The sequence below is a fragment of the Sphingopyxis sp. C-1 genome (assembly GCF_001047015.1).
GTDB lineage: Bacteria > Pseudomonadota > Alphaproteobacteria > Sphingomonadales > Sphingomonadaceae > Sphingopyxis.
Map to the genome: position 1 here is coordinate 55976 of NZ_BBRO01000002.1, position 115343 is coordinate 171318.

General features: G+C 64.3%; 103 protein-coding genes and 1 tRNA gene (2 of these 104 running past the window's edge). 59 read left to right on the top strand and 45 right to left on the bottom strand.

Going from position 1 to position 115343, the window contains the following annotated elements; all coding sequences use genetic code 11:
* The 4 genes from SC1_RS14985 to SC1_RS15000 form a co-directional block, all read right to left on the bottom strand.
* Nucleotides 1-1448: the 5' portion of a M56 family metallopeptidase gene (locus tag SC1_RS14985; protein ID WP_062184400.1), read on the bottom strand. 238 nt of this gene lie to the left of the window's left edge; 1448 of the gene's 1686 nt are visible here — the first part of the coding sequence; its start codon is at nucleotides 1446-1448; its stop codon lies off the left edge, out of view.
* Nucleotides 1445-1813, bottom strand: a complete 369-nt coding sequence (locus SC1_RS14990; protein WP_062184403.1) for a BlaI/MecI/CopY family transcriptional regulator — start codon at nucleotides 1811-1813, stop codon at nucleotides 1445-1447. Before SC1_RS14990 ends, SC1_RS14985 begins: the two co-directional genes overlap by 4 nt.
* 454 nt (nucleotides 1814-2267) lie before the next feature.
* On the bottom strand, nucleotides 2268-3149 hold the full coding sequence (locus SC1_RS14995) for a hypothetical protein (RefSeq protein WP_062184406.1): 882 nt from the start codon (nucleotides 3147-3149) through the stop codon (nucleotides 2268-2270).
* Between the two features lie 94 nt (nucleotides 3150-3243).
* Nucleotides 3244-4512 carry a S8 family serine peptidase gene (locus SC1_RS15000; protein WP_062186779.1) on the bottom strand — a complete coding sequence of 423 codons (1269 nt, stop codon included), beginning with the start codon at nucleotides 4510-4512 and terminating at the stop codon, nucleotides 3244-3246.
* A gap of 111 nt (nucleotides 4513-4623) precedes the next feature.
* Here SC1_RS15000 and SC1_RS15005 point away from each other — a divergent pair, with 111 nt between their 5' ends.
* Together SC1_RS15005 and SC1_RS15010 are read left to right on the top strand one after the other, a co-directional pair.
* The gene (locus SC1_RS15005; protein WP_062184410.1) at nucleotides 4624-5112 is read left to right on the top strand and encodes an RNA polymerase sigma factor; all 489 of its coding nucleotides are present in this window, start codon (nucleotides 4624-4626) and stop codon (nucleotides 5110-5112) included.
* Entirely contained in the window at nucleotides 5109-5810 is a 702-nt protein-coding gene (locus SC1_RS15010) for an anti-sigma factor (protein WP_062184413.1), read from the top strand. The genes SC1_RS15005 and SC1_RS15010 overlap by 4 nt, the downstream gene beginning before the upstream one ends.
* Nucleotides 5811-5814: 4 nt before the next feature.
* On the opposite strand, the gene SC1_RS15015 is transcribed toward SC1_RS15010, so the two are convergent.
* Nucleotides 5815-6252, bottom strand: coding sequence for an Rrf2 family transcriptional regulator (locus tag SC1_RS15015; protein WP_062184416.1), 438 nt, complete (start codon nucleotides 6250-6252; stop codon nucleotides 5815-5817).
* Nucleotides 6253-6353: 101 nt separating this feature from the next.
* Between SC1_RS15015 and SC1_RS15020 the strand changes: the two genes are divergently transcribed.
* From SC1_RS15020 to SC1_RS15030, 3 genes are read left to right on the top strand one after another with little or no spacing between them, the layout of a single operon-like run.
* Nucleotides 6354-6749, top strand: coding sequence for a group III truncated hemoglobin (locus SC1_RS15020; protein WP_062184419.1), 396 nt, complete (start codon nucleotides 6354-6356; stop codon nucleotides 6747-6749).
* A 19-nt stretch (nucleotides 6750-6768) separates the two neighbouring features.
* Nucleotides 6769-7455 carry an alternative oxidase gene (locus SC1_RS15025; protein WP_062184422.1) on the top strand — a complete coding sequence of 229 codons (687 nt, stop codon included), beginning with the start codon at nucleotides 6769-6771 and terminating at the stop codon, nucleotides 7453-7455.
* A gap of 27 nt (nucleotides 7456-7482) precedes the next feature.
* Nucleotides 7483-7932 carry a globin domain-containing protein gene (locus tag SC1_RS15030; protein ID WP_062184425.1) on the top strand — a complete coding sequence of 150 codons (450 nt, stop codon included), beginning with the start codon at nucleotides 7483-7485 and terminating at the stop codon, nucleotides 7930-7932.
* A gap of 543 nt (nucleotides 7933-8475) precedes the next feature.
* On the opposite strand, the gene SC1_RS15035 is transcribed toward SC1_RS15030, so the two are convergent.
* The 7 genes from SC1_RS15035 to SC1_RS15065 form a co-directional block, all read right to left on the bottom strand.
* The gene (locus SC1_RS15035) at nucleotides 8476-9747 is read right to left on the bottom strand and encodes a cyclopropane-fatty-acyl-phospholipid synthase family protein (protein WP_062184428.1); all 1272 of its coding nucleotides are present in this window, start codon (nucleotides 9745-9747) and stop codon (nucleotides 8476-8478) included.
* Nucleotides 9748-9785: 38 nt separating this feature from the next.
* The gene (locus SC1_RS15040; RefSeq protein ID WP_062184431.1) at nucleotides 9786-10565 is read right to left on the bottom strand and encodes a molybdopterin-binding protein; all 780 of its coding nucleotides are present in this window, start codon (nucleotides 10563-10565) and stop codon (nucleotides 9786-9788) included.
* Nucleotides 10562-11410, bottom strand: a complete 849-nt coding sequence (locus SC1_RS15045) for a cytochrome b/b6 domain-containing protein (RefSeq protein ID WP_062184434.1) — start codon at nucleotides 11408-11410, stop codon at nucleotides 10562-10564. The genes SC1_RS15040 and SC1_RS15045 overlap by 4 nt, the downstream gene beginning before the upstream one ends.
* Nucleotides 11411-11440: 30 nt before the next feature.
* Nucleotides 11441-13147, bottom strand: a complete 1707-nt coding sequence (locus SC1_RS15050) for a class I adenylate-forming enzyme family protein (RefSeq protein ID WP_062184436.1) — start codon at nucleotides 13145-13147, stop codon at nucleotides 11441-11443.
* A gap of 400 nt (nucleotides 13148-13547) precedes the next feature.
* On the bottom strand, nucleotides 13548-14054 hold the full coding sequence (locus SC1_RS15055) for a HEPN domain-containing protein (RefSeq protein ID WP_062184439.1): 507 nt from the start codon (nucleotides 14052-14054) through the stop codon (nucleotides 13548-13550).
* The gene (locus SC1_RS15060) at nucleotides 14054-15139 is read right to left on the bottom strand and encodes a DUF262 domain-containing protein (RefSeq protein WP_062184441.1); all 1086 of its coding nucleotides are present in this window, start codon (nucleotides 15137-15139) and stop codon (nucleotides 14054-14056) included. The genes SC1_RS15055 and SC1_RS15060 overlap by 1 nt, the downstream gene beginning before the upstream one ends.
* Nucleotides 15140-15208: 69 nt before the next feature.
* On the bottom strand, nucleotides 15209-15430 hold the full coding sequence (locus SC1_RS15065) for a helix-turn-helix domain-containing protein (protein WP_062184444.1): 222 nt from the start codon (nucleotides 15428-15430) through the stop codon (nucleotides 15209-15211).
* A gap of 119 nt (nucleotides 15431-15549) precedes the next feature.
* On the opposite strand from SC1_RS15065, the gene SC1_RS15070 reads away from it, so the two are divergent.
* The 7 genes from SC1_RS15070 (at nucleotide 15550) to SC1_RS15100 (ending at nucleotide 22266) form a co-directional block, all read left to right on the top strand.
* On the top strand, nucleotides 15550-15768 hold the full coding sequence (locus SC1_RS15070; RefSeq protein ID WP_062184447.1) for a hypothetical protein: 219 nt from the start codon (nucleotides 15550-15552) through the stop codon (nucleotides 15766-15768).
* A gap of 520 nt (nucleotides 15769-16288) precedes the next feature.
* The gene (lgt, locus tag SC1_RS15075; protein WP_062184450.1) at nucleotides 16289-17173 is read left to right on the top strand and encodes a prolipoprotein diacylglyceryl transferase; all 885 of its coding nucleotides are present in this window, start codon (nucleotides 16289-16291) and stop codon (nucleotides 17171-17173) included.
* Nucleotides 17166-18230: a class I SAM-dependent methyltransferase gene (locus tag SC1_RS15080; protein WP_238586737.1), complete on the top strand. Its 1065-nt coding sequence runs from the start codon at nucleotides 17166-17168 to the stop codon at nucleotides 18228-18230. Before lgt ends, SC1_RS15080 begins: the two co-directional genes overlap by 8 nt.
* The gene (locus tag SC1_RS15085) at nucleotides 18227-18745 is read left to right on the top strand and encodes a GNAT family N-acetyltransferase (RefSeq protein ID WP_062184453.1); all 519 of its coding nucleotides are present in this window, start codon (nucleotides 18227-18229) and stop codon (nucleotides 18743-18745) included. Before SC1_RS15080 ends, SC1_RS15085 begins: the two co-directional genes overlap by 4 nt.
* A complete protein-coding gene (gene pgeF / locus SC1_RS15090; RefSeq protein ID WP_062184456.1) occupies nucleotides 18742-19503 on the top strand; it encodes a peptidoglycan editing factor PgeF in 762 nt (253 codons plus the stop codon). The genes SC1_RS15085 and pgeF overlap by 4 nt, the downstream gene beginning before the upstream one ends.
* 107 nt (nucleotides 19504-19610) lie before the next feature.
* Nucleotides 19611-20894, top strand: coding sequence for an MFS transporter (locus tag SC1_RS15095; protein WP_062184459.1), 1284 nt, complete (start codon nucleotides 19611-19613; stop codon nucleotides 20892-20894).
* Between the two features lie 79 nt (nucleotides 20895-20973).
* A complete protein-coding gene (locus tag SC1_RS15100; protein WP_062184462.1) occupies nucleotides 20974-22266 on the top strand; it encodes a cystathionine gamma-synthase family protein in 1293 nt (430 codons plus the stop codon).
* Between the two features lie 164 nt (nucleotides 22267-22430).
* On the opposite strand, the gene SC1_RS15105 is transcribed toward SC1_RS15100, so the two are convergent.
* A complete protein-coding gene (locus SC1_RS15105; protein WP_083435944.1) occupies nucleotides 22431-23150 on the bottom strand; it encodes an HAD family phosphatase in 720 nt (239 codons plus the stop codon).
* Between the two features lie 102 nt (nucleotides 23151-23252).
* On the opposite strand from SC1_RS15105, the gene SC1_RS15110 reads away from it, so the two are divergent.
* The 5 genes from SC1_RS15110 (at nucleotide 23253) to SC1_RS15130 (ending at nucleotide 27231) form a co-directional block, all read left to right on the top strand.
* Entirely contained in the window at nucleotides 23253-24359 is a 1107-nt protein-coding gene (locus SC1_RS15110) for an ABC transporter permease (RefSeq protein WP_062184464.1), read from the top strand.
* Nucleotides 24359-25213: an ABC transporter ATP-binding protein gene (locus SC1_RS15115; protein ID WP_238586738.1), complete on the top strand. Its 855-nt coding sequence runs from the start codon at nucleotides 24359-24361 to the stop codon at nucleotides 25211-25213. Before SC1_RS15110 ends, SC1_RS15115 begins: the two co-directional genes overlap by 1 nt.
* Nucleotides 25214-25222: 9 nt before the next feature.
* Complete coding sequence (locus SC1_RS15120; RefSeq protein ID WP_062184466.1) at nucleotides 25223-26164, top strand: MlaD family protein; 942 nt, start codon at nucleotides 25223-25225, stop codon at nucleotides 26162-26164.
* A gap of 11 nt (nucleotides 26165-26175) precedes the next feature.
* Entirely contained in the window at nucleotides 26176-26775 is a 600-nt protein-coding gene (locus tag SC1_RS15125) for an ABC-type transport auxiliary lipoprotein family protein (RefSeq protein ID WP_062186787.1), read from the top strand.
* Nucleotides 26776-26910: 135 nt separating this feature from the next.
* The gene (locus SC1_RS15130; RefSeq protein WP_062184469.1) at nucleotides 26911-27231 is read left to right on the top strand and encodes a multidrug efflux SMR transporter; all 321 of its coding nucleotides are present in this window, start codon (nucleotides 26911-26913) and stop codon (nucleotides 27229-27231) included.
* Nucleotides 27232-27655: 424 nt separating this feature from the next.
* On the opposite strand, the gene grxD is transcribed toward SC1_RS15130, so the two are convergent.
* The 3 genes from grxD to SC1_RS15145 are packed head-to-tail and all read right to left on the bottom strand — an operon-like array spanning nucleotide 27656 to nucleotide 28606.
* On the bottom strand, nucleotides 27656-27988 hold the full coding sequence (grxD, locus tag SC1_RS15135; protein WP_062184472.1) for a Grx4 family monothiol glutaredoxin: 333 nt from the start codon (nucleotides 27986-27988) through the stop codon (nucleotides 27656-27658).
* Between the two features lie 47 nt (nucleotides 27989-28035).
* The gene (locus SC1_RS15140) at nucleotides 28036-28269 is read right to left on the bottom strand and encodes a BolA/IbaG family iron-sulfur metabolism protein (protein ID WP_062184475.1); all 234 of its coding nucleotides are present in this window, start codon (nucleotides 28267-28269) and stop codon (nucleotides 28036-28038) included.
* Between the two features lie 10 nt (nucleotides 28270-28279).
* Entirely contained in the window at nucleotides 28280-28606 is a 327-nt protein-coding gene (locus tag SC1_RS15145) for a DUF1476 domain-containing protein (protein ID WP_062184478.1), read from the bottom strand.
* A 210-nt stretch (nucleotides 28607-28816) separates the two neighbouring features.
* Between SC1_RS15145 and SC1_RS15150 the strand changes: the two genes are divergently transcribed.
* The 8 genes from SC1_RS15150 to SC1_RS15185 all read left to right on the top strand — a co-directional run bounded on the left by SC1_RS15150 (nucleotide 28817) and on the right by SC1_RS15185 (nucleotide 47387).
* A complete protein-coding gene (locus SC1_RS15150) occupies nucleotides 28817-31903 on the top strand; it encodes a CHAT domain-containing protein (protein ID WP_062184481.1) in 3087 nt (1028 codons plus the stop codon).
* A 4-nt stretch (nucleotides 31904-31907) separates the two neighbouring features.
* Nucleotides 31908-33998 (top strand): adenylate/guanylate cyclase domain-containing protein, encoded by a 2091-nt coding sequence (locus tag SC1_RS15155; protein ID WP_062186788.1) that lies wholly within the window; start codon nucleotides 31908-31910, stop codon nucleotides 33996-33998.
* A complete protein-coding gene (locus SC1_RS15160; RefSeq protein WP_062184484.1) occupies nucleotides 33985-34740 on the top strand; it encodes a hypothetical protein in 756 nt (251 codons plus the stop codon). The genes SC1_RS15155 and SC1_RS15160 overlap by 14 nt, the downstream gene beginning before the upstream one ends.
* Before the next feature lie 183 nt (nucleotides 34741-34923).
* Nucleotides 34924-36747, top strand: a complete 1824-nt coding sequence (locus SC1_RS15165; protein ID WP_062184487.1) for a ShlB/FhaC/HecB family hemolysin secretion/activation protein — start codon at nucleotides 34924-34926, stop codon at nucleotides 36745-36747.
* Between the two features lie 28 nt (nucleotides 36748-36775).
* Nucleotides 36776-44536 carry a hypothetical protein gene (locus tag SC1_RS15170; RefSeq protein WP_062184490.1) on the top strand — a complete coding sequence of 2587 codons (7761 nt, stop codon included), beginning with the start codon at nucleotides 36776-36778 and terminating at the stop codon, nucleotides 44534-44536.
* Between the two features lie 61 nt (nucleotides 44537-44597).
* Entirely contained in the window at nucleotides 44598-46040 is a 1443-nt protein-coding gene (cysS, locus tag SC1_RS15175; RefSeq protein WP_062184493.1) for a cysteine--tRNA ligase, read from the top strand.
* A 38-nt stretch (nucleotides 46041-46078) separates the two neighbouring features.
* Nucleotides 46079-46435, top strand: coding sequence for a hypothetical protein (locus tag SC1_RS15180; protein WP_062184495.1), 357 nt, complete (start codon nucleotides 46079-46081; stop codon nucleotides 46433-46435).
* Between the two features lie 7 nt (nucleotides 46436-46442).
* Complete coding sequence (locus tag SC1_RS15185) at nucleotides 46443-47387, top strand: D-2-hydroxyacid dehydrogenase (protein WP_062184498.1); 945 nt, start codon at nucleotides 46443-46445, stop codon at nucleotides 47385-47387.
* Here the strand turns inward: SC1_RS15185 and SC1_RS15190 are convergent.
* The 7 genes from SC1_RS15190 to pyk form a co-directional block, all read right to left on the bottom strand.
* Complete coding sequence (locus tag SC1_RS15190; RefSeq protein ID WP_062184501.1) at nucleotides 47384-48232, bottom strand: phosphodiesterase; 849 nt, start codon at nucleotides 48230-48232, stop codon at nucleotides 47384-47386. The genes SC1_RS15185 and SC1_RS15190 overlap by 4 nt on opposite strands.
* Before the next feature lie 44 nt (nucleotides 48233-48276).
* Nucleotides 48277-50211 carry a cytochrome c3 family protein gene (locus SC1_RS15195; RefSeq protein ID WP_062184505.1) on the bottom strand — a complete coding sequence of 645 codons (1935 nt, stop codon included), beginning with the start codon at nucleotides 50209-50211 and terminating at the stop codon, nucleotides 48277-48279.
* A 10-nt stretch (nucleotides 50212-50221) separates the two neighbouring features.
* Nucleotides 50222-51103 (bottom strand): hypothetical protein, encoded by an 882-nt coding sequence (locus tag SC1_RS15200; RefSeq protein ID WP_062184507.1) that lies wholly within the window; start codon nucleotides 51101-51103, stop codon nucleotides 50222-50224.
* Nucleotides 51103-53538, bottom strand: coding sequence for an NAD(P)-binding domain-containing protein (locus tag SC1_RS15205; protein WP_062184510.1), 2436 nt, complete (start codon nucleotides 53536-53538; stop codon nucleotides 51103-51105). Before SC1_RS15205 ends, SC1_RS15200 begins: the two co-directional genes overlap by 1 nt.
* Nucleotides 53539-53788: 250 nt before the next feature.
* Complete coding sequence (locus SC1_RS15210; RefSeq protein WP_062184513.1) at nucleotides 53789-54178, bottom strand: DUF3060 domain-containing protein; 390 nt, start codon at nucleotides 54176-54178, stop codon at nucleotides 53789-53791.
* A 90-nt stretch (nucleotides 54179-54268) separates the two neighbouring features.
* Nucleotides 54269-55042 (bottom strand): arginyltransferase, encoded by a 774-nt coding sequence (locus SC1_RS15215; protein WP_062184516.1) that lies wholly within the window; start codon nucleotides 55040-55042, stop codon nucleotides 54269-54271.
* A gap of 327 nt (nucleotides 55043-55369) precedes the next feature.
* The gene (gene pyk, locus SC1_RS15220) at nucleotides 55370-56824 is read right to left on the bottom strand and encodes a pyruvate kinase (protein ID WP_062184519.1); all 1455 of its coding nucleotides are present in this window, start codon (nucleotides 56822-56824) and stop codon (nucleotides 55370-55372) included.
* A gap of 111 nt (nucleotides 56825-56935) precedes the next feature.
* Here pyk and SC1_RS15225 point away from each other — a divergent pair, with 111 nt between their 5' ends.
* The 14 genes from SC1_RS15225 to pal all read left to right on the top strand — a co-directional run bounded on the left by SC1_RS15225 (nucleotide 56936) and on the right by pal (nucleotide 66033).
* Entirely contained in the window at nucleotides 56936-57256 is a 321-nt protein-coding gene (locus SC1_RS15225) for a DUF1244 domain-containing protein (RefSeq protein WP_062184522.1), read from the top strand.
* Nucleotides 57257-57319: 63 nt separating this feature from the next.
* Complete coding sequence (locus SC1_RS15230) at nucleotides 57320-57562, top strand: DUF2312 domain-containing protein (RefSeq protein WP_037514655.1); 243 nt, start codon at nucleotides 57320-57322, stop codon at nucleotides 57560-57562.
* A gap of 21 nt (nucleotides 57563-57583) precedes the next feature.
* Nucleotides 57584-57901 carry a heavy metal-binding domain-containing protein gene (locus SC1_RS15235; protein WP_062184526.1) on the top strand — a complete coding sequence of 106 codons (318 nt, stop codon included), beginning with the start codon at nucleotides 57584-57586 and terminating at the stop codon, nucleotides 57899-57901.
* A gap of 69 nt (nucleotides 57902-57970) precedes the next feature.
* Nucleotides 57971-58717 (top strand): YebC/PmpR family DNA-binding transcriptional regulator, encoded by a 747-nt coding sequence (locus tag SC1_RS15240; protein WP_062184528.1) that lies wholly within the window; start codon nucleotides 57971-57973, stop codon nucleotides 58715-58717.
* A gap of 96 nt (nucleotides 58718-58813) precedes the next feature.
* A complete protein-coding gene (gene ruvC, locus SC1_RS15245) occupies nucleotides 58814-59287 on the top strand; it encodes a crossover junction endodeoxyribonuclease RuvC (protein WP_062184531.1) in 474 nt (157 codons plus the stop codon).
* 112 nt (nucleotides 59288-59399) lie between these two features.
* Nucleotides 59400-59999, top strand: a complete 600-nt coding sequence (ruvA, locus tag SC1_RS15250; RefSeq protein WP_062184534.1) for a Holliday junction branch migration protein RuvA — start codon at nucleotides 59400-59402, stop codon at nucleotides 59997-59999.
* Nucleotides 59996-60400, top strand: a complete 405-nt coding sequence (locus tag SC1_RS15255; RefSeq protein ID WP_062184537.1) for a GFA family protein — start codon at nucleotides 59996-59998, stop codon at nucleotides 60398-60400. Before ruvA ends, SC1_RS15255 begins: the two co-directional genes overlap by 4 nt.
* Complete coding sequence (gene ruvB, locus SC1_RS15260; protein ID WP_062184540.1) at nucleotides 60393-61421, top strand: Holliday junction branch migration DNA helicase RuvB; 1029 nt, start codon at nucleotides 60393-60395, stop codon at nucleotides 61419-61421. The genes SC1_RS15255 and ruvB overlap by 8 nt, the downstream gene beginning before the upstream one ends.
* A gap of 101 nt (nucleotides 61422-61522) precedes the next feature.
* A complete protein-coding gene (locus SC1_RS15265) occupies nucleotides 61523-62002 on the top strand; it encodes a YbgC/FadM family acyl-CoA thioesterase (protein WP_062184543.1) in 480 nt (159 codons plus the stop codon).
* Nucleotides 61996-62694 carry a protein TolQ gene (gene tolQ / locus SC1_RS15270; RefSeq protein WP_062184545.1) on the top strand — a complete coding sequence of 233 codons (699 nt, stop codon included), beginning with the start codon at nucleotides 61996-61998 and terminating at the stop codon, nucleotides 62692-62694. Before SC1_RS15265 ends, tolQ begins: the two co-directional genes overlap by 7 nt.
* Nucleotides 62694-63203 (top strand): protein TolR, encoded by a 510-nt coding sequence (gene tolR, locus SC1_RS15275; protein ID WP_062184548.1) that lies wholly within the window; start codon nucleotides 62694-62696, stop codon nucleotides 63201-63203. The genes tolQ and tolR overlap by 1 nt, the downstream gene beginning before the upstream one ends.
* 66 nt (nucleotides 63204-63269) lie before the next feature.
* Nucleotides 63270-64034 carry a hypothetical protein gene (locus tag SC1_RS15280; RefSeq protein WP_238586739.1) on the top strand — a complete coding sequence of 255 codons (765 nt, stop codon included), beginning with the start codon at nucleotides 63270-63272 and terminating at the stop codon, nucleotides 64032-64034.
* 5 nt (nucleotides 64035-64039) lie between these two features.
* Nucleotides 64040-65413: a Tol-Pal system beta propeller repeat protein TolB gene (gene tolB / locus SC1_RS15285; protein WP_062184553.1), complete on the top strand. Its 1374-nt coding sequence runs from the start codon at nucleotides 64040-64042 to the stop codon at nucleotides 65411-65413.
* Between the two features lie 101 nt (nucleotides 65414-65514).
* Nucleotides 65515-66033, top strand: a complete 519-nt coding sequence (gene pal / locus SC1_RS15290; protein ID WP_193749201.1) for a peptidoglycan-associated lipoprotein Pal — start codon at nucleotides 65515-65517, stop codon at nucleotides 66031-66033.
* Here the strand turns inward: pal and SC1_RS15295 are convergent.
* Genes SC1_RS15295 through SC1_RS15355 form a run of 13 tightly spaced genes read right to left on the bottom strand, consistent with a single transcriptional unit; the run spans nucleotide 66020 to nucleotide 77841 of the window.
* Nucleotides 66020-66787, bottom strand: coding sequence for an A24 family peptidase (locus SC1_RS15295; RefSeq protein WP_238586740.1), 768 nt, complete (start codon nucleotides 66785-66787; stop codon nucleotides 66020-66022). The two genes, pal and SC1_RS15295, sit on opposite strands and share 14 nt — an antisense overlap.
* Before the next feature lies 1 nt (nucleotide 66788).
* Nucleotides 66789-67505, bottom strand: a complete 717-nt coding sequence (locus SC1_RS15300; protein ID WP_062184556.1) for a type II secretion system protein N — start codon at nucleotides 67503-67505, stop codon at nucleotides 66789-66791.
* A complete protein-coding gene (gene gspM / locus SC1_RS15305; RefSeq protein ID WP_062184561.1) occupies nucleotides 67502-67984 on the bottom strand; it encodes a type II secretion system protein GspM in 483 nt (160 codons plus the stop codon). The genes SC1_RS15300 and gspM overlap by 4 nt, the downstream gene beginning before the upstream one ends.
* Nucleotides 67981-69126 carry a type II secretion system protein GspL gene (gene gspL / locus SC1_RS15310; RefSeq protein WP_062184564.1) on the bottom strand — a complete coding sequence of 382 codons (1146 nt, stop codon included), beginning with the start codon at nucleotides 69124-69126 and terminating at the stop codon, nucleotides 67981-67983. The genes gspM and gspL overlap by 4 nt, the downstream gene beginning before the upstream one ends.
* Before the next feature lies 1 nt (nucleotide 69127).
* Nucleotides 69128-70135, bottom strand: coding sequence for a type II secretion system minor pseudopilin GspK (gspK, locus tag SC1_RS15315; protein WP_062184567.1), 1008 nt, complete (start codon nucleotides 70133-70135; stop codon nucleotides 69128-69130).
* Nucleotides 70132-70743, bottom strand: coding sequence for a type II secretion system minor pseudopilin GspJ (gene gspJ, locus SC1_RS15320; protein WP_062184571.1), 612 nt, complete (start codon nucleotides 70741-70743; stop codon nucleotides 70132-70134). The genes gspK and gspJ overlap by 4 nt, the downstream gene beginning before the upstream one ends.
* Complete coding sequence (gene gspI, locus SC1_RS15325; RefSeq protein WP_368389960.1) at nucleotides 70740-71099, bottom strand: type II secretion system minor pseudopilin GspI; 360 nt, start codon at nucleotides 71097-71099, stop codon at nucleotides 70740-70742. Before gspI ends, gspJ begins: the two co-directional genes overlap by 4 nt.
* Entirely contained in the window at nucleotides 71089-71571 is a 483-nt protein-coding gene (locus SC1_RS15330; protein WP_062186792.1) for a GspH/FimT family pseudopilin, read from the bottom strand. Before SC1_RS15330 ends, gspI begins: the two co-directional genes overlap by 11 nt.
* The gene (gspG, locus tag SC1_RS15335; protein ID WP_083435946.1) at nucleotides 71546-72049 is read right to left on the bottom strand and encodes a type II secretion system major pseudopilin GspG; all 504 of its coding nucleotides are present in this window, start codon (nucleotides 72047-72049) and stop codon (nucleotides 71546-71548) included. The genes SC1_RS15330 and gspG overlap by 26 nt, the downstream gene beginning before the upstream one ends.
* Nucleotides 72050-72051: 2 nt before the next feature.
* A complete protein-coding gene (gene gspF, locus SC1_RS15340; protein ID WP_062186793.1) occupies nucleotides 72052-73266 on the bottom strand; it encodes a type II secretion system inner membrane protein GspF in 1215 nt (404 codons plus the stop codon).
* Nucleotides 73259-74752, bottom strand: coding sequence for a GspE/PulE family protein (locus tag SC1_RS15345; protein ID WP_062184578.1), 1494 nt, complete (start codon nucleotides 74750-74752; stop codon nucleotides 73259-73261). Before SC1_RS15345 ends, gspF begins: the two co-directional genes overlap by 8 nt.
* Nucleotides 74749-76965 (bottom strand): type II secretion system secretin GspD, encoded by a 2217-nt coding sequence (gene gspD / locus SC1_RS15350; protein ID WP_062184581.1) that lies wholly within the window; start codon nucleotides 76963-76965, stop codon nucleotides 74749-74751. Before gspD ends, SC1_RS15345 begins: the two co-directional genes overlap by 4 nt.
* Nucleotides 76966-76971: 6 nt before the next feature.
* Nucleotides 76972-77841, bottom strand: coding sequence for a type II secretion system protein N (locus SC1_RS15355; RefSeq protein WP_062186795.1), 870 nt, complete (start codon nucleotides 77839-77841; stop codon nucleotides 76972-76974).
* Nucleotides 77842-78430: 589 nt separating this feature from the next.
* Here SC1_RS15355 and SC1_RS15360 point away from each other — a divergent pair.
* A tRNA-Leu gene (locus tag SC1_RS15360) sits at nucleotides 78431-78517 on the top strand.
* Between the two features lie 467 nt (nucleotides 78518-78984).
* Nucleotides 78985-79119, top strand: a complete 135-nt coding sequence (locus SC1_RS21950; protein ID WP_152682462.1) for an entericidin A/B family lipoprotein — start codon at nucleotides 78985-78987, stop codon at nucleotides 79117-79119.
* A 435-nt stretch (nucleotides 79120-79554) separates the two neighbouring features.
* Here SC1_RS21950 and SC1_RS15365 read toward each other — a convergent pair whose 3' ends face one another.
* From SC1_RS15365 to SC1_RS15375, 3 genes are all read right to left on the bottom strand, one after another.
* The gene (locus SC1_RS15365; RefSeq protein WP_062184584.1) at nucleotides 79555-80358 is read right to left on the bottom strand and encodes a hypothetical protein; all 804 of its coding nucleotides are present in this window, start codon (nucleotides 80356-80358) and stop codon (nucleotides 79555-79557) included.
* The gene (locus SC1_RS15370) at nucleotides 80358-82979 is read right to left on the bottom strand and encodes a TonB-dependent receptor (RefSeq protein ID WP_062184587.1); all 2622 of its coding nucleotides are present in this window, start codon (nucleotides 82977-82979) and stop codon (nucleotides 80358-80360) included. The genes SC1_RS15365 and SC1_RS15370 overlap by 1 nt, the downstream gene beginning before the upstream one ends.
* Before the next feature lie 169 nt (nucleotides 82980-83148).
* Nucleotides 83149-83667, bottom strand: coding sequence for an Lrp/AsnC family transcriptional regulator (locus SC1_RS15375; RefSeq protein WP_062184590.1), 519 nt, complete (start codon nucleotides 83665-83667; stop codon nucleotides 83149-83151).
* 54 nt (nucleotides 83668-83721) lie between these two features.
* Here SC1_RS15375 and SC1_RS15380 point away from each other — a divergent pair, with 54 nt between their 5' ends.
* Nucleotides 83722-84951, top strand: coding sequence for an amino acid aminotransferase (locus SC1_RS15380; protein WP_062184594.1), 1230 nt, complete (start codon nucleotides 83722-83724; stop codon nucleotides 84949-84951).
* Nucleotides 84948-86249, top strand: coding sequence for a fumarylacetoacetase (fahA, locus tag SC1_RS15385; RefSeq protein WP_152682463.1), 1302 nt, complete (start codon nucleotides 84948-84950; stop codon nucleotides 86247-86249). The genes SC1_RS15380 and fahA overlap by 4 nt, the downstream gene beginning before the upstream one ends.
* A 14-nt stretch (nucleotides 86250-86263) precedes the next feature.
* Here the strand turns inward: fahA and SC1_RS15390 are convergent, their stop codons facing one another.
* The 3 genes from SC1_RS15390 to leuC are packed head-to-tail and all read right to left on the bottom strand — an operon-like array spanning nucleotide 86264 to nucleotide 89210.
* Nucleotides 86264-87160 (bottom strand): alpha/beta fold hydrolase, encoded by an 897-nt coding sequence (locus SC1_RS15390; RefSeq protein ID WP_062184600.1) that lies wholly within the window; start codon nucleotides 87158-87160, stop codon nucleotides 86264-86266.
* Nucleotides 87160-87774 (bottom strand): 3-isopropylmalate dehydratase small subunit, encoded by a 615-nt coding sequence (gene leuD / locus SC1_RS15395; protein ID WP_202966819.1) that lies wholly within the window; start codon nucleotides 87772-87774, stop codon nucleotides 87160-87162. The genes SC1_RS15390 and leuD overlap by 1 nt, the downstream gene beginning before the upstream one ends.
* The gene (leuC, locus tag SC1_RS15400) at nucleotides 87774-89210 is read right to left on the bottom strand and encodes a 3-isopropylmalate dehydratase large subunit (protein WP_062184603.1); all 1437 of its coding nucleotides are present in this window, start codon (nucleotides 89208-89210) and stop codon (nucleotides 87774-87776) included. The genes leuD and leuC overlap by 1 nt, the downstream gene beginning before the upstream one ends.
* Before the next feature lie 101 nt (nucleotides 89211-89311).
* Here leuC and SC1_RS15405 point away from each other — a divergent pair, with 101 nt between their 5' ends.
* The 6 genes from SC1_RS15405 to SC1_RS15430 all read left to right on the top strand — a co-directional run bounded on the left by SC1_RS15405 (nucleotide 89312) and on the right by SC1_RS15430 (nucleotide 100332).
* A complete protein-coding gene (locus SC1_RS15405) occupies nucleotides 89312-90229 on the top strand; it encodes a LysR family transcriptional regulator (protein WP_062184606.1) in 918 nt (305 codons plus the stop codon).
* A 182-nt stretch (nucleotides 90230-90411) separates the two neighbouring features.
* Complete coding sequence (locus SC1_RS15410) at nucleotides 90412-93414, top strand: TonB-dependent receptor domain-containing protein (RefSeq protein WP_062184609.1); 3003 nt, start codon at nucleotides 90412-90414, stop codon at nucleotides 93412-93414.
* Between the two features lie 75 nt (nucleotides 93415-93489).
* On the top strand, nucleotides 93490-95121 hold the full coding sequence (locus SC1_RS15415; protein WP_238586741.1) for an AbgT family transporter: 1632 nt from the start codon (nucleotides 93490-93492) through the stop codon (nucleotides 95119-95121).
* Nucleotides 95122-95235: 114 nt separating this feature from the next.
* Nucleotides 95236-96432 (top strand): M20 aminoacylase family protein, encoded by a 1197-nt coding sequence (locus SC1_RS15420; protein ID WP_062184612.1) that lies wholly within the window; start codon nucleotides 95236-95238, stop codon nucleotides 96430-96432.
* A gap of 22 nt (nucleotides 96433-96454) precedes the next feature.
* Complete coding sequence (locus SC1_RS15425; protein ID WP_062184615.1) at nucleotides 96455-98896, top strand: penicillin acylase family protein; 2442 nt, start codon at nucleotides 96455-96457, stop codon at nucleotides 98894-98896.
* A 17-nt stretch (nucleotides 98897-98913) separates the two neighbouring features.
* On the top strand, nucleotides 98914-100332 hold the full coding sequence (locus SC1_RS15430) for an FAD-binding oxidoreductase (protein ID WP_062184619.1): 1419 nt from the start codon (nucleotides 98914-98916) through the stop codon (nucleotides 100330-100332).
* A gap of 7 nt (nucleotides 100333-100339) precedes the next feature.
* Here the strand turns inward: SC1_RS15430 and SC1_RS15435 are convergent, their stop codons facing one another.
* A complete protein-coding gene (locus SC1_RS15435) occupies nucleotides 100340-102439 on the bottom strand; it encodes an alpha/beta fold hydrolase (RefSeq protein WP_062184622.1) in 2100 nt (699 codons plus the stop codon).
* A 204-nt stretch (nucleotides 102440-102643) separates the two neighbouring features.
* On the opposite strand from SC1_RS15435, the gene SC1_RS15440 reads away from it, so the two are divergent.
* The 10 genes from SC1_RS15440 to SC1_RS15485 all read left to right on the top strand — a co-directional run bounded on the left by SC1_RS15440 (nucleotide 102644) and on the right by SC1_RS15485 (nucleotide 112444).
* Nucleotides 102644-103543, top strand: coding sequence for a LysR family transcriptional regulator (locus SC1_RS15440; RefSeq protein WP_062186801.1), 900 nt, complete (start codon nucleotides 102644-102646; stop codon nucleotides 103541-103543).
* Between the two features lie 172 nt (nucleotides 103544-103715).
* Nucleotides 103716-104345 carry an HAD family hydrolase gene (locus tag SC1_RS15445; RefSeq protein WP_062184625.1) on the top strand — a complete coding sequence of 210 codons (630 nt, stop codon included), beginning with the start codon at nucleotides 103716-103718 and terminating at the stop codon, nucleotides 104343-104345.
* A complete protein-coding gene (locus tag SC1_RS15450; RefSeq protein WP_062184627.1) occupies nucleotides 104342-105490 on the top strand; it encodes an alanine racemase in 1149 nt (382 codons plus the stop codon). Before SC1_RS15445 ends, SC1_RS15450 begins: the two co-directional genes overlap by 4 nt.
* 19 nt (nucleotides 105491-105509) lie before the next feature.
* Nucleotides 105510-105899 (top strand): RidA family protein, encoded by a 390-nt coding sequence (locus tag SC1_RS15455; RefSeq protein ID WP_062184630.1) that lies wholly within the window; start codon nucleotides 105510-105512, stop codon nucleotides 105897-105899.
* A gap of 584 nt (nucleotides 105900-106483) precedes the next feature.
* Entirely contained in the window at nucleotides 106484-107035 is a 552-nt protein-coding gene (locus tag SC1_RS15460; protein WP_062186803.1) for a spore coat U domain-containing protein, read from the top strand.
* A 45-nt stretch (nucleotides 107036-107080) separates the two neighbouring features.
* Nucleotides 107081-107638, top strand: coding sequence for a spore coat U domain-containing protein (locus tag SC1_RS15465; protein ID WP_193749202.1), 558 nt, complete (start codon nucleotides 107081-107083; stop codon nucleotides 107636-107638).
* 14 nt (nucleotides 107639-107652) lie between these two features.
* Nucleotides 107653-108393: a molecular chaperone gene (locus SC1_RS15470; protein ID WP_062184635.1), complete on the top strand. Its 741-nt coding sequence runs from the start codon at nucleotides 107653-107655 to the stop codon at nucleotides 108391-108393.
* A gap of 58 nt (nucleotides 108394-108451) precedes the next feature.
* Nucleotides 108452-110758, top strand: coding sequence for a fimbria/pilus outer membrane usher protein (locus SC1_RS15475; RefSeq protein ID WP_062184638.1), 2307 nt, complete (start codon nucleotides 108452-108454; stop codon nucleotides 110756-110758).
* A complete protein-coding gene (locus tag SC1_RS15480; RefSeq protein ID WP_062184641.1) occupies nucleotides 110743-111726 on the top strand; it encodes a spore coat U domain-containing protein in 984 nt (327 codons plus the stop codon). The genes SC1_RS15475 and SC1_RS15480 overlap by 16 nt, the downstream gene beginning before the upstream one ends.
* Nucleotides 111727-111742: 16 nt before the next feature.
* Nucleotides 111743-112444 carry a hypothetical protein gene (locus SC1_RS15485; protein WP_152682464.1) on the top strand — a complete coding sequence of 234 codons (702 nt, stop codon included), beginning with the start codon at nucleotides 111743-111745 and terminating at the stop codon, nucleotides 112442-112444.
* Nucleotides 112445-112536: 92 nt separating this feature from the next.
* On the opposite strand, the gene SC1_RS15490 is transcribed toward SC1_RS15485, so the two are convergent.
* Together SC1_RS15490 and SC1_RS15495 are read right to left on the bottom strand one after the other, a co-directional pair.
* Nucleotides 112537-113709: a dipeptidase gene (locus tag SC1_RS15490; RefSeq protein ID WP_062184647.1), complete on the bottom strand. Its 1173-nt coding sequence runs from the start codon at nucleotides 113707-113709 to the stop codon at nucleotides 112537-112539.
* Nucleotides 113706-115343 carry the 3' portion of an amidohydrolase family protein gene (locus tag SC1_RS15495; RefSeq protein ID WP_062184650.1) on the bottom strand. It continues 402 nt past the right edge of the window, so the window shows 1638 of its 2040 coding nt (coding positions 403-2040); its start codon lies beyond the right edge, outside the window — the gene reads right to left on this strand; its stop codon occupies nucleotides 113706-113708. Before SC1_RS15495 ends, SC1_RS15490 begins: the two co-directional genes overlap by 4 nt.

Here is a 115343-nt window from a genome sequence, read left to right on the forward strand (position 1 = left end):
CCGCAGCGCGCAACCGCGGCGGCATGGCCCTGTGCCTGCGCCCACGCTACGGGCGGACGGGGTGCCTTGGGGGGCAGCGGCGGCATCGGCGCCAGCGCGGTACGGAGCCGTTCCTTGCGCTTCGCTTCCAGCTTGTCGGCAATGGCATCGGCCTGCTTGCCGCTGATCCCCTGTTCTTTCAGCGTCGCGAGCACATCGTCGCGCGACAGGCTGCCCAGGGTCCGCACCTCGATCTGGCGTGCCTTGGGCGTCTTGCCGTCGGCCGGGGCGAACATCACCGTCTTCGCTTTCTCGCCCTCCCCGTCACTGCGGATGACGATCCGGTGCACTTCGCGTCTTTTTCCGTCGTCGGATGTCGTGACGCTTTCGGTCACATCGTCGCCGGTCGAAGTATAGACCATCGCGTCAGGTGCCGGCGGCGCTTCGGGCGGAGGCGGCGCATCGACAGGCGGCGGCGGAGCCGGCGGTTCGGGCATTTCGGTGATCTCGGCGCTGATCCTCGCCGCGCGGGCGGGGACGAGCGTCGCGGTCGTGGCCAGCATCGCGAGCGTCGCGCCGCCGATCAGCAGCCGGCCGGTCAGGCTGCGCTGTTTCGAAATATCCTTCTGCGTCAACATCGTCAGCCTCTCCTGCAGATTATCGTGGACCGCCATCGGCGCGGCGAGCGACAGGCGCGGGCCGACCGCGGCCTTCACGATCGCAGTGGCGTAGCGCGCGGTCCGTTCGCCCCGTTCTTCGCAGTCGGTCATCGTCAGCACGCGCGCGTCGCATGCCGCCTCCTGATCGAAACGAAAGGCGCGGATCGCGCGCCAGGCGAAGGGATTGAACCATTGGGCGGCGAGCAGCACGAGCGCCGCGCTGTTCGCCCACAGATCGCCATGGCGATGGTGCGACAGTTCATGGTCGATGGCGAGCGCGCGCTCTTCGGCAACATAGCGTGCAAAAAAATCGTGCGGGACGGCGACATAGCGCCGCCACAGGCCGAAGGCGACGGGGCCGTCGACCGCATCGGACATCACCAGCCGGATCTTTCCGATCGGCTCGAGTTCGACCGCCTCGCCCAGCACCGCACGGCGAAAACGCGCGTGCGAGATCATCGCGGTGGCCAGCACGGCGACCATTCCCACTGCCCATAGCGCGAAGAAAAGCGGAATCAGGTCGGCGAGCGACCAGAGCGGTTCGGCAACCGGTGCGGGTGCCGCAACGGGCAGGCCGACTGGAACTTCAACGACCGTAGCGATCGCCTGCTCTGACATCTCGACCACCGGGTCGGCGAATGGCAAGGGCGGCAGCACGAGCCGCAGCGCGGGCACGGCCCACAGGGCATATGTCAGCCGCGGACCGAAATGCCGCGCAAACGGCTTTCGAATGACCAGGATCAAAAGGACGAGAATGCCCGTCGTGACGAGCGTATCGGTCCACGCCTGAAGCAACATCGCGGCGCTCATGATTTGAGCTTCTTCAAGAGCGCTTCGATCTCGGCGATATCGGTGTCGGTCAGCGCCTCGCGGTCGGCGAGATGCGCGATCAGCGGGCTGACGCGGCCGCCGAACAACCGGTCGACGAAGCGCTGCGATTCCTCGCCGACGGCATCGGCGCGTTCGATGGCAGGGCTATAGAGATAACGCCGTCCGTCGGCTTCCGCCGTGACCGCGCCCTTTTGGACAAGCCGCGCGAGCAAGGTTTTCACCGTTGCCTGCGTCCAGCCGTTGATCTTGCCGATGCGCGAAGTCAGGTCGGCGGCTGTCTGCGGGGCTTTCTCCCACAGCGCCGACAGCACCTGCATCTCCGAATCGCTTGCTCGTTCTGCCATGCGGACCCCTCCCATTGGCACTGTCGATATGATGCGACTACAAATGTAGTCAATGGGCTGAACGCTTCCTGAACGAAGATGAACGGCCACCCCTCCGCCAGGATGCGTTGCTTGATGTGTCGGAATATTTGACATCGGGCGATGCCGGTAAGGAATTGCTAACCAGCGTCTCGGGCCCAAATCCGCGAACCCCGTAAAATGGCACGGCAATTGTATGGTATAAGATGTTCCCGAGTGTTCCGCTCAATGGAGCGGTGGGGGACATCAGTCTGGTCCCTGATGTCCCCTGCCCCCACCCGGGAAAACCCCACTTGCCCCCAATGCAGACGGGGGGCGGAGCGGCCGAAAGGCCCCGCCCCCCGGAAGCTTTTTCAGCCCAACGAAAAAAGGACGGACCGCAACGGCGGCCCGTCCAGAAATTTGGCCGCCGCGAACGGCGGCCACCCCATTTCGTTTATTCGGCTTCTTGCTGCTCAGCCTCTTTCTTGAGCTGACCCTTGGTCATTCCGGTAACGAGGACGTCGCCCGACCCGGCAAAGCTGGCGGCAGGCAGCGTCGCGACGCGGTCACCGACCTCGACCGTCACAGCCTGCACGACACCGCTGCCCGTCTGGCGCAATTCCTGGACATATCCGATCACCTTACCGCGCGCGTCGGTCACGGCCATGCCGGGTTCGACGGCGAACATTCCGGCGCCATTGGCCGCGCCGCTTCCCGCGGCGGCGAGTTGGCCGAGGCTGCCCTGGAAGCCGCCCGCGACCGATCCGGCACCACCCGCGCTACCTGAGACGCTCGACAGTGCGGAGCCCATCCGGTCACGGGCGGTCCCGACCGCACCGCGCGCGGTGTCGGTTGCGGTCGAAGCTGCACCCGTTGCAGTGCCAACAGCGCCGCGCGCGGTGTTGCCGACGAAATCGGTGCCCACCGCCTGCGCATCGAGGCTGCCGCCGCCCGACGCATTGCCTGCGCCTTCGGCGTTGCCGACGACGCTGTTGCCGAGCAGATTGCCGGCGCCATTGGCAGAGCCCTTGCCATTTGCATCGGCATTGCCCTTGCCCTGCACGCGTCCCGAGCGGCGGTCGACATGGGCGTCGCCGCGACCCGAACCGGCGAGTTCACCCGCCGTACCGAGCGTGCCGCCGATGGGGCCGGTCGGGTTGCCGAGCGTCCCGCCCAGCGTGCCGCCCAGCGTGCCGCCCAGCGTGCCGCCCAGCGTGCCGCCGAGGTTGCCGCCCAAGCCGCCACCGCCGCCAAGCAACTGTGCCGCGGCCGGAGCCGAAAAAGCCATGGCCGACGCGGCGAGCGCGATGGCCGAGATGAAGATGCGATTTGCCATTGTCCTACTCCTGAGTTTGCGGCCCGGAGGGGTTGGGCCTGGAGAGAGAACGATGGCGCGTTCGATTTTCTTCCGAAAAAAGTTCGCAGAGGGGTCAGCGGCCTCCGCAAGTCCCGCAAATCAGGCCATGGCCATAGATTTTGTCGCGCCCGGGCTTGCCCAGATCGCGGGCCTCCATGACGAGCGCCGCGACCGCCGGGCCGATGCGATCGATCGCAGGGACGGGATAACGCAGCGCGAGCCGTCCGGCGACAAGGGGCGCTGCAAAGGATGTGCCGCGGAGCCGATCGCTGCTTCCCACGCCGGTCGCCGCCAGCACCGCATCGCCCGGCGCGGCAAAATCGACATGTAGCGCGCGGCCGGCCTCAGGCAGCGCACGCCCCTTCGCGTCGATCCCGGTGACGGCGAATACGCCTTTATAGGAAGCGGGATAGGCGGGCGGCGCGGCCGGTCCGTCATTGCCCACCGCCGCAACGATCAACATGCCGCGTTGCTGCGCACGGCTGACGGCGGCGGAAAGCAGCCTGTTGTCCGGGCCGACAAGGCTGATCGTCGTCACCGCAACTCCGTTCTGCGCCAGCCAGCCGAGCGCGCGCGCGATGGCGCTGGCGTTGCCGCCGGCCGGATCGCTGCCATAGACATCGGCCGCGAGCAGGCGCTGACCGGGCGCCGCGCCCTGCACCGCCCCGCTGCCGACGAGCAGCGACGCGACCGCGGTGCCATGGCGGCTCGCCGACGGCGCGCCCTTGGCAAAGCCGCGTTGCTCGACGCGCCCCGCGACCGATGGATGCGCCGCGACGCCGCCGTCGATCAAGCCAAGGCTCGCCTTGCCGCCGCCTTGGGCGGCCGCGAGCGCGGCCCCCGGCAGCGCGCCTGCCGGGCCGCTTGGGAAATAGAGATTGTCGGCATCGACCTCGACGCCCGGCAGCAGCTTTGCGAGCTGTTTGCGCGCACGGGCGAGGCTGCGGCCATCGGGCACCCGAAAACGGGCGATATCGAGATCGAGCCCCTCGATACGCTCGCGGTCGATTAGCGCAAAACCCGCCTCGCCCGCCCGCGCGATCATCGCCGCATCGACCCCGCTCGCGACCAGGACGCCGCGCACCGCAGGCTCGCCGCGCTCGTCGAGTTCGATGCTGTCGCGATTGCCGCGAACCAGCGCAGTGATCCGGTCGAGCCGCAACTGCGTCAGATTGTCACCCATCACGGCGACGCGGCCAATATCGACTTCGGGCAGCGACGGCAGGGGACCGGCGGCGCCGGGAAGCTGGACTTGCGGCAGCGCGACCTGCGCCGCGACGCGCGCGTCGGTTCCGCCAAGCAAAAGGCAGAGCATCGCCAATGATGTCGTCCAATATCGCATCGCAAGCCTCTCAAGGATCGGCACGCTGGCCGGTTCCCGAAAAAATTTAGCAGGTCGCGGAATAAACGATAGAAGCCACTCGTTTCTTCCTCACACAATCGAAAGGCGACAATGCGCTTCGAAGAGGAACTGGTCGAATTGCTGCCCCGTCTGCGCAGGTTTGCGCGCGGACTGGCGCGCGATGCCAGCGACGCCGACGATTTATGCCAGGCGGCGATCGAACGCGCACTGAAATCGCAGGGACAGTGGCAACAGGGAACAAGACTGGATAGCTGGATGTATCGCATCACCCGCAATCTCTGGATCGACGAGCGCAGGGCCTCCGGCCGGCGCGGCGTCCATGCGTCGATCGACGAAAGCGTCACCCAGATCGCGGGCGATGGCATCGCCGAAGTCGAAGCGGGAACGCTGCGCGGCGATGTCGACGGCGCAATGGCGCGCCTTCCCGACGAGCAGCGCGAAGTGGTGATGCTCGTCCTCGTCGAAGGCTATGCGTACCGCGAGGCCGCCGACATATTGGAGGTGCCGATCGGCACCGTCACCTCGCGCCTCGCCCGCGGGCGCGAAACATTGATGCATCTGCTGGGAGAGGCCGCATGAGTTTCGATCCCGCCACCGTCGCCGCCTTTGTCGACGGCGAACTCGACGACCTGACCGCGCGGCGGATCGAACGCGAGGCGGAGGGCGACCCCGCGCTCGCCGCCGAAATCGCACGCCACCGAGCGTTGAAGGCAAAGCTGGCGGCACATTATGCGCCTGTTGCCGAAGAGCCGGTGCCCGAGCGACTGCGCGCGCTGCTGACCCCCGACGTTGCGGTCGATACCAGCCTTGCCACGCGGCGGGAGGCGAAGCGGGCGCGCTTCGCCCCGATCCATTGGGGCGCGATCGCGGCTTCGCTTGTGCTCGGACTTGCGCTGGGACTGCGGCCATGGGCACCCGCGGCCAGCATCGCCGAAGCGAACGGCGCAGTCGTCGCCGCAGGCCCGCTCGCCGATGCGCTCGACACACAGCTTGCCTCTAACCAGCCGCCCGATGCCGCGGTGCGGATCGGGCTCAGCTTTGAAGACAAGGCCGGGCGCTATTGCCGCAGCTTTGAAAGCGCATCGCTGGACGGTATCGGCTGTCGCGACAACGGACGTTGGCGTCTCGAACGGACGATGCGGGGACAAGCGGGCACCGATTATCGCCAGGCGTCGTCGGGCGAACTTGCCGCCGCCACCGCCGCGATGATGGGGGGCGATCCGCTCGACGCCGCCGCCGAGCGGCAGGCGCGCGACAAGGGTTGGGCGCGCCGCTGATCCGTCAGCTACGCGCGGGTTCGTCGATCCCGAACAGCGCCGCGAAATTCGCACGCTTGGCAAGCAGGTCGGCGAGGCTGTAACCGTCGAGCACGGCCATAAACGCCGCGAGCGCCTCGGCGAGCGCCCCGGTCAGACCGCACGCCGGCGCGATGATGCAGCTTGCGCAATCGACGAGATCGAATCCCTCCTCGGTATGGCGCACGACCGCGCCGACATTGATCTCGGCCGCAGGCTTCGCAAGCCGGATCCCGCCGAAGCGTCCGCGCACGCTTTCGAGATAGCCTGCGTTCACTAGGTCGTTGACGACCTTCATCAGATGGTTTTGCGAAATTCCATAGGCACGCGAAATCTCCGAGATCGGGCTCAGCCGCGCGTCATCCTGCGCGCCCACATAGAGGAGCACGCGCATCGCATAGTCGGTGTAGCGCGTCAGGCGCATCTTGGTCCTTCGAAATTTCCGTCACGCCATAATATGCATTTTTGTTGCATGTTTCAAATTTCGATCATACATGCGCTTTAGATACATGATTGGAGCGAGTCGTGAAACAGGACGACCAGATCGATGAAGCCGCGCTCGAGCGTTTGATTCCGGCCTTTTACGACCGCGTGCGCGCCGACGCCGATATCGGGCCGCTGTTCAACGCGGCGGTGCATGACTGGGCGGAGCATCTCGAAAAGCTCGTCGCATTCTGGTCGTCGGTGATGCTGACGAGCGGGCGTTACAAGGGCAGCCCGATGGCCGCACATCTTGCGCACAAGGAGGCGATCACTCCCGCGATGTTCGACCGCTGGCTGCAGATCTGGGCCGACACCACGAACGAACTGCTGGCCCCGGCCGCCGCGTCCGCGTTGCAGGCCAAGGCCGCGCGTATCGCCGAAAGCCTGCAACTCGCACTTTTTTTCCGCCTGAGCGACCCTGGTCGCCGTGCCGCCTGATTATTGAAGGAGAAGAGCCATGTCCGAAGCGCCTTTTGTCGACCTGAACGTCCACCATCGTCCGATCGATTTCTCCGACCGCATCGCATTCGGCTTTACCAAGATGCTGCGCCTTGCCGCCGACACTTTCTTTGCCAAGCGGTACGGCCACCGCGCGATCGTGCTCGAAACGGTTGCGGCGGTCCCTGGTATGGTCGGTGCGACGCTGGTCCACCTCAAGAGCCTGCGCCGGATGGAAGACGACAAGGGCTGGATCCGCACGCTGATGGAAGAGGCGGAGAATGAGCGGATGCACCTGATGACCTTTATCGAGGTCGCGAAACCGACCTTGTTCGAACGCCTCGTCATTCTCGGCGTCCAGTGGGTCTTCTACCTCGCCTTCTTCGCGCTCTACCTGATCAGCGCCAAGACCGCGCACCGGGTCGTCGGCTATTTCGAGGAGGAGGCCGTCATCAGCTATACGCTCTACCTTCAGGAAATCGACGAGGGCCGCAGCCCCAATCTGCCGGCGCCGGCGATCGCCAGACATTATTGGAAGCTCGCCGATGACGCGACGCTGCGCGACGTCGTTCTCGTCGTCCGCGCCGACGAAGCACACCACCGCGACGTCAACCACGGCTTCGCCAGCGAACTCGCCGGGATCGAACCCGCGGCGCAGGTCGCCCCCTACCCCGAACATGCCGACGAACTGCGGATCGCGGCCTGAACACGCCTAGCCCAAGGACAGAATATAATGCGCACCGCTTCCGCTCACGCCATGGCCATCGTCAAGGCCACCGCCCCCGCGCTCGAAAAGCATGGTCTTGCGATCACCACCGCGATGTACGCCCGATTGTTCGAGAATAAGGATATCGAGGCGATGTTCGACCGCGCCGCGCAGACGAGCGGCGAGCAGCCGAAACGGCTTGCGGCGGCGATCCTCGCCTATGCAAAGAATATCGACAAGCTGCAGAATCTGGGGCCGGCGGTGTCGCGCATGGTCGCGCGCCATGTCGATACCGGCGTGAAGGCGGAGCATTACCCCCATGTCGCCAATGCCCTGCTCCCCGCCATCCGCGACGTACTGGGCGCAGAGATCGCGACCGACGAGGTGCTCGCGGCGTGGGGCGAAGCCTATTGGATGCTCGCCGACATACTGATCGCGGCGGAAGCGCAGGCATATGAGGATGCAGAGGCGGCGTGAAGGTGGCGGGTATGGAGCGGAAGCGGCCCTCTCTACCCTCGTCACCCCGGGCTTGACCCGGGGTCCCGCTATTTCGTGAAGCGTGCCGGTGCCTTCAAAAAGCGGGATCCCGGGTCAAGCCCGGGATGACGGGAATAGGGACGGGATGTCCGCTCACCACCCCAAAAAGAACATCGCCTTCAAATAGGTCTTTCCTACATTATCCGGCCGTGCCAGCCTTCACCCGGCTCTTTGAAATTATTGGACAAGGACGGTTGCTACCCGGACGGCGGCGGGGGCAGCGTGGACCGCGCGCAGCACGTCGCGAGGGTCCGATCGAGGAACGCGACAGGGCTGAACTTTACTGAACTTTGGACCGTCATCCCCGACCCGTCGAAGAGCGCCGCTATGACGAATGGCAGGAATCGACCGTTCATTGCGTCACCCCGGACTGATCCGGGGTCCCGCTATCTCGGGACGCGTGCGGTTGCATCAAAAAGCGGGATCCCGGATCAAGTCCGGGATGACGACAGGCTGGACGAACGAACGCCCGCTCCCCCGCCCCTAAACCGACGTCCGCTCGCTCTCCACATCCCGATGCTGAAGATATCGCCGCTCCGCCTCGGCCAGATAGTCGCGCGTCAGCGGCAGCGCGTGGCGGCTGCGTGCGAACTGGATCTGGTAATTGCCCATCCCGCCGCTCTCGAATGCCGCGGTCGCGCCGGCGAGGTAGAAGCACCACATGCGGAAAAAGCGCGTGCCCATCATCGCGACAATTTCTGCTTCATGTGCCAGCGTCCGCGCATACCATTGACGCAAAGTCAGTGCATAATGCAGCCGCAGCGTCTCGATATCGGTCGCGATCAAGCGGCTCTTCTCGCTCGCCGCCAGCGTCTCGCTGAGCGCCGGGATATAGCCGCCGGGAAAGATATATTTGCGCGTGAAAGCGTCGGTCGATCCCGGCTTGCCAAAGCGGCCGATCGTGTGGATCAGCATCACGCCGTCGGCGGTCATCAGATTGGCGGCGGCGCGAAAGAAAGTCTCGAAATTGGCGGCTCCGACATGTTCGAACATGCCGACGGACACGATGCGGTCGAAGCGCCCCGGCTCGCGCGCGGCAAGATCGCGATAGTCGATGAGTTCGAATTGTACGCGATCGGCGACCCCCGCCGCCTCGGCACGCTGCCGGGCAAGCGCGAGCTGCTCTTCGGATAGGGTGATGCCCAGCACCTCGACCTGCTCAAGCTTCGCGAGCGTGATCGCCATCCCGCCCCAGCCGCAGCCGATGTCGAGAATGCGCTGCCCCGGCGCCAGTGCGAGCTTTGCCGCGATATGCGCCTTCTTCGCGACCTGCGCCTCCTCCAGCGTCATGTCCGGGCGTGACCAGTAGGCGCAGCTATATTGCATGTCTTCGTCGAGGAAGAGCCGATAGAGGTCGTTGCCGATATCGTAGTGATGCTTGACGTTGGCGCGCGACTGGCGCTGGCGATTGATCGATCCGATCCGCGTCTTCACCCATTCGGCGCGCCGACCGAGCCAGGTCTTGTCGTGCAGCTTGGCGCCGCGGTCCCAGGGCGTGTTCGAACGGAACAGCGCGACGAGTTCCATGATGTCGCCTTCGACCAGTTCCATCTCGCCGTCCATGAACGCCTCGGCGGCGCCGATGCGCGGGTCGAGAATGATGCGGCGCATTCCCTTTCGGCTCGTGAAGCGGATCGTGACGTTCGGAAAGCCCGGCGCAGGTTCGCCATATTCCTCGCGCGCGCCATCGGGCGCGATGACGGAGAGCCGCCCCTGATGAATAATCCGGGAGAGAAACGGACGCAGAATGGACATTTTAAGAAACGAACCTCCACCTCGAAAAAAGGTTCCTGTCAGATTCCCGCATACCATTCATAATCGATGCGATCTTCCCAATAGCCGCCCTTGCCCGCGCCGATTCCGTCGAGGCTGGCGACCGCCTCGATCGCGTTCACATATTTGGCGTGCTTGTAGCCAAGCTGACGCTCGATCCTGAGGCGCAGCGGCGCGCCGTTCGCGATCGGCAATATCTTGTCATTGAGCGCCCACGCCATGATCGTCTGCGGGTGGAGCGCGTCGACCATGTCGCAGCTTTCATAATAGAGCGCGTCGCCAAGCCGGTCGGCGCAGCGGAAGACGATATAGCGCGCGCTGTCTTTCACGCCGGCAGCGGCAAGGATATCGCGCAGTCGCGGGCCGGTCCATTGTCCGATCGCGCTCCACCCCTCGACGCAGTCATGGCGCGTGATCTGCGTGCGCCCTGGCATCGCACGGATATCTGCCATCGACAGCGACAGCGGCTTTGCGACAAGTCCCGTCACTTTGACGCGCCAGTCGGCAAAGCCGCTCGCCGCATGCGCGGAATAGTCGGCCCCCGCAGGCAGGCGCGTGCCGTTGGGCCGGAAATAGGGTGACAGGTCGGCCCGGCCATATTCGCGCGCAAGCGCGTTCCTGTCGATCAATGCACGCTGGCTGGCGCGGTTCATTTCCTCGCCCATCGACAATATCTTGCGCACTGCAGGCGCGTCGTTGATCGCATCGCAGCCTGACAGCAAAGGCAAGGCGCCCGCAGCGGCGACCAATCCGCCGGCGCGCGCGATCAACTGGCGGCGCGGGAGGATGATCCCGCTCATGCGCCCGCGTTCCGCTCGGGCGGCAGGCGGAACCAGCCGGTGATCATCGAGCGCAGCTCGTTCATGGGACCCGCAAGCAGCACCATGGCGATATGGACGAGGAAGAAGAAGACGAGTGCCCAGGCGGTGATGAAATGGATCGAGCGCGCCGATTGACGGCCGCCGAACAGGTCGAGCAGCCACGGCCAGGCGGCGTTCATGCCGGGCGACATGGTAAGGCCGGTCGCGATCATCAGCGGCAGCGCGACGAAGATCACGCCGATGTAACTGAACTTTTGCAGGACACCGTATCGCGCCGCCGCCTGCCCACGCGGAAAGCGCAAACGCGCATGATCTTTCACGTCCTGCCAGATATGGCGCGGCGACCATTCGGCCGCGCGGACATGCAGGTCCTTGCGCAAATGCCCGCCGAGCAGCGTCCACAGCATGTAGAGCGTCAGGCCGATCGACAATATCCACGCGAACAGCAGATGCCAGCGCCGCCCGTCGGCAAGGCTATAGCTGGTCGGGATCGTCGCCCAGCCGGGAAAGGCCCAGGTCCGCGACTGCCCTTGCGCATCGGTCCAGCGGCCGAGCACGCCCGTCGTTTCGACCCGATAGTCGCCGATGCGCAGATAACCGCTGTCCGCCGTCGAACCGATCACCAGCCACGCGCGGTCGAAGTTCGCACCATATTCGCCCCAATAGAGGCGCGGGTGTGCATTGAAGATCATCAGCCCGCTCATCAACAGGACGAGCAAGGTGACGGCATTGACCCAATGCCAGATACGCACCGGCAGCCGGTGGCGATAGACGCGCACCGGCACCGATTTTTCGGGAGCGACGGGAGTTTCAGCCTCGGCCATGATCCCGGTTCGCTCCTTTGCCGCTTTCGGTTACGCAACAGCCTTCGCGGCATATTCCTCGCGATAGCGGTTGCGCAAGCTGACCTTGTCGATCTTTTCGCTGCCGAGCTTGGGCAACGCGTCGTTCGACATCCAAATCTGGCATGGCACCTTATAGGGAGCGAGCCGTGCGCTGAGGAAGGCGACCAGATCGTCGGCGGTCACATTGCTGCCGGGCTTTGTCCAAACGACCGCACCGACGCATTCGCCCAGCCGCTCGTCGGGCAGACCGAACACCGCGCATTCGTTGACCTCGGCATGCTCGTAAATCGCGGCCTCGACTTCCTGACAGCTTATATTCTCACCGCCGCGGATGATGATGTCCTTCTTGCGGTCGACGATGAACAGATAGCCGTCCTCGTCGAGATAACCGAGGTCGCCCGAGCGGAAATAGCCATTGTCGAAGAAGGCCGCCTTGGTCGCGGCTTCATTGTTCCAATAGCCCTCGAAATTGCACACCGAGCGGATGCAGACTTCGCCGACGCTGCCCTGCGCGAGCGGTTCGCCATTGTCGTCGAGGATCGCAAGGTCGACGAGCGGCTTCGACGCGGGGCCGGTCGACATCGGCTTCGCGACATAATTTTCGTTGATGATGCCGCAGCCGACCGCGTTGGTTTCGGTGAGGCCATAGCCGAGCAGGGGCTTGGCTTCGCCCATCTCCGTCGCAAGGCGGCGCACATGCTCTGGCGGGCGCGGCGCGCCGCCGCCAGCGTAGCTTTTGCACGTCGACAGATCGTAATTCTTGCGGTTCGGACTGGTGAGAATTTCATAGCTCATCAGCGGAACGCCGACGAAATAATTGCACTTCTCGTCCTGGATCAGCCGCATCGCCTCGTCGGCGTTCCACTTGGGCATCAGCACGAGTTTGCGTCCCAAGGCGAAGCTTTGCAGGAACACCGGGATTTCGGCGGTGACGTGAAACAGCGGCGTGCAGATCAGCGTCGCGGGCTGGATGTCCGACATCTGCCCATCTTCGGTTAGCAGATGGACGATGCTTGCGGTCTGGGTGACATAGTTGAAGATCGCCTGCACCACCGCCTCGTGGCGCGAATAGGCGCCCTTCGACTGGCCGGTCGAGCCCGAGGTAAAGAGGATCGTCGCGAGGTCCTGCCCCGTCAGCGTGGGCAGCACGGTCGCCGCGCTGCCGCCCGCGCCGGTGATCGGCGCGACCGCCAGATCGATCGGCTGCGTTAGGTCGAGGGTAATGACCTTCGCACCATGTTCGACCTCTTCGAGCCGTGCGGCGCGCTGGACGTCGGCAATGACGAGCTTCGCTTCGCTATCGAGGATGCCCGCAGCGAGTTCGCCCCCCTGCCACCAGCCGTTGAGCAGCGTAGCGCAGCCGCCCGCCATCAGGATACCGATGTAGGAAACACACCACGCATTGGCGTTGCGCATCGCAAGCCCGACGCGGTCGCCGCGCTGGACGCCATGGCCCTCGACCAGCCCCGCCGCGACCTGCCGCGCCGCCATATAGACCTGCTTGAACGACAGCCGCTCGTCGCCTTCGACAAGGAAAGTGCCATCGCCATGCTGCGCAGCAAAAAACGCAACATAGTCGGCAAGGTTGGTCGGTGCGGTGGTGATGAAGGGAAGCTGGTGGCCGAAGCGTTCGACGGACCCGACCTGGATCGGTCCGCCCGGACCGGTGATCAGATTATAGGCGGCTTCCAGGCGCAAATCGAGCGCTGATGGCATCTTTCATCTCTCCTCTTGGTCTCGCTCGCCATACCCCTTATGGGGAGGCCTCTCCTGGGGAAGGACAGCGCGACTATATGTTTCTTTTTGCGACCTAATATATAGTCCGCAAGCCCCAAAATAAGCAACACACAAGCAAAAAATCGCAGTTTTCCGCCATTTTCTTGACTTCGAAGGTGGGATACATTTGCGTGTTTCCGTGCGCCCCAATGCGACACTATGCAGGTCGAAAATGCATGGCGAGTTCAGTTTTTACACCCATTATCAATGATTTATCAATTTTGCGTTCAAAACCATCCCCGCGCCAGTTTCCATGGATGGGATAGAATGCGTTTCCCGGGGAAACACATAGGTGAGGGCTGCATTCGCTCAAAGACGAATGACGGCCAGAGGCTTCCGGCTACCTCACCATGGTGCGGAACAGGCAATGGATCACTTCCTTGCCAGCTATATACTGATCCTTTATCTCAACATAATTGGTCGTGTTCGGCAAAGTTCCTTCGTGAACAAACTGGTGACGCCAAGTAATTACATTATTATAAGCCGATTTTGGACTCTTCGAGTGAGCACGAACATAATCATTCTCTGCCCTTTCGAGATTCCTGCCAAAGCGGTCTAAATATCTGGAACCGAACATCTTGACATGTTCATCCTTCAATTCCTTCAATTTAATCCGGCCGTTCATTCGAGAGAATTTAGCACGGGTCACGCTTCCAAGGACCACGTGCTTCTTCTCAGCAAATTCATAGAAGATGTCTTTGATAGCCAACTCATACGCCGTGACAGCCGAAGTTGCGATGAAGCCGGTGTAACGAGCCTCCACAAAGGGGTCTTCAAGACCCGCCATTAAAGGATCGACGTGCGCCAGGTAGTCCTCGACGAGGGTAAAGCGATCACTGTAGGCCATTAATAAATCAGGTATTTTTCAGCCAACGCCAGTCTCAGCTCGACTTCTTTCGGGTCGCTGGTGTTGAAGAATATCGCCTTGCGATAATCTTCATCGGCTATCAGTTTTTCGAACCTGCCTTTGAGGTCTTTTGGTATCTTCGTCGAATGGCGGATGAGGATCGCCATCACCGAGTCCATCGCTGCGAGGTTTAATGGACCGCGAACATGAAAAGGCTTGGGGTCCAGCTGACTGACAATAAGCGCCGTTACCTGACCAAAGCGCTCCACGAATTGCTCGACTTTCCCCGAACTTTTGCCCTTTGTGTGGATCTTCATCTGCTGATTAAGAAACTCCTTCATCGGCTTCTCGTAATCATCCCCACGTTCAGTCATCGCGAATATCCGGAGAATCATTTCGACGTCGCGCTGGTGCTTGTCGAGCGGTTGACGCGACAGGATTGCACGCCAATCTTGATCCTCGTTGAGCTCATGCAGTTCATCGACCAGCGAGCCGTGGAATACGCAGTTTCGAATCTCCTGCGGACGGAGAGGAGTGCCGCCCGTGTTAAGGCGCTCGAAGATGTGGAACATGCTAGTACTCTGATTCACGGGCGAGAGCTGCTTGATGTTCACCGCACGAAGAACCGCATTTTTGATTTTGCGCTGCTCTTGCTCTGTCAGATCGGCAAACTTTTTGCCTGCATAGGGGCTTCCTTTCGACAGGCCCGTCAGCCTAAACACCGCGCGCCGTCCCTGCATATTCTCAGGACCAAAATAACCTTCAAAGTAATATATCACGCTCATTATGCGCTGTTGACCATCTATTACGAGGTTCTTGTTCTCTCCATCAATATAAAAGAATACCGGAGGCACTGGAAGCCCAAGCAGAAAGCTCTCGATTAGGAGACTGGACTGCTTGATGTTCCAAACGAAGTTACGCTGAAATGATGGGACGGTGATGTCCTTATCGCGCCACATATCATGAATGACGGCAAGGGTCAGGTCTGACGGATAGGTCGCGATATCGAACTCGATATGCGTGCCAAGTTCTTCGTCTTCTGCTTCCTCTTCGATTTCGATCTCGTCGTCCGAACCTTTAGCCATATCCACTCCCTCAATGGACCTACGATAGCGAGGAAGTAGCCATGCTACCAGGGGCAAACAGAGAGTGTGCTATTCGGCCTCGTCGATCGGCCGCAGCAAATCGATCGGCTCGCCTCCCAACGGTCGACTTAACTCGTGAAGTGTGAGCACGGTCGGATTCCGACGCCCACGCTCGAGGCCGCTAAGATACTGCTGGCTAACACCAGTTAGCTCGGACGCCTGTTCTTGGGTCAGTCCGCGAGCCAGTCGCAGCCTCTTGAAGTTCAACCCGACCTGGAGGCGCACGTCCATGAGACCTCCCTGCCGCAGCAAGGGCTTGAACTTTATCAACTATAGTATGTAATGATCGTCACACTGAGCGGACGCGACCGAGCGGGGCGCATTCGCAGATTTGGGAAAGGCCAACGAACGTGGAATGGGAACCTGATCCGTCGTCGAGCAAGGGCGAAGGCTTCACGACAACGCACCTCTTCCTGGTCATCATCGCCATTATTGGCCTCGCGATCCTCTACAACGTCACGCGCCTTCCCAAAGGCGATCCTTATGCCAAGTGCCAACGCATCATTGGCCACGACACCGCATGCCGCGCTGACGTCGCCTATAACCAGATGATGCGTGGGCGCCTCTAGCTCGGTCGAGGAAGCCCCGCTTGCCTAAGAGACTTACGAGCCCGCCTACCCCTCGCCTGCTCGGTAGCGACATGGCGGCTGCCTACCTTGGCATCAGTGAGAGGATGCTGGACCACGTTCGCACCAGAGAAGATTTTCCCGAGCCCGTGAGGCTTGGACGACGAATATTATGGGATCGGAAAGCGCTAGACGCTTTCGTGGACAGTCTCGCCCTACGCCCATTCGATCCTTGGGACGAAGTGTGTGCTGTTCCTTAGCTAAGCCGTAGGCACGCCACCAAGCCATGACTCAGTGGCGCGCCCACGAGATAGACGCGCTTGTTGGGCAGGTCCGAGAGGCTGTGCCTTGGGCCACACATGCAGGGCGACAAAATGGCAGCTAGCCGGGGGCCCGTTCGATCGTCTACATGCGAGAAAATCGCTGCCTGATTTGTATCCCGTAACCCTTTTTCTGGCTGGACGACATTAGACAGCATTAGACAAATGCGGGATACATTTTCAGAAAAAATGGTGTAAAATCAATGACTTCATCGTTTCTTTTTGCAACCTTAGCCGAAGCAACGCAATATGTGAACTTTCACGATCTGATGGGTGAGAATTCAGAGATCGCGTTCAGCGTCTTCGGCCTGCCGATCCGCTGGTATGCCCTGGCCTATCTCGCCGGAATCTTCGTCGGTTACTGGTATTTGCTGAAGCTGATCGCGCAGCCTGGCGCCCCGATGGCGCGGCGCCATGCCGACGACATGATCTTCTATGCGATGCTCGGGATCATCCTCGGCGGGCGGCTCGGCTATGTGCTCTTCTACAACCTCGGCAACTATATCGAGAAGCCGCTCGAGATCTTCAAACTGTGGGACGGCGGCATGTCGCTCCATGGCGGCGTGATCGGCGTGCTGATCGCGATCTGGTATGTGACGCGCAAGGAAAAGCTGAGCTTTCTGCGCTTTTGCGATTATGTCGCGTGCGTCGTGCCCTTCGGCCTTTTCTTCGGCCGCCTCGCCAATTTCGTGAATGGCGAACTGTGGGGCCGTGCGACGACCGTGCCATGGGCGATCATCTTTCCGGGCAGCGGTACGATGGACCCCCGCCACCCGAGCCAGCTTTATGAAGCCGGGCTCGAAGGGATCGTGATGATGGCGATCCTAGCCTTCTTCTTCTGGCGCACCGATGCGCGCTACAAGCCCGGTTTCCTCTTTGGCACGGCGGCGATCATCTATGGGCTCAGCCGCTTTGCGGTCGAGTTCGTGCGCGAACCCGACGTGCAGCTCGGCACGCTGTCGTGGGGCCTCACGATGGGCCAGACGCTTACCGTGCCGATGCTGCTTGTCGGCTTCTGGCTCGTCGCCACCGCGAAGGGCCGCCGCAAGCGGATCGAACCGGTGGCCGGGCTCGACAGCGTTGCGTGACGGCCCACCGACGCCCGACGAGTTGATAAGCGAAATCGCGGCGGCGCGGCCCACGACGGTCGCCGACTATATGGCGGCGGCAAACGGCCATTATTATGCGACGCGCGACCCGCTGGGCGCAGCAGGCGATTTCACCACGGCACCCGAAATCAGCCAGATGTTCGGTGAGATGGTTGGTATCTGGGTCGCAGACCTCTGGTCGCGCGCGGGCGGCCCGGCGTTTCATTACGTCGAGCTGGGCCCGGGCCGCGGCACGCTCGCCGCCGATGCGCTGCGGACGATGGCGCGCTTTGGCTGCACACCAGCCGGCATCGACCTGGTCGAGACAAGCCCGACGCTGCGGGCGGCGCAGCTCGCGCGCCTGCCCGCAGCGGAGCATCACGACGAGGTCGACGCGCTGCCCGACGACGTGCCGCTGATCATCGTCGCGAACGAGTTTTTCGACGCGCTGCCGATCCATCAATATATCCGCACGATCGACGGCTGGCGCGAGCGCATGGTCGAACGCCAGGGCGGCGTGCTGGTGCCCGTTGCGGGCGACACACCCGCCGACGACGCCGTACCGGCTTCGCTACGGAACGCGCCCCAGGACACGGTTGTCGAAACAACGCCCGTCTCGGCCGCGATCTTGCAGCGCTGCGCCTTTCGTCTTGCGCGGCAAGGCGGCGCGATGCTCGCGATCGACTATGGCTATGCCGGCCCCGCCGCAGGCGACACGTTGCAGGCAGTGAAGGCGCATCGCTTCGCCTCTCCCTTCGCCGATCCCGGTGAGGCCGACCTGACCGCACATGTCGATTTCACCGCGCTCGCCACGGCCGCACAAAATGCGGGCGTGTCCGTGAGCCCGCTGACGACGCAGGGCGACTGGCTGCGGCGGATCGGCATCGACGCGCGGCTGCAATCGCTCGCTGCGGCTGCGCCGAACCGCGCCGAGGAACTGAAGGGCCAGCGCGACCGCCTCGTCGAGCCGCGCCAGATGGGCGACTTGTTCAAGGTGATGGCCTTTTCCGCACCGGACTGGCCCGCCCCCGCAGGATTTATAGGAGACGCAGCATGACCGCCATCGAACTGGCAAAACCCGGAGATGCGGAGGCCATCGCGGCTTTCGCCAACGGGTCGTTCACTCATACTTTCGGGCATATCTATGATCCCGCCGACCTCTCCACCTTCCTTGCAGGCTGGAACCCGCCCGACCGCGTGCGCGCGCAAATCGCGAGCGATGATCATGACATCGCGCTGGTTCGCGGCGAATCCGGCGCGATCCTCGGCTATATCAAGATGGGGCCGGTCGATTTCGAACTGCCCGAGGAGCAACCGACGGGCGATGCGGTCGAACTGCACCAACTTTATGTCGCCGAAGCCGCGAAGGGCACGGGCGTCGCCGTCGCATTGATGGAATGGGGCATCGCCTGGGCGCGCGAGCGGGCATCGATCCTTTACCTCACGGTCTTCACCGAGAATGACCGCGCGCAGGCCTTTTACCGTCGCTACGGTTTCTACGACGTCGGGCGCAACGCGTTTCGCGTCGGCAATCATATCGACGAGGACCGTTTCTTCAGGCTCGATCTGTGAGCACGCCCTTCGTTACAGCCGCGCCGTTGGACGGTCTCGCGCATGGCTTCTTTGGCCGCCGCGGCGGGGTGTCGACGGGCGAACTCGCCTCGCTCAATTGCGGTCTCGGTTCTGGCGACGATCCCGCGCTGATCGCCGAGAACAGGCGGCGCGTGGCCGATGCGGTGCTTCCCGGCGCGAAGCTGACCGGCCTCTATCAGGTCCACGGCAATCGCTGCGTGATCGTCGACGGCCACACCGATCTTGACGCGCGGCCCGAGGCCGATGCGCTGGCGACGCGCACGCCGGGCATAGTGCTCGGCATATTGACCGCCGACTGCGTGCCCGTCCTCTTCGCCGACCGCGAGGCCGGGGTCGTCGGCGCGGCGCATGCGGGGTGGAAGGGCGCGATTGCGGGCGTCACCGATGCCACGCTGGAGGCGATGGAAAGCCTCGGCGCCAATCGCGCCGATATCGCCGTCGCAATCGGCCCGTGCATCGCCCGCGCTTCCTATGAGGTCGACGAGGGTTTCGTGCAGCGCTTCGTCGAGGACGATCCCGCGAACGAGCGCTTTTTCGCCGCCGGCAAGCCCGGCCATGCGATGTTCGACATCGCCGCCTATGTCGCCGCGCGGCTCGCGGCAGCGGGCGTGACCCGAATTGCCATCGGCGGACAGGACACCTATGCCGAGGCCGACGACTATTTCAGCTATCGCCGCGCGTGCCATAAGGGCGAGAACAGCTATGGCCGCCAATTGTCGGTGATCGGATTGCGCTAAAGATTTCATCCATCGTCACCCCGGACTTGATCCGGGGTCCCGCTTCCACGAAGAAAGCGGGATGCCGGGTCCAGCCCGGCATGACGAAATAAGGGGGACGGGACGGGATGAAGGCACTCGCGATACCGCGCAAACGGTTGGTTTCGATTGTCGGCGGTTCGATGGGCAATCTGGTCGAATGGTACGACTGGTTCGCTTATGCCGCCTTCGCCATCTATTTCGCTCCGGTCTTTTTCCCGCAGGCTGACCCCACCGCACAGCTTCTGAACTCCGCCGCCATCTTTGCCGTCGGCTTCGTCATGCGCCCGATCGGCGCGTGGGTGATGGGCCGCTTCGCCGACACGCGCGGGCGCAAGGCTGGGCTGTCGCTGTCGGTGGCACTGATGTTCAGCGGGTCGATGCTGATCGCGATCGCGCCGACCTATGCCGTTGCGGGCCTGCTCGGGCCGGCGACATTGCTCGTCGCGCGAATGCTGCAAGGCCTGTCGCTCGGCGGTGAATATGGCGCGAGCGCGACCTACTTGTCCGAAATGGCACCCAAGGAGAATCGCGGCTTCTGGGCGAGCTTCCAATATATGACGCTCTGCGGCGGCCAGCTTTGCGCGATATTCGTCGCGGTGGTGCTGCAATTCTTCCTGACCGAGGCCGAACTCACCGCATGGGGTTGGCGCATCCCGTTCGTTATCGGCGCGCTGCTCGCGCTCGGTGTTTATGTCCTCCGCCGCAATCTGGCCGAAACGCCGTCGTTCGAAAACCAGGCGGTCGACCGGCCCGTCTCGACCGCCAAGCTGCTGTGGAAAGAGCATCGCCGCGAAAGCATCCTCGTCGGCATGTTGTCGGCGGGCGGCGGGCTCGCGGCTTACACCTATACCAGTTACATGCAGAAATTCCTGTTCAACACCGTCGGTTTCGACAAGGCCACCGCGACCTATATCATCGCCGCCGCGCTGCTGTGGTTCACCGCGATGCAGCCGGTTTTCGGGGCGCTGGCAGATAAGTTCGGGCGCAAACCGATGCTGCTGCTGTTCGGGATCGGCGGCGCGATCGTCGCGGTGCCGACCTTCATGACGCTGGAGACCGTCACCTCGCCGATCGTCGCCACGCTGCTCATCATGATCCCGCTCACGCTGCAAAGCGGCTACAGCGCGAACAATGCGCTGGTGAAGGCCGAGCTGTTTCCCGCGCATATCCGAGGCCTCGGCGTCGCGCTGCCCTATGCGATCGGCAATGCGATGTTTGCGGGCACGCTCGAAATCGTCGCGCTGGCGCTCAAGGATGCCGGCATCGAACGCGTCTTTTATTTCTATGTTGCCGCGGTGATCGCGATGGCCGGGGTCGCGACGCTGTTGCTTCCCGAGACGAAAGAGCGCAGCCTGATCGTCGAGGATTAGGGTCGGCACGCCGCGCAATATAGTTTCAAACGAAACCGGCGTGCTATAGAGGGCTCCGACACCTCAAGGAGCATCCCCCATGGCCATGCGCGGCAAACCCAAGACAAACACCAAGAAAATCGGCGATCGCGATCTCAGCCCCGCCACGCTGATGATGGGACTCGGCTATGACCCCGTGCTGTCCGAAGGCTCGTTGAAGCCGCCGATCTTCCTGACCTCGACCTTCGCTTTCGAAAGCGCCGCCGCAGGCAAGCGCTTCTTCGAACATATCACCGGCAAGCGTGAAGGACCCGCCGACGGCCTCGTCTATTCGCGCTTCAACGGTCCGAACCAGGAAATCCTCGAGGATCGCCTCGCGGTCTGGGACGGCGCCGACGACAGCCTCGTCTTTTCGAGCGGCATGTCGGCAATCGCGACTCTGCTCCTCGCGCTCGTCGGCCAGAATGATGTGATCGTCCACTCGGGCCCGCTCTATGCGGCGACCGAGACGCTGATCGCGCGCATCCTGTCGCGATTCGGCGTCAGCTTCCTCGACTTTCCCGCCGGCGCGACGCGCGAGGAGATTGACGACATTCTCGCTCGCGCCCAGACGCTCGCCGATGAAAAGGGCGGCAAGGTCGCGCTCGTTTATCTCGAAAGCCCGGCGAATCCTACGAACGCGCTGGTCGATGTCGAGGCCGTCCGCGCCGCGCGCGACGCCGCCTTCCCCTGCGAGCAGAAGCCGCCGATCGCCATCGACAACACCTTCCTCGGCCCGCTCTGGCAAAAGCCGATCCGTCAGGGCGCCGAACTCGTCGTCTACAGCCTCACCAAATATGCCGGCGGCCATTCGGATCTCGTCGCGGGCGGCGTGTCGGGCGACCAGAAGTTGCTCAACATCATCCGTCCGATGCGCAACACGATCGGCACGATCTGCGACCCCAACACCGCATGGATGCTGCTGCGCAGCCTCGAAACGCTCGAACTGCGCATGAGCCGTGCGGGCGAGAATGCCCTGAAGGTCTGCACTTTCCTGCGGGATCACCCGAAGGTCGAGGGGCTCGGCTATCTCGGCTTCATCCAGGATGCGCGCCAGAAGGACATCTTTGACCGCCACTGCACCGGCGCCGGATCGACCTTCTCGCTGTTCATCAAGGGCGGTGAGGAAGAGAGTTTCCGTTTCCTCGACGCGCTGAAGATCGCCAAGCTCGCGGTCAGCCTCGGCGGCACAGAGACGCTGGCGAGCCACCCCGCCGCGATGACCCATTTGTCGGTTCCGCCGGAGCGCAAGAAGGCTCTCGGCATCACCGACAATCTGGTACGCGTGTCGATCGGCATCGAAGATCCCGACGATCTTATCGCCGATTTCGCGCAGGCATTGGACGCGGTTTAACGACCGCCATCGTCTTAAAGCCACAAAAGCCCCGCATCGGCGGGTCGAAATTGTGTCCTTTGCGGCTTTAAGGCGATCCTCAGGATGTTGGCAGAAACGGCCATCGCGGATCGGTGTCGGCGTCATTCCACGACGCTAATGCGCCGCGATTTTGCCGGACAGCGCTATTTGCGGGCGCGCCAGTCGACGACCTGCCAGCCCATTTGCGGGGCGAGCAGTTTCAGCTTGCGCGACGGCGTCGTCGCGACCGCCTCGTCAGCGAAGTGCAGCATCGGATGGTCGGAGACATGGTCCGAATAGGCGCGGACATGCGCCGCCTCGCGCGTGATCTCGTTCGCGGCAAGCCAGTCCGATATGCGCGCGAACTTCGCCTCGCCATAGCAATTGTCGCCCGCCAGACGCGCGTGAATATGGTCGGCGCCGTCGGGTTCGTCGAGCTGCGTCGCGAGCACATCGTCGATCCCGAGCCGCCGCGCGATGGCGTCGACATAGAGGTGAAAGGACGCCGTCGCGAGCAGCAAACGATACCCGGCCTCGCGGTCGGCGGCGATCTGCTGGAGCGCGGCGGAGTGCAGTCCGCGCGTGACGACCTTGTCGGCGTAGCTTTCGGCGAGCGGGGCGATTTCGGTGCGGCGAAAGCGTTTGCCGACGAGCAGTCGAAGGTTGATCGCCTTCAGTCGCGAGCGGTCGATCAGACGCAGCGAATAGGCCGCGCCGGCCAGCCCGACGAGCGGCAGAAGCAGGAGACGCCATTGCTGGCGACGCCGCGCGACATGCATGAGAAATCCACTGTAAGTCCCTGAACGCGTTATCGTCCGGTCCATGTCGTACATCGCGACGCGGTGGGCATAGTCGGGGGTCGGCGTGGCCAGCGGATCTTCCATCCCTCACCCATAGTATGGGCCCATATCGGGGCCAAGGCCTGACAAGCTGAACCATGGATTCACTTGCCGTGCCGGGGCAAATAAGCCAGTGTCCTCCGCACGATGGTGGCTAGGGCTGATTTCGAACATAGCGACGGTGCCGATGGCGCCGAAGTTCGCTTCACCGGCCGTCTGACGCTCGCGCGTTTGGGTGACGTTCCCGCACGGCTGGATGCACTCGGGCCGATCGCGACGCTCGACCTCTCGGCACTCGAAAGGATCGACACCGTCGGCGCGTGGATCGTCACGCGCACGGTCAACGAACATGGCTCGAAAGTCGTCGGGGCGAGCCCCGAGGCGCAGCGCCTGCTCGAAGCGCTCGCCACCGACAAGAGCGAGTATCGCGTCCACCGCGACCGCCGCCCGGCGTGGGCGCGGATGTTGGAGCAGGTTGGCACCGCCAGCGTCGCGATCTGGCACGAACTGCTCGGCATCGTCGGATTCTTCGGCGCGATGATTGTCGCGCTCGGTACCCAGATTCGAGCGCGCCGCCGCCTGCGCTGGAATGCCGTCGTCACGCGATTCCAGACCGTCGGCGTCGACGCGCTGCCGATCATCGGGCTGATGAGCTTCCTGATCGGCATCGTCATCGCGCAGCAGGGCGCGGTCCAGCTTGAGCAATTCGGGCTTGAGGTGTTCACGATCAACCTGGTCGGGCGCGCATCGATCCGCGAACTTGGGCTGTTGATGACCGCGATCATGGTCGCGGGCCGCTCAGGATCTGCCTTCGCCGCGCAAATCGGGACGATGAAGCTGACCGAAGAGGTCGATGCGATGCGCACGATCGGCGTGTCGCCAATGGAGGCGATCGTGCTGCCGCGCGTCGCCGCGTCGACGATCACCATGCCTTTGCTCGGTTTCTACGCCAGCCTGTGCGCGATCGCCGGCGGCGGCGCCTTTGTCTGGGTCGGGCTCGACATCCCGCCGCTCACCTATATCCAGCGGCTGCGCGAAATCATTCCGATGACCGATTTCTACATCATGCTGATCAAGGCGCCGGTGTTCGGCATATTGATCGGCGTCACCGGCTGTTACGAAGGCATGCAGGTGCGCCAGAATGCCGAGGAAGTCGGTCAGCGTACGACATCGGCGGTGGTCGCCGCGATCTTCCTCGTCATCGTCCTCGACGCGATGTTCGCCGTCTTCTTCTCTTCGCTGGGATGGAATTGATGAGCGAAGAAGTCGAACAGGAGATCAAGGAAGAGCTTGCCGCGGCCGACGCGGTGCGGCCCGAAAAGTTCGAAACGGCCATTTGTATTCGCGGGCTGAAGAACCAGTTCGGCGATGCCGTGGTTCACGAGGATCTCGACCTCGACGTCCGGTCGGGTGAGATTCTGGGTGTCGTCGGCGGATCTGGCACCGGCAAGTCGGTGCTGATGCGCTCGATCATCGGCCTTCAAACCCCGACCGCGGGCGAGATTGAGGTCTATGGCAAAACGCTCGACACGATCGCCAACGAAGAGGAATCGCGCGACCTGCGCCGGCGCTGGGGCGTGATGTTCCAGGGCGGCGCGCTCTTTTCGACGCTGAGCGTGGCTGAAAATATTCAGGTTCCCCTGCGCGAATATTATCCGCGGCTCGACCAAAGGCTGCTCGACGAAATCGCCGCATACAAGGTCGCGATGGTCGGGCTGCCCCCCGACGCCGGCCCGAAATACCCGGCCGAACTGTCGGGCGGGATGGTGAAGCGTGCCGGGCTCGCGCGCGCGCTGGCGCTCGATCCCGCGCTGCTGTTTCTCGACGAGCCGACGGCGGGGCTCGACCCGATCGGCGCGGCGAAGTTCGACGAGCTTATTCGCGAGCTCGCGGACACGATGGGCCTGACGGTCTTTCTCATCACGCACGACCTCGATTCGCTTTATGCGACCTGCGACCGCGTCGCGGTTCTGGCCGAAAAGAAGGTGATCGCGGTCGGCACGATCCCGGAACTGCTTGCCACCGAGCATCCGTGGATACAGGATTATTTCAACGGGCCCCGGGGCCGCGCTGCGGCGGGCGGGAACCAAACCGCGAAGCGGCGATAGGAAAAGCTGATGGAAACTCGCTCAAACAACGTCCTCGTCGGCGCTTTCGTCCTCTTCTTCACCGCGGCGCTCGCCTTTTTCGTCGTCTGGCTGGCGAACGACAGCGGCGGCACCAAGCGCGAATATGACATATTCTTCAAACAGTCGGTCGACGGACTGAACAAGGGAGCGCAGGTGCAATTTTCCGGCGTTCCCGCGGGTCAGGTGCGCGAAATCGCGCTATGGCCCGACGACCCGCAGTTCGTGCGCGTGCGTATCGAGGTCAATGAAGGCGTTCCGATCCTGCAAGGCACGACCGCCGCGCTCGAGGGCGTCGGCTTCACCGGCGTCTCGCAAATCTCGCTGGACGGTGCGGTCAAGGGCGCGCCTGCGATCGCCGACAAGGGGCCCGCGGGCAAACCCGTCATCCCGACGCGCGTCGGCGGTCTTGGCGAACTGCTCAACACCGCGCCGCAATTGCTCCAGCGCCTGTCGACGCTGAGCGAACGCCTTGCCGAGCTTGCCGACGACGAAAATCAGGCTAGCCTCCGCGGCATCCTCAAAAATGTCGAGGCGTCGACCGCAATCCTCGCGCGCAATGGTCCGGCGATCGAACGGGCGCTGGCCGACACGCGCATTGCGATCCAGCAGACCGGCAATGCCGCTGAACAGATCGGTAATCTTGCCGCGTCGGCGCAGGGCACGATCGACCGCAATGTCGATCCCGCGATGGCGAACCTGCGCGATACGCTGAAGTCCGCAAACGCATCGATGGCGACGCTGGAAAGCGCGATTTCGGACGCGCGTCCCGGCCTCAAGACCTTCAGCGAAACGACGATTCCCGAAGCCAATGCGCTGATCCGCGATCTGCGTCGCACCTCCGCCTCGCTGTCGAGCCTGACCGACAAGCTCGACCAGCAGGGCGCCGGCGCGGTTATCGGCGGCAGCAAGCTGCCCGACTATAAAGAATGAGGACCGACACCATGATCCGCCGCCTCCGCGCTCCGCTGCTGCTCGCCATTGCCGCCGTCTCCTTGTCGGGTTGCATCGGCCTTGGCGGCAAGACCCCGCCCTTCCTCCTCTCGCTCGACGCCGACGCGGCGCCGAGCGCAGGCGGCGCGCGCACCGCAGCCGAAGCCGCGACGCTGACGATCCTGATCCCGACCGCACCCCAAAAGCTGCGCACGACGCGCATTCCCGTGCAGCAGGACGGTGCGAGCGTCACTTATGTGAAGGACGCGCAGTGGGTCGAAGCCCCCTCGCGCCTGTTCCAGCGGCTGGTGTCCGAAACGGTGTCGGCGCGCACGTCTCGCGTCGTGCTCGACGAAGGGCAATATCTGACGGCGCCGGGCGAACAACTCGCGGGGCAGTTGATGGAGTTCGGCGTCGATGCCGCGACCAACGAAGTCGTCGTCGTCTATCAGGCGATGCTGGTGTCGGCAGGCGGCAAGACGGTGACGCAGCGCCGTTTCGAAGCCCGCGAAGCGATCGGCGGCAAGGTCGAGGCGAAACCCGTCGGCGAGGCGCTGACGCGCGCCGCGAACAAGGTCGCGGTCGAGGTGACGGGCTGGATCGGCGGATAACGCCCCAGCGCATTGCCATTTCGCGCGGCCGCCGTTAGAGGGCGCCGCACTATATCGCCTGTTCCTGCGCAGCCTCTTCCGGGTTTCCGGCTGCGCCCTTTCCTTTCGAGCCCGCTGACTTGAAAGGATCATGCCATGGCGTGGGTCATCCTCGCGATCGCCGTCGTTACCGAAATCATCTGGGCGCTCAGCCTTAAATGGGCTGCGACGCTCGGAACCTGGCAGGCATCAGTCGTGCCGATCTCGCTCAGCTTTTTGAACATGGCGCTCCTTGCGTTCGCAATGCGGGGCATTTCGGCGGGAACCGCCTATGCAATCTGGACCGGCCTTGGCGCGGTCGGTGTTATCATCGGCGGGATATTGTTGTTCGACGAGAAAGTGAACCCGGTCCAGATCGGCTTCATGACGCTGATCGTCATCGGCGTCGCGGGAACCAAGCTGTTCTCCGCCAATTGACCGAGGGTGTGAAGGCAGCCTGCGGCGTTAAGGCGACAAAAGATACGGACGTACGTGTCCGAAATGTCTCCTTTGTCGCTTTAAGGCGATGACGGGCGCGGAGTGTCGAAGGGGTGCTCTGCAGGGTAATCGATGCGGTCATCCACGAGGGTAGATCATCGCCCGATATATTAGGAAAGCAGTTTTTGTCCGGCGAGATTCTGGCCGGAATCGACCGGGAGCGGCCCTCTCCCTATCGTCACCCCGGACTTGATCCGGGGTCCCGCTTGAGGTCCAAGCCGCTCGATGCGAAGAAGCGGGATCCCGGGTCAAGCCCGGGATGACGGAAGTGGGGGACGGGATGTCCGCTCACCACCCCAAAGCAGACAAAAAGCCCGCCGGAGCCAATGCTCCGGCGGGCTTTTATATTCGGCGGATACGCGGCTTATTCGGCGCGCGCGGGAATTCCGGTCATCAATGTGTGAAGCTCGCCCGCTTCCCACATTTCCATCATGATATCGCTGCCGCCGATGAATTCGCCCTTCACATAGAGCTGGGGGATCGTCGGCCAGTCCGAAAACTCCTTGATGCCCTGGCGGACTTCCATGTCCTGCAGCACATCGACCGTTTCATATTCAACTCCGAGCCGGTCAAGCATCGCGATCGCGCGCGAGGAAAAGCCGCACTGCGGGAAAAGCGGTGTGCCCTTCATGAAGAGCAGCACAGGGTTGTCGGCAACCAGCTTGCCAATGCGGTCGTGGGTGGTGGGGTCGGTCATAGTCAGTCTCCGGTGGCGTCAAGCGCCGCAAATTTCGTGTCAGCCCCTTATGAGGGGATGGCGGTCGTCAATTGCAAGGCATGAAGTTCGCCGCCCATGCGCCCGCCGAGCGCCGCATAGACCGCCTTGTGCTGTGCGACGCGCGTCATCCCGCGAAAGGATTCGCTGACGACATGCGCGGCATAATGGTCGTTGTCACCCGCAAGATCGGTAATCGCGACCTCCGCATCGGGAAATGCCGCGACGATCATCGCCCGCAAATCATCCTCGCGTATACCCATCGGAACGGCCTCAGTTCTGGCTGTCGATGAACTGGCGGCGCGCCTCGGCGGTCTTGTCGTTCAGCACCGAACGGATTTCGGCATCGCTGATCTCGACATTTGCCGCGGTCAGGTCGCCCGCAAGCTTGCGGATGACGTCCTCGTCGCCCGCTTCCTCGAAATCGGCCTGCACGACCGCCTTGGCATAGGCGTCGGTTTCCTCCGGGGTCAGCCCCATGCGCGCGGCCGCCCATTCGCCGACCAGCCGGTTGCGGCGGGCGGTGATGCGGAACTGCACTTCCTGGTCGCGTGCAAATTGGGCCTCGAAGGCGCGTTCACGATCGTCGAATCCGCTCATTTTTTCCTCGTCCGAATGGAGTGTCCCCCTGCAGATAGGTCGCGCGCCCCCCCGGCGCAAGCCGCCTGTGCGGCAGATCACTTCCCTTTCGCTTACGAAGGGTTTACGGTTCTTGTCCAAGGGAATGGGTCGCACCACAGCAATAAAGTTTCCGCCCTGCCGGCGTCACTTCGGCATGGCGTCGCTACGCCTGTGTTTGGGGGATTTGTGATGACCGCTCGACGTCCGCAACTTGTGCCGATTCTGGCGCTGCTGGCTGTTGCCGCGCCCGGAACCGCATTTGCGCAGGGCAGCGACCCGACGCTGCGCGACAGTTTTTCGATCGGCGAGCAGGGCGGCTCGCTTTGCGAAGTGCAGGCGACCGTGCGCGACGGCGTGATCAAGGGCATGTTCGACCGCGCCTGGACGATCGTCTGCCGCGACGCGAGCCAGCCGGTGGGCACCGTCCGCGAACTGCGCGCGACCTCGGCCGATGCGCTCGCCAGAATCGAGCAGGCCCGCGCCGGCACGATCACATGTACCGCCGCCGATGCCTGTACGATCAAGGGCAGCAATATCGCCTGGCGCACACGTATCGAGACCAAAGGCAATGTGACCTATAGCGTCGAGGGATTCGACGCCTATTCGGACGCGCTGAACCTCGCGCTTGAATCGGTGCGTCAGCACAAGGTCGTGCCGGGCGTGATCAAGGTCGCGACGACATCGGTCGGCGGCAACGACGGTTTCGCCCGGACGATTGCCGGGACGATCGACGTCGACAAGGCGCTGGCCGAGGGATATCGCCGCAACCATAGCGGCGATTATGCCGAGGCTGCCGAATTTTTCGAAGCGCTGTCTCGCCGCGCGACGGAAGAACAGTCGGCCGCCGACATCGATCCGACCGAAGTCACATTGAACCGCGCGCTGCAACGTTCGAACCTTGGCGAGTTCGCCGAGGCCGAGCGCCTGTTCGCCGAAGTAGAGGCGATCCCGACCAGCGACCCGGTCCAGCTCCGCCTCCGTCGCAATTTCCGGGCGATCAACGCGCTCAACCAGCGCGACTATGACGGCGCTGCCACGCGGCTCCAGACGCCGATCCCGCCGCTGACGACGGGCGTGACGGTATCGGGCGACGCAGTAACGCTGACGCCGCAGATCGTCGCCGGGGTCAACAGCGGCGACAATGCCCGCGTCATCCGCCAGAGCAACGATCGCGAGCGCCTGTCGCCGCTCGAACGCGCGCAGATCATCGATGCGCAAGCGACGCATCTGCTCGGCACGGTCGAACGACTGCGCGGCAATGCACAGGCAGCGAAGACCGCGCAGCTCAAGGGTCTGACCGACGCGATCGCGGTGCGCGAGGGGCGCGTGACCTCGATCATCCGCCTGCGCTCGCAGATGCTCGGCGAGCTCGCGCTGGCCGAAGAGGCGAGCGGCGACAAGGCCGCGGCCGACGCGCGTTTCCTTGAATCGGTGAACCTGCTCGCCGTCGAATATCCCGAAACCAACGCGCTCGCCTCCGCTCGCGCGCGCTACGCCGCCTTCCTCACCCGTGAGGGCCAGGACGACAAGGCGATGGGCATCTATCGCGAGGTCGTCACCGCGCTTGCCAACACGCAGCGCTCGACGGCGGGCATGGCGAACATGATGGCGCCTTATTACCGGCTGCTCGCCGCACGGTCGGCCACCGAGCCCAAGGCGATCGAGGATTTCTTCGTCGCCAGCCAGCTACAGATCCGCCCGGGCGTCGCCGATACGCAGGCGGTGCTGGCGCGCGAACTGTCGGGCGGCAGCAACGACGGCGCCCGCCTGTTCCGCCAGGCGACGACACTCAATCGTGATCTCGAACGCGCGCGGATCGAGGATGCGCGGCTCGCCCAGTTACCCGACTCGCCCGAAGTCAACGCGCTTCGCGCCGACATCAAGGCGCAGCTCGACAATCTGTCGTTCCAGCAGGCCGAGACCGTCGTCGCGCTGTCGGCTTTCCCGCAATATCGCGTCGTCGCATCGGGCAAACTCGACCTCGCCGAGTTGCAGCAGGTGCTGCGTCCTGACGAAGCCTATCTGAAAATGCTCGTCGTGGGCGACGGCGTATATGCGATGCTGATCGAGCAGGGGGCGGCACAGCTCTGGAAATCGGACATTAGCGCATCGGGGCTCGAAGCCGCCGTCGACACGATCCGCTCGACGATCTCGGTCGTCGAGAATGGCCGCCGCGTCACCTATCCGTTCGACGCCGCAACTTCGTATAAGCTTTATGGCCAGCTTTTCGGCCCCGTTGCGGCACGGCTGCCCTCGGTCCCGCACCTCATTTTCGAGCCCGACGGCGCAATGCTGCGGCTGCCGATCAATCTCCTCATCACCTCCGACGCCGGGCTCGCCGCTTATGAACAACGCCTGCTCGATCCCGACGCCGATCCGTTCGACATGCGCCGCATCGCCTGGCTCGGGCGGACGTCGCGGCCCAGCACGGCGGTCTCGACCCTCGGCTTCCGCAACGCGCGGCAGGCCGCGCCGTCGAAGGCGAGCCATCAATATTTCGGGCTCGGTGAGAATCTGCCCATCAACGGACGACTGCCCTCGCTCGGCACACGCGGCGCCGCAGGCGGCAGCGCCGACGGCGACTGCCTGTGGGATGTCGCGCAATGGGCGCGCCCGATTTCGGCCGACGAGTTGGTGACCGCGCGCAACGCGATGGGCCGCGACGCGGGTGCCCTGCTCACCGGCGGTGCATTCACCGATACCGCGGTGAAAAATCGCGCCGACCTTGGCGACTATCGCATCATCCATTTCGCAACGCACGGCCTCGTCACCGCGCCCCGCCCTTCATGCCCGGCGCGCCCAGCCCTCGTCACCTCGTTCGGCGGCGCAGATTCGGACGGGCTGCTGACCTTCCAGGAAATCTTCGACCTCAAGATCGACGCCGACCTCGTCATCCTCTCGGCGTGCGACACCGCCGGCGCTGCAAGCGTCGCGGCGACGCGCGAGGCTGGCCTTTCGGGCGGCGGCAACGCGCTCGACGGGCTGGTTCGCAGCTTCATCGGAGCGGGTGGACGTTCGGTGATCGCAAGCCACTGGCCGGCCCCCGACGATTTCGACGCGACCAAGCGGTTGATCGGCGGGCTTTTCGCGGCGACCGAAGGCGAAAGCGTCGCCGACGCGCTGTGGGGAACGCAGGTCCGACTGATGGACGACCAGCAAACCTCACATCCCTATTATTGGGCGGGTTTCGCGATCATCGGCGACGGCGGTCAGGCGCTGCTGCATGGCAGCGCGACGGCACGCAACGGAGAGGCTGCCGGCCGCGCCGCCCGCTGATCCGATGAACGCGCCCGAAGCTCTTGTTCCTGCGGCGGATACGCCGGTGCCCGATGGCCAGCGCGCCGCAGTGCCGCTTCGCAAGCGCGTCCGGCGGCTGGTCATGCAGCTTGGCCCGTCGCGGATGGCGGCGACGCTTGCCTTCCTGCTGATCGCGGTTCTGATCGCGCGTTTCAGTTGGCAGATGCCCTTGATCGATGCCGCCGAGCGCGCGCTTTATGACGCGCGCGCGATGCTGATGGCGCCGCATGTCGAACAGGATAAACGCATCACCCTCGTCACCTATAATGACGAGACCCTGTTCAACACGGGCATCCGCTCGCCACTTGACCGCACCCTGCTCGCCAATGCGCTCGGCAATCTCGATCAGATGGGCGCGAAAGCGATCGGCATCGATATCGCGTTCGATTCGCCGCGCCCCGACGACGATCTGCTGAAGGCGCAGCTACGCGCGATGAAGACCCCGACCTGGCTCGCCTATGCCGAGCAGGCGAGCAACCCGAACACGATTTTTTACGAGCAACAGAAATTCCTCGAAGGCTTCATTGCCGACGTCACCACCGACAGGACGAAACCGACGAGCGTGCTGTTCCGCACCGACGACGACAGCGTGATCCGCAACTGGCCCGACCGGCCGAAGAATCTGCCGCCGCTGATGTCGAACGCGCTTGCCCCGGTCGACGCTGCGCATGCGAATTTTCAGGGCAATATCCGCTTCCTCGTCCCCGCGCGTGCTGCCGCCGGGCAGGAGGAACCGGTGTTCGCCAACATCCCGATCGACGCCTTCGCGCTGCCGATGGATGCAGAGATGCGCGCTGGCTTCGCCGAGCTGGTCAAGGGCCGCTATATCCTGATCGGCGGCGACATCATCGACAACGACCAGTTCAATACGCCGCTGAGCCGCTTTCCCGACGCGATCACCGGACAGCATGAGACGATGATCGGGCTCGAGGTCCATGCGCATATGCTCGCGCAGCAACTCGACAAGGCGTGGACCCGCCCGATCGCGGGGCCCGCGTTGTGGGCGCTCGCGGTCTTCATCGTCCTCGCAGGCGGGCTCACCAGCCTCATTGACCTGCGCGCGCGCTGGGTGGCGCTCGCCTTTCTGGGGCAGATGGCTTTCTTCATCGCCTTTCCCTTTTGGCTGCAGGGGCGCGGCGTCGACACGACGACGCTTCCGACCTTTGGTTGGGCGGTCGGCTGGCTGTTCGGTTACGCGGCGGTCGGCACCGCTGCGCGCACCGTCGGATCGCGGCAGCGCGCCTTCGCCCAGTCGGCGCTGGGGAAATATCTGCCCGCCGACGTCGCGGCACAGATCATGCGCGACCCCGACCAGCTTTCGCTCCATGGCGAACGCCGCAACATCTTCTGCGTCTTCACCGACCTCGAAGGCTTTACCAAGCTGAGCCATGCGGTGACGCCGGAAACCGTCGCACGGCTGCTCAACGAATATCTCGACCGCCTGTCGGACATCGTGCTCGAACATGGCGGGACGATCGACAAGTTCGTCGGCGATGCCGTCGTCGCCTTTTGGGGCGCCCCGATCAGCCGTCCCGACGACGGCGAACAGGCCGCCGCCGCGGCGCTCGCGATGTATCAGGCCGGCGAAAAATATCGCGTAGACCTTGCCGCCGAAGATGTCCCGCCGATCGGAATGACGCGCGTGGGCCTGCACGTCGGCGACGCAATCGTGGGCAATTTCGGTGGCGAGGGCCGCATCCAATACACCGCCCTCGGCGACAGCATGAACACCGCATCAAGGCTGGAAGCGGCGAACAAGAGCCTGAAGACCGGGGTGCTGGTTTCCGCCGAAGCGGCGGCACGTTCGCGGCGCGACCACCTGGTGCCGATGGGCCGCGTGACGCTGCGCGGCCGCGCGCAACCGGTCGACGTATTCACGCCGCGCCCCGACCTCGCGCCCGACCAGCGGGAGCGCATCGCCGCGCTGGTCGCCGCGCACGGCGCAGGCGACAAAAAAACCTATGTGACCTGTGCCACAGCAATACAGGCGGATTTCGGTCAGGATGCAGCCATCATGTTTCTGATAAAACGCCTGAACGAGACCAAAGAGGGAGAAAGCTATGTCCTTTCCTGACTTCCGGATGCGCCGCCTCGGCCTCGCCGCCGCTGCCGCCATCGCCGCCGTCGCCTTTGTCGGCACCGCCGCCGCGCAGTCCATGGTCGTCCGCTCGACCGGACCGTCGGCGAGCAAATATCCAGCCGGCGCCAAGCTCAAGTCGACCGACAAGCTGACCCTCGTCGCCGGCGACAGGATCATATTGATGCAGGCGGGCAAGACACGCACGCTGTCGGGGCCCGGTACCTTTGGCGCAACCGGCACCGTGCAAGCGAGCCAGTCGCTCGGCGGCAATGTCACGCGCATGCTCGCCAAAGGCCCGACGATGCGGTCGCGCGGCGGATTTTCACGTGGCGACACGCCAGAGGCGGGCGAGGTCCGCGCACCGAATCTGTGGCTGCTCGACTATCGTGAGGCCGGCACCTTCTGCGTCCTCGACCCGTCGGTATTGATGCTGTGGCGTCCCAATATGGAAGGCGACACCGCGCTCGAAATCGAAAGCGCCGGCAAGAAGACGACTGTCGCAATCGTCGACGGCGCGAATTTCCGCAAATGGCCGACCGATGTCCTGCCGGTGCGATATGGCGCCGACTATCGCCTGTCGGGCGGCGGTCTGGCCAAGCCGGTGACGGTGCGCTTTGCCGCAGTGGAAAATGCGCCCGACACGGTCGAGGGATCGATCGACATGCTGATGGCCAAGGGCTGCTCGCCGCAGCTCAATCGCCTCGTCGACACAATGTCGGACGCCGAAGCCGGATGAGGTGAAACGATGGGCACGGCCATTGTCCGCCGCCCATCCGTCTGATAATTACCCACGGAAATTCCGCCAATAGCGAGACGGAAGATTTCCTTGGGTCGAAATTAGCGCCGCCGGTTGTCTGGTGGAGCCAGTGGAGTTGGCGCATCGCGATCATCGCGGCGCGCCCGTACGCAAGGGGTGGAAATGACCGTGTCGGGGGACTTCGGAATAAATGCGACCGCACGGTCGAAGCGGGCCAGTATTCATCGGATGCTGGCCGGTTCGGCAGGGCTGATCGCCGCGGCGCTGCCCGCCGCCGTACTGGCACAAGCGACGCCGCAAATCCCGACCCGCGAGGAAATCCAGCGCCCGACAGCACCGCCCGCCGTCCAGCCCAACGAACAGATCGTCGCGGTCGACGACGGGATCGAACGCGCACCCTGCCCGCTCGCCAGCCCCGAATTCGCCAACATCCGCTTCACGCTGCGCGCCGTCGAATTTTCGAGCGTCGAGGGCATCGACAATGCGATCCTGGGCCCAAGCTGGTCCGATCGCATCGGGCAGGAACTGCCGATTTCGGCGGTGTGCGATATTCGCGACCACGCCGCGACCATCCTGCGCTCGCGGGGCTATCTTGCCGCGGTCCGCGTTCCCGCACAGACCATCGGTGACGGCGTTGTCCGGCTCGACATTCTTTCGGCGCGCATGTCGCGGATCGAGGTTCGCGGCGATGCCGGCGCGAACGAACGCCTTCTGCAACGCTATCTCTCGCGGCTCGACGACCAGCCGGTGTTCAACATCGTCGACGCCGAACGCTATCTGCTTCTTGCGCGCGATATCCCGGGGATGGATGCGCGCCTGACGCTGCGCCCCGGCGCGGTTCCCGGCGAGGTCGTCGGCGAAGTCACCGTCGCACGCACCCCCTATACATTCGACTTCAACGCGCAGAATTTCGGTTCACGCGACGTCGGCCGCTGGGGCGGCATCGCGCGCGCACGCTTCGCCGGGCTCACCGGCATGGGCGACCTCACCACGGTCAGCTTCTATGCGACCCCCGACTTCGATGAGCAAAAGGTCGTACAGGCGTCGCATGAATTCCGCGTCGGCGGTGAAGGGCTGCGCTTTGGCGCCAGCTATACCTATGCCTGGACGCGCCCCGACATCACCGGCTTTCCGGTGAAGTCGAACACGCAGATCGTCAGCCTCTACGGCTCCTATCCGCTGGTACTGACGCAGGCGCGGCGCGTGACGATCGGCGGCGGGCTCGATTTCATCGATCAGGACATCAGCCTGACCAGCATCCCGATCAACGAGGATCGCCTGCGCGTGCTCCACCTGCGCGCCGATGCGAGCTGGATCGATCCCGGATCGATCGCCGGGCGCGGCGGTTACAGCCCCAGCGAACCGCGCTGGTCGCTTTCGACTTCGCTTGAGGCGCGCAAGGGCGCGTCGTTCCTGGGCGCCAGCGACGATTGCGGCCCCGGCGGCACGGCATGCTTCCTGCCCGGCGCGGTCCCGCTAACGCGGATCGAGGGGAAGCCTGATGCCTTTCTGGTTCGCGCCAACGCGCTCGCCGAATGGCGACCGGCAAAGCTGTTCACGCTGTCGGCAGCGCCGCGCGCGCAATGGGCGGCCGATCCGCTGCTTGCTTATGAGGAGTTTTCGGGCGGCAACTTCACTGTGGGTCGCGGCTTCGATCCGGGCACGGTGATCGGCGACAGCGGCGTCGCGGTCGCGTTGGAGGCGCGATACGGCTCGTTCGTTCCCGCCAATACCGAAAGCTTTGCCTTTCAGCCCTTCGTCTTTTTCGACGCCGCATGGGTGTGGAACAAGGACACCGCTTTCGACGGGCTCGATCCGCAAAAGCTCTATTCGGCGGGCGGCGGCCTGCGCGTCGCTTACGGCGATCTGGCACGGCTCGACATGACGCTCGCCGTGCCGCTCAACCGCGGCGGTTTCCTGGCCGAACGCCCCGACCCGCGGCTGCTCGTTTCGCTGACTACCTTATTCGGCGTGAGGGCGCGCTGACATGACTATTGCATCGAGGACAAATGCCATGCGTGCCATCGTCACCTCCGCGCCAGTAAGCCACGGCAAGCAGCGTCTGATGACGAGCTGCGCAATCGCCGCGGGCATGGCGGCGCTGGCCTATGGCGGCCCCGCGCTGGCGCAGGTCGCGGCGAACCCCATATTTGTTAACGTCGGCGCGGGCACGGGCGTGAATACCGTCGGCACCCAGACCAACGTCACCGTCACGCAGCAGCAAAGCATCATCGCCTGGGTTCCGACCGACACCGCGCCAACGGGCGGCGACATCAATGTGCTGCCGACGGGCTCGACATGGAACTTCAGCGGCGAAGGCGATTACACCGTCCTCAACCGTTTCGTAAACGGCGGCGGCGGTGCGCTCAGCCGCCAGATCGCGCTGAACGGCACGGTCAACAGCGTGGATAGCCTGGCCTCGGGCGCGCGCGGCGGCAATATATGGTTCTATAATGCGGGCGGCATATTGATCGGCGCGAGCGGCGTGATCAACGTCGGCAGCCTGGTCCTCACCAGCAACAATATCATCACCACCGGCGGCCTGTTCGGCCCTTCGGGCGAAATACGCTTCGACGGCACCGCGGGCAGCACCTCCGCGATCACCGTCAATGGCGCGATCAACACCAACATCGGCCTTAACCCCGGCAACAGCTATGTCGCGCTCGTCGCGCCGCGCATCGTGCAGGCAGGCACCGTGCGGACCGACGGTTCGGTCGCTTATGTCGCCGCCGAAGCGGTCGATATCCGCATCAACAACGGCCTGTTCGACATCAATGTCACCCGCGGCGCCGAGGGCGGCAACGTCATCACCCACACCGGCACCACCACGGGGCCAGCGCATCAGCAGGGCGACGTAGATCAAAGCCGCATCTATATGGTCGCCATTCCCAAGAATGACGCCGTAACGATGCTGGTGTCAGGCGCGATCGGTTATGACGACGCGCTGTCGGCTCAGGTCGATCCTGATGGCGCGGTGCGCCTGTCCGCCGGCTACAATATCACGAACGGCGAGCAGAATTTGGCACCGGCGAACGCCACCGCCGCGAATATCGTCGCCAACGATACGCTGTTCCGCAGCAACACGCTCGCACGCGCCAGCGGCACCTTTGCCGGCGGGGCGCTTCAACAGATCCCGGGGTCGCCTCCCCCGCTGTCGTCGGCCGGACGCATCTTCGTCGAGGGTGACGGGACTTTCAGCGGCGATGCAGGCGCAACGCTGAATGTCGGCACGGGGCAACAAGGCGGGGCCACGGGCAATCTGATCGTCCGGTCGGATGGAGCGCCCGGCGCGGCCGGGACCGTCGCGGTGAACGTCACCGGCGGTTCGCTGACGACCGGCAATCTGTTGCAGATTACCGCGCTGGGCCAGCCCGCCACCGTAACCGGCGACAGCCAGGGCGGAACGGCCAGTCTGACGGTGACGGGCGGCACCGTGACATCGCCGACGATCATGGTATCCGCGCTTGCCGTTGCCGGTGACGGAACAAATGGCGACACGGGGAATGCCCGCGGCGGCAATGCCAGCATTTCCGTCCGCAACGCCGGCACGGCGCTGAACGCCGGTACCGTGACCGTCGACGCGTCGGCTTTCGGCTCGACCAACATCGCCCTGCCAACGGGAAGCGACGCGCAAGGCGGCACGTCCACATTGACGGTCGCCGATGGCGCAAGCTTTCGCGCGACAACCAGTGTGTCGATCGACGCGAACGGCAGCGGGGGATTTGGCCCGGTTCAGGCGGGCAACGGAACGGGTGGCACCGCGCGCATCGACATCCTGGGCGCGAACAGCTCGTTCGAATCCGTGCGTACAACGATCGAGGCGACCGGCACCGGGGGAAGTTTCTCCGGCCCCGACGACACGCTGAACGGCGGCGACGGAACGGGCGGCAACGCCACTGTCGTCATAAATAGCGACAATGGCGGGATAAAATCGCTTGGTATCCTTTCGCTCAACGCGAGTGGACAGGGCGGCGGCGCAGGCGGCGAAAATTCGGTCGGCGGCGACGCGCTGGGCGGCACGGCGAGCCTGACGGCCGACGGCGGCGCCACCGCACAGGCCACCTCGATCGAAATCACCGCTTCGGCAGAGGCCGGAGGCGCGCTCAGCGTCAGCGGCACAACCGGCCGATCGGGTAATGCGCGCGGCAACAATGTGACATTGAGCGCAACCAACGGCTCGACAATCAACAGCAGCGGCGTCGTCAATCTTACGGCGACGGGTTTGGTGTTGGCGGGCGAGCATTTTGGCGCCGGTACCGGCGGCAACGTCAATGTCAGCGCGACGGCAGGCGGCGCGGTAACCAGCAGCAACCGGTTCAATGTCGATGCATCGGCCGGAAACCGGTCCAACACGATCGGGCAAAGCGCGGGCGACGGAATTGGCGGCAATGTCGATTTTGTTGCCGACGGCGGCACCATTCGCGCCGAGGTCTATGACGTCGATGTCAGCAGCGACACGGTCAACGTGGCCGGAATCGGCGGCAACGCGCAGGGCGGCACCATCAACCTGTTCGCGCGCGGCGGCGGACAGATTGCCGCGACGCTCGATGCAACGAACGTCTTCAACGCCAGCGCGACAACGGGCATCAGCACGGCCGGAACGAACGCGACCGGCGGGACGATCCAGCTCATCGCCGACGCGGGCAGCATCAACCTGGCAGTCGGCGCCATCGTCGCGGCCGGAGGGGTTTCGGGCGGCGCAACGGATGCGGCGGCACCCATTTCGTCGGGGACCGGCGGCACGATATTGGTTCGGACCGTCGCCGAAGCCACGGACAGCAGCGCAATCAGCCTCGGCGATTTCGAAGCATCGGCCGAGGGGCGAACCGAGGTCGACGAGGAAAGCGCGCCCGGGCTTCCGCGCGAAAGCTCGGGTCGGGGCCAAGGCGGCGACGTCGATTTCGACATCCAGGGCGGCACGCTGAACGCGGGATCGATCGACGTCTCGGCAAACGGATATGGCGGTAACGGCGCCGCCGATCGCAGCCTCGGTACCGGCGGCACCGCGACCTTTACCCAGACGGGCGGTACGGCGACTATCAACGATCTGCGCGTGAGCGCCGACGGCTTTGGCGGCGTCGTGCAGGGTCAGTCAGGCGCGGGCTTCGGCGGCACCGCGACAATCAATCTGCTCGGCGGCACGATCAATGCCGCCGATATCCGCGCGACCGCGGACGGCGAAGGCGGCGAGGGCTCATCCGGCACCGATGAGGACCCGATCAACATCATCCCGGGCGGGATCGGCGGGATCGGCCGTGGCGGCACCGCGACGATCAATATCGAAGGGGCCGCCATCGTCGGCGCGAGCGTCATCGAAGCGAGCGCCGCGGGCGCAGGCGGGACCGGCGGCGAATTTTTCAACTTCTCCAGCTTCGGCGGTGTGCCGGGCACGCCGGGCGCTGGCGGCGACGGGATCGGCGGCGACGCGACGGTGAATGTCCGCGGCGGCACGACGACGGCCGCCGGCATGGTCGCCAATGCATCGGGACTGGGCGGCACCGGCGGTGCAAGCTTCTTTTCAAGCAGCAGCGGCGCCGCGACCGGCGTCGGTGTCGGCGGCGACGGTGGCACGGGCCGCGGCGGCACGGCCACGATCGCGCTCGAAACAGCGATCGGCGGCGTCAGTACTGCGAACAGCATCGCGCTCGGCTCCGGCGGCGCAGGCGGCGACCACAATGTCGGCGGCAATGGCGGCGACGGCTTCGGCGGCATTGCTCAGGCAATAGTCGCAGGTTTCGACGCAGGCGAACTTGCCGTCACGCTCAATTCGACCGGAATCGGCGGTAACGGCGCCAATGGGCGCGATGGCGCGGGTGGCAATGGCGGCGATGGCGCAGGCGGTACGTCGCGCGTACTGGCCGATGGCGCAGGGGCGAGCCTGACTGCCCTTGAAAGCAATTTCATTTCCGGCGGGACGGGCGGCAATGGCGGCGCCGGCGGGCTGGCCTTTGCTGCGACCCCGGCGGTCGCGCCGAACGGTGGCAATGGCGGCAATGGTCAGGGCGGTACGGTCGAAATCGTCGCCAGTGAGGGCGGCACCGTCACCCTTGGCTTCCTGACCGGCGACAGCGTCGTCCTAAATAGCACCGGCCGCGGGGGCATCGGCGGTATTGGATCCAATGGCGGTTTCTTCGGCAATTCGACCGGCGGCGATGGCGGCAATGGCGGCGCTGGGACCGGCGGCACCGTCCTGTTGCAAGCCAATGGTGGGACGATCACATCGAACGGCGAAGCCGTCGATATCACCGTCAACGGCATATCGGGCGAAGCGGGCGTCGGCGGCACGGGCGCAGGCACCGGCGGCAATGGTGCGAACGGCGGCTTCAGCGGAACCAGGGGCGGCCGCGTCGCGATCGAGGCCGCCGCAGGCGCCTCCGGTCCCGGTCGGATCGATCTTGGCCCGTCAAGCATCACCGCGAACGGCGACATCGCAGGCCGCATCGAAATCCGCGCCGGCGGCGATATCGCTTTCGCAGGGCTCGAGGCACAGGCACTGGGCGTCGCGGCGCCGACGAACAACGATACCGACGAAGCCCTTGCGGGCATCTTCATCGCGCCGACCAGCGGTACGATTTCCAGCCAGGGCGACGTCACGCTGACGACCGACGGCTCGGTCGGCGTGTACGCCCAGTCGGACGGCATGTTCGATGTCGACGGCATATTGACCATCACGGCGGGCGACCAGATCGATATCCGGCACGACCTCCGCGAAGGCACGGCGGCAACGCTTCGGGCCAGCGACGGCCTGATCGCGTCGGCAACGACCAGCATCAGCGCGGCACCGGGCAGCCTGCTCGGCGCTGGCGACCTGCTTTCGTTGAGCGCGACCGGCCCGACGGGCACCATCGGCGTCGACCGCCTCGCGGGCAATAACATCGCCCTCAGCAGCCTTGGCGCCGCAAGCGTCGAACATGCCGAGGCGGTGGGCGACTTCACCGCGACCGCCGGCAGCTTCCGCACCGGGCTCAACTCGATCATCACCGGCGGCAACATCACGGTGTCCTCGCCGGGAGCGGTCGATCTCGGCAATTCGACCGCAGGCGGCTTCGTGCAGGTGTTCGGCCAGTCGATTGCCTTCAACAATATCGATGCCGGCCTGTCGATCAACCTCTCGGCCGAAGGAACGGCGCCCGGCGCCGAAGGCATAAGGGGCGTGTCGCTGAATGCCGGCGAGGACATCAACCTCTTCGCGAACAGCATCGCGCTGACCGGCAATGTCACGGGCGACGCCTCTTTCTTCGCCTTTTCCGGCGGCGGCGCCGTTTCGGTGAACAATGCCGATGTTGCCGGCAATATCTCGATCTTCTCGGCCGCCGACCTCACCGGCACCTATATTTCGGGCGGCAATATCTTTCTGAACAGCGACGCCAATATCGACGCATCGGCGCAGGCGAACGGCGGCTATGTCGATGCCAACGGCGTCGCGGCGCAGGGCAATATGTTCGCCGACGCCGTCGGCAACGTCACGCTGACCGACAGCTCGGCCGCGCGAATGTTCGGCGTCAACAGCGGCGGCGCCGCGACAATCACCGACGCCGCCGCCGGGGAAGACATGCTGGTACGCGCGGGGACGACGGCCAGCCTGACCCGCGCCTCGGCGGGGGACGACCTGACGGTTCAGGCGGTTGGCGATATTACCGCCAACGATGTCCGCACGACCGGAGCGGCGCCCGACACGCATATCTTCGAATATTCGGTCGGATCATCGGGCGGTGTCTTCACGATCGGCACCGGTGAAGGGTCGCAGGGCATCAACGGCGCCGATATCGTGATGGCCTCTTCGGCTGGCGCGATCAACGCCGCCGCTCTCTCGGCGGGCGACGATATCTTGCTCAACGCCGCGAACGGCATCGCGGTCAACGGCGCGACCACGCTGGGCCTCGGCACGACGGGCGGCGACAGCAGCGTCCGCACGCAGGGCGGCGCGACGACGATCGGCAATGTCGACAGCTTCAGCGACGTCATCGTCGACGCCGCGGGCGCCGCCAATCTCGCCGGTCCGGTCGCGGCGGGTCGCGATGTCACGATCAACGCCGCGTCGGTCGGCCTGGCGACCCTGACCGGGCCCGGCGGGGCGATCGATACGCTGACCGCCGATCGCAATATCACGGTCAATTCGGGTGCGGGTATCAGCGGCGGCGGAACGCAGGCGTCTGGCGATGTCATCCTGACGGCAGCGACCGCCATCGACGTCACGCACGTCGGCGGCGGCACGAGCGTCGCGCTCAATGGAGCAAGCGGGGTAACTGCCGGCACCGTCTCCTCGTCGGGGACGACCAGCCTCGACAGCGCGGGCGGCAACATCCGGATCGGCGGGCTCGTCTCCAGCGACACGATCGCCGCCAGCGCCAATGCGATCCGCATCGAAGGCGGCGGCAACATGCACTTCACGTCGCTGAACGCCGCGATCGGCGACGCCTATGTTCGCGGCAACGGCGATTTCTCGGTCGACAATGGCAGCGTTGCGGGAACCGCCGACTTCGCAACCAGCGGCGAGGCGATGAACATCATCGCGCTGACCGCAGCCAATGCGAATATCGCGAACGACGGCGGCTTCCTTACGCTCGGCGCGGTCAACGTCGCGGGCGACCTGAGCGCGTCGGCACGGTCGAACCTTGCCGTCACCGGCGTTGTGACCGGCCAGTCGATCTCGCTCGAATCCGCCGACATCGCGATCGCCTCCGGCGCCCGTGTCGGCACGGCCGGTGTTACGCAGCAATTGTCGATCGAAAACAACAACGTCGACAACCAGACTTTCGTCGGCGGCACCGCGGGCTCCAATGGGCCCAACGGCTATCATATCGACGCCGACGAACTGACGCGCCTTTATGGTACGCAGATCGAAATCTTTGCGCCCGAGGTTCAGGCCGTAGGCGGCGGGTCGGTGGGATCGGCCGAGCCGCCTGATGTGATCGTCGACACGTTTACGATGACAGGTGGCGCGTCGAACTCCAATCTTGGCGCCAATGGCGCGCTGACGATCCGCACGCCGGGCAAGATGCGCGTTATCGGCAATGTCCAGCTTACGGGTCTGACCGACGCCAACATGCTGAATCTGGTCGCAAATGACGCGCTGGAGGTGATCCTTGGCCAAGGCACGGTCCGCCTCGTCAACGGCAGCAGTCCGGCCGGGCAGCTCAACCTTGAATCTGACGATGTCATCGTCGCGACACAGGCGGCGATCGGCGACGTCGGCGCGGCAAGAAGCATGGACGCCATCAACGCGCGGCTCGGTGAGAATGACGGCGTCGTGCTGGACGAAGGCGCGCTCTTCGCTCGCGGCATCCGCGCCAATGTTGTCGGCGGCTTCTATGTCCAGAACAGCGGCGCCGGGACCGATCTGGCACAGCGCCGCGGGCTGACCTTCGGCGCCGGCGGCCTCGACGTGCAGACGCAGGGGCAGTCGCGCATCGTCATCAATGGCGTGCAAATCGGGCCCAACGGGCAGGTTACCGGCCTGGAGGCCCTTCAGCTTCTTACCATCCGCGGCGCGGCGCCGGTGGTCGGCACCTATGATCGCCGCTCCACTGTCAACGGTTGTTTCATCGCCTCGCCGACGGCCTGCACCACGGTCGCCATCGATTTCGAAAACAGCTTCCCCGTCCAGGACATCATCGACGAAGAAGTCGACGACGATGGGCGCGGAGAGGGCAATAATTTCCCGCAGGCGCTTATCACGATGCGCGACATCGATCCGATGACCGGCGAGCCGCTGCTCGACGATCCGGTGACCGGCGCGGGCAATGACGATTTGTGGACGCCGCCGCAGCAATAGGGTCAGGACCCTCGGGCTTTCGGTTGACGCCGGCGGGCGGAGCAAGGCATGGGCGTCGGTAATGACCGACGCCCATGCCTTTCCGCTCAAGCTGTTCAACAGCCTGACGCGCAGCCTCGAAACCTTCGAGCCCGTCCACGCTGGCGAGGCGCGCGTCTATAGCTGCGGCCCGACGGTCTATAACTATCCGCATATCGGCAATATGCGCGCTTATGTTTTCGCCGACACGCTCGGCCGCACGCTGTCGTACAAGGGCTACAAGCTCACCCACGTCATCAACATCACCGACGTCGGGCACCTGACCGACGACGCCGATGCGGGCGAGGACAAGCTGGAAAAAGCCGCCGCCGAACGCGCCCAGTCCATCTGGGACATCGCGAAACATTATACCGAGGCCTATTGGGCCGACGTGAAGGCGCTCAATATCCGCCAGCCCGCGCACTGGTCGATCGCGACCGATTATGTGCCCGCGATGATCGACTTCGCAAAGGCGATTGCGGACAAGCATTGCTACGAACTCGACGGCGGTCTCTATTTCGACACGGCAAGCGTCGCCGACTACGGGCGGCTTGCGCGCCACGGCACCGATGAGGGCGAGAGCCGCATCGATCCCGTCGAAGGAAAGCGCCATGCCGCCGACTTCGCGATCTGGCGCAAGACGCCCGCGGGCGAGACGCGCCAGATGGAATGGGATTCACCCTGGGGTCGCGGCGCGCCGGGCTGGCACCTCGAATGCTCGGTGATGTCCGAAGCCTTGCTGGGCTTCCCCTTCGACATCCACACCGGCGGCATCGACCATCGCGAAATCCATCACCCGAACGAGATTGCGCAGAACCAGGCGCATAGCTGCTCGACCGACAGCGGCGCGCGCATGTGGATGCACAATAATTTCCTCGTCGACCGCAGCGGCAAGATGTCGAAATCGAGCGGCGAGTTTCTCCGTGTCCAGCTCCTCATCGACAAGGGCTATCACCCCCTCGCCTATCGGCTGATGTGCCTGCAGGCGCATTATCGCAGCGAGCTGGAGTTTTCATGGGACGGCCTCGGCGCGGCGCTGACGCGGCTCAAGCGGCTGGTGATGGCGGCCGCCCCGGTTCGCGATGCGGAAGCGGCCGAACCGACCGACCGCCGCCTCGCCGAGCTGCTGGCAAAATTCGACGCGGCGATGTCAGACGATCTCAACACGCCGGTCGCGCTGACATTGCTCGAAGAGGCGACCGCGATGAAGAAGATAGACGCGGGCCAGAAGCGCGCTGCGCTTGCCGCGATGGATGCCGTGCTCGGCCTCGACCTTTTGACGATCACGCGCGCCGACCTGCGCGTTCGGCCCAAGGAGGCAATGATCGGCGAGGACGAGATCGAAGCGATCCTCGTCAGGCGCAAGGATGCCCGCGTCAACAAGGACTTCGCCGCATCCGATGCCCTGCGCGACGAACTCATCGGCAGGGGCGTCGAGGTCATGGACGGCGACCCGCTCGGCTGGGACTGGCGCCTCTCCAATTAGAGGCTTGCCGCTTCGCAGCGGGATGCTAGCCTCGTTGCATGTCGCAACTGATCTGCTGGCTGCTTGTCGGTCTTGTCCACCTGATCCCGGCGCTGGCGCTGTTCCGGCCGGCGCTGATCACGCGGCTTTATGGCGTTCAGCCCGACAGCCCGCTCTTCCTGTTGATGCATCATCGCGCGGCGCTTTTCTTCGCCGTGCTTGCCGCCTGCGTCTGGGCCGCCTTCGACCCCGGCGGGCGCAAGCTTGCGACGCTGCTCGCGGCGATCTCGATGCTCAGCTTCCTCTTTCTCTATCAGTCCTATGGGCGCCCGGCCCAACTTTCCACCATCGCGCTCGTCGACCTGATCGGCCTCATCCCGCTCGCATGGGCGGGCTGGCACGCATTTCAGCAGTAGGAATATCATGACCAAGACCGTTACCGTCCTTTCGGGCCTGATCCGTCCGCTCGTCGAAAACCGCCTGCCCGACTGGATCGAGCCGCGCTTCTTCGCATCGAAGGAAGAGGCGCTCGAACTCGCGCCTCAGGCCGAGATCGGATGGTTCGACATGTACGACAAGAAAGACATGGCGGCCGTAATCACCGCCGCGACCGGGCTCAAATGGCTCAATTCAATCTATGCCGGGGTCGACGGCATGCCGCTCGACCTGCTGCGCGAGCGCGGCACCGTGCTGACCAACGGCGCCGGGATCAACGCGATCACGATCGCCGAATATGTCGTAATGGGCATGCTGACTGTCGCAAAGGGCTACCGCGATGTCGTGCGCGCGCAGGAACGCCGCGAATGGCTGATGGATTCGCCCGGGAAGGTCGAGCTGTTCGGGTCGAAGGCGCTCCTCCTCGGCTATGGCGCGATCGGCAAGCTGATCGAGGAACGACTGAAAGCATTCGCGGTCGACGTCACCGTCGTGCGCCGTTCGCCGGGTGCGAATACGCTGACCCCGGATCAGTGGCGCGCGCAGCTCGGCGAATTCGACTGGGTGATCCTCGCGGTCCCCGCGACCCCCGAAACCGACGGCATGATCGGCGCGGCCGAACTCGCCGCGATGAAGCCGACCGCGACGCTCATCAATATCGCACGCGGCAGCGTCGTCGATCAGGCCGCACTCGTCACCGCACTGAACGAACAGCAAATCGCCTCGGCCTTCCTCGACGTCACGACGCCCGAGCCGCTGCCGTCGGACGATCCGCTATGGAGCCTCGACAATGCGCATATCACGATGCACCTGTCTGGCCGCGCGCAGGACAAGATGTTCATCCGCTCGGCGCAGCGCTTCCTCGAAAATCTGGATCGCTGGAAGAAGGGCGAGGCCGTCGAGCCGCGCGTCGATTTGACGCTCGGTTATTAACGCGGTCGCTCGGCCTTCAACTCGCGCACCAGCGGCTGGAGCCGCTCGTCATATTTGGCGAGCATCGTGTGTGCGCCGGCATGGTCGTAAAAGCTGACCAGTTCGCGTCCGTTCCAGCGGTGGAGCGCATAGGCGGGATCTTCCGCGACGATCATCGGTCGGTCGTCGGGCCTGTTCTCGTCAATGGGCCTGAGGTCGAGCGACACCTGCGGCGCCGTCGACGAACAGATCGCGACGGTGCGGCCTTCCCATGCGACGGTGACGCTGCGGTGCAGGTGGCCGCAGATCAGCCCGCGCACCTGCGGGTGGCGGCGCACGACGTCGGTAAAGACCGCGACCCAGGGTTCGTCGGGATCGGTGTTCATCCACTCGATCCCGCTTTCCACGGGCGGATGATGCATGACGATATAGGTCGGCTTGGCCGGGTCCTTCGCCAGTTCAGCCTCCAGCCACGCCGCGCGCTGCGCGCAAAAGGCGCCGCCGTGGCGTCCCTCTTCCAGCGTGTCGACCGTCACCAGCCTGAGCTCGGGCAGCTCGATCGTGTATTGGACGAACCCGTTGCCGTCGTCGAACCCCGGAAAGCGCGCGTGGAAATTGTCGCGCAGGTCATGATTGCCGACGCTCGGCCAGACGGGAAAGGGGCAGCGCGAAAAAGCGGTAGCCAGCCGGCGATAGCTGTCCTCGTCGCCGCGATCGGTGATGTCGCCCGTCGCAAGCAAAAGGTCGGGCCGGTTCGGCCCCTCGATGAGTATGTCGAGCACCTCGTCGAGGCGCTTGCGGTTATATTCGGCCGGATTGTCCGGATCGAACCCGATATGGATATCTGTGATCTGCGCGATCAGCATATCCGTCCCCTGCTCCCGCCGGTCTGGCTCCGACGACCCAAAACCTACCCGCCCTGCCTTGCCGCGTGCAAGGAAGGTGTGCGCCATGTCACTTCGTAAAGGCCCCGCCCCCCGGTTCCTGTGATCATGCTCACACCCTGGCTAGCATCAAGACGTTTATTTGTGATTGCGACGGTGTTTTTCTTCCGCTGGCGCGGCGGCATCCACGGTTTGCCGCCGTCGGAATGATATTCGTGGCACATCGCGCAGGGCGATTCGGTCGCGGTCTCGACCTTCACGACACGCGCGCCGCCCTCACCGACATGGCAGTCGCGGCATTGCCGCAGGCCCGGCACGAGCAGGTCGGTCGACGCCTTGGAAGCGGGCGCGGCGGTGTGGCAGTCGGCGCACGCCGTCTCCTTGTGCGCATCATGGTCGAACCAGCCTTTTTGCAGGTAGCGCGGCGTCTGGTCGACCGCCGCAACGCGCCAGCCATTGCCCGCCTGCGGCGCAAAGATGGTGTGGCAATCGTAGCAGGCCCCGCCCTTCGAGAAGACCGCGCGCACGGCATCCTGCGCACGGCTCGGCCGCACCGCGACTTCGTTGAAATAGATGTTGTAGACCTGTCCCTCGGCATAGGCGCCGGGGCGGCGCCGCTGCATCCCGCCAAGCTGGAGCGGACGCGCGGGCGGTGCCGAACGATAATAAGCGGTGAGGTCGGCCACGACCTGATCGGGCTCGCCATGGCGCAGGGTGCGTGTCACGCCGCCGACGGTCTCGAACGCAAGGCTGTGGCACATTGCGCAGTCCCGCTCCATCTCGACCGGCTTGACGCGGACGCCGTCCGCCTCGACGCGGTGGCAGTTCTCGCATTCAAGCTTCTTGCCGAAATCATAGCGGCCGCGGAAACTCGCCGCCATGCGCGCAACGCCGCCAGTGGCCTGCAAATGCACGTCGTGCGGGAATTTGAGGCCGTTATAATCGACGATACCCTTGGCCAGCGTCGTGCGCACCAACTTGCCGCCCGGCCCGGGCCGGACGAGCGGGCGAAACTCGGGATGGCTGGTACCGAAATCGGCGGCATCGGCCAGCGCCGTCGGATGGCCCGCGGTTTTCAGCCGCGCCGACATGCCGTCATGACAGTCGGCGCAGAATTTCTGCGGCGTCGCGGGCATCGGGCCGGCGCCTTCATGTTCGGTATGGCAATCGACGCAGCGCCCCTGCGGCTTGTTGAAGGTGTCGGCGAAGCCCTTGAGTATCCGCTCGCCCGCACCCGGCGGATGGCGCGCGGCGAGCAACATGGCGGTCGGCGCATTGGCATGCGCCATGCTCATCGCCTTATGCTCGCCGGTGTGGCAATTGACGCACGCCTTGTCGGTCACCGCGACGAACGGCTCGACGTGGCACGACTGGCAGTCGTTCTTCAAACTGGCGTGCGCGCTCGACAGCGGCCCTGACAGCCAGGCGCTGTCGGCATGATAACCGTCGGGACGCTCGTTCACATTCTTGTAGCTGTACCAGGCCCAGATCGGCCCGATCAGGAAGGCGAGCAGCATCAAGACGCCGAAAACCCAAGCACCCATGCGCTTGCCCAGCATGACGCCCTGCAGCGAAAAGGCCTTGGCCTCGTCGACGTCCTTCGACGATTGCGACAATTCGTCGATCCGCTCGACGAGCAGGATGATCTTCTCGTCCTCGCGCGCGATCGTCAGCCGGTGCCCGCCGAAACGCAGCTCGCCGCCCGCCCCGCTGTCGATATTGGCGACCGTCTCGGTTCGGCCGTTGAGGTCGAAGCCCAGCCCCTCTTGCGCCGCGACGCGCACCGTGCGGCCATCAGCGCTGCTGATCGTCGCATGATGCGGGTTCACCGCCAGGTCGGCGACATGGATCGTGTTTCCGGCATCGCGGCCGAGCGTGATCATATCGCCGGGCAGCGCCGCATCGCGAATGATCTGCTTGCCCGTTTTGGTCGTGGAGATGCGACGCAGGATGAAGCTCATCGTCCCCGCCTCACCAGTAGAAGAAGACGCTGATGATATGTGCCGACAGCGCCGCGATCAGCGCAAAGGTCAGCGGCACATGCACATAGAGCCAGATTTCGAGCAGCCCGCGGATCTTGAGATGCTGGCGCAGCCGCGCCAGCGCCGCCTCCTTCTGCTTGAGGAGGCCGACGACCTTCTCGCGCGCACCCGCATCGCTGCTGCGCGACAGGGTGAGCGCCCGCAGCGCCGCCGATGTCGCACAATTCGGATAACGACCCGAGAGCCGCGCAACGATCCCTCCCGCGAACGGGTCCTCGTCGAGCGCCGCAAGCACCGGCGCGGTATCCTCGGGCGTTAGTGGCTGCGCCGCGGTGTGAAGCTGGCGATCAAAGGCACGGATGGCCTCGAGCATCTGCATCTGCGTCATCTGCTCGCGATTGTTCGACAGCGCTTGCGGCAACGTCGCATAGACGATCACGCCATAAAGCCCCGACAGGATCACCAGCATCATCAATGCCCAGGCAAGCGTATGCACGTTCCAGCCAAGCTGGAAACCCGTGTGCCAGGTGCCGACGACGATCAGGCTCAGCCCCAGATAGACGTGGGCCGAAGTCCATGCCTTCAGCGACCAATGATCGCTCGTCATCTTGCGCTTGCGATAGCCGAGCGCGGTCAGCCACAGGATCAGCAGCGCGCCGATCGTGCCCAGCGTATAGCCATACCAACTGCCGCCATTGTGCCGCGGCGTCACGTCGATCAGCGCATAACTCACGATGATGAGCAGGCAGAGCCCGCCCGAAATCTTGGCCCAGCGGAAACCTGCATAGCGCAGAAATCCCTCGTGCCGCCGTTCGCGGACGCGCTCGACCTGCGTTGCCTTGGAACGGCGGCGCTGAAAGAGCGAGGCCATCAGTCGGTGTCCTCGTCGAGCCGTGCGATCGACAGAAATTCCTCGGGCGAGACGCGGATCGCAGCGCCCGTCGGACAGGCGCGAACGCACGCCGGACCGCCCGAAATGCCTTTGCACATGTCGCATTTGACCGCGATCTTCTTGGGCTTCTCGTCGCCCAGTTTCTTCTTCGTCCATTTGGGCGACGGTTCGCCCGGGCCGGGACCGAAGCCGGTCAGCAGCCAGCGCAGCAGGCTCGGCTTCTCGGGCGGCGCGGCCTCCATGCGGATCACGCCATAGGGACAGTTGCGCATGCAATTGCCGCAGCCGATGCAGCCGGTCTCCATGAACACTTCGCCGTCGGGGCCGCGGTGGATGACGTTCGGCGGGCAGTCGGCCATGCAGTGCGGATGCTCGCAGTGGCGGCAGCTCGTCGGCACGTGCAGATGCGCAAAGGTCTTGCCCGCTTCGCGGTCGAGCCGCGACAGGCCTTCATGACTGTCGGCGCACGCCTTTTCGCAATTGTCGCAGCCGACGCAGAGATTCTCGTCGATGAGCAGCGCGTCGGTCGCCTCGCCCAGCCCCTCCTTCATGATGAAGCTCGCGGTATCCGAATAAAGATCGACCGCACTCGAATAGGTCGCTTTGCGCGATTCGATGAAGCTGTTCATCTGCGCGCGCTCGGCAACAGCGGCTTCGGTTGCCGCGCGCACTTGCGGCCGCGCCGCGAGCATTTTGCGGAAACTCTCGCCGGTCAGCTTGATGACTTCGCTGCCGACCGCCGCCTTCACCGTGGCGTTGCGCGGTTGCCCGCTCAGCACACCCATTTCGCCGAAGAAACTGCCCGCGGGCAGATAGCGGAGAAAGATCGGTTTGCCGCCGATATCCTTCTCGACGACCATCGATCCCGAACGGATGACATAGACGTCGTCGCCCTGCTCGCCCTCGGTCAGCACGACCTTGCCGGCGGGCACGCGCTCGACCTCGGCGGTGTCGACGACGGGGCCCAGATCCTCCACCGTCAGCCCGCCCTTGAAGATCTGGAGGAGCTGGCGTTCGAGCGAGATGCGGTTGATCGCACGCTTCGCGCCGGGAACCGAGGCCATCAGCTTCAGCGCGGCGGTACGCGACACCTCGACGAAAATTCCGTCGGCGCCGGCACGGATCGTTGCGCCGCGCTTGCGACCCGAAATCAGCCCAACCTCGCCAAAGATCGACCCCTGTTCGATCGGCACGGTAAAATCGGGGCCAACCTCGACCTCGGCGAAGCCATCGGCGATCGCGAACAACGATGACCCGGGCTCGCCCTTTTCGAACACCACATCGCCCTTGCGATAGAATGCGACCTTCGAATCGAGCATGAATTCGCGCATCTGGAGCGGCGACACGTCGGCGAAGATGCTGACGCGGGTGCGCAGATATTCGAGCCATTCGCTCACCGACTTCTTTTGCGGCAGGCTGGCGAAGATCGCCGCCAGATCCTTCTCGTCCGCCGGGGTCAGTCCGCTATTGCCGTTGATGAACTCGACGACGTCATAGCCCTGGTTCATGCAGTGTTTGATCAGCGGATAGCCCGCGAGCGCGCCGATCACGAAGATGCCGGGCACCGTCGATTCAAAGGTCGGCGACAGCTTTGGAAAGGCCTCGCGGTCGGGGCCGGTGAACTCGATCCCCATCGATTCGACAAAGCCGCGCGGTGCGACCGATCCCAGGCGCGCGACGATGACGTCGCACTCGATCTTGACGTCGCCGTCCGGGGTTTCCAGCATCAGCCAGCCGGGCTCGACCTTTTTCGGCTGCGTCTCGGTCCGGATGCTCATCAGGCCATTCTCGCCCGCCTCCATCATGTCCGAGACATTCTTGGCCTTGGCGCGCGCGAAATCCTTTGAGCGATTGAGGATAGTGACGGTATTTTCCAGCGCCTCCTCGGCGACGCCGAGCGCGTTTTCGATCCCCGCGTCGCCCGACCCGACGACGGTGATATGCTTGTCCTTGAAATCTTCCGGATCGTCGACCTGATAGATGATGTGCGGCAGGTCCGCGCCCTCGCAGCGCATTCGGTTCGGATTGCCCTGCGTCCCGATCGCCAGCACGATATTCTCTGCCGTATAGACGTCACCCTTCGCGGTCTTGATCGCGAAGGCGCCCTTCGCGCCGGTCACTTCGGTGACATCGGCATGATAGGCTATATTGACCTTGTTGTTCGCGGCATCCTCGTCCCAATTGCCGAGGATATATTCGCGCGCGCCCTCGGCGAAACGGCAGTCGGATCGCAGGTCGAGCCGCTCGGGCGTCGCAAGCACGCGCTTGCCCTTTTGATATTTGAAGATCGTGTCCGACAGATGGTCGGTCTTTTCGAGCAATATATGGCTGAGCCCGAGCTGCCCCGCACGCGACGCCGCGCTAAGCCCCGCCGGACCCGAGCCGATGATCGCAACCTTGACCGGCTCGCTCATGCGCGCGAGATCGCGCGGTAAAAGCCGCCCGCTCCGCCGCTGGCCATGATGCTGACGAACTCGCGCACGGGCACCCTTCCCCCTCTCGCCAGCCCCCCGGCGATTTCATAACGGATGCGACCCGGACTTATGTCCTGGACGCAAAGCTATGCCCTTGAAAGCGAGCCAAGGTCAACCGGTGGAGGCGAGAAATCAGCCGTTGCGAGACGTTCGCAACTAGGCGGATTTACGCGAGTCAGCGCGCCTTTGACTAACGCGAAGGCCGCACCTGATTGTCGACGCCCTGAACCGAAATGCGCGGCTTGCCCTTCCCGCGCACCTGCCAGGTCACGACATTGTCCACGCCCGAAACGCGCAGGTCGGCGCCGGGCGGCAGGAGTATCCCGATCTGGTTGTCGACGCCATTGACCGTCAGGCTGGGACAATCGCCAACGAAGTTGATGCGGTTGCCCGAACCCGACACTTCCGCGGGGCGCCCCTGACAGTCGATCTCGTTCGCCTGATCGACGCCATTGATCGACGCGCCCTCACGCGTCCCGGTGCCCTGTCGCGGCTGCGCGGTCGTCGGAGCGGCGGCAAGGACAAAGCTGGCAACGAGAGCGGAAGCCAGAAATTTTACGGCGCCATGATATCGGAACAAAGCTATCTCCTCTGTTCCCCACCCCGAAATTCCCTTGGCATTCAATGGCCTGTTGCAGGCCCGACGTCAACGGACCCGAACCTGGCGGCCTCAGGCGAGTTCGAACATCGCCGCGATGCGTTCGGACTGGGTCGGGTCGAAGCGCGACCAGCCGTCGGGGCCAAGCTTTTCGAGCGGGCGGAAGCGGGCCTTATACGCCATGCGCGCCGACCCTTCGATCCAATAGCCCAGATAGACATAGGGCAATTCGGCGCGGGCCGCGCGCTGGATATGGTCGGCGATGATATAGGTACCGAGCCCCTCGCGCATCGGATGCGCGGCGTCGAAGAAGCTGTAGATCATCGACAGGCCGTCGCCCTGACGGTCGGTCAGGCAGCAACCGACAAGACGGCCTTTGCCGCCGTCCTTGGTCGGCTCGCGATATTCGATCATATAGCTATCGACCGGGGTCTGTTCGACCATGTCGGCGAAATCCTGCTCGTCCATGTCGGCCATGCCGCCGTCGGGATGGCGCGAGCCCAGATAGGAGCGGAGCAGCGTATATTGTTCTTCGGTCGCCCAGGGCTTGCATGCGGTGGCGACGAGATCGCCGTTGCGGCGCAGGTTGCGCTTTTGCGAGCTGCTGGGGGTGAATTCAGCCGCGCACACGCGCACCGACACGCACGCCGAACAATCGGCGCAGCTTGGACGATAAGCGACCGACTGGCTGCGACGGAATCCGATGCGGCCGAGCGCATCGTTCAGTTCGTTCGCATTATTACCGTTGAGTTCGGTGAACACCTTCCGCTCGGTCTTGCCGGCCAGATAGGGGCAAGGCGCCGGGCTGGTGACGAAAAAGCGCGGAAAACGGAACGGTGCGGACACGCGGAAAAGACCTCCGGACTTGCGATGCGGAGCCCCCCGACGCGGGTCCGACGCACTACTTGCACCAACTATGCCGCGCAGCGTCAATGGTGCAAAGTCCATTTACCATTTTTAAACGTCCCGATCTGAATCAACCCGAAAATTTTGTGAATCAGCCGGTAACTTTTGTGCCGGACTGAATCAAAATGCGCTCATCGAGGCTTCCGCTGCCACTCTTTCGGTTTGTCATCCGGGCGAAGGCCGGAATCTCATCCTATCGAAATGGCGCGCGGGCGAGATCCCGACCTTCGCTGGGAAGACGGACAAATTGCGGCCCGAACGCTCTGCTCAGCTATATCCGCGCAGTTCGTCGCCGGTCAGCGTGGCCACATGGAGCACGTTGGTCGACCCCGGTGTCCCAAAGGGCACGCCCGCCATCATGACCAGCTTCGCGCCCGCCTTGCAGATGCCGTGACGCAGCGCCATGCGCTTGCCCTTGGCGATCATCTCTTCGAAACTGCCGATATCCTTGGTCGGCACCGCGTGCGCGCCCCACAGCAGCCCCATGCGCCGCGCCGCCTCGCGCTTCGGCGTCAGCACCAGCAACGGCGCACCCGGACGCTCCCGCGCGACGCGGCGTGCGGTCGAACCCGACGCGGTGAAACAGATGATCGCATCTGCGGCGATCGTCTGGATGATCGTCCCCGCGGCCTCGGCGAGCGCGTCGGCGGTCGTCGCATCGGGCGCGGTCTCCGTAAAATGCAGACGGCGGTAATAATCGGGGTCGCTTTCGACCGAGCGCGCGATCGAATCCATCATGGTGACAGCTTCCACCGGCCAGGCACCCGCCGCAGTCTCGGCCGACAGCATGATTGCGTCCGCCCCGTCGTACACCGCCGTGGCAACATCGCTAACTTCCGCGCGCGTCGGCGACGGCGAGACGATCATCGATTCGAGCATCTGCGTCGCGACGACAACGGGCTTTCCCATCCGCCGCGCGGTCGCGACGATCTTTTTCTGGAGCGGCGGCACCGCCTCGGGCGGCAGCTCGACACCAAGGTCGCCGCGCGCAACCATCGCCGCGTCGGCCAGCTCCAGGATTTCCTCGATCCGCTGCACGCCCGACGGCTTTTCGAATTTCACCAGCAGGGCCGCCTTGCCGCCAATCAGGCGACGCGCTTCGGCGACGTCCTCGGGCCGCTGCACGAATGACAGCGCGATCCAGTCGACATGCTGTTCGAGCGCGAAGGCCAAATCCTTGCGGTCCTTTTCGGTGAGCGCCGCTAGCGGCACGACGACGTCGGGGACGTTGACGCCTTTGCGATCCGAAATCTTGCCGCCAACCTCGACCACCGTCTCCAGCCGATCGGGAGATACGCTCTTGACGCGAAGCACCAGCTTGCCGTCGTCGACGAGCAGACGCGTATCGGGTTCGGCGGCGGCGAACAGTTCGGGATGCGGCAGGTGAACGCGGTTCACGTCACCCGGCGTCTTGTCGGTGTCGAGAATGAAGGGCTTGCCCTTTACCAACTCGACCGGGCCATCCTTGAACGTGCCCACGCGCAGCTTTGGTCCCTGAAGGTCGACGAGGATCGTCGTCGGGCGGCCGGTATCCTTTTCGAGCGCGCGGATCGCGGCGATCACTTTCGCATGCCCGGCGTGGTCGCCATGGCTCATATTCACGCGAAAGGCGTCGGCGCCGGCGCGGTGCAGTTCGGCGATCATCTCCGCATTGGCGCTGGCGGGGCCAAGGGTCGCGAGAATACGGACCTTGCGCTGGCGGGGGGTAAAGCTCTGAACCACAAATGCTCCGATGACTGGGGTGGGGTTAGGGTCGGGGACGCTAGGGCAATGCAGCCTTGATGCCGTCTAGGCAACACCCGTATAGCTATTCAATCATTGAACGGAGGAACCATGTCCTGCAGCGACGATCAGACGACCGGTAACGATGCGCTCGACAATCTCGATGATGCGGTCGCCGCCGCAGCCTTTCGCCGCCTCGTCCGCCTGCTCCAGCATCGCAGCGACGCCGCGAACATCGATCTGATGGGCCTTGCGGGATTTTGCCGCAATTGCCTCGGTGACTGGATCGCCGAGGCGGGTGGCACGGACAAGGAGGCCGGCCGTGCGATCGTTCACGGCATGCCCACCATCGAGTGGAAAGCGCGGCACCACACGGCCGCGACGCCCGAACAGCTCCAGCGGATGGAAGAAAGCATGGCCAAAAATCCTTGAGGCCATTAGGGACGCGCCAAGCGCGATTCTTGCGCTGGACCATCCACATTACCGGAGCCTAAAATGAGCGAAGCCACCGTATCCGACGAACAACTGCGCCTTTTCATCGAGCGCATCGAACGTCTGGAAGAAGAGAAAAAGGGCATCGCCGACGATATCCGCGACACCTATAACGAGTCGAAATCGCAGGGTTACGACCCGAAAATCATGCGCCAGATCGTGCGCCTGCGCAAACTGCCGGTCCACGACCGCAAGGAAATGGAAGCGATCCTCGACGTCTATAAGTCGGCGCTTGGGATCGACTAAAAGCCACAAGGGAGAGTGACGATGTTCAGCACGACCACCAACAATGTCGAGGGCCGTCCGGTCCGCGAATATCTGGGCATCGTCACCGGCGAAGTGATTGTCGGCGCCAATCTGTTCCGCGACCTGTTTGCCAGCATTACCGACATCGTTGGCGGCCGCTCGGGCAAATATGAGGATGTCCTCGCCCGCGCGCGCAAGGAAGCGATCGCCGAAATGGAAGCAGAGGCCGCGCGCCTCGGCGGCAATGCGGTGATCGGCGTCGACCTTGACTATGAAGTGCTCGGCCAGAATGGTTCGATGCTGATGGTCAGCGCCTCCGGCACGGCCGTGGTTGTCTGACGCCGTTGTCTCTTGGCGCGCGCCGCGCTAGTGCGGCGGCACATTTTCCAGTTTCGATGGAGGTAGGCCGTGGCCGGCCATAGTAAATTCAAGAACATCATGCACCGCAAGGGTGCGCAGGACAAAAAGCGCAGCAGCCTCTTTTCGAAGCTCAGCCGCGAAATCACCGTTGCGGCGAAGATGGGCCTGCCCGATCCCGACGCGAATGCGCGCCTGCGCGCTGCGGTGAACGCTGCCAAGGCGCAGTCGATGCCGAAGGACAATATCCAGCGCGCGATCGACAAGGCCGCGGGCAACGACGGCGATAACTACGAAGAAATCCGCTACGAAGGCTATGGCCCCGGCGGCGTATCGCTGATCGTCGAAGCGCTGACCGACAACCGCAATCGCACCGCTACCAATGTGCGCACCGCCTTTTCCAAAAATGGCGGCAACCTTGGCACCAGCGGCAGCGTCAGCCACGGCTTCGATCGCTTGGGCATGATCAGCTATGGCGCTGGCGCGGGCGACGCGGACACGGTGTTCGAAGCGGCGCTCGACGCGGGCGCCGATGATGTCGAATCGTCCGAGGACGGCCACGACATCTGGACCAGCGTCGATTCCTTGCACGAAGTCGCGAAGGCGCTCGAAGGCAAGCTGGGCGAAGCCGAAGGCGTGAAGCTCGCCTGGCGTCCGACGCTGAAGAGTGAAGTCGCCGACGAGGCGATTGCACAGACTCTGTTCAAGCTGATCGACACGCTCGACGACGACGACGATGTCCAGACCGTGTGGGGCAACTATGAAATCCCCGACGCGGTGATGGAAAAGCTTGGATAAAAGCCAAAATCCGTTCGCATCGAGCGAAGTCGAGATGCCCATCGGTTGCGGATGCCTTTGGGGTGTCTCGACTTCGCTCGATACGAACGGGACACGATGATCATTCTCGGTCTCGACCCCTCGCTCAGCTGCACCGGCTGGGGCGTCATCCGGGTCGAGGGTAGCCGGATCAGCCATGTCGCCAACGGGCAAGTAAAGACCGACGCGAAAGCGTCGCTGCCCGATCGGCTCGCGCATCTCGACACCGTGCTTGCCGCCGTGATCGCCGATCACGCGCCCGGCTGCGCCGCGGTCGAGGAAGTCTTCGTCAACGACAATCCGCAGTCGACGCTGAAGCTCGCGCATGCGCGCGGCGTCGTGCTGCTCGGCTGCGCGCGCGCCGGATTGCCGGTGGGCGAATATGCGCCGCGCCTCGTCAAAAAGGCGATCGTCGGAACCGGCGGCGCCGCGAAGGAACAGGTGCAGGCAATGTTGCGCATATTGTTGCCCGGCGCGAAGGTCGTGGGCGCAGACGCGGCCGATGCGCTGGCGGTCGCGATCTGCCACGCGAATCATCGACCCAGGGCTTAAATCCCACGCCATTCGCCCCGAGCTTGTCGAAGGGCCGTTCTTCTTCTAGGGAGAACAAAAGGGGAAGGATAGAGCTTAGACAAGCTCAGCCCGAACGGATGTTGAGAACCAGATGATCGCCAAACTCACCGGACGGCTCGACAGCAGCACCGCTGGCCATGCAGTGATCGACGTCGGCGGCGTCGGCTATCTGGTCGAGGCGTCGGCACGCACTTTGGACGCACTCGGCCCCGTCGGCGGCGATGTCACGATCCACACCGAAATGCTCGTCGGCGAGGATTTCCTGCGCCTGCTCGGCTTTGCCAAGGCGGAGGAGCGCGACTGGTTCCGCCTGCTCACCAGCGTGCAGGGCGTCGGCGCAAAGGTTGCGCTCGCGATTCTGTCGGCGCTGGAAATCGGCGACCTGCAGCGTGCTCTCGCCAGCGGCGATAGCGCGATGATCGCGCGCGCGAACGGCGTCGGGCCAAAGCTGGCGCAGCGGATCACGCATGAATTGAGGGACAAGGCGGGCGCGCTTGGGGGGATTGCAGGATCCGGTCCATCGCTCACGGCAACCGCCGGGCCGCTCGGCGACGCCGTCGCCGCCCTTACCGGCCTCGGCTTCAAACCCGGTGAAGCGAGCGCGGCAGTCGCGGCCGCCAACGAGGAACTGGGCGCCGGTGCAGGCCTCGATGCGCTGGTCCGCGCGGCGCTCAAAAAGGCGGCCAAGTGACCGAGCGCGTTCGTAACGCCTCCTGCCGCTGCGGGCAGCTCCGTATCGCCTGCGCCGGCGAACCGATCCGCGTCTCGGTCTGCCACTGTCGCAATTGCAAGGCGCGGAGCGGCAGCGCCTTTTCCGCACAGGCGCGCTTCCCCGCCGAGAATATCCGCACAGAGGGCGACGCGAAATTGTACCAGCATCCCGGCGGAAGCGGCGCTATCGCGGACTTCTACTTCTGCGAAAACTGCGGCTCCACGCTCTGGTTCCTCAATCGCCCGGGGCTCGACAGCTATGCCGTGCCGATCGGCAATTTCGAACCCGGCCATGACTTCGAGCTTGGATTTTCAGTCTATGAGGATCGTCAGGAACCTTGGGTTTGTATCCTCGGCGAGGCAATAGAGCGTTATGACTGACCCCGCCCTCACCACCCCCATCCGCATCCCCGAGGATGTCGACGCCGCGCTACGGCCGAAATCCCTCGCCGAATTCGTCGGGCAGGCGGCGGCGCGGGAAAATCTGCGCATCTTCATCGAGGCGGCAAAAACGCGTTCGGACGCGCTCGACCATGTGCTCTTCTATGGTCCGCCGGGGCTCGGCAAGACCACATTGGCGCAGATCGTCGCCAAGGAACTCGGCGTCGGCTTCCGCTCGACCAGCGGGCCGGTGATCGCAAAGGCGGGCGACCTTGCTGCGCTGCTCACCAATCTCGAGGACGGCGACGTGCTGTTCATCGACGAGATTCACCGGCTGTCACCCGCGGTCGAGGAAATCCTCTACCCTGCGATGGAGGATCGCGCGCTCGACATCATGATCGGCGAAGGGCCGTCGGCCCGGTCGGTACGGATCGACCTGCCCAAATTCACGCTGGTTGGCGCGACCACACGGCAGGGCCTGCTGACGACCCCGCTGCGCGACCGCTTCGGCATCCCGGTGCGGCTCAATTTCTATACGCATGGCGAGCTTGAGCAGGTGATCTTGCGCGCCGCGCGCTTGCTCGCGCTGCCGATCGCGTCCGACGGCGCGCTCGAAATCGCCAAGCGCTCGCGCGGCACGCCACGGATCGCCGGGCGATTGCTCCGCCGCGTGCGCGATTTTGCGACCGTCGCGGGGCATGCGGTGGTCGATGCCAAGGCTGCAGACGCGGCGCTCAACCGGTTGGAAGTCGATGCGCTCGGGCTCGACGCAATGGACCGCCGTTACCTCACGATGATCGCCGACATTTATCGCGGCGGGCCCGTCGGCGTCGAGACGCTCGCGGCGGGTCTTAGCGAACCGCGCGACACGATCGAGGATGTGATCGAACCCTATTTGCTGCAGGCCGGTCTCATCGCGCGCACCGCGCGCGGGCGCACGCTCAACGCGAGCGCATGGAAACATCTGGGGCTGAATCCGCCCTCGGGTTCGCAGGACGGACTTTTCGATCAGGGAAAATAGGCGGTTTTCCGGGATTTTCATTCCATCAACCGGCCCCGATCTGCGACGAACCGTTCAAGAGGGGTTTGCGACGAGTCGTTGCGCGGCTATCGGTCAAGCTAATGGTAAACGTCCCGCCCCCCTTCATCCCCGGCGCCTTCGTCGGGGCCGAACATCATTTCCGGGCGCGCGTCTATTTCGAGGACACCGACCTGTCGGGCATCGTCTATCACGCCAATTACCTTCGCTATATGGAGCGCGCGCGCTCGGACATGCTGCGGATCGCGGGCATCGACCAGCGTGCGGCGATGGAAGGCGGCGAAGGCAGTTGGGCAGTCACCGACCTTGCGATCAAATATCGCCGCCCGGCAAAGCTCGACGACGATCTGCTCGTGGTCAGCGCGGTCGAGGCCGTGCGGGGCGCAAGCGTGATTATTTCGCAGCGCATCCTTCGCGGGACTGACACGTTAAGCGGCGAGACATTGACCAACGGGCAAGTCACCGCCGCCTTCCTGTCGCCCGCAGGCCGGCCGCGCCGCCAGCCTGCGGGGTGGGCCGATCGATTTACCGCCATCATGAATGGAGAGACTTTCCCTTGCTAGACAATATCTCGCTGGCCGCCGACGCGGCAACCTTGTCCCCCATCGCGCTGTTCCTGCAGGCCGACTGGATCGTGAAGGGCGTGATGATCGGGCTGCTGCTTGCGTCCATCTATGTCTGGATGGTGATCTTCACGCACGGCCGCGGGGTCAACAAGCTGATGAGCGCGTCGGAACGGTTCGAGCGCGATTTCTGGCGCGCCGAGGACATCGACAAATTCTACGACAAGAACAGCGGCGAGGACCTGCCGAGCGCGAAGGTGCTGGGCGCCGGGATCAGCGAATGGCGCCGTTCGACCAAAGGCAAGAATGTCGACCGCGACGGCACGCGCGAGCGCCTCGGCATCGCGATGAACAGCGCGGTCGCGGGCGAAGTCGACCGGCTGGCCGAAAAGATCGGCACGCTGGCGACCATCGGCTCGGTCGCACCCTTCGTCGGCCTGTTCGGAACGGTGTGGGGCATCATGCGCAGCTTCACCGCGATCGCGGCGGAAAATAACAGCAGCCTTGCCGTCGTCGCGCCCGGTATCGCCGAAGCGCTGTTCGCGACCGCGATCGGTCTGTTCGCCGCCATCCCTGCGGTCATCGCCTATAATGCCTTTTCGCAGCGCCTGAATCGCCTCGAATCGCGCCTCGGCCGCTTCGCCGACGGACTGCACGCGACGTTCAGCCGCGAACTGGAGGTCGAAGCCTGATGGCAATGACCGGACCTTCGGGCGGTATCGGCGGCCGGCGCGGCCGCGGCAACCGCCGGGCGCCGATGGCGGAGATCAACGTCACGCCGCTCGTCGACGTCATGCTCGTGCTGCTGATCATCTTCATGATCACCGCGCCGCTCCTCGCCTCTGCCGTCCCCATCGACCTGCCCGAAAGCCGCGCGAAGCCGGTCGAGACAGAGGATCAGGAGCCGGTGCAGCTCTCGATCAATGCCGACGACACGCTCTATATCGGCGAAGAGGTCGTGCCCGAGGCCGAGCTTCCGGCTCGGCTCGACGCCATTGCACGGGCCAATGAAGGGCAGGACAAGCCGCGACAGATCATGCTGCGCGCCGACAAGGGGCTCGACTATGGCCGCGTGATGCGCGTGATGGGCGAGCTTAATCGTGCGGGCCTGACGCGCATTTCGTTGGTGACGACGGGCTCGGAAGGCGCAAGCGAAAGCGCTCCCGCCGCGGTCACCGACGGTTCAGAAACGCAGCCCTAGGTTGAGATGATGGCCGAAACACGGGCAGTTGGGGGGAATGAAGGACGCGGCTTTGCCATCGCGGTGGTGGCGCACGTCCTCATCATCGGCCTGCTCTCGGTTCAGTGGACCGCAGGCGACCGGCGCTTCGACAATCCGCCGATGGAAGTCGACCTGATCGCCGAGACGGCCGTGCAATCGACCGCACCGGTTATCAGCGAAACCCCGCCCGCCGCGCGGCTGGGCGAAGAGGATATGACCGACATCGCGGCGCCCGAGCCGGTGCCCGCACCGCCGCTGCCCGAACCGGTCGTCAGGCCGACCCCTGCCCCGACGCCGAAACAGGTCGCGAGACCCAAAGCAGCACCGCCGAAACAGCCGCCCGCGGTACAAAAGGCTCAGCCGAAAGCCGCTCCGAAAGCACCGCCGGCGAAAAATCGCCCCGCCCGGCCGACTGGCCGCCTCGACGGCATTGCCGAGGGGCTCTCGAAATCGCAGCCCAAATCGCCCGCCAGCAAGGGCGCACCCGCGGCGGCAACCGCCGCCGAAGTCCGGCGCTCGATCGACGTCAGCATCAAGTCGGCAGTAGCGCCGCGCTGGAACGGCTGCCGCATTTCGGGCGTCGACGTTGACCAGCTCAAGACAGTCGTGAAGTTCCGTCTGACCCAGTCGGGCGCGCTTGCCGGCTTCACCAGCGTCACGACCAGCGGCGAGAACGACAGCAACAAGTTCCAGATCCAGCGCCATCAGGAATGCGCCAAACGCGCGGTGGAACTCGCCGCACCCTTCGACCTGCCCGAGGAAAATTACAGCTTCTGGCAGAATTACACGCTCGATTTCATCAAGAGGTAAGAGAAATGCTCCTCCGCCCGATCAGCCTTTCGCTCGCCCTGCTGCTCACCGCGGCACCGGTCGCCGCGCAAACCCCGACGGCCGCCCCTACCCCGCCGGCGGTCACCCCGACCGAACCGCGCGAGACGATCGAAGGCACGCTGTCGCAGGACCGCACCGTCATCGCCATCCCCTCGCTCGCCACCGCATCGGTCCAGAATGTCGCGGGGCTGCGCACCGACAGCCTGGGGCGCCAGATTGCGGAAGTCATCGCCGCCGACCTTGAACGCAGCGGCCTGTACGAGCCGATCGGCCCGAGCGGCGTTCGCGCGATCACCCGCGCGGAGGTGCAAGCGCCACGCTTCGCCGAATGGCAGGGCCGCAATGCCGAGAATGTCGTCCATGGCTTCGTCGACGCGGGTTCGAACGGCAGCCTGATCGTGGGCTGTTACCTTTACGATACCGCGCTCGGCAGCGAGCTGGTCCGCAAGGGGTTCGAAATCCAGCCGGGCGACTGGCGCCGCGCCGCGCACAAATGCGCCGACGCCATCTACTCGCGTCTGTCGGGCGAAGCGCCCTTCTTCGACAGCCGTGTCGCCTATATCGCCGAGAGCGGTCCCAAGGGGAACCGCATCAAACGCCTGGCGATCATGGACAGCGACGGCGGCAATCATCGCTTCATAACCAATGGTCAGGCGCTCGCTATCAGCCCGCGTTTCTCGCCCGATTACAAGAAGATCGTTTACGTCTCCTATTTGAACAATCGCGTTCGCGTCTTCATCTACGACGTCGCCGCGGGTTCGCAGAAGCTGGTGACCGAAAGCGCGAACGCGACCTTTGCGCCGCGCTGGTCGCCCGACGGGACGCAAATCCTCTATTCGATGGCGGTCAACGGCAACACCGACATCTATCGCATCTCGGCCAACGGCGGCACGCCGGTGCGGCTGACGAATACGCCGGGCATCGATGTCGGCGGCAGCTTCTCGCCCGATGGCAAGAAGATCGTGTTCGAAAGCGACCGTTCGGGCGGTCAGCAAATCTATACGATGAATATCGACGGATCGAACCAGCAGCGGATCAGTTTCGGCGGCGGCCGCGCCGCGACGCCCGAATGGTCGCCGCGCGGCGACCTGATCGCCTTTACCCGCATGGGCGGCGGCGAGTTCCGGATCGGCGTAATGACCCCCTCGGGCGGCGGCGTGCGGATGCTGACCAATAGCTGGCAGGATGAGGCGCCAACCTGGTCGCCGAACGGCCGCGTAATCCAATTCTTCCGCACCTCGCCGGGCCGCGAAGGCAAATCGAGCCTGTGGCAAGTCGACCTGACCGGCGTGAACATGCGCCGTCTGCCGACCCCGCAAGACGGGTCGGACCCCAGCTGGGGCCCGGTACTTCCCTGAGGAAACCCGGAACCAAAGGGGCGCGATCGGGTTCAACTATCGCGTCCTGAACGGGCCAAATCGGCCGCACGAATGATTATCAACAACAAGAGGACACAGACATGACGATACGCAAAAGCACCGCAATGATTGCGGCGATCACCATGCTTGCTGTTGGCGCCTGCGCGAAAAAGGCCCCTGACACGCTTCCCCCCGCCCCTGAAGGCACCGGCACCGATACGGGCGCTGGCACTGGAACCGGCGTCGTCCCCGGGTCGCAAGAAGACTTCCTCGCCAGCGTTGGCGCGATGGGCGACCGTGTTTTCTTCGACTATGACCAGTATAATGTCGACGCGCAGGATCAGGCGACGTTGCAGACGCAGTCGCAGTGGCTGCAGCGCAACCCCGCTGTGCGCGTCACGCTGGAAGGTCATGCCGACGAACGCGGCACCCGCGACTACAACATCGCGCTCGGTGAACGCCGCGCGAATGCCGCGAAAAACTATCTCGCTTCGCTGGGCGTCGATCCGTCGCGCATCCAGGTCATCAGCTATGGCAAGGAACGCCCGGCTGAACTCGGTTCGACCGAAGAAGCCTATGCCAAGAACCGCCGCGCGGTGACGGTCGTTATCGGGCAATAAGAAGCCAGAGCGGCACCGCGGCCCATGCCGCGGCGCACGCATATAATCCGAAGGGGACCTGTCGCTCGGAAAGCGGCTGGTCCCCTTTTCGTTGGGATAGGAGCGCCCAGACGATTCCCCCGACGCTCGCGAGCAGCAACATCAGCGGCAATGCCTGCCAGCCGAGCCACGCCCCGATTGCCGCCACAAGCTTGGGATCGCCGCCGCCCATTGCATCCTTCAGCCGGACGCGGCGATAAAATTCGGCGATGGCGGCGAGCGTCAGGCCGCAGACGATCGCACCAACCCAGCGATCGATGAGCGACGTTTCGAGCAGCGGTCCCGCCAAAAGCAGACCGACGATTCCCAGCAGAAGGTTGAGACGATCGGGGAGCCAGAAATGACGCGCGTCGAGCAATGCGAGCGGCAGCAGCAGCCAGCCGAACAACGCCCAGAGCCAACCGGCCGTCCCCGGCATGATCGCAAGCGCGACACTCCCGATCAAAGCCGCACCCAGTTCGACACGCCAATGAAAAGGGTCGATCGCGGCGTTGCACGTCCGGCAGCGACCGTGCGACGCAACGGTCGATAGCAAGGGAACGAGATCGAGAGCGCCAAGCGGCCGACCGCATCCGTCGCATTGCGAGCGACCGAGCACCGAGCGCCCCGCGGGCCAGCGCAGCACCAGTGTCGCGATAAAGCTGCCGAGGATCAGTCCGATCAATGCGGCGAACGCGACGCCCGTGCCAAAGGGCAAGGCATCGAGGATCGACACGTCAGAAGCGGCCCGTTGTCGCCAGCACGAAACCGGTGGGACCGGCCTTGAACCCCAGCGCCGTGAGCGCACCCGCCATCGCCGGATCGCGGTCGACATTAATCGCGAATTGCGCACGATACGTGCCGTTGCCATCGAAGGACAGGGTCAACCGCTCCATCCCCGACTGGCTGGCAAGCGCCGCCTGCGCGCGCCCGTTCGCGCACGCCAACGGACCCGACAGTCCTCGCGAAAGATCGAGACCCGCGATGGGAGCAGCGACCATGAGCTGGATGCGGCCGCTTGCCGTGGCGCATTTGCCCGCATCGTCGAAACGTATCGTGGCGCCCTCGAACCGGATGGTATCGACGGGGATCATCCCGAGCCCGCCCGACATCGATGTCGTGCCGCTGACGTCGGAGACGCCCTGCGGGCTGCTGCCATGCAGCCGCCCTGCAAGCGCGCCAAGCCGTTCATCGGTGCGCGAGAAAGCGAGTTCGGTGTTCCCGCCGATCAGCGCGAGCGGTGACAGGCTAGCGCTCACCGTGCCGAGCGGCAGGACGCCAAGCCGCGCATCGACAAGCTCGCCCGACCAGACCGACCCGCGCACGTCGCGCGCGGTAATGCCCGCGTCGGTCGCACCCGACCAAGCCAGCGCAAGCCGCATCGGAAAAGTCGCAATGAGCAGGATCAACGCGAGCAGCAGCGCCGCGATGCCCCAACGCCTCCCCGCGCTCATTGTCCGCCCTTCCGAAGCTCGGCGGTCAGGCCGACGGTGCCGTCAGCGGCGGGGGTGATCGTGAGCTGGTCGACGACAAAGCCCTGGCCCTCCAGCGAGGCGAGCCAATCGGTGAGCACCGTCGCGCGCGCGGTCGCAATCGCAATCGTCGCCTGCCCTGCACCGCGCGCTTCGTTGCGGTCGAGCGTCAACCCGATCTCGCCCGCCGATTGCGCGAGATATTGATCGATCGCGACCGCGTCGACCGCCGCGGCGACCGATTTTGCCGGACGCTGCGCGAGCAGTTGCGTCTTTGCCGCCACGCGTCCTTCGCGCTCGATCGCGGCGCGGTGCCGGCTTTCGAGGTCGACGAACGCCGCGAGCGCGGGGCGGCCAAGACCCCAGAGGAGGACACCCAGCGCAAGCGCGCCGGCGATGCCGACGAGCCAGCGTTCGCGGAGCGACAGGGCGGCCCACCAATTTTGCAATCGCTCGGTCATGGCACGGCCCGGATCGTGATATTCGCCATTTGCTGCCCGTCGCTGCCCGCCATCGGCTGGGCGGTGATGCGGTAGCCGCGCGCCTGCAAAGCGAGCAGCACCTGATTGATATCCTCGACGCGCGGCGCCGCGAGCGTCGTCGTCAGCGTCCCGTCGGTACGATGCGACAGTGTCTTGAGCGACACGCCCGGCGCATCGCCCATCGCGTCATACAGAGCCGAGGCAGGGACCGAGAAGGCGAGCGGGCCGCCGCCGGCGGCGGAAAGGCGGCGATCGAGCTCGGCTTCGGCCGCAGTCGCGTCGGGTGCGGTCACCCCAGCCTTTTTGGCCATTGCAACCACTGCATCGTCGGCCCGGCCGGTATCGGAGGATAGGCGCACCGCATAGATGATCGGGATCAGCAGGCTCACGGCGACGAGCGCGATCAACAGAATTTTCGCCAGCCGCAACATGGCCGGATCGACTGACCAGCTCCGCCGGGGCTTCCATCCGCCGCTGAGCAGGTCGAGCGGCGGCGCGGCGAGCGTCAGGAGCAAGGCTTCGCGCATCCGGTCGGCATCGAGCGGCGCGATCGCATTCCCGCCCGCGATCAGCGGATCGAGTTCGGGATCGGACACCCATGCGCGGTCCGCCGTGCGGACGATCCGTTCGCTCCCGACCTCGGCCGTCCACAGCGTATCGGGTTCGGGCGGCGGGACCGCGGCGGCGGCCGGAAGGATCGCGGCGGGCGAAAGGCCGCGCGCCTTCAGCCAGTCGGTCCACGCCGTCATCGCGGCGTGGGTGGTCACCGCAACCGGAACCGCCTGCCCCTCGCCCGCCGGCTGCCCGGCAACGACGTGGAGCGCTGCCGCATCGCCCAGGCTGTTCTTCAGCGCATCGATGCGCGCCGCGGCGGCCGCCTGCGCGGGCGCGGCGTCGGGATAGTGGAGCCAGCGCAGCGGCACATCGGCGGCGGGCGCCAGTGCGACAAGGCGGTCGTCGGGGCTATCGTCACGGGGCTTTTCCCACGCGCCGACCCAGCCATCATCCTGTCCGCTGTCGACGATAACGCCATCGTCGACGCGCAGCCAGGCGGCATCGGGACCACCGCCTTCGCCAAGCGCCGCCACCGGGGGCAGCCAAAGAACCAGCGTGCGTGTCATCTCAGTCGCTCTCGCCCCAATCGCGGCGCACGATCACTGGCGGCGTCATACCGGCAGAAGGCGCTCCTCCATTGGCATCGATCAGCGAAACTGCGGTCAAGAAACCGTCCCCCATCGTCACATTCGTCGTCAGCGCGAGCCACCGGCTGGTCACGCCCGCCTGTTCGGCAACTTCGTTGGGCGGCTTGCGCCCTTCGAACGGACCGGCCTCCCAGAATCGCACGCTGCTGCCATAGCCGCCCGCGGGGCGTGCCGCCAGCACCGCCCGCGCTTTCGCAACCCCGATTTCTCCGGGCATCAACATCGCGACGAGCGGCGCCTGTTCGGGAGCCAGCGTGTTGACGTTGAGCCTGACCGGATCGGTCACCGGCAGCACGCAAATCCAGGGTTTGAGCCGGGCGTAGATTTTGGGAGTCACGCCGCGCACCGCGCGGAGTTCGCTGACATCGGCCATCTTGCGATTGGCAGGCAGATAGGCGCCCTGCGTCGAGCGATAGGCATTATCCTCGGCGCCAAGCGGGCCATCGTTGCTGTCGCTGTCGATCCAGTCGGCCGCGGCGCCCGCGATCGCCTGCGCCTGCCCCGGATCGATCCCGAGGAGGGTCATCAATTCGCCGAACTGGCGCATCGCCCCCGACCGCTGGCTGAACCGCCCGGGCACGGTCTCTGCCACGAGGCTGTTGAGGTTGAAACAATTATTGGCGTCGGTCAGCTTTGCGCGCCCCTCGCCCCCTGGAAGCGGCAGCGTGAAATCGCGCCCAAGCCAATTGCCCGCGAGCGTCAGCTTGGCGGGGTCGCGCCCGACGAGGTCGGCGACGCGGCGCAGTGCGATCTGTTCGGCGGCGAAGGCATAGGCACGCCCCTGATCGACCGTGGCCGCGCTTCCCGCAATGCGCGTCGCGAGCGTCAGCCGGTCGAGCGCGGTCGCGGCGATCACCGCCATTACCGCAACGAGCAGCAGGACGGTCAGCAGCGCGGCGCCGCGCTCATCTTTCCGGCCGGCCCTCATGGCGTCGGCACGCCCGCGATCGGCGGGGGCGGCAGCGTCGGTGCGGTGAGGAACAGCATCGTCAACGCCTCGCGTCCCGCGCGCGACAGCCGCACCTCTACCGCGCGCGGCAGACGGTCGCCGGGTTCGGAATTCCAGCTCTCACCCCAATTGCCCTTGTCGTCGCGGTAGCGCACCGCGATCCCTGCGACATCGCCGACAAGGCGGTCGCCCTCGCCAAGCGCGGTGCCGTCCAGCATCGGCTGTGTCGCGCGGCGCCATTCGGCGCCGACAAGGGCATAGCCGACGCGCTCGACAGACGGGCGCGGGCTGCCGTCCGCCGCACCCGCACCGCCGTGGACAAAGGCAAAGCCGTTCGGCGAGCCGACGAACGCGGGGACGGCCTCTCCCGCCGGGCCGCGCGTCGAGCGCTGGACCGCTTGCGCAAGATCGTTCGCCATCACGGCGCGAAGCCGGTTTATCCCGCCCATCGCCTTCAGCCGTTCCTGCACCGCATCCTGCGTATCGACGCTGCTGCGAAGCAGACCGACGCCCATCGCCGCGATCGCCGCGAAGATCGACAGCGCAACGAGCATCTCGACAAGGGTGAAGCCGCGTTCGTCCCTCATCGCGACGACCGGATGATCGTCAGCGCCGCCTGTCCGCGCCCGCCTTCGGGGCGCACCAGCAGGTCGATGCGCAAAAGGCTGTCGTCGGCGGTTTTCGCAACGCGCTGTTCGACGCGCCAGTTGCGCCCGGCGTTTGCGACGCCGATCGCGCTGTTGCCGATCGTCGGCGGCGCGGGATCGGTCCACAGTTCGACCGCGCGATTCTGTGCAACGATGCCCGCCATCGTACTTTCGTCAAGGTCGCCCGCGGTGCGAACCGCATAAGCGTCGAGACGGATCAGCGCGAGCGCGGCGATGCTGATGACGCTCAAAGCCACGAGCATTTCGAGCAATGTGAACCCGCGCTCATTTTGCACGGCTGACCTCCCCGGTCGCCGAGACGCGTATGATTTCGCGCGCATCGCCGCCGGTCAATACGACCGCCTGCGGCGTAGGGCTGATGCCGACGCGGTCGAACAGGATGCGTGCCGCGCCCTGCCCGTTTCCGGCCGAGAAGCGGACACCACCCGGCCAGTTTCGCTGTTCGAAGGCGCGGCCGGGCAGCGGCCGCCATTCGCCCGAAATCCGCCGTTCGAAACCATAGCCCGACGGCGCGAAATTGACCGAAACGCTGCGCCCCTCGATCACCGCGACGTCGCGCGCGGCGGCGAGCCGCGCGGCGAGCCGGTCGGCTTCGTTGCGTACGGTGCGCTCCTCGCCAGGGATGGTAAGCACGACCGCGGTCGCGGCGAGCGCCATGATCGCGAGCACGACCATCAGTTCGACGAGGGTAAAGCCGTTGACGTGGGGACGCGCGCGCGCCTCAACCCTCGGCGCGAATATCCGCATTGTCGTCGGTCCCGCCGGGGGCGCCATCGGCGCCGAGCGACCAGACGTCGAACGCCTTTCCGTTCGGCCCGGGCGCCTGATAATTATAGGGACGGCCCCACGGATCGGCGGGCAGCGTCTTGATATAGCCGCCTCGGCGATAGCGTTCGGGCTGCGCAAGTGCAGGCGGCGCGGTGACAAGCGCGTTCAGGCCGTCGGTCGAAGCGGGATAGGTCAGATTGTCGAGCCGGTACTGTTCCAGCGCATTTTCGAGCGTCGAAATATCGGCCTTGGCCTTGGTCACCATCGCGCGGTCCTGGCTGGGCAGGACGTTGATCATCACCACGGTCGCGAGCAGGCCGATGATGAAGATCACGACCATCAACTCGGTGAGCGTGAAACCGCGTTCGTCGGTCTTGCGGCGCTGCGCCGGCGGCCGGCCGCGATCGGAGTAGGATGTATCGAGCATCAGGCGAAAGATTAGCTTCATCAGCGACATTTTCATAGTCCGGCTAGGTTCTGCAACTGGAGGATCGGCAGCAGAATGGCGAGGATGATAAGGGCCACGCACGACCCCATAACGACAATTATGACAGGTTCGAGAAGCGCCATCGACGCCGCCGTAAAGCGGTCGAATTCGCGTTCGAGATAATCGGCGGCACGTTCGAGCATCTGTTCGAGCCGGCCCGCGCTTTCGCCGCTTGCGGTCATATAGACGAGCAAGGGCGGAAAGACCCCGGCGTCGCGAAGCGCGGTGGAAAGGCCGCCGCCGGCGCGCACCTGATCGACGATATTGGCGGTCGCGCCGGCAAGCGCGGCGTTGCGGATCGTCGGCACCGTCAGCTTCAGCCCTTCGACGAGCGGCAGGCGGCTCGACACCATCGTCGAGAGCGTCCGGGCAAAGCGCGCGGCGTAAAGGTCGCGCAGCAGGCGGCCAAAGAGCGGCAGGCGGAGGAGGCGTGCGTCGACGCGCGCCTTGAACGCCGGGCGGCGCATCGCCGTCACCCACCCAAAGCTTGCAGCGGCAAGCAGCAGCGCGATCAGCCACCACCAGTTCGCCGCAAAGCCCGATATCGCGATCACCGCGCGGGTAAGGAACGGAAGTTGCTGCCCCGTATCCGTAAATTGTTCGACGACGCGCGGGACGACGAAGATCATCAGCGCCGCGACGACGCCGATCGCAACGATCGCGAGCACGATCGGATAAGCGAGCGCCGCGATCAGCTTGCCGCGCACCTCCGCTTGGCGTTCGAGCAGGTCGGCAAGGCGCGCGAGGATCGTCGTCAGGCTGCCCGTGGTCTCGCCCGCCGCGACCATCGCGCGATAGAGCGGCGGGAAGCTGCTCGGCTGACGGCCCATCGCATCGGCGAGGCGGCGGCCTTCGAGCAGCCCGGCATGGACATCGCCGATGACGGCGCGCGCGCTTTCGGCCTCACTCTGGCGCGTCAGTGTGCGCAGCGCCTCCTCAAGCGGCGCGACTTCGGCCAGCGTCGCGAGCTGACGCGTAAAGAGCGCGAGTTCCTTGGAGGACAGCTTGTTCTTGCGAAAGGCGAGCAGCGAACGGCCCGCGGGCTTCGCGCCCGCGGCCTCGACCGCAACGATATGGAATTTGCGGCGGATCAGGTCCGCGCGCGCCGCATCATCGTTGGCGGCGGTCAGCCGTCCCTTGCGTTCGCGGCCCTGCGGATCGATCGCCACATAGCGATAATCAGGCATCGACATCCTCGCGCCGCGCGATGCGGATCGCTTCTTCGGCCGTCGTCAGCCCCTTCGCCACCATCGCCCGCGCGGCCGAGGCCAGCGTCGGCGATTTCAGGAAGGCGTGCCGCGTGATCATCGCCTCATCGCCGCCGGCGTAGATATAACGGCGGACGGTCTCGTCGACCTTGATCGCTTCGAACACGCCGATGCGGCCCTTGAACCCGGTGCCTCCGCACTGGTCGCAGCCCTTCGGCCGCCAGATCACGGTGCCGATGTCGAGCCCGAGCATCGCGGCAATGCTGTTGTCGGCCTGCACCGGTTCGCGGCAATGATCGCAAAGCTTGCGAACAAGGCGCTGCGCAAGAACGGCGCGCAAGGTCGAGGCGAGCAGGAAAGGCTCGACTTTCAGATCCTTGAGGCGCGTGATCGCGCCGACGGCATCATTGGTATGGACGGTCGAGAGCACGAGATGCCCGGTCAGCGACGCCTGCACCGCGATGTCAGCGGTCTCGCGGTCACGGATTTCGCCGACCATCACGACGTCGGGATCCTGGCGCAGGATCGCACGGAGGCCCGCGGCGAAATCGAGCCCGACCTTGCTGTTCACCTGCGTCTGGCCGACACCGTCCACCGCATATTCGACCGGATCTTCGACGGTCAGGATATTGCGCTGGCCGTCGTTGAGCTGCTTCAACGCCGCATAGAGCGTCGTCGTCTTGCCCGAGCCCGTCGGTCCGGTAACAAGGATGATGCCATTGGGTTCGGCGAGCGCCTCGCGCAGGATCTGGTCGGCGGCGCCCGTCAGGCCAAGGACGTCGAAGTCGATCCCCGCCGCATCCTTGTCGAGGATACGCATCACGACACGCTCCCCCGCACGGCTCGGCAGCGTCGAGACGCGAACGTCGACGGCTTTGCCCGCCAGCGTCAGCCCGATGCGTCCGTCCTGCGGCACACGGCGTTCGGCAATGTCGAGGCGCGCCATCACCTTGATGCGGCTGACGACGACCGGCGCGACATGCGGCGGCATGCGAAGATGCTCGCGCAGCACGCCATCGGCGCGCATGCGAACGACGAGTCCGCTTTCATAGGGTTCGATATGGATGTCGCTGACGCCCTGCCGCACCGCTTCGGCGATAATCGCGTTGATCAGGCGGATCGCGGGGGCGTCGTCGGCGCTGTCGAGCAAATCCTCGGCGCTGGGAATGCCAAGGTCGAGGTCGCTGCCGTCGAGCGACCCGGCCATCGCAGCCGCCGAGCTGTCGACGGCATAATGGTCGGAAAGCAACCGGTCGAAATCGGCAATGTTCGCTGTCGCGACGCGCAGCGGCTGCGCGAGATGGCGTTTCACCTCGATCAATATCGCGGGGTCGGCGTCCTCGCGCAGCGTCGCCAGCCAGACGCCGTTTTCGCCGGGCGCGATCACGACGCCGTGGGTACGGGCAAAGCCGTATGGAATATCAACCGGCGCCGGGGGAGGCGCCGCCGGTTCGATGTCGGTCACGGATATTCTCCGGTAGGTGGCGCAGGCGCTTGCGAAATCGAGGGCGGGACGTCGGCCGGCTTGACGCTGCCGCCCTCGCCCCGCAGTTCGGGCAGATTGACCGGGCCGACGGTGATGTCGGCGGGGGTCGCCGCGCTCGGCACCGGCGGAACCGCGCCCAGATAGTCGCGGACCAGCGTGTCGATCGCGGGCTCCTGATCGGGGTTCCGCTGGAGCTGGAAGTCGCGGATATAGCCGTAGCGGCGCGCAGTGAGCGCAGCATTATCCTCACGATTGCGCAGGATCGTCGGGCGGATGAAGACCATCAGGTTGGTCTTCGAGCGCGTCCGGCTGCGCGATTTGAAAAGCTCGCCGATCAGCGGAATGTCGCTCAAAAGCGGGATGCGCTCGATCGTCTTGCGCTCGTCGTCATTGAGCAGGCCGCCGATCGCGAGGATTTCGCCGTCGTCGACGGTGAGCACGGTTTCGAACGAGCGCTTGTTGAGGATGAGGTCGCTGTTGCGCGACGAGACCGGGCCCGCGACGCTCGACACTTCCTGACGCAGGAACAGCTTCACTTCGCCCGCGCCATTGACCTGCGGCGTGACGTCGAGCTTGATGCCGACCTCTTCGCGCTGGACGGTGCGGAAAGCGTTGTCGAAATTGTCGCTGAGCGCCTCGCCCGTCGTGATCGGCACTTCCTGTCCGACGAGGAATTTCGCCGCCTGATTGTCGAGCGTGACGATGTGCGGGGTCGCAAGCAGGTTCGACGTGGTGTCCGATTTCACCGCGTTGATGATCGCGCCGAAGATCGTGTTCTTGCCGATGTCGCCCGCAAAACCTGCGAAGCCGCCGCTGGCGCCGAGCAGCGAAGCCGCTGCCGCTTCCTGCAGGCTGTTGCCGAGTGAACTGCTCGTCTGGGTAACGACGGTTTCACCGTCGACCGTGGTCTTGTCCTGCGTCAGCTTGGTCGCGGCATAGGCGCCGCCCAGCGTCAGGATATTGGGCTGCGCATTGCTGTAGCTGGTGGCGACAAAGGGGATATTCTTGCCGCCGAGCAGGAACTGGACGCCAAGGCGCTTCGCCGCATCGTCGCCGATCTCGACGACGATCGCCTCGACCAGCACCTGCTGCCGCCGGCTGTCGAGCTGGCGGATGAGTTCGCCGAGCATACGCTGCACTTCGCTGTTCGCGGCAACGATGATTGCGTTCGCGCCCTCATATCGCGTGATGATTGCGGGGCCGCGGGTCGAGATGCTGCCCGTGCCGCCGCCGCCGACCGAGGTCGGGGCCGATGCCGCCGCTGCCGGAGCGGGGGTCGCACCGCCGCCCGACGAAGACGTCGACGACGATGAGGATGCGGGCGGCAGGCCCGCCTTCTGTGCGGGGTCGCTGCCGCCGCCGATCAATTGCTGGAGCGTCGGGAGCAGGGTTTCGGCATTGGCATGTTCGAGCCAATAGACACGCAGTTCAGTGCCGCCCGCAGCCTTCGCATCAAGGTCGTTCGCCATCTGGACAAAGCGCGCGACCATCGCCTGGTCGCCCCTGAGGGCGATCGCGTTGCTGCTGTCGATCGGAACGATCGCGACGGGCTTTTGTGCCCCCTCGCCCGCCGCCGGGACGAGCGCCTGCAGCGCGGCGGCGATTTCCCGCGCACCGGCATTTTTGAGCGTGACGATCTGACTGGTCGAACTGTCGCGGTCGATGCTCGACGCAAGCGCGCGGATGCGGCGGATATTGTCGGCGAAGTCTGCGACCACCAGGCTGTTGGCGTTGCGGTTCGCTGTGAGCGAACCCTGCGCGCTGACGAGCGGGCGCAGCGTTTCGACCGCCGACACAGCGTCGATATAGCGCAGGCGGATGATTTCGGTGACGAACTGGTTCTGCGCCGCCCCGCCGCTGCCGATGCGGCCGGGCTGCGCCGCGGCGCCGTCGATCGGCTGGACGCGGTAGCTTCCGTTTGGCCCCGGCACGGCAACAAGGCCGTTCGAGCGCAGCGTCGCGAGGAATATCTCAAAATATTCGCTGCGCGACAGCGGCCGGTCGGTGACGACCGAAACCTTGCCGTTGACGCGCCCGTCAATGACGAAGGTGCGCCCGGTGATCCGTGCGGCATCCTGAATGAAGGCGCGGATATCGGCATCGCGCACATTGAGCGTGTATTGGGCAAACGCGGGTCCCGGCGTGGCGGAAACCAGCGCGGCGGCGAGCATCAGGGAAAGTTTGAGGCGCATGGGTCTCTATTGTTTCGAGAGGAAAATGGCGACGGGAACGACGCTGGCGCCGCGCTCGACCTCGAGCGCGATACGCGCGCCGGGCGTCAACTGGTTGGCGAGCGAGGCGGCATCGCTCGCCGATCCGATCTGGCGGCCGTTCACCGACCGGACGACATCGCCGGGGCGAAGACCCGCGGCGCGGAAGGCGGCGCCGTCGCCTTGCGGCTGGACGACGATGCCGGTGACGCGGCCATTTTCGGTACGGGGCGCAAAGCCGACCCCGGCCTTGATCGCCGCCGGGGTCATTTCGCCGCTGGCGCTCGCGCCCGCCGGAGCGGCGCCGATTTCGGGCGTCGGCGCCGGCAACGGCGTCGCGGCGTTGGCGACGGGAGCCTCGCCGCTCTGATCGAGGAACAGGCTTTCGCGCGCGCCGCCACGGTCGAGCAGCACATGATCGAAGGCAACGCCGACGAGCTTCAGCCCCGGCGCAATCTCGTCGCCGACGGCGTAACTCGTCTGTATCCCGTCTTCGCCCGCGATAATCGCCGAACCGCCGCCGGTCGCTTCATTGAGGTTGATGCCGAAAAGCGTGAGCCCCGCCGACGTGACGGTCGCCGATGCCGGCCCCTGCGCATTGCCGCGAAAAAAGGGATCGAGGCTGGTAAAGAGCGCGCGCCGTTCGGCGGGCGAGACGATGACCGCCGCCTGCGGCTGCCATGCGCCGAGCGGCGACAGCGGCGTAAGCAGCGTCCAGAGCAGCCGAACACATTGCCAGATCAGCAGCGCGCCGAGCAGACCGACCAGCAACGCCGGCCAGACCTCACGCGGCGAACGCTTTCCGGCGCGCAGCCAAGCAGGCAACGCACGCGGAAGACGAACGGCCGATCCGGACATCAACGTCGCCATGAAATGTATCTGTCCCCCAGACTGAAAAACCTGTCTCGCGAATCGCCTAGGGGCGAACGGTGACAATCAGTTGACCGGAAGATTACAGTTTTTTGACGGTCGAGCGAGTCCGCTGAGACGGCCCGAACCGCCTCTCCCTATCGCGCGGCGACGAAGAGGGAGAAAGCTTCAGCGCTCGAACCACGCGCTGAGCAATCAGGTTCGGTGGGCGCTGTAGCGGGTGAAATGGCTCTTGTCATCGTCCAACGTTGGGACTTCTTCATATTTGCGCACGGTCGGGTTGCGCGCCTCGAACCCCGGTTCGATTTCCTGTTGAAGAGCGTCTGCTCCGACAGCTTGACCCGATCCCTGAGGCCGAGCTGGAGGCGGGCCGGATAGTCGCCGGGCGTTCAACCCCGTTGACGATGGTGGTTGGATGACTCTTTTGAGTCGATTTGGCGGCGATGGGGGCGTTGTCCGAAGCCGATTGCTCGCAGCCGCAAAAATAAATCGAGGGCGCTCGCTTGCATCGCCTGAAAAGCTTTGCTAGGCGCCCGCTCCTACCTGGTGCCGGACCCGATCCGGACCATCATGATGTGCGGTCGTGGCGGAACTGGTAGACGCGCAACGTTGAGGTCGTTGTGGCCGAAAGGCCGTGGAAGTTCGAGTCTTCTCGACCGCACCATCATCGCCAGATTATGGCGTGATATCAATTTTTTTGTGACGAATGGTGAGCTTATAGCCCACCTGTCCGCACACCTTCACACGACACAGGCGAACTTAGCGATTTCGCTCGCGCACATCGCTCATTCAAATCCCAACACTTTTCGCTCCCGGAGTTCCGACCGCAACCACTGGTCGTTAGCCTTCGGGCAATTAAAGTCGCCCGAGGTGGATGACAGACACCCCAGCTCGAAGCGACGTGCGCAGAGCGCAGAGCCGCAATGGGCAGGATGCCGAAAAGACCTCTGATGACCCACGGTGGCAACTTAGCCGTCTGAGGCCATCGCAGACGGCTACCCAGCCTAGCGATCATTCTGAACGCTTCGGCTAGCTTGACGCTATGTGACGGAACAATCGTTGCGAACGGCCGTTGTCGAAATATCGAAACTAAAGTTGGGGGTATTTTGCCCTCGCCGTCGGAGAGAGAGAATGAAAAAGCTTCTGACAATTTTCGCGATTAGCAGCTCGATGCTTCTTCTGTCGGCCTGCAATACGGTTGAAGGTGCCGGAAAAGACGTTGAATCTGCTGCAGATTGTGCCGATGGAGTTAAAGGCAACTGCTGATCGGCGCGTATAAATTGACGTGAACAGGCAATAGCGGGGTACGTTATTGCCTGTTAGCTGTTGCGCAGCTTCGGTTTCGGAATTGACGAAAGCCCCGGTGACGGCCGTATTTGATCGGCAGCCTCTCCATCATTGCTGCGTTCGTCCGGTAAACTTTGCCCTATTGCCAAAGCTTCGTTCTGTTACAGCCTGCAAGCAGCCGTTGAAGCCGCCCTGACAGTCTGCCTCTGACGGCGAACTGAAGGCCAAGCTTGTCCCCCTGAACGGGCCTAAAAAGAACACAGCTCCACGCGAATGCGGCCAAGAGGTTAGTCCGGACCGCGCGCGAGCGCGGCCCGGTGGAAAGCGTTCAATCCTTTGTGTTTTGAAGCTCGGCGAAGATACGCCGGGACCATGATCACGGTTCCGGAGCCAGATGCTTTTCTTGGCGGGAAATTATTTCTCGACCATCGGCACGCGCATCTCAATCATCGCCCGGTTCTTGCGGCTGATGCCCCAGAGCATTCCCGGCTGGCTTTCGTCCCAGTCGATCGCCTGCCCCTCAGCCTCCATCGCCACGGTAGCTACATGGTCGAGCGTCGCACCCCCCTTCGGTAGCCGTGTGACGTAAAGTTCGGGCAGATCATGTCCCGATAGCCACAGATTGCCATCTGGGCCGAAGCCACCACCCGAAATGCTCATCGGCGAGATGCGGTCGAGGATCGTCGTGGGCAACGCCCAGCTTTCGGTGCGCCGCCATTCGGGATCGAACTTGACCAGCGTGGTATGTCGATGATCGCGCGGCGGTTCGCCACCCTTCGCGTCATAATTGGCGAACATCCCCCACCAGTGGTCGTCGTGCCAGTCGACCCAGGTCAGCGAGCCAGTCCCCTGCCCCAGCGACACCGTGCGCTTGTGCGCGAGCGTCAAGGGGTCGAAGATTTCGACCGAACTGGCGTGCGGCACCGCGGGGAAGTTCGACGCCGCGCATACCAGCTCGCCTTTGATAAGCGCGCAGCTGTTGATGTGTGGATAGCGGGCAGGATCGCCCTCCCACAATTTCAGGCGTTCGCCGGTCTTGCGGTCGTAGCGCGCGATCATCCAGTTCGCGACGGCGTAGATGCCGACAGGGCCGGCCGCCACACCCTGCCGCGCTTCGGCGGCGGGAATGCGGCGGACGGTCTCGGCAGCCTCGCCCTGCGGAATCGCAGCGACCGGGGTCGCAGCAGTCGAGGCGAGGAGGAGCAGCGCGCCGAGCATCAGAAGTTCGCCGCCACGCCGAACCAGAAGGTCCGGCCATACTCGGCCGATTCCTGGAGATATGCCTGCCCAGGACCGACGAGTTCGCGGCGTCCCTTGTTCGTGAGATTCTGACCCTCTGCATAAAGCGTGAAGTTCGGTGTCAGGCGGAAATTGATGTTGGCGTCGAGCGTGCCGCGATCTTTCCAATATTGGTCGGCGTTCGGGATCGTGTCGTTGATCGTTTCGAGGAAGCCGCCGATGTAATTATAGGACAGCCGCGCCTCGAACTTGTCCTTCTGATAATAGACGGACGCGTTCCAGACCGTATCGGGCTGAAGGAACAGACCGGTCACGCGCGGACCTACGCTGGTCAGGAAAGTGAATTTCGTGTCGAGGAAGGTCGCGTTCGCGCTGACGCCGAGGCCGTCGAACGGATCGGGCAGAAAGGTCAGCGCCTGCTGGAGATTGAGCTCCAGACCCTTGATCGTCGCGCTCTCGGCGTTACGCGGTTCGGACACGAGCACATCCTCGACCCCGCGACCGACGTCGATCCCCTCGACGCTGGACAGAGTGAAAATTTCGTTCCGGATCTTCTTGTGGAAGAGCGCTGCCGAGATGACGCCGTCCTTCGGATAGAATTCGAACGATAGGTCAAAGCCGCGGCTTTCGCGGGGCTTCAGTCCCGGATTGCCGCGGGACAGCGTCGGCTGGCTGCCATCAAAACTAAGCGTTTCGGTCGCGGCGATCGAGCCATAGTCGGGACGGCCGATCGTATTGGTGTACGCCCCGCGGATCACGAAACGGTCGGCGACGTCCCAGCGGATGTGGAAGCTGGGCAGCCAGTTATCATAGCTGCCCTCCGTCGTGATCTCAGTCAGCGTCGAGCCAACCGCACGGAAGGCGTTCGACGAAACCTCGGTGCGCTCATAGCGCAGTCCGCCGAGCAGCGTGACATTGCCGATGCGCGTGCTGCCCTGAAGATAGGCGGCATAGACATCTTCGCTGACGTCGTAATTGCCCGCGACCGAGGCAACCGTGGTCGTGAAGCCGCCCTTGTTCGCTTCATAGAAGGCCGGGAAAGCATTGGCGTCGATCCGGATCGGGATGGTAAATTGTCCGCGGATCGGTTTGGTCGGACCGCTGGCGACCACCTCGTCCAGCGTATAGGTAAACCCGCTGGCGGCGCGATAGTCGGTGCGCGGGTTGCTGTTTTCGCGGTCGGTCAGGCGGATGACGCCGCCCGTCTTGAGCTTAACCCCACCGTCGTCGCGGTCGTCGCCCCAGGTCAGGTTGAGGCGGAACTGGCCGCTCTTCTCGAGCGACTTCTGAAGGTCGCTGCGCTGCTGCTGGAGATAGAAGTTGGTTGGATCGACCGCCGCAGCGGCATTGGTCGGAGTGAACACCGGATAAAAGTCCGACGTATCGTAATGGAAGGCGTAGCGTGCGCCATCCGCGTCACGGGTGCGGAATTCGATGCTTTCGTTGGGGACGCGGAGGCGCCCAAGCGAGAAGACGGCGTCGCCGTCGACCTTCAGCTTCTCGCCGGCATCCCAGTCGAATGCGGTGCGGCCGAGCGCGACGAGACGCTTGGTGATCGGCTGGTTGAGCTGGACGATGATACGTCCGCGCGCGAAATCGCCACTGGTCGGCGTCTGGTTCGCGACGTTGCCGATCTGCTCAATGCGATATTCGATGCGCTCCTCGTCATCCTCGGTGCGCGCGACGACGCCCGACAGCTCCCAGCGGAAGCGGTCCGAGGGACGCCATTCGAGCTTCACATTGCCGCCGGTGCGCTGTTTCGTGTTATTGTACCAGAAGAGGCGATGCTGGGTGGGGACCTGGATACCATTACCGTTCGCCGCGCCTGAATTCACGGGCGCGCCGGCCGCCGTATATTCACGTACCGACGGGCTCGCGACTTCGATCTGCGGAATGTCATAATCGAGCTGTTCCTGGCTCGCGCCGATCACCACGCCCCATTCGTCGTTCGCGCCAAAGGTCGTGCCGGCAGCGAAGGCGACGCGGTAGGACGGCTTGCTGTTTCGAACGTCGCCATTCTGTTCGTACACGCCATAGGACGCGACGCCGTTGAAGAAGGCGCGCTTCGCGTCGAAGGCGCTGCGCGTCGCGATGTTAATGATGCCGCCAATGGCATTGGCGTCATTCTCCGGCGTCACCGTCTTGATCACCTCGATGCGCGCCGCCATCACCGAGGGAATTATGTCGAGTGGCACGGTGCGCCCCGTCGAGTCGACGCCCGATACCAACGCGCCGTCGACGGTCGTGCGGTTGTAGGTCGACTGCAGCCCGCGAAGCACCGGAAAGCGCGGCTCACCCTGATCTTCCTGCACCGACAGACCCGGGATGCGGCGCAGCGCGGCGGCGGTATTATGGTCCGGAAGCTTGCCGATATCGTCGGACGAAATCGCGTCCATCACGATGAAGGCATCCCGCTTTTCGGCAGTCGCCTCATATTGCGCGCGGCGCTGGCCGGTGACGACGATCGCGTCGCCATCGGCGCCCGCTTCGGCCTCGGGCAGCGGAGCCGGCGACGGCTCCGACTGCGCCAGCGACGGCGTAGCGAAGAGGACGGCCGAGCACAGCAAAGCGACCCGGAAATTCGGGAGAGACGTTTTCATTTTTGTGATTCCCCAGACGGTGTTGTTGTCGGGGCGGCAGATAAGAACGAGCGGGGTCAGCGAGGTGACGGAACCGTTGCAGCATGATGAAGGCAAGATATCATTTCAGTGACATCGCAAGCTGGCAGCGATACGTTCGACACGATCAACGCAACTGCAAGATCGACATTTATTTTGCCGGAAGCGGGATCGCGGTCTGATATTTCACGACCCGCAGTGCAAAGTGCGACGCGGCACCGGCTACGGCCTCGTTACGGAGCAGCGTCTGCATCAGGAACATCTCGTAGTCGGAGACGTCAGCCGCGACGACGCGGATCTGATAATCCCATTCGCCCGACATCGACAAACACTCCATGACGCGATCCTGATCGCGAATAAAATTCTCGAACAGCGCAGTGTGTTCGGCCGAATGGCTCTTGAGCCGAATGTTACAGAGAACGTTGACCCCTTGCCCAATCCGCGCGGCATCGACGAGCCAGACATTTTTCGCGAGTACGCCCGCCTCTTCGAGCAGTCGGATCCGCCGCCAGCAGGATGGCCCGGTGCTCCCAACTCGCTCTGCCAGTTCGGCGTTGCTGAGGCTGCCGTCGCGCTGCAGCGCTTCGATGATCTTGCGATCGAGGGCGTCAAGGTTGAACAATTTCTCTCCACATCGCCACAGTATGATAATATTTGTCGCACATTGCATGAAATGGCGAAAGTTTGAAAAGATTTATCGCATGCTTGCTGCGATATTTCGCGCATGACGACCGACCTTTCATCGCCGCCGTCCACGACCGCGTTCGATCCCTTCGCTCCACTGATCGAGCAGCCTGCCGACGCGCTGCTCGGACTGATCGCACTCCACCGCGCCGACCCTAGGCGCGGCAAGATCGATCTGGGAGTCGGGGTATTTCGCGACGATTTCGGACGGACCCCGGTGATGCGCGCGGTGAAGATGGCCGAGATGTTGCTGGCCGAAACGCAGGACAGCAAATCCTATCTCGGAGCCGAGGGCGACGCCGCCTATACCGAAGCGCTCGCCGCTATCGTGTTTGGCGCCCATCACGCGTCCAACCGACTGACGGGTGTTCAAACCCCCGGCGGCACAGGCGCACTCCGCCTTGGCGCCGAACTGCTTGCACGCGCCAATCGCGTCGCGCGCGTCTGGATCGGCGCGCCGACCTGGCCGAACCACGGCCCGATCTTTGCCGAAGCGGGGCTGGAAGTGCGCAGCCACCGTTTCTTCGATCCGATGGACGCCATGATCGACTTTGCCGCGATGATCGACGACCTCGCCGGGGCCCGTGCAGGCGACGTGTTGTTGCTCCATGGCTGCTGCCACAATCCTACCGGCGCATCCTTCTCGCCCGGCCAGTGGCGCATTCTTGCCGATCTGTGCGCAGCCCGCGGCCTGATCCCTTTCATCGACCTTGCCTATCAGGGACTAGGCAGCGGCCTGACGGACGACGCCGCCGCGACCCGCATGATCTTCGAAGCGCTTCCGACTGCCCTCCTCGCCTATAGCTGCGACAAGAATTTCGGCCTCTATCGCGACCGCGTCGGGGCGCTGTGGGTGCAATCGGCTGGGCAAGCCACCGCCGGACTCGTCCGTTCCAACATGCTGACCCTCGCGCGCAGCCTCTGGTCGATGCCGCCCGATCATGGCGCCGCACTCGTGCGCATCATCCTCGAAAGCGACGCGCTCCGCACCGAATGGGAAGCCGAACTCGACACAATGCGCGCGCGGATCAACGGCCTCCGTCAGGCGCTCGCAGCCGCGGATTCGCGCCTATCGCCCATCGCGGCGCAGCACGGCATGTTCGCGACGCTGCCTCTTTCCCCCACCGCGATCGCGGCGCTGCGCGAAGATCACGGCATCTATATGGCGCCGAACGGCCGTATCAACATTGCCGGACTACGGACCGATAACATCGCAGCCTTCGCGCACGCGCTTCTTCCTTATCTCGATGCGGCCAAGGATTTTCGATAATGCGCTGGCAGATCGACGAGACCCACGATCCCGACCGCACCAGTTGGGTCGCTTCCGCGAAAGGGCATCGCGACTTTCCGGTCCAGAACCTGCCATACGGCATTTTCGCGCCGGCCGGCGAAGACCCGCGCGCCGGCGTCGCGATCGGCGATGCCATATTGGACCTTCGTGCCTGCGCGGTCGCCGGCCTGCTCCCCGCGCCCGCAAGCGCTACATGCAGGGACGACACGCTCAACTCGCTGATGGCAATTGCCCCCGCAGACCGCGTCGCGCTGCGCCGGCGACTAACCGCGGTGCTCACCGATCCCGCCATGGAGAGTATAATCGCGCCGCTGCTTTACGACAGCGCGGTGTGCACCATGCACCTTCCCGCACGGATAGGCGACTACACTGACTTCTATGTCGGCATTCATCACGCGAACAACGTCGGGCGCCAGTTTCGCCCCGACAATCCGCTGCTCCCCAACTATAAATATGTGCCTATCGGTTATCATGGCCGTGCCTCGTCGGTGCGCGTGTCGGGCGAACCTGTCATCCGACCGCACGGTCAGCGCAAGCCGCCCGAAGACGATGCGCCGCTCTTCGAACCGACGCAGCGGCTCGACTACGAGCTCGAACTTGGCGTGTGGGTCGGCGAAGGCAACGCGCTGGGCGACCCGATAGCGATCGGCGATGCCGGGCACCATATCGCCGGGTTGTCGCTGCTCAACGACTGGTCGGCGCGCGATCTTCAGGCGTGGGAATATCGGCCGCTCGGCCCCTTCCTATCCAAGAATTTCCACTCAACCGTTTCGCCCTGGGTCGTGACAGCCGAGGCGCTCGCGCCGTTCCGTGTCGCCCAGCCGCCACGCTCCGAAGGCGATCCGCCGCCGCTGCCTTATCTGTGGGACGCGGCCGATCAGGCGCATGGCGCACTCGGTCTGACGCTCGAAGTTTTTATGCTCACCGCAGCCATGCGCGCGGCGGACGCGACACCCGTTCGCCTGAGCTGTGGCCCGGCGACTAACATGTACTGGACTCTCGCGCAGATCGTCGCGCATCACGCTTCGAACGGCTGCAACCTGAACCCCGGCGACCTGCTCGGCACCGGGACGATATCGGCACCCGACCGCGAGGGGTTCGGCAGCCTGCTCGAACTGACGACAGGCGGGTCAGAGCCCATACTGCTGGCGAGCGGCGAGCGACGCGGTTTCTTGGAAGATGGCGACGAGATCATCATGCGGGCCACCGCCGAAGCGGACGGCTTCGTGCCCATCGGCTTTGGCGAATGCCGCGCTGTCATTCTTCCCGCGCGCTAAGCGCCATACGGGGCTCAGGTCAAAAACGCATCCAGCTCGGCAAGCAGTAGTTCGGGCGTTTCTTCCTGCGGACTGTGACCGCATGGCAGAGCGTGCCCGTGCACATCGCGCGCCTTCGAGCGCCAGCTCTCCAGGACGTGGAAGAGCGTTCCCACGGTGCCATATTCGCCCCAAAGAAGGAGCAAGGGCGCCTCGATCCGCTTCTCACTGTCGGCCGCGTCATGATCCAGATCGATACTCGCCGCGGCCCGATAATCCTCGCAGATCGCATGACGCGTCGCGGGATTGCGGTAGCAGCGACGATATTCGGCCACGACGCGCGGGTCGAGCGAGCCATCGACCTTGATCTGGCCAGCAAGATGCCGGTCGAGGAAATGATCGGGGTCCGCCGCGATCATCCGTTCGGGCAAGTCGAATGGCTGGATCAGGAAAAACCACCAGAAATAGCGTGTCGCAAACTCACGGTTCGTTTGCGCATACATCGTCGCGGTCGGAGCAATATCGAGGAGGACAAGCCGCGCGACGCGATCCGGATGGTCGAGCGCCATGCGATGCGCGACGCGCGCGCCGCGGTCGTGCGCGACGACGTCGAAGCGATGAAAGCCGAGGGCAGCCATCACCGCGACCTGATCGGCCGCCATCGCGCGCTTGGAATAGTTGAGATGGAGCGCATCGCCGGGCAATTTCTCGCTGTCGCCATAGCCGCGCAGGTCGGTCGCGACGACGGTGAAGCGCTTCGCCAGAGCCGGCGCAATCTTGAACCAGGTCAGATGCGTCTGCGGATGGCCGTGGAGCAGAAGCAGCGGCGGCCCCGATCCGCCGATCGCTGCGCGGATTCGCACGCCGTCGGCGTCGACATCTTCCCAACGAAAGCCGGGCATCAGATCGGGATAGTCCGGGTGTGCGCTCATCACTCCTGCCCTGCTATAAGCCAGGGCTTGCGCGCGAGATAGGCCTTCTCGAACGCGCGGATGCTCTCGGCATGCGTCATCGTTTCGCCGATCCGGTCGAGCCCCAGCATCAGCGCGCGCCGCACTGCGGGATCAATATCGAAGTCGGCCGCGTGACCGTTAACCTCGATCCGCTGCGCCTCTAGGTCGATCGCCATCTGCCCTGCTCCGTCTTCGAGCACCGCGGCAAGCGCCGCGACCTCCTCAACCGGCAGCGACAGCAGCAACAAGCCATTGTTTGCCGCATTGTCGGCGAAGATCGCGCCATATGACGACCCGATAATCCCCCGGATCCCATATTGCAGCATGCCCCATACGGCATGTTCGCGCGACGAACCGCAGCCGAAATTGGGACCCACGAGCAGAAAGCGCGTGCCCGCCATATCGGGGCGATTGAGGATGAAGTCACCCCGCGCCGTCCCCGCCTCGTCGAAGCGGAGATCGTGAAACAACCCGATTGACAGGCCCGACCGGTCGATGCCCTTGAGATAGGCCTTCGGCATGATCACGTCGGTATCGATATTCGCACCCGGCATCGCCGCGACCGGCCCCGAGACGCGTAGGAAGCGCTCCATCACAATGCTCCCGTCGCGGCAAGCGACCGCACGTCGACAAGCTTGCCGGTCACCGCTGCTGCTGCCACCATCGCGGGGCTCATCAGGTGCGTCCGCCCGCCGATGCCCTGCCGCCCTTCGAAATTGCGGTTGGTACTCGACGCGCAGCGCTCGCCGGGTGCAAGGCTGTCGTCGTTCATCGCGAGACACAGCGAGCAGCCCGAGCGCCGCCATTCGAACCCCGCGTCGATAAAAATGCGATCAATCCCCTCGGCCTCGGCGGCGCGGCGCACATTGCTGCTTCCCGGCGAGATCATCGCGCGGACACCGGGGGCGACCTTGCGCCCCTTCAGGATTTCGGCTGCATCGCGCAGGTCCGATAAGCGCGCATTCGTGCATGATCCGATGAAGGCTCGGTCGATCGCAATATCCTGCAACGGCGTGTTCGGCGCGAGCCCCATATAGGCGAGAGCACGGACGGCATCGGCGCGGCGCGCGGCGGGGATGTCCTCCGGATCCGGCACACTTTGCGTGATTGCGAGCGACTGGTCGGGGCTGGTGCCCCAGCTCACCATCGGCGGCACCTCGCTCGCATCAAGCGCGATCTCCTTGTTGAACCGGGCGTCGGGGTCGCTGCGCAACGAGGACCATTCGGTACGCGCCTGTGCCAGCAATTCCGCTGAGGGCGCGCGCGGACAGCTCGCGATATAATCGATCACCTTGTCGTCGGGCGCCATCAGCGCCACGCGGGCACCGCATTCGACCGCCATGTTGCAGACCGTCATGCGCGCCTCAACCCCCAGCGCCTCGATCGCCGTACCGGCGAACTCGACCGCATGGCCCGCCGCGCCGTCGGCGCCGATCCGGCGGATCACCTCCATGATCAAATCCTTCGCCGTGACCCCCGGCGCCAACCGGCCATCGACCGCCACCCGCATCGTCTTCAGTCGGCGATAGACAAGCGTCTGGGTCGCGAGCAGATGCTCGATATCCGACGTGCCGATCCCGAATCCTACGACGCCGAATGCGCCATAGGTCGTCGAATGACTGTCCCCTGCGGCGATCACCATGCCGGGAAGCACCATTCCGAGTTCAGGCATCACGACATGTTCGATACCTTGTCTCGGATCGAAAAGATCGAAGATTTCGATCCCGAAATCGCGGCCATTTTCGCTCAGATATTCGATCTGCCGCCGCGCGCCGTCGTCAAGCGCGCCGGCGCCCGGGTCGGGGTTCGTCGAATTGACATGATCGACAACGCCGAGCGATGCGGCGGGCCGCCAGGGCGTCCGCCCGGCGGCGCGAAGGCCGCTGAACGCTTGGGGGCTTGTGTATTCGTTGAGCACCGTTCTATCGATATAGAGCAATAATCGTTCGTCAGCCTCGCTAGATTCGTCGAAAGATAATATGCGATGTTCGTCGACGATCTTGTCATAGAGCGTTTTTGGCGACGACATTCTTCTACCCTTCCTGCGGTTTCGCGGGCTGGGATTACCGTCAGCGGTTCGGACGAAGCCAATGCCGGGACAGTATCAATTGATGCGACGAGTGGATTCAAATGGATATCATGTGGCTCGAGGACTTCATCAAGCTCGCGGATGAAGGCAATTTTTCCCGCGCCGCCGAAGCGCGCAACCTGACCCAACCAGCGTTCAGCCGCCGGATTCGTGCGCTTGAGGATTGGGTGGGCGCGACGCTGGTCGATCGCGACACGCACCGGATCGCGCTGACCGAAGCGGGCCAAGCGTTCCGCGTCCTCGCTGAAGAGATCATGCGGCGCCTGACACTGGGCCGCGATCATGTCCGTGAAATCGGCGGCACGCTGAGCAATGAAATCCGCTTCGCCTCAACACACGCACTGTCGACGACCTTTTTCCCCGCTTGGCTCCGCAGCCTGCACGATGGCCAGGAGGCTGGGACGATCACGCTGATCGCGGACAATATGGCCGCGTGCGAACGCTTCATGCTCGAGGGCAAAGCCGATTTCCTGCTATGCCATCATCATACGGCAGCACAGCACCGGCTCGACCCGGCAGGTTTTACCTCGCTGGCGCTGGGCGAGGATATATTGATGCCGGTGACCGCCCCGCTTGGCGACGGAGCGCCCACCCACGCCCTGCCGGGCAGCGGCGACCAGCCGCTCCCCTATCTGGAGTTCGAAGAAAAGTCGGGCATGGGCCGGATACTGCAAGCCGCGCAGGTGATTTCGGCGGGATCGGCCGCGCTCCGCACCGTCTTCCGCTCGCATATGGCGACCGCACTGCTGTCGATGGCGCGCGACGGACGCGGCGTTTGCTGGGCGCCGCTCAGCGTCGCCGCCACCGATCTTGAAAGCGGCCGCCTCGTCGCCGCGGGCGATGCACGTTGGCATGTTCCGATCGAGATCCGCATTTACAAACCGATCGCACGCAGGAGTCCTAGCGTCGAGGCCTTCTGGACGATGCTGAAAAACCGATTGAAGGCGGAAACTGCATAATCGATTTATCGGGGACCAAGGCATGTCGCGCAATTATGCTGCGCAGATGCCGCCCGCGCCGTACGAATGATTCTATGTCGAACCGGCATTGGGAACGATGTCCGCATGTCCATAGACAGGCTGGGCCCTTGCACTAACCGACGAACGGACGGCTTTGGCAGGGTTCAGGGCGGAGAAAAAATATGATCCAGGGACCGGCAACTGCAGCCGCACGCGGCAAATTCAGAATTTCCACATCGCTATTCGCGATCTCGCTTTGCGCGGGGCTTGCGGGCACCGCGAACGCGCAGGACACCGCCTCACCGGCCGACGAGCAAGCAATAGACGGGAGTAGCGACATTGTCGTGACAGGGTCGCGCATCGGCCGCCCCGTCCTCGATCTTCCGACCCCGGTCGGCGTCGTCAGTTCGGAAACACTCGACAACAACAATGCGCAGTTCGACATTGGCCGCGCGCTCGCCCAGCAGCCCGCCATCGGCTTTTCGGGCAGCATGCAGCAGAGCCAGCAAAGCGGCGCCTCGGGCTCGCGCGGCGAGAATAGCGGCGGCCTCGCGGTCGTCGATCTTCGCAACCTCGGGTCGAACCGCACGCTCACCCTCGTGAACGGCAAACGCCGTGTCGCGGGTGCCACCGACAGCGCGGCGCTCGACCTCAATTCGATCAACCCCAATTTGATCGAGCGGATCGAGATCATCACGGGCGGCGCCTCGGCCATCTATGGCTCTGACGCTGTCTCGGGCGTTGTAAACATCATCACCAAAGACGATTTCGACGGTGTTCGCCTGTCCTTCAACGGGTCGCAGCCGGCCCGCGGGTCGGAAGGTTTCACTTATGGCGGCAGCATTGTGGCGGGCAAGAATTTCGCCGAGGGCCGCGGCAACCTCACTTTGGCAGCCGATTATACGAAAGTGAAGGAGATCACCCCGCGGCAGGCCGACATGCGAAACAATGTCGCGATGATCAACCCGGCCGACACCGGTCCGAACGACGGCATTCCGGATTATATCATCGTGCCCGGCGGCGAAGCCTTCCAATATTCGGGGTACGGGGCCGTAGGGCTCCGCGGCGACACCGGCGGCCTCGGTGCGTTCGTCTTCAATGACGACGGCACGCCGCGTCCCGCACCGACACCGCTCTTCACCGATGGCAGCCTGTTCGGGAAGTTCGACAATTGCGGCCCGGCCTGTTTCCGCTTCGACGATTCGATTTCGATCGTTCCCGATATCGAGCGCTACAACCTCAACCTCAGCACGCATTTCGACTTCAGCGACAATGTGCGGGCCTATTTCGGCGCCGACTATAACAATACGTCAAGCTATGGACGGGGGCAGCCCGTGCTCCGTGCCGCACAGCCGATCAACATCGCGCAGAATGCGTTCCTGAACGAGACCTTCCGCCAGCAGTTGCTCGCGGCCGGTGCAACGACGCTGTCACTCGATCGCCTCTACACCGACGTCGGATTGCGCTATAGCCAGGTCGATCGCAACAGCCTGTCCTTCGTCGGCGGCCTGAAAGGCGAGTTCGAAACCGGCTTCTCCGATCTCCGCTACGATATCTATGGCACCTATGGCCGTACCAAGGCGAAGTTCACCGGTTACAATCGCATGCTGCTGCCCAACCTGCGCGCCGCGCTCGACGCCGTGGTCGATCCCGGTTCGGGGCAGATACGCTGCCGCATGGATGTGCCCGCGCTGCAGCCGGCCGGTTATGTCCGGCCCGCTATCGTCGGCAGCGGTCCCTGCGTGCCGTTCAATCCCTTCGGCTCGACCGCCAGCACGCAGGAAGCGCGCGACTTCGTCAGCACAACAACGGTATCGCGCGCCTTCGTGCGGCAAACCACCGCCGGCTTTTCACTCTCCGGCGATTCGAGCAAGTTCCTGACCATGCCGGGCGGCGGGTCCATCGGCATCGCGCTCGGCGCCGAATATCGCAAGGAACGCAACGGCCGCACCACCGATCCACTGATCAAGGCGGGCGTGACCAATCAAGCATCGTCGCAAGATTATTCGGGCGGCTATCATGTCACCGAATTCTTCGGCGAATTGAGCGTGCCCATTTTGACCGGCATGCCCTTTGCCGAGTTGCTGTCAGTCGAGGGCGCGGTACGCCACGCCGACTATAGTCACTCCGGCAAAGCGACGTCATGGAAGGCCGGCGCGATCTGGGAACCGGTCGACGGGCTCCGCCTCCGCGCGACGCTCAGCCGCGCCATTCGCGCCCCGAATATCTTTGAAGCCTTCCGTCCGAGCGAGGGCCAGACGACCAACGTCAACGATCCCTGTTCGCAAAACAATCTCGGCCAGAATCCCAATCGTGCCGCCAACTGCGCCGCATTGGGCCGGCCGGCGGGCTTCGTCCCGGTCAGTGGAGGGATCGGGGTCCCGTTCATTGTGTCGGGCAACCAGAATCTTCGCCCCGAAGTTTCGGACAGCTGGACTGCAGGCTTCGTCCTGACGCCGAATTTCCTGCCGGGCCTCCAGATTTCGGCCGACTGGTTCGACATCAAGATCGAGGATGCGATCAGCTTCCTCAGCCCGCAAGCGATCGCTGAAAATTGCGTCGACCGCGCGGGTGGCCCCGATCCGGACCTGTGTGCGCTAATCACCCGCGACACGACCCCGGGAGCGAACTTCTTCAGCATCATTGGCGGTCGAAGCACCTATGTGAACACGTCCAAGCTGCAAACCTCGGGGCTTGATACGCAGCTGTTTTATGCCCACCCGCTCGGCGCCGGCCGACTCTCGGCCAACCTTGCCTTCACCTATCTGCACCGTCTCCGCACCTTCACCTTCCAGGCGCGGCCGGACCTCTACACGGTGCTCGAGGGCTTCTACGGCTATCCCAAATACAAGGGTGTCGTCGGACTGACCTACAGCAACGGTCCGCTGACGCTCGGCTGGCAGGGACGCTATCAGTCGAGCCAAGCGCTGACCGACATTTCGCCCGGGATCAGCCGCGAACTCCTGTCGCCCGACCGCACGGGGTCGCGCTTTTATAACGACATCTCGGCCTCTTACACGCTGACGATGAACGGAAAGCAGGAAGCCAAATTCTCATTCGGCGTCACGAATCTCTTCAACAAAAAGCTGCCGGTGATGGAATCGGTTCAGGTCATCGATCCGTCGGGGGGCGGTTTCGACCAATTCGGTCCGGTCATCCGCGCCGGGCTCGAAGTGAACTTCTGACCCTGACCAGGCAGATGAGGCCCGCGTGACATTCGCGCGCGCGGGCCTCATGTCGTTTTCAAAGGAGAATTCACCGTGGCCGGTCAGGAAGGTGCGATCATGAGTGCCGAAATCGCACGCCCCGCGCGTCAGAGAGGTTTCCTTGGCGTCGTCGAGCGGGTCGGCAATATGCTGCCCGACCCCACGATCATCTTCCTCTACCTCATCGTCATATTGATGATCGTGTCGGCGATCGGCGCGGAGCTCGGATGGAGTGCCTCGCTACCCTATTCGGGCAAGGAGGCGCCCGCCGGTGCCGAACTCGCCGGGGGCGTCCTGACCTATCGCGCATCCAGCCTGTTCTCGGCCGAGAATATCGCGCGGCTGTTTACCGAAATGCCGCGCACCTATGCCAGCTTCACCCCGCTCGGCATCATTCTTACGATCATGATGGGCGCCGCGGTGGCTGAGCGATCAGGGCTGTTCTTCGCACTGATCCGCGGGTCGCTCCGCAGCACCCCGCGCCGCTACATGACGCCGATCATCGCCGTCGTCGGTATGGTGTCGCACCATGCCGCCGACGCCGCCTATGTCGTGCTGATCCCAATGGCAGCGGTCCTCTTCGCATCGGTCGGGCGTCACCCGCTTGCGGGAATTGCCGCCGCGCTCGCCGCTGTATCGGGAGGCTATGCCGGCAATATCATGCCGGGCCAGCTCGACGTCCTACTGTTCGGCTTCACACAGGAAGCAGCGCGCATCGTCGAGCCCGGCTGGACGATGAATCCACTCGGCAACTGGTATTTCATCCTTGGCATCGTCGTCTTTTTTACCCCGATCATCTGGTTCATCACCGACAAGGTGGTCGAACCGCGCCTCGGAACATGGAACGAGGACGTTGACGAAGAGCTTCGTGCCGATCTGGAAAAGGGCGACCTCAGCGACGACGAGCGGCGGGGCCTTCGCCGCGCCGGCATCGCCGCGCTGCTGGTCACCGCGCTGTTCGCGGCGCTTTGCCTGTGGCCTGGCTACACGCCCTTCATCGATCAGGGCGCCGAGGGCCCGATCCGCCTGCAACCGCTCTACGCCTCGATGATCGCGGCGCTATTTCTGATGTTCCTGCTGACCGGCGTCGTTTTCGGGCGCGCGGCCGGGACGGTGAAAAACTCGAACGATGTGATCGCGATGATGCGCGAGGGTGTGAAGACGATCGCGCCCTATCTCGTGTTCGTCTTTTTTGCTGCCCATTTCGTAGCGATGTTCAACTGGTCGGGCATCGGTCCGATCATCGCGATCGGTGGCGCCGAAAAATTACAGGGCATGAACCTTCCCCCGGCGCTGCTGCTCGTCTGCGTCCTGCTGCTATCCTCGATGATGGATTTGTTCATCGGATCGTCCACAGCGAAATGGAGCGTCCTGTCCTCAGTCGTCGTACCGATGTTCATGCTGCTGGGCATCAGCCCCGAAATGACGACCGCCGCCTATCGCATGGGCGACAGCTATACCAACATCATGACCCCTCTGATGAGCTATTTCCCGCTCGTCCTGGTCTTTTGCCAGCGGTGGGACAAGTCGATGGGAGTCGGATCGCTGCTCGCACTGATGCTTCCCTATGCGCTTTGCTTCATGGCTACGGGGATCATGATGGTGGTCGCGTGGGTCGTTCTCGATCTTCCGCTCGGCCCGCACGCTCAGGTCTTCTATCAGGTCGCGGCGCACGCCGTGCCCTGAGGGAGATCATGATGGAACTCACTGCGGGACATGCAACCATGTCCGATAAGCATTGGGGTCGGCAGCGCCCCGCCCTTAGCCTGACTTTGCCGCTGCGCCAGGAGGTGCGTCCCCATGTCCGTTGACCTGACATCACTCGAAGCCGACATGACCGCCTGGCGCCGGCATATCCACCGGCACCCCGAACTCGGCTTTCACGAACTGGGCACGGGCCGCTTCATCCTCGATCTGCTTGCCGAATTCGGGGTCGACGAGGTCCACACCGGGATCGGCGGCACCGGCATCGTCGCGACGATCCGCGCCGGCCGGTCGGACCGCGCAATCGGCATCCGCGCCGACATCGACGCGCTGCCGATGGCCGAACTGGCCGAGTCCGATCACAAGTCCTGCACGCCCGGCGTCATGCATGCCTGCGGCCACGACGGGCACACGACGATGCTGCTCGGCGCCGCGAAACATCTTGCCGCGACGCGCAATTTCGACGGCGCGGTCCACCTGATCTTCCAGCCCGCCGAGGAATCGCTCGGCTATCAAGGCCCCGGCGGCGATCCCGACGGCGGCGCCAGCGCGATGATCCGCGACGGATTGTTCGATCGTTTCCCGATGGAGGTTATCTTCGGCATCCACAATCGTCCCGGTATCGCCGCCGGCAAGCTCGCAGGGCGCGCGGGCGCACTCTATGCGGCTGCCGACAAGTTCGAGATCGTCGTGTCGGGCAAGGGCGGCCACGCGGCGCGGCCGCACCTCACCGTCGACCCCGTGCTGGTCGCGGCGCAGATCATCGTCGCAGTGCAGAGCATCGTTGCGCGCAGCACCGACCCGATGGACGCGGCGGTCGTGTCGATCTGCAAGGTCGAGGCGGGAACCGCCTTCAACATCATCGCCGACGAGGCGCGCATGGGCGGCACCGTTCGCACGCTGTCACGGGCGAGCCAAGACGCGACTGAACGACGGCTGCGCGAGATCGTGACCGGCGTCGCCGCTTCCTTCGGCGCAACTGCCGAATTGCATTATGAGCGCGGCTACCCCGCCCTGCACAACCCCGCAGATCTCTACGCACGCGTCCGCGACATTGCGATCGGGGTCGTCGGCGCCGACCGCTTCGTCGACCTCGAAGTGCCCGGTATGGGAGGCGAAGATTTCGCCCGCTATCTCGACGTTATTCCCGGCTGCTTCCTGCTGCTCGGTAACGGCGACGAGGGGCCGGGGTCGGTGATGCTCCACAATTCGCACTATGCCTATGACGACAGTATTTCGCCCACGGGTGCGGCGCTGTGGGTCGCATTGGCCGAGGCATTCCTGCCGAAATAGACTGTCCGGGGAGACGTTTCTGATGCGCCGTTCGACTGCCGCCTTGCTCTGGAGTTCCGCCGCATTTCTGGCCACGGCCTCGCCCGCCGCGCTGGCACAGGGGAGCGCAACGGACAAGGTCACCATCTATCGCGACAGCTTCGGTGTCCCCCATGTCGAAGGTGAGACCTCGGACGCGGTGATGTTCGGCGCGGGTTATGCGATCGCGCACGACCGCCTCGCCGCGATGGAACTCGCGCGGCACAACACACAGGGTCGCCGCGCCGAACTGGTGGGCGCCTCAGCGCTCGACACCGACAAGGTCATGCGCGGTCGCAAGCTGTCCGATACCGAATTGATGACGCGTTATCGCGCGCTTGCGCCCGAGCATCAGAAGATGATCCGCGGCATGGTCGACGGTATCAACAAGCGTATCGACGAGGTGAACGCCGACCCCGAAAATCTGACGCCGCTCGAATTCATCCGCTGGGGGATCAAACCGACCCGCTGGACGCTCACCGAATATCTGGCGCTGATAACCGCCGCGCCGCTTGGTCGCGACACCTACGAGATTCGAAATCTCGAATTTCTGAAGGCGATGACCGACCGCTATGGCGCGGACAAGGCTTGGCAAATCTTCAACGATGTCGTGCCGATCTCCGACCCCGATTCCCCGACGACGATTCCGGCGGGCGACGACCGCGCGCCTGCGCGTCCAGTGCCCACGCCGGTCCAGTCCTCCGCCCAGCTACCCAAAAGCCGCGACGTCGCCTCCGCCGCCGAGCAGACCGCACCGCCGCTCCCGGTCAAGGGCGCGAGCCGCTGTCTGGTGATCGGCCCTGAAAAATCCGCTAGCGGCAATGTCCTGATGTTGGAGGCCACCGCCGACGGCCCCGAAATCCACCTGCAGGGAGGCGGCTTCGGCAATGCAGGCTTCGGCTCGACTGGATGGGGCGTACCAACGATGGGGCGCGGTGCACAGCACGGCTGGCTGCTCGTGTCGGGAAGCAGCGAGGCCGGCACAACCTTCGCAGAAAAGCTGAACCCCAAAAACCGCTACGAATATTGGTACAAGGGCGCGTGGAAGAAGATGGTGCATCGCACCGAGACCTTCCGGATAAAGGACGGTGCGCCCGTCACCCACGATGTCGCGTGGACGATCCACGGGCCAGTGATCGCCTGGGATATCGACAATGGCACCGCCTATTCGCAGCAGATGGGCGTGCATGGCCGCGAACTCGACACATGGATCGCCTTTGCCGAGATGGGTCGCGCAAAGAGCCTCACCGAATTCAAGGAAAAGGGCGTCGACCGCCTCGGCTGGAATCTCGGCGCCTGCTATGGCGGCGAGGATGGCACGATCGCCTATTTCGAGGCGGGCGCGCTGCCGAAAAAGGCCGCCGGCGTCGACCCGCGCCTGCCCACCCCGGGCACGGGTGAATATGACTGGACCGGTTTTCTGACGCCCGCCGAAAAGCCCCAGATGATCAATCCGCGGCAGCAATATTTCATGTCTTGGAACAGCAAGGCGACGGGTTGGTCACAGGAAGGCGACAACGCCCGCATCGGTGCGACCTTCCGCACATGGCTCGGTGACCGGCTCGCGAAGAACGGCCAGTCGCTGACCCTGCTCGACATGCGCGAATTCAACGGCAAGATCTTCAACGCGCTTGGCGCGGTCGATCGCAATCAGGCCGCGCCCGACTTTTTTGCGCCGTATATCCGTAAAGCGATCGAGACGATCGACGATCCCGAAGTCAAGCGTGCGGGCGAATATATGCTGAGCTTCGATGGCCTGTATCGCGACAGCGACAGCGACCAGCGCTACGACAATCCCGGCCTTACCCTTTATCGCACCTGGCTGCAGGTCGCGCCGCGGATGATCTTCGGCGACGATATGGGCGACTGGTGGCACAAGATCGATGCCGACCGTTATCTGACCTACCAGTCGAGCCTGCTGCTCCGCGCCTTTCAGGGCGATGCCGCAGGGGCGCCATTGGCGATCGACTATTTCGCCGGCCGCGACCGGACCGCGGCGATGATCGACACGATCAAGGCGACGTTAGCCGAGGTCAAGGCACGTTTCCCCGGCAAGGATATGGCCGAATGGAAACAACCGATCTTCTGGAAATATTTCGACGCCTCACTCGAAACACCTGACCGCCCTCAAATGGCCGAGGATTATCCGGAGCATCGCCTGTCGGCGGTCCTCCGCCTCGGCCCGACGATGGCGCCGCACAATGGCGGCGAAAGCTGGGTCGGGCTGATGGAGATCGCCCGCGACCGGCGTGCGCTCTATTCGGTGGTCGATGCAGGCGGACAGAATCTGTTCGTTGATCCCAAGAGCAACGGCAATCCGAACCTCGCCGACCAGACGATGATGCACGAGACCAATGAGCTCAAAAAAATCGACCTCGCGCCCGAACAGTTTCGCAAGAATGCGGTATCGAGCATGACGATCGAGTATCGGCCGACAGGCCGCTAGAACGGCGGCGAACCGGCATGGTAGCGACCGGCAAAACCGCAGGCACGGATCCGGTTTCCCCCGACACGATCGGCAGCTACTGGCTCGCGACCTGCTATGACGATCTGACCCCGCGCGCGCCGCTCGCGGGCGATGAGACCGTCGATGTCGCGATATTGGGCGGCGGATTTTCGGGGTTGTGGACCGCATGGTTCCTGCTGCAGGCCGACCCTACGCTTTCGATCGCAATCGTCGAACGGCAGTTCTGCGGCTTCGGCGCGTCGGGGCGTAACGGCGGCTGGTGCTCGCCGCGCCTTCCGATCAACCCCGCAGCCCTCACCCGTCGCTTCGGCGCCGAGACCGCGCGCACTATGCTGCTGGCGCAGCAGGCGATGGTCGACGAGGTCGGCCGCATCTGCGAGCAGGAAGACATCGACGCGCATTTCAATCCTGTTGGCGTCATCACCCTCGCCCGCAGCGCAAAGCAAATGCCCTCTCTCCAGAGATCGTACGACGCCTATGCAGCGCTTGGCATGACCGATGTCTGCGAACTGCTCGACGCCGACAGGGCGCATGAGGCGGTCCACGCAACCGGGGTTCATGGCGCACTCCGCCTCCGTGTCGGCGGCACGATCCACCCCGGCCGACTGGTGCGCGGGCTCGCGCGGGCGCTCGAAGGGCGCGGCGTGCGCATCTACGAGGGGACCGAAGTGCTGCAGACCAGCGCGGGAATACAACCGGCGCTGATCACCACCGGCGGCACGATCCGCGCACGGCGCGCGGTCCTGCTTGCCGGTGAGGCGTTTCTGACCGGCCTACCCGACTATCGCCGCCGTCTGATTCCGATGGCCTCGACGATCATGCTGACCGCACCGCTGACGGCGGACCAATGGGATCAGGTCGGATGGGCCGGCGGCGAGTGCCTCAGCTCCTATGTCAACACGACCAATTATCTGACGCGCACCGCTGACGGGCGTATCCTGTTCGGCAGCCGCGGCGCGCCCTATCGCTACGGCTCCGACATGAGCGAGACCGCGCTTAGCGAAAATGCCAATTTCGGCTGGATTCGCGACCGGCTGCTCGAATGGTGGCCGTCACTTGAAGGTGTCGAGTTCACACACCAATGGGCGGGCTATCTCGGCGTTCCGCGCGACTGGCTTCCGACGGTGCATTTCGACAGCAACCGTCGGATCGGTCACGCCTATGGCTATACCGGACACGGCGTCATTACGAGCGCGATCTCGGCCCGCGCGCTCGCCGCGCTGGTCACAGGAGCTGCGCCCTATCCACACGCGCCCTATCTGCGTCAGCAGGCACCGAACTGGGAGGTCGAACCGCTGCGCTGGGCGGGCATCCGCTATGTCCAGAATGCCTTCCTGCGGATGGACCTTGCCGAGACCGCCGGAAAGGCGCCGCCATTCGACGCTCCACTCGCGACCTTTTTGGGCGAGCCTTAGGCGGGGACTATTTCCCCGCCGTGACCCCGCCACCGGTCGCCTTGAACGCCTGCTCCAATCCCGGGACGAACGCCGCCCCTGCCTTCAGCTCCACCCGCGACCCGGCAAGGTCGTCACCATAAGGCTCGGCCGGCCCGCCGAGACATTTCGACAGGAAATGCTCGGCGATCGCGGCGAAGGAGATGTTGGTCTCATCCTTCGCATAGACATGGCCTTCGTCGGGGTAGAAGGCATAGGTCACGGGTTTGCCGCGCGCCTTCATCGCATCGACGATTTCCTGCGACTGGTCGGGAAAGATGCGCGGATCGTTCGCGCCGTTCGTGACAAGCAGCGGCTTGGTGATCGCATCGACCCGCGCGATCGGCGAGCGCCGCATCAGGTCGTCGGCGCCTTCCTTCGTCGTCGGATCGCCGACCCGGTTGACGAATTGCGGACGCTGCCAGGCCCACCAATCGGGCATCAAGGCGACCTGCTTTACCAGATTGCTCGGACCCGCAAGATCGACACCGCACTGGAATGTGTCGGGGGTAAAGCTCAACGAAACAAGCGTCGAATAGCCCCCGTAAGAAAGCCCCATTACCGCGACGCGATCCTTTGCCGTCACGCCCTTGTCGATCGCCCACTGCACCCCGTCGAGCAGGTCGTCGTGCATCGTTTCGGACCATTTACGGTCGCCCTTCGACATAAAATCGCTGCCGAAGCCGCCCGATGCACGGAAGTTGACCGACAGCACCGCATAGCCGCGGTCGGCCAGCCAGGCGTGCTGCGCGTCAAAGGCCAGATCGTCGCGCAACCAGGGCCCGCCATGGACGAGCAGGACGAGCGGAACCGGGGTCGCCGGCATGCCGTTCGCCCCCAATTTCGTACCGGTTGGCAGCGTCAGATAGCTCGGCAGGCTAAGGCCGTCGCGCGACGCGATGGTGACCGGCAAGCGGCGCGCCAACGTTCGCTGCTCCAGATCGGGCCGCGTCGACAGCAACGGCGCGAGCCTACGGTCCTTGCGGTTCCACCAGCTATAGCGGTCGGGGCGGTTGGGCACCGTCTCGAGCAGCAGCCATCGCGCATTGTCGGGGGTTTGCCCGGCAATCTTGAACGGCCCGGCAACGGCAGCCTCGAGCGCAGCAAACTCGGCGCGCGCGGCGTCCGAGCGCACCGTCCACTCGCTCACCAGCGGGTCTTCGCGCGTCGCGATCAGCGCCCCGCTCTCCTCGTCGAGCAAAGGCTCGACGATATCGGCGCGCACAGCGGCGGCGATCAGCGTCTTCTTGCCCGTCGTCAGATCGACCGTGACGAGGTTCGCCTTGTCACCGTCGCGGCTGTCGAGCATCGCGATCTGGCCCCTCGCATCGACGCCGAAGACCTTGGAATTGCGCAGCGAGGCGAGCGGAATCGTCATGAACTCGCTGGGGCCAGCCGGGTCGAGCCGGAAATAGGTCGACGATCCGTCGACATTGCCGCGAACCCCCAAGCGGATGTTGAAATCGGGGTCGGCGACGACGTCGATATAATTCGCGGCGTTGCGGTACACCTCGGTCCGCTGGCCGGTCGCAAGGTCGATGCGATAGATATCGCGGTAACGCCGGTCGCGAATGTTCATGCCGACGAGTATCTCGCCCGGGCGCTGTTTCGACACCTTGACTATCTTGGTCTGCACCGCGGGATCGTCGGTCGCGTTGATGACGGTCCGCTTCTCGGGATCGGCGATCCAGAGCTGATGATGCTCCTCGCCCCCGACGTCCTTCTGGACCAGGATGAAACGCCCGTCGGCGCTCCACTGGAATGCGTCGGGCGGGCGGTTGTCAAAGCGGGTGACGGGCTTCGCCGCAACCGGATCGTCGATCGGCGCCACCCACACATTAAGAACGCCGTTCAGGGGGTGGAGAAAGGCGAGTTGCTTTCCGTCGGGGCTGATCTGCAATTCCGAATAGGTTGGCGAGCGGAAGAGCAGGTCGCGCGGCACCAGTGTCGATGGCCCTTCCACAGTGGGCTTTGCCGACGCGGCTGGCGATGCTCCAGGGACCATCGCCGCGCAGATGGCGGCGGCCGTCCATGCGACGACACGCGCATTGCAGCGCGGCAGCGGCCGGCGCAGGATGTTCGAACCCATCTTATCTCACTCCCTGAAATCGCCCTCGTCCACCGACCATTTTCAGACCTCGGGAAGACGGGGCATTTCCCTCGACCAGCACAGACTGCCAATCGCCGCACGCCGGGGCCAATGCAGAATATGGATCAAACCATGCATGACGGGAAGGCTGGGCGATCGCCCGCGATCGGTTACAAGGGTCGGTGGATCGGAGGGATTTGCGCGATGGAAATGGCTTGGCTTGAGGATTTCGGCGCGCTGATCCGCGCGGGCAATTTCTCGCGCGCCGCGGCTGCGCGCTGTGTGACACAGCCCGCGTTCAGCCGCCGTATCCGCTCGCTCGAGGATTGGCTGGGGGTCGAACTCGTCGATCGCAGCACGCACCAGATGATCCTGACCCCCGCGGGCAAACGCTTCGCCGCGATCGCCGAAACCGTCTTGCGCGACATCGAACATGGTCGGCGCGAGGTGCAGGAGATCGCCGGAACCTCGGCCTCGACGGTCAAGATTCTCGTCACCCACGCGCTTGCGCTGAACTTCTTCCCCCAGTGGCTCGCCCAGCTTCAGGCCATGATGGACGCCGCAATCCCGATCCAGCTTAATGCCGACAATATGAGCGCATCCGAACAGATCATGCTCAACGGCAAGGCGCATTTCTGCCTCTGCTATTTCCACGCCGGCGCCCCGTCGGTTCTCGACGGCGCCGGCTTCCAATCGATTTCGCTTGGCACCGACGCCCTGGTCCCAGTCAGCGCCCCCCGCGAAGAAGGCACGGCGCCGCTCCATCCGCTGGTCGGCGAAGGGGGCGGTCCGGTCAGCCTGCTCGCTTATGGCGCGGAATCGGGCATGGACCGCATCGTGTCTGCGGTGCTGGGCGCCAGCGCAACGCCGACCAGTTTCACGCCGGTCTTTACCTCGCACACGCTGGTGCTCGCGCGCATGGCAAAGGATGGCAAGGGGTTGGCCTGGCTTCCGCTCAGCATCGTCGCCGACGATCTTGCAAAGGGCGCGCTGGTCCGCGCCGGGGACGATCGCTGGGACATCGCCGTCGATGTGCGCCTCTATCGGCCGCGCGGCCGGCAATCGCCCTCTGCCGAGACGTTCTGGCGGCTGGCGGCGGCATAGGAGCGCCGCCATGGCCGGCGCGCCAAGATGCTTACGCTGCGGCATAATTCCATCCACAACAGGCATTGGCCGACGCCGTCATATCCCTGTTAGTCGCGGTTCGACACAAGGGCGCCGCCCGGATCCGGGTGCCCGGTTCCCGGCCGGCGAAACGGGATTCGGAACTCAGCCTATGAAACAGATCGCCCCTATCGAAGCCGTCGTCTTCGACCTTCTGACGGCCCTGCTCGATTCCTGGTCGCTCTGGAACGGCGCTGCGGGATCAGCCGCAGACGGGCTGCGCTGGCGTCGGGCCTATCTGGCACTGACCTATGGCTGCGGCGCCTATCGCCCCTATGAGGATCTAGTGCGTGAAGCCGCGATCGAGGCCGGGATCGCGCCTTCCGCCGCCGACGCGCTGACGGCGCACTGGAACACGCTCCAGCCCTGGCCCGAAGTTCCCCGCGTGCTCGGGGCGCTCAGCGCGCGCGGCATCCGGCTCGGCGTCGTCACTAACTGTTCGACCCTGCTGGGGCGGCAGGCGGCCGGTCGTGTCGGCGTCCCCTTCTCGGTTGTCGTTACCTCCGAGGAGACGGGCTATTACAAGCCGCATCCGCAACCGTATCGTGCGGCGCTCGAGCGGCTGGGCGCCGATCCTGCGCGCACCTTGTTCGTCGCGGGGTCGCCCGCCGACATTCCAGGCGCTGCGGGGGTCGGCATGCCCGTTTTCTGGCACAACCGGGCGGGCCTGCCGTTCGTCGCCGATACCGCGCGGCCCCTTTTGATCGCGGATACGCTCGATCCGCTGATGGAGCTGGTATGATAAAACAAGCGGAGATGTTCGAGGGGTTGGATACGCCCCGGCTTATCCTCGATGCCGCGCGGCTAAACCGCAACGCCGAACGGATGCGCGCGCGCTGCGCGGACCTCGGCGTCATACTCCGCCCGCACCTCAAAACCGCCAAGTCGACCGACGTCGCGCGCATGGCGGCCGATGGCGAACAGGGGCCGATTACCGTCTCGACGCTGGCCGAGGCCGAATATTTCGCAGCCGCTGGCTGGCGCGACATCCTCTATTCGACCGCGATCGCGCCTGCGAAACTCGCCCGCGCCGACCGCATCCAGCGCGAAACGGGCGCACGACTGCTGTTCGTTGTCGACGACCGCAAAGCCGCCGCGCTGATCGGACAGGCTGCGGCCGCGCTCGACGCGCGCTTCGGCATTTTGATCGAGGTCGACTGCGGCGAGCATCGCAGCGGCGTCGAGCCCGCATCGGCAGCGCTTCTCACGATCGCCGAGGCCATCGCCGCCTCCGCGCCAAATCTCGAGTTGATGGGCATCATGTCGCACGCGGGTCATTCCTATGCCTTCGCCGAGCCCGAACCCGTCAGCGCGCTGGCCGAGGTCGAACGTCTCGCCGCGGTATCGTCGGCCGACTATCTGCGCGACCGCGGCCATCCCTGCCCCATCGTCAGCATCGGTTCGACGCCGACAGTCCTGTTCGCTGAACATCTGGCGGGCGTGACCGAGGTGCGCGCCGGAATCTATCTGTTCCACGATCTGGCCCAGCTCTCGCGCGGCGTGTGCACGCCAGACGACATCGCCGTCTCGGTTCTCGCAACGGTGATCGGGCATCAGCACAACGGACCCAGCCTGATCCTTGACGCGGGCGCGCTCGCGCTGTCGAAGGATATCGGCGCCAATCGCTTCATGCCCGAAGCCGGCTATGGCCTCGTCTGCGACGCCGTGACGCTCGAACAGCTCGGATCACTTGCGGTCACCGTCGTGCATCAGGAACATGGCAGCGTAACGGTCCCCGACGAAAGCTGGTTCGATCGCCTGCCCATCGGCAGCCTCGTTCGCATCCTTCCAAACCACGCCTGCCTGACCTGCGCCGCTTATGCGTCCTACGATGTCCTGCAGGGCGGCGAGATAGTCGCGCAATGGCCGCGCACCGGCGGCTGGTGACACAATCCGGAGATAGAAGATGACCAAAAAGCTGACCGAAATACGCTGCGCCGATGCCCCGCCACCGGGCGGGCACTACGCGCAGGCCGTCCTCCACCGCGATACGCTCCATGTGTCGGGGCAACTCGGCGTGACGGGAGACACCCCCGACGCCGACACCGTCCCGATCGCCGATCAGGTGGCCTTCGCGCTCGGCAATATCGAAGCGATCGCCGGCGTCGTCGGCGCGGCGAAAGAGGATGTCATCCGCTGTACTCTTTACGTGACCGACGTCGCGCATTGGGGCGAGGTCAACGGCGCCTACGCCAACTTCTTCGGCACCCATCGCCCAGCCCGCTCGATCGTCCCCAGCGGCCCACTTCACTTCGGCGCTCTGGTCGAGATCGAGGCGGTGGTCGCAGTGGGCTGACTACAGTTTTCCTGATATATCGTTCATATCAATCATGACATCTCCCTCGGTGACATAGCGAACATGAAGGGCAGAGGATGGCCGTTTTCGAGCCATCTGCTCGCAGCCGCCGAGCAACAATGCGGGGCATGTTCGATCGCGGCCGGCCGGGATCGCGGTTACCCGACATACAATCCTATCCGGTCCGGACCAAAGCCCTGCAAAGCGCGAGATGGACAGCATCCCCTGCAAATCGCTGATTTAGAATAACGAATGCAGGCGCAACGCGCGAGCGACGCACATGTCCGTTCAAGGCGGATGACGGCCAACCCGCCCATTTCACCGCAAATGCTCCAATCCGGACACGGCTGCGCGGGACTTTTGTGGAAAGGACACTTAGCATGTCATCAACAGACATATCTCGGAAATTGAACTGCAATGACATACAGTCATTTGCAGTATTTAGTGATTCAACACTGATTTGATGACAATATATCCCGAGTTGACACAAATATATTGTTAACATGTCTTCTATACATTTTGCGCATCAGGAAGATCTTGTTCCGGATTCTTACTCTGGAATAAATCAGCAGGGGATGCGCCCGATGAATAACGCCTATAAATCCGCTCTGACTGCAGGCACTATGATTGCGGCTGCGGTTCTCGCTCCTTCCGCTCACGCCGATATTACGGGCACTATCAACGCAACGATCACGCTCGAAGCCGGCTGCATCATCAATGGGCAGAATCTCGACGACGGCGCGAGCGGTGCCGACTTCGGCACCGTCGACTTCGGCACCGAGAACACCCTCTTTGTGCAGAGCGACGCCGAGGTGCTTAACGGCGGCGGTGCGCTTTCGATCCAGTGCAGCCCCGGCATCGCGCCCATCCTCTCGTTCGAAGCCGGCGAGAATGATGGCGAAGGCGCCGGCACGGGCCTGCGGGCCATGGCCCATTCCTCGACCGCCGGACAGTTTGTGACCTATAACCTTTATTCGGATTCGAGCCGCACGACGCTCATTCCAATCGGCGGCGACATTGTTCTAGCCTCTACCGGCGCGGCGCAGACCATCAATATCTACGGCCGCGCCTTTGGCGAAGCCGGATTGGTCGCCGGAACCTACAGCGACACAATCACCGTCGTTCTCGAACTTTAGGACACGAACCCTCAGCCCGGCGCTAAGACTGGCATGGCCCTACCCATGACGGACTCTCTGGAACAAATGCGCCGGGCGCTGGCCGCCCTCCTCGTTTTGGTCGCGAGCGGGGGCGGCCTCTCTTTTCCGGCGCAGGCCGAAACAAACGCCGATTTCGATGTTACCGCGCGGATCGAACCCGGCTGCCTCATTGATGGCCTTGCACCCGGCGTCAATGCCGGCGCTATCGGGACGCTTGACTTCGGGGAAGACTCCAGCCTTTCGACCGCGACCCATAATGCGACGACGACAGCATCGCAGGCCATCCGCCTGCGATGCACCCCTGGCGTCAGCCTGATGATGAGCATCGACGGCGGCACCCACCTCGCCTCGGGTGCTCGCCACCTCCAACGCGGTGGAGATATCGGCTCACGGGTAGCCTACCGCCTCTGTCGCGATGCCGGGTGCACACAACCGATCCCGATAGCCGGCACCAGCGGCGTCACCGTCACGGCGGCGAACGCGAACGATGTCCGCTTGCCCGTTTATGCAACCCTTACGCTCCCCGGGAACAGAATTCCAGGTGTCTACGCTGACCAGCTGACGGTCACGCTCTCATGGTGAATCGGACCGTATGCATGCGCAACATCTATCTTTCGCTCGCGCTTCTAGTCGCTGCGCTCCTTCTCCTCATTATTTCGCCTTCAGCGGGAGCGCAGCAGCCAGGCTCGGTCCTCATCTGGCCGGTCAATCCCACGATCGAAGCCGACAAGAAGGCGGCCGCGCTATGGCTGGAAAATCCCGGCAAGACCCCGATAACGCTCCAAATCCGTATCTACGCGTGGGAACAGGCCGACGGCAAGAATGTCTATGCCCCTCAGGAAGCGGTCGTCGGTACACCGCCGATCGTGACCATCGCTCCCGGCACAAAGCAACTCGTCCGACTGACCCGTATGGAAGCAGCCCGTTCCAGTCCCGAAACGCCTTACCGCGTCATCGTCGATGAAGTGCCGGCACAGGCGGGATCTGACGCTGCGCCTGGCGCCGCAATCTCTTTTCGCATGCGTTACTCGATCCCGCTTTTCGTCATGGGCCCGGCTATGGGCAAGAACGTCCCCGCGCTGGAGCCGAGGCTCGCCTGGCGCGTCGTCACCGAGGACGGCGAGCGTTTTGTCGAGATCCAGAACGACGGGACGGTGCATGCGCGGCTCACCGAGGCCGTCATCGACGGCCGCACCCCGCTCGCCGAAGGGCTGCTCGGTTATGTGCTCGCCGGCCGCACGATGCGCTGGCCGCTTGCTGCCGGCGATGCGGCCCATGCCCTTAGCGCCTCGGTGAACGGCCTCGCCGCCGCTCCGCTCAAACGAACGCCGGACTGATGCCATGGCCGGACGCCGTGCGATACGATCGCTGAGCTGTATCGCCGGGGCGGTTGCCATGACCGGAATCGCCTGCCCCTCACGCGCGACCGAAGGTCTGAACAATTTCGGCGACCTCCCGCCGCCGCCGAAGAGCGCGGGGGCGGCCCTCGACCAGCGCCTCCTTCTCGAGATCGTCGTCAACGAACGGCGCAGTGGCATCGTTGCGCCGGTGTTGCTCGCCGGAAATCGCATTCGCATCGAACTCGCCTATCTCCGCAATGCCGGGCTCCAGCTCGGCGCGCAGACCACAAGCGTCTTTGTCGACGAACTCCCTGGCATGAAAGCGACCTATGACGCTCCGTCGCAGCAATTGTGGCTGACTGCCGGGCCCGATTATTTTCCTTCCCAGCGTGTCGGTACATCCCGGCGCAAATTCGAACCCGCATCCTATGATATGGGAGCGTTGCTCAACTATGACGCCTATGTAAGCGGCGGCGGCGATCGCAAGCCGCAAGTCTCTCTCTGGCACGAGGCGCGCGTTTTCGGCGGCGCCGGAGTCATTTCCACCACCGGTGTCTTGCGCAGCGGTGCCGGCAAATCCTACGTCCGCTACGACACAAGCTGGCGCCGGTCCGACGAGGCAACCGCGGTTACATTCGAAGCCGGCGACGTCATCACCCGCACCTTGCCCTGGGCCTCGGCGGTCCGGTTGGGCGGAATCCAGGTTTCGCGGGACTTCGCGGTCCGCCCCGACATTGTCACCTATCCACTGCCTGCCTTTGCAGGTCGCGCGGCGCTTCCCTCGACAGTCGACCTTATCGTGGGCGGGCAGCGTGTCGGCGGCGGCACTGTCGACCCCGGACCGTTCGCAATCGAGAATCTGCCCCCGATCACCGGCGCTGGCGAAGCCAACATAGTCGTTACCGACCTGCATGGTCGCAGCATCTCTACCGCAATGCCCTTCTACGTATCGAGCGCGCTGCTCCGCCCGGGGCTTACCGACTTCGCGGTCGCATTGGGTGCTTTTCGCGAAAATTACGGCGTCAGGAATTTCGACTATGGCGGCGTTGCTGCCTCGGCATCGCTTCGCCATGGACTTTCTGAAGCGATCACACTCGAAGTGCGAGCCGAAATCGCCAACGACATGCAGTTAGCAGGCGGCGGCGCCGTCGTCCGCCTCGGCGCGGGCGGAGTGGTAAGCGGCTCATACAGCCGCAGCTTTCGCGGCGATACTGATGGCGGCAACGGCTCGCAATGGACTCTCGGCTACGAATATCAGGCCCGCAGCTTTTCGGTTGCGCTTCGCCACAGCCGCGAGAGCGCCGGATATGCCGACCTCGGGTTCATAGATCGAATCCGCGCGCGCGGCGCCCGCGAGATCAGCTCCGCAACGGTCAGCCTTTCGCTTGGGCCGGGCGGTACGGTCGGGCTCGGCTATTTCGCGATCCGCGAAGACGGCGGCTCCGACACGCGCCTTGCCAATGCATCGCTCTCGCTCCCGATCTGGCGCGGCAGCCGGATCAACGCCAGCGCTTCGCATGAATTCGAGGACCGGAGTTGGTCCGGCGCGCTCACCCTATCGATTCCACTCGGCGGCAACCGCGGCAATGTCGCGGGCGGGATCGCCGGTCTGCCCGGCGGCGGGTACGGTTGGCGGACCGACTATTCGCGCGCCGTCCCGAGCGAGGGAGGATGGGGCTGGAGCGCGAGCGCTGCGGGCCAGGGCGGCGACCTGGCCCTGCGCGGCGATATCGCCTGGCGTACCGATCCGATCCTGCTGCGTGGCGGCGTCTATGGCAGCGGCGACGCGACGTGGTGGGCGGGCGCAAGCGGCTCGATCGTCTTTATGGACGACAGTGTTTTTGCTGCCAATCGTGTCTCGGACGCCTTCGTCGTCGTCAGTACCGACGGCGAGGCCGGCATCCCGGTCCGGTACGAGAATCAACTCGTGGGCCACACTAATGCCGACGGCAAGCTTCTGATCCCCTGGGGCGCTGCCTATTATGCTGGCCAATATGAGATCGACACGCTCGGCCTCGACGCCAACGTCACGACGCCGGTCGTCAGCCAGCGCGTTGCGGTGGCACGCGGCAGCGGGCATGTCGTCCGCTTTCCAGTCAAGCGGACACGCTCCGCACGGCTCGTCGTCCGCGAAGAGAGCGGCGCCTTCCTTCCTGCCGGGACGGTTGCCCAAATCGGGGGCAGCCCGGCCATCGTCGGCTGGGACGGACTGCTATTCATCGAAAATCTCGACGAGGGCGCAGCCGCCGCGATTGAGATTGGCGGCCGCCGTTGCCACCTCGACCTCACGCTGCCCGCAACACCCCCGGAAGAGGACGGAACCATCATCGATATTGGGGAGCGAACATGCGTGCTGCACTGATCAAAACGGCCCTCGCTGTCTTCCTGGCTTGCCTGCCGGGAAGCGCCTTTGCCTGCACCGTCGCTGGCGCCACTACCGATCTCGGCAGCCACAGCAGCTATGTCGCCGCCGCGAGCCCCCGAACCGGCAGCGGCTCCGCAGGTCTCAGCTGTGACGTGCTTCTCGCGGTTCTGGCAGCACATTACGTCGCGCTCCGGGTCGATGCCTCAACCTTCCAGCTCTCGGGCCCCGGCGGCAGCAGCATAAGCTACCAGGCGTCGCTGACCCCGAACGGCACCGCGCTGGCCGCGGGCAATTTCGTCAACCTGTCGTCGCTGAGCATTCTCAGCCTGTTCGCCGGAACCAACAACAGCGTGCCGATTTACATCCGCACCATTCCGACGTCGGGACTGCGCGCCGGAACCTACACCGGTTATATCGATCTGCGCTGGTATTATTCGGTATGCTCACTCGGGGTTGCGGTCTGCCTCGCGCAGTCGACCAGCCCGGGCTTCAACCGCCCGCTAATCGGCCCGATCGACTGGGGAACGGGTACGCCGGTTCGCATCGCGATCGAGCTTCGGATCGCGAATGACTGCATCATTCAGGCGCCCGACGCCGACTTTGGCGTCGCTCCGCTCGCCGGCAGTTTCAATCCGGTCACGCGCACGATTCAGATACGCTGCAGTGCCGGCGCTGCCTATTCGGTTGGCCTCGACAATGGCAGCCATGCACTCGGCTCGGTACGCCGGATGCAAGGCGGCGGCGGTTATCTCGCGTACGAAATCTACAAATCGGCGACTTCGCCCGATCGCTGGGGCAGGATCGGCGCCGAGCGGCGCGCGAGCTCGACGGCCGACGTCAACGCGGGCGTTTATGATTCGACAACGGTTCAGAGCTTCACCTACCGCGCGGCGATAAATCCCGCGCAACCGACACCGTCCGCTGGCGATTACAGCGACACCATCCTGCTCGACGTCGAATTCTGACCTTCTCGGAAAACGGATGGGGAAGAGTCGCAAGAAACCGTTCGACTGCAGGCAATATGCCGCAAGCAATCAATCCATATCGGACACAAAAAGCGCCCCGAAACGGATTAAGTTGAGGGATATTTGCACCGTCACCTTCGTTGGAAAGGTGATCGACATGAGAGAGTCCAGCCTGGCGGCATTTGATATGGGAAAACGGCGCAGCGGAAGACCCGGCGATTATGAGCAGCAGGTTTCCTCGCTCATTCATCAGCTCGAGGCACTGCTTCTGGACAGACCGCGCGTCGTCCCGGTCTCCTTCGGGCCGCCTGCCAGCCAAGCACTATCGGCGGTGCACCGCTCCGATGAAGACCCGCCCGACGCGCAAAGAGATCCAAAAAGCTTTCCGCAAGGCCGCGCCGCCCAGGCGCGCGCCCTTATCCGCCAACGCCGCCTGCGCTCCGACTTCCTACCCGCCTCGCTCTTCGGCGAAGCCGCCTGGGACATGCTGCTCGATCTCTACGCCGCCCATTATGAGGGCCAGCCCGTTTCGGTATCGAGCCTCTGCATCGCATCTGCCGTTCCTTCAACGACGGCGCTCCGCGCAATCGAGGCAATGGAGCGCGACGGCAGCCTTGCTCGCGTGCCCGATCTCAAAGACAAGCGTCGCATTTTTCTTAAGATCAGCGATGCGCGTCGCGCCGAGCTCGACGCCTACTTCGATCGACTAGGCGCCTGAACGCCAGGCATGGCCCGATAGCAGCAGAATCACCGACTTGCCGACATTGACAGGCCATAGGCGTAAACGGCCGAGCCGTCCTTGCGACAGGCCTACCCCCAGACGTCGCGCGCCACGCGGACGAAATTCGCCCCCATGATCTTGTCCGCCCGCGCCTGCGAGTGCCCGCGGCTGCGCAACAATCGGGCGAGGGCGCGATATTGATCGGGGCCCTGAAGGTCGACGACGAAAAAGGGCGCATCCTCTCGCTCGCCGGGCGCGGCGATACCCTGCGCACGGCGCTGCACGATATACTGACGCTGTGCTTCCATGAATTCGGCCATATTTGGGACCGCCGACATCGGACCATCGGTGCCGATCCCGACATGATCCTCACCGCAAATCTTGATCGCATGCTCGATGTGCCGCGCGACATGCTCAGCCTTCGCGGGGCCGCTGTCGGTGAGGAATGGCATGAAGTAGATTCCCACATAACCGCCCTTCTCGGCGACCAGCCGCAATTCCTCGTCGCTTTTGTTTCGCGGCACATCGACGAGTGCCCGGCAGGCGGTGTGGGTGATCGTCACCGGCCGTGCCGAATGACGCACGGCGTCGAGGCAGGTGCGCTGCCCGCTGTGCGAAAGGTCGCACAGGATACGCCGCTCGGCGAGGCGCTCGACCACCGAGCGGCCGAAGGGTGTCAGTCCGCGATTCTCCGGTACGATCGAACCGTCACCGACGCTGGTTGCGGCATTGTAGGTGAGCTGAAAGACGCGCAGACCAAGATCGGCGAACAGGTCGACGCGTTCAACCTTGTCGCCGAGCATCGTGCTGTTCTGGCTGCCATAGATGACGCCGACCTTGCCTTCGCGCCTGGCACGAAGAATGTCGTCGGCGGTGAGGACGTGCAGCAACTTGTCGCTGCGCTGGCGGACGATCCGGTTCCAGCGCCCGATGTCGGCGACGCTATGTTCGAATGGATCGATATCGCCCGCGACATGGCCGACGGTGACGTTCACCGCCGCCATGCCGGCGGCAAGCGTGTCGCGGACCGCGCTATCGGTCACCATTTCGGGCCGTGTCTCAACGATGAGCGGTTTCGAACCGGGCGGCGGTGGCGGCGCATCGAAGCCGAACAGCGTGCCGAGCGAGTTCACGAACAGCGGATCGCCGCCACCCGATGCCGCTCCGGGTTCGCCGGCAACGGCGGCGACGGGATCCAGCGCTGCCGCCGCCACGGTTGCCGCTGCCGAGGCGAAAAGAAAATTCCTGCGGTCCTGAATCATTTCACATCTCCCATTTTCGCGGCCGCAACCGGCTTGCGCGGCTGCATGCCCGCAGCGACGAAAAGCTTGTCCGGGTCAAAAAGCACACCGTCCTTCATCACCACTTCGGTCTTCGCGATATCGGCGATGCTCACCGTCGGATCGCCCTCGACCAGCACAAGATCGGCGAGCTTGCCGACCGCAATCGATCCGAGCCGATCCTCCGCGCCGGCGACACGCGCTGCGCCGAGCGTCGCCATATGGAGCGCGTCGACCGGTGCGAGCCCTGCCTTTACATATGTGGCAAGTTCGAAGGGCATCGACACACCGGTGAGGCCGTCGGTCCCGGCCACCAGCGGAACGCCCGCACGATGAAAGCGGAGGAAGAGCTGACCGAGACGATCGAGCGACTCCCGGTATTGCGCCCGCGTCGCTTCGTCCTTGGCCATCCCGCCACCCGACACGGACCGGATTACGGTCGCGGGCATACGATCGGCGAATGCGGCGACGCTCGGAACGGGTTCGCCCGGCCGGGCAAGCAGCGTATCTTGGAAGACGCCCAGCGTCGGATCGAGCACGATACCGCGGGCGCGGACCAGCGTCACGAGATCCCGCACCTCCTTCGAATCGAGGTCGAATTCGCGACCGCGCTCGCCAAGCGCGCTGATACGCGCAGGCGTGTTTGTTTTTGCGACGACCTCATCGCCCATAAATCCCAGCAACCAGAAATTGGCGTGCGTGATCTCGTCGAAGCCAGCCTCGATCGCCTGCGTCATTGTCATCCCTGCCGGCACATGGCCGCCGACGCGCATTCCGCGCCGATGCGCGTCGTCGATGATCACCTTGGCAAGATCGGAGGGCAGCGAGCTGTAGAGCTTGACGGCGGGGAAGCCCGCATTCTTCGCCCGCGCGACCGCTGCCAACGCTTCCTCCTTCGTTCCTACGAGCAGTTCGGTCGGGCCCGCGAGGGGGTGCTTGCCATCGATCATCGCCGCCCGGAAAACGCGCGGCCCGATCAATTCGCCTTTATCCCATGCGGCGCTGCGCGCAGCGAGCTTGTCGATCTGGTTCGCAAGATCGCGCGCGCTGGTAATCCCCGAGCCCAGCGCAAGCAGGCCGCTTATATTGTCGGCGAGATGGGTGTGCATGTCGAAAAGGCCGGGAAGCAGGGTGCGCCCCTTGCCGTCGATCACCATGTCCGATCGCTCTTCGACCGTAATGTCCTTCGCCGCGCCGACCCAGATGATGCGGTTCCCGCGGACGATGACGGTCTGATGTTCGACCCGCTTGCGTTTCACCGCGTCATAGATTGCGACATCGTGAAAAGCGACGGCACCGGCGGGCTTTTGCGCGAGACTCTTCGCCTGTGCGATCTCGCGATCAGTGAGCGCCTGTTCCTGCAGCGCGATCAGCCTGTCCCCCTCGGCGCCAAGCCCCTGCCTGCGCGCCGATACCCAACTATTCCCTTCGAGGATCAGATGGCCATCGTCACCGAGCCAAACCGGGCTCGGAGCGAATGAAAGACCGTGAATGAAATAGAGCGTCGCTCTGCCGGTCGGCAGCGTCGTTTCCGTCACCCGTTCGATGCGCGCCTTTCCGCGGGGCAGCAGGTTCAGTTCGCCGCCCGGTGCCCGCAGCAAGGCGGCGGCCAGCGC

Excerpts from the sequence above, each read along its gene's own strand:
- SC1_RS14990 (WP_062184403.1), bottom strand. The coding sequence starts at position 1,813 with ATGGCAGAACGAGCAAGCGATTCGGAGATGCAGGTGCTGTCGGCGCTG.
- SC1_RS14995 (WP_062184406.1), bottom strand. The coding sequence starts at position 3,149 with ATGGCAAATCGCATCTTCATCTCGGCCATCGCGCTCGCCGCGTCGGCC.
- SC1_RS15000 (WP_062186779.1), bottom strand. The coding sequence starts at position 4,512 with ATGCGATATTGGACGACATCATTGGCGATGCTCTGCCTTTTGCTTGGC.
- SC1_RS15005 (WP_062184410.1), top strand. The coding sequence starts at position 4,624 with ATGCGCTTCGAAGAGGAACTGGTCGAATTGCTGCCCCGTCTGCGCAGG.
- SC1_RS15010 (WP_062184413.1), top strand. The coding sequence starts at position 5,109 with ATGAGTTTCGATCCCGCCACCGTCGCCGCCTTTGTCGACGGCGAACTC.
- SC1_RS15015 (WP_062184416.1), bottom strand. The coding sequence starts at position 6,252 with ATGCGCCTGACGCGCTACACCGACTATGCGATGCGCGTGCTCCTCTAT.
- SC1_RS15025 (WP_062184422.1), top strand. The coding sequence starts at position 6,769 with ATGTCCGAAGCGCCTTTTGTCGACCTGAACGTCCACCATCGTCCGATC.
- SC1_RS15030 (WP_062184425.1), top strand. The coding sequence starts at position 7,483 with ATGCGCACCGCTTCCGCTCACGCCATGGCCATCGTCAAGGCCACCGCC.
- SC1_RS15035 (WP_062184428.1), bottom strand. The coding sequence starts at position 9,747 with ATGTCCATTCTGCGTCCGTTTCTCTCCCGGATTATTCATCAGGGGCGG.
- SC1_RS15040 (WP_062184431.1), bottom strand. The coding sequence starts at position 10,565 with ATGAGCGGGATCATCCTCCCGCGCCGCCAGTTGATCGCGCGCGCCGGC.
- SC1_RS15045 (WP_062184434.1), bottom strand. The coding sequence starts at position 11,410 with ATGGCCGAGGCTGAAACTCCCGTCGCTCCCGAAAAATCGGTGCCGGTG.
- SC1_RS15050 (WP_062184436.1), bottom strand. The coding sequence starts at position 13,147 with ATGCCATCAGCGCTCGATTTGCGCCTGGAAGCCGCCTATAATCTGATC.
- SC1_RS15055 (WP_062184439.1), bottom strand. The coding sequence starts at position 14,054 with ATGGCCTACAGTGATCGCTTTACCCTCGTCGAGGACTACCTGGCGCAC.
- SC1_RS15060 (WP_062184441.1), bottom strand. The coding sequence starts at position 15,139 with ATGGCTAAAGGTTCGGACGACGAGATCGAAATCGAAGAGGAAGCAGAA.
- SC1_RS15065 (WP_062184444.1), bottom strand. The coding sequence starts at position 15,430 with ATGGACGTGCGCCTCCAGGTCGGGTTGAACTTCAAGAGGCTGCGACTG.
- lgt (WP_062184450.1), top strand. The coding sequence starts at position 16,289 with ATGACTTCATCGTTTCTTTTTGCAACCTTAGCCGAAGCAACGCAATAT.
- SC1_RS15085 (WP_062184453.1), top strand. The coding sequence starts at position 18,227 with ATGACCGCCATCGAACTGGCAAAACCCGGAGATGCGGAGGCCATCGCG.
- SC1_RS15095 (WP_062184459.1), top strand. The coding sequence starts at position 19,611 with ATGAAGGCACTCGCGATACCGCGCAAACGGTTGGTTTCGATTGTCGGC.
- SC1_RS15100 (WP_062184462.1), top strand. The coding sequence starts at position 20,974 with ATGGCCATGCGCGGCAAACCCAAGACAAACACCAAGAAAATCGGCGAT.
- SC1_RS15105 (WP_083435944.1), bottom strand. The coding sequence starts at position 23,150 with ATGGAAGATCCGCTGGCCACGCCGACCCCCGACTATGCCCACCGCGTC.
- SC1_RS15110 (WP_062184464.1), top strand. The coding sequence starts at position 23,253 with ATGGTGGCTAGGGCTGATTTCGAACATAGCGACGGTGCCGATGGCGCC.
- SC1_RS15115 (WP_238586738.1), top strand. The coding sequence starts at position 24,359 with ATGAGCGAAGAAGTCGAACAGGAGATCAAGGAAGAGCTTGCCGCGGCC.
- SC1_RS15120 (WP_062184466.1), top strand. The coding sequence starts at position 25,223 with ATGGAAACTCGCTCAAACAACGTCCTCGTCGGCGCTTTCGTCCTCTTC.
- SC1_RS15125 (WP_062186787.1), top strand. The coding sequence starts at position 26,176 with ATGATCCGCCGCCTCCGCGCTCCGCTGCTGCTCGCCATTGCCGCCGTC.
- SC1_RS15130 (WP_062184469.1), top strand. The coding sequence starts at position 26,911 with ATGGCGTGGGTCATCCTCGCGATCGCCGTCGTTACCGAAATCATCTGG.
- grxD (WP_062184472.1), bottom strand. The coding sequence starts at position 27,988 with ATGACCGACCCCACCACCCACGACCGCATTGGCAAGCTGGTTGCCGAC.
- SC1_RS15140 (WP_062184475.1), bottom strand. The coding sequence starts at position 28,269 with ATGGGTATACGCGAGGATGATTTGCGGGCGATGATCGTCGCGGCATTT.
- SC1_RS15145 (WP_062184478.1), bottom strand. The coding sequence starts at position 28,606 with ATGAGCGGATTCGACGATCGTGAACGCGCCTTCGAGGCCCAATTTGCA.
- SC1_RS15150 (WP_062184481.1), top strand. The coding sequence starts at position 28,817 with ATGACCGCTCGACGTCCGCAACTTGTGCCGATTCTGGCGCTGCTGGCT.
- SC1_RS15155 (WP_062186788.1), top strand. The coding sequence starts at position 31,908 with ATGAACGCGCCCGAAGCTCTTGTTCCTGCGGCGGATACGCCGGTGCCC.
- SC1_RS15160 (WP_062184484.1), top strand. The coding sequence starts at position 33,985 with ATGTCCTTTCCTGACTTCCGGATGCGCCGCCTCGGCCTCGCCGCCGCT.
- SC1_RS15165 (WP_062184487.1), top strand. The coding sequence starts at position 34,924 with ATGACCGTGTCGGGGGACTTCGGAATAAATGCGACCGCACGGTCGAAG.
- SC1_RS15170 (WP_062184490.1), top strand. The coding sequence starts at position 36,776 with ATGCGTGCCATCGTCACCTCCGCGCCAGTAAGCCACGGCAAGCAGCGT.
- cysS (WP_062184493.1), top strand. The coding sequence starts at position 44,598 with ATGACCGACGCCCATGCCTTTCCGCTCAAGCTGTTCAACAGCCTGACG.
- SC1_RS15180 (WP_062184495.1), top strand. The coding sequence starts at position 46,079 with ATGTCGCAACTGATCTGCTGGCTGCTTGTCGGTCTTGTCCACCTGATC.
- SC1_RS15185 (WP_062184498.1), top strand. The coding sequence starts at position 46,443 with ATGACCAAGACCGTTACCGTCCTTTCGGGCCTGATCCGTCCGCTCGTC.
- SC1_RS15190 (WP_062184501.1), bottom strand. The coding sequence starts at position 48,232 with ATGCTGATCGCGCAGATCACAGATATCCATATCGGGTTCGATCCGGAC.
- SC1_RS15195 (WP_062184505.1), bottom strand. The coding sequence starts at position 50,211 with ATGAGCTTCATCCTGCGTCGCATCTCCACGACCAAAACGGGCAAGCAG.
- SC1_RS15200 (WP_062184507.1), bottom strand. The coding sequence starts at position 51,103 with ATGGCCTCGCTCTTTCAGCGCCGCCGTTCCAAGGCAACGCAGGTCGAG.
- SC1_RS15205 (WP_062184510.1), bottom strand. The coding sequence starts at position 53,538 with ATGAGCGAGCCGGTCAAGGTTGCGATCATCGGCTCGGGTCCGGCGGGG.
- SC1_RS15225 (WP_062184522.1), top strand. The coding sequence starts at position 56,936 with ATGTCCTGCAGCGACGATCAGACGACCGGTAACGATGCGCTCGACAAT.
- SC1_RS15230 (WP_037514655.1), top strand. The coding sequence starts at position 57,320 with ATGAGCGAAGCCACCGTATCCGACGAACAACTGCGCCTTTTCATCGAG.
- SC1_RS15235 (WP_062184526.1), top strand. The coding sequence starts at position 57,584 with ATGTTCAGCACGACCACCAACAATGTCGAGGGCCGTCCGGTCCGCGAA.
- ruvC (WP_062184531.1), top strand. The coding sequence starts at position 58,814 with ATGATCATTCTCGGTCTCGACCCCTCGCTCAGCTGCACCGGCTGGGGC.
- ruvA (WP_062184534.1), top strand. The coding sequence starts at position 59,400 with ATGATCGCCAAACTCACCGGACGGCTCGACAGCAGCACCGCTGGCCAT.
- ruvB (WP_062184540.1), top strand. The coding sequence starts at position 60,393 with ATGACTGACCCCGCCCTCACCACCCCCATCCGCATCCCCGAGGATGTC.
- SC1_RS15265 (WP_062184543.1), top strand. The coding sequence starts at position 61,523 with ATGGTAAACGTCCCGCCCCCCTTCATCCCCGGCGCCTTCGTCGGGGCC.
- tolR (WP_062184548.1), top strand. The coding sequence starts at position 62,694 with ATGGCAATGACCGGACCTTCGGGCGGTATCGGCGGCCGGCGCGGCCGC.
- tolB (WP_062184553.1), top strand. The coding sequence starts at position 64,040 with ATGCTCCTCCGCCCGATCAGCCTTTCGCTCGCCCTGCTGCTCACCGCG.
- pal (WP_193749201.1), top strand. The coding sequence starts at position 65,515 with ATGACGATACGCAAAAGCACCGCAATGATTGCGGCGATCACCATGCTT.
- SC1_RS15300 (WP_062184556.1), bottom strand. The coding sequence starts at position 67,505 with ATGAGCGCGGGGAGGCGTTGGGGCATCGCGGCGCTGCTGCTCGCGTTG.
- gspM (WP_062184561.1), bottom strand. The coding sequence starts at position 67,984 with ATGACCGAGCGATTGCAAAATTGGTGGGCCGCCCTGTCGCTCCGCGAA.
- gspL (WP_062184564.1), bottom strand. The coding sequence starts at position 69,126 with ATGACACGCACGCTGGTTCTTTGGCTGCCCCCGGTGGCGGCGCTTGGC.
- gspK (WP_062184567.1), bottom strand. The coding sequence starts at position 70,135 with ATGAGGGCCGGCCGGAAAGATGAGCGCGGCGCCGCGCTGCTGACCGTC.
- gspJ (WP_062184571.1), bottom strand. The coding sequence starts at position 70,743 with ATGAGGGACGAACGCGGCTTCACCCTTGTCGAGATGCTCGTTGCGCTG.
- SC1_RS15330 (WP_062186792.1), bottom strand. The coding sequence starts at position 71,571 with ATGCGGATATTCGCGCCGAGGGTTGAGGCGCGCGCGCGTCCCCACGTC.
- gspG (WP_083435946.1), bottom strand. The coding sequence starts at position 72,049 with ATGTCGCTGATGAAGCTAATCTTTCGCCTGATGCTCGATACATCCTAC.
- gspF (WP_062186793.1), bottom strand. The coding sequence starts at position 73,266 with ATGCCTGATTATCGCTATGTGGCGATCGATCCGCAGGGCCGCGAACGC.
- gspD (WP_062184581.1), bottom strand. The coding sequence starts at position 76,965 with ATGCGCCTCAAACTTTCCCTGATGCTCGCCGCCGCGCTGGTTTCCGCC.
- SC1_RS15355 (WP_062186795.1), bottom strand. The coding sequence starts at position 77,841 with ATGTCCGGATCGGCCGTTCGTCTTCCGCGTGCGTTGCCTGCTTGGCTG.
- SC1_RS21950 (WP_152682462.1), top strand. The coding sequence starts at position 78,985 with ATGAAAAAGCTTCTGACAATTTTCGCGATTAGCAGCTCGATGCTTCTT.
- SC1_RS15365 (WP_062184584.1), bottom strand. The coding sequence starts at position 80,358 with ATGCTCGGCGCGCTGCTCCTCCTCGCCTCGACTGCTGCGACCCCGGTC.
- SC1_RS15370 (WP_062184587.1), bottom strand. The coding sequence starts at position 82,979 with ATGAAAACGTCTCTCCCGAATTTCCGGGTCGCTTTGCTGTGCTCGGCC.
- SC1_RS15375 (WP_062184590.1), bottom strand. The coding sequence starts at position 83,667 with ATGCAATGTGCGACAAATATTATCATACTGTGGCGATGTGGAGAGAAA.
- SC1_RS15380 (WP_062184594.1), top strand. The coding sequence starts at position 83,722 with ATGACGACCGACCTTTCATCGCCGCCGTCCACGACCGCGTTCGATCCC.
- SC1_RS15390 (WP_062184600.1), bottom strand. The coding sequence starts at position 87,160 with ATGAGCGCACACCCGGACTATCCCGATCTGATGCCCGGCTTTCGTTGG.
- leuD (WP_202966819.1), bottom strand. The coding sequence starts at position 87,774 with ATGGAGCGCTTCCTACGCGTCTCGGGGCCGGTCGCGGCGATGCCGGGT.
- leuC (WP_062184603.1), bottom strand. The coding sequence starts at position 89,210 with ATGTCGTCGCCAAAAACGCTCTATGACAAGATCGTCGACGAACATCGC.
- SC1_RS15405 (WP_062184606.1), top strand. The coding sequence starts at position 89,312 with ATGGATATCATGTGGCTCGAGGACTTCATCAAGCTCGCGGATGAAGGC.
- SC1_RS15410 (WP_062184609.1), top strand. The coding sequence starts at position 90,412 with ATGATCCAGGGACCGGCAACTGCAGCCGCACGCGGCAAATTCAGAATT.
- SC1_RS15420 (WP_062184612.1), top strand. The coding sequence starts at position 95,236 with ATGTCCGTTGACCTGACATCACTCGAAGCCGACATGACCGCCTGGCGC.
- SC1_RS15425 (WP_062184615.1), top strand. The coding sequence starts at position 96,455 with ATGCGCCGTTCGACTGCCGCCTTGCTCTGGAGTTCCGCCGCATTTCTG.
- SC1_RS15430 (WP_062184619.1), top strand. The coding sequence starts at position 98,914 with ATGGTAGCGACCGGCAAAACCGCAGGCACGGATCCGGTTTCCCCCGAC.
- SC1_RS15435 (WP_062184622.1), bottom strand. The coding sequence starts at position 102,439 with ATGGGTTCGAACATCCTGCGCCGGCCGCTGCCGCGCTGCAATGCGCGT.
- SC1_RS15440 (WP_062186801.1), top strand. The coding sequence starts at position 102,644 with ATGGAAATGGCTTGGCTTGAGGATTTCGGCGCGCTGATCCGCGCGGGC.
- SC1_RS15445 (WP_062184625.1), top strand. The coding sequence starts at position 103,716 with ATGAAACAGATCGCCCCTATCGAAGCCGTCGTCTTCGACCTTCTGACG.
- SC1_RS15450 (WP_062184627.1), top strand. The coding sequence starts at position 104,342 with ATGATAAAACAAGCGGAGATGTTCGAGGGGTTGGATACGCCCCGGCTT.
- SC1_RS15455 (WP_062184630.1), top strand. The coding sequence starts at position 105,510 with ATGACCAAAAAGCTGACCGAAATACGCTGCGCCGATGCCCCGCCACCG.
- SC1_RS15460 (WP_062186803.1), top strand. The coding sequence starts at position 106,484 with ATGAATAACGCCTATAAATCCGCTCTGACTGCAGGCACTATGATTGCG.
- SC1_RS15465 (WP_193749202.1), top strand. The coding sequence starts at position 107,081 with ATGACGGACTCTCTGGAACAAATGCGCCGGGCGCTGGCCGCCCTCCTC.
- SC1_RS15470 (WP_062184635.1), top strand. The coding sequence starts at position 107,653 with ATGCGCAACATCTATCTTTCGCTCGCGCTTCTAGTCGCTGCGCTCCTT.
- SC1_RS15475 (WP_062184638.1), top strand. The coding sequence starts at position 108,452 with ATGACCGGAATCGCCTGCCCCTCACGCGCGACCGAAGGTCTGAACAAT.
- SC1_RS15480 (WP_062184641.1), top strand. The coding sequence starts at position 110,743 with ATGCGTGCTGCACTGATCAAAACGGCCCTCGCTGTCTTCCTGGCTTGC.
- SC1_RS15485 (WP_152682464.1), top strand. The coding sequence starts at position 111,743 with ATGGGGAAGAGTCGCAAGAAACCGTTCGACTGCAGGCAATATGCCGCA.
- SC1_RS15490 (WP_062184647.1), bottom strand. The coding sequence starts at position 113,709 with ATGATTCAGGACCGCAGGAATTTTCTTTTCGCCTCGGCAGCGGCAACC.